At 64.1% G+C, this 112,837-nt stretch carries 109 protein-coding genes (1 of these 109 cut by a window edge); 57 read left to right on the forward strand and 52 right to left on the reverse strand.

The annotated features are described in order from the left end of the window. Positions 1-19 precede the first annotated feature (19 nt). A complete protein-coding gene (locus tag ACP15R_RS13960; RefSeq protein ID WP_424987037.1) occupies positions 20-838 on the reverse strand; it encodes a universal stress protein in 819 nt (272 codons plus the stop codon). Between the two features lie 214 nt (positions 839-1,052). On the opposite strand from ACP15R_RS13960, the gene ACP15R_RS13965 reads away from it, so the two are divergent. Both ACP15R_RS13965 and ACP15R_RS13970 read left to right on the forward strand, forming a co-directional pair. Continuing rightward, positions 1,053-1,691: a glutathione S-transferase family protein gene (locus ACP15R_RS13965; RefSeq protein ID WP_424987038.1), complete on the forward strand. Its 639-nt coding sequence runs from the start codon at positions 1,053-1,055 to the stop codon at positions 1,689-1,691. A gap of 108 nt (positions 1,692-1,799) precedes the next feature. After that, the gene (locus tag ACP15R_RS13970) at positions 1,800-3,755 is read left to right on the forward strand and encodes a bifunctional 2',3'-cyclic-nucleotide 2'-phosphodiesterase/3'-nucleotidase (RefSeq protein WP_424987039.1); all 1,956 of its coding nucleotides are present in this window, start codon (positions 1,800-1,802) and stop codon (positions 3,753-3,755) included. A gap of 15 nt (positions 3,756-3,770) precedes the next feature. Here ACP15R_RS13970 and ACP15R_RS13975 read toward each other — a convergent pair whose 3' ends face one another. Both ACP15R_RS13975 and ACP15R_RS13980 read right to left on the reverse strand, forming a co-directional pair. Continuing rightward, positions 3,771-4,592 carry an amidohydrolase family protein gene (locus tag ACP15R_RS13975; RefSeq protein ID WP_424987040.1) on the reverse strand — a complete coding sequence of 274 codons (822 nt, stop codon included), beginning with the start codon at positions 4,590-4,592 and terminating at the stop codon, positions 3,771-3,773. Between the two features lie 23 nt (positions 4,593-4,615). Continuing rightward, the gene (locus ACP15R_RS13980; protein ID WP_424987041.1) at positions 4,616-5,404 is read right to left on the reverse strand and encodes an IclR family transcriptional regulator; all 789 of its coding nucleotides are present in this window, start codon (positions 5,402-5,404) and stop codon (positions 4,616-4,618) included. 133 nt (positions 5,405-5,537) lie between these two features. Between ACP15R_RS13980 and ACP15R_RS13985 the strand changes: the two genes are divergently transcribed. The 7 genes from ACP15R_RS13985 to ACP15R_RS14015 all read left to right on the forward strand — a co-directional run bounded on the left by ACP15R_RS13985 (position 5,538) and on the right by ACP15R_RS14015 (position 12,318). Then, complete coding sequence (locus ACP15R_RS13985; protein WP_424987042.1) at positions 5,538-6,860, forward strand: ABC transporter substrate-binding protein; 1,323 nt, start codon at positions 5,538-5,540, stop codon at positions 6,858-6,860. A 73-nt stretch (positions 6,861-6,933) separates the two neighbouring features. Beyond that, positions 6,934-7,827: a carbohydrate ABC transporter permease gene (locus ACP15R_RS13990; protein ID WP_424987043.1), complete on the forward strand. Its 894-nt coding sequence runs from the start codon at positions 6,934-6,936 to the stop codon at positions 7,825-7,827. A gap of 5 nt (positions 7,828-7,832) precedes the next feature. Then, positions 7,833-8,696 carry a carbohydrate ABC transporter permease gene (locus tag ACP15R_RS13995; protein WP_424987044.1) on the forward strand — a complete coding sequence of 288 codons (864 nt, stop codon included), beginning with the start codon at positions 7,833-7,835 and terminating at the stop codon, positions 8,694-8,696. A 4-nt stretch (positions 8,697-8,700) separates the two neighbouring features. Further along, positions 8,701-9,795 (forward strand): ABC transporter ATP-binding protein, encoded by a 1,095-nt coding sequence (locus ACP15R_RS14000; protein ID WP_424987045.1) that lies wholly within the window; start codon positions 8,701-8,703, stop codon positions 9,793-9,795. A gap of 3 nt (positions 9,796-9,798) precedes the next feature. Then, positions 9,799-10,911, forward strand: coding sequence for a mandelate racemase/muconate lactonizing enzyme family protein (locus tag ACP15R_RS14005; protein WP_424987046.1), 1,113 nt, complete (start codon positions 9,799-9,801; stop codon positions 10,909-10,911). Next, positions 10,911-11,240, forward strand: a complete 330-nt coding sequence (locus tag ACP15R_RS14010; protein ID WP_424987047.1) for an L-rhamnose mutarotase — start codon at positions 10,911-10,913, stop codon at positions 11,238-11,240. Before ACP15R_RS14005 ends, ACP15R_RS14010 begins: the two co-directional genes overlap by 1 nt. A gap of 100 nt (positions 11,241-11,340) precedes the next feature. Then, positions 11,341-12,318 carry an aldo/keto reductase gene (locus ACP15R_RS14015; protein WP_424987048.1) on the forward strand — a complete coding sequence of 326 codons (978 nt, stop codon included), beginning with the start codon at positions 11,341-11,343 and terminating at the stop codon, positions 12,316-12,318. Here the strand turns inward: ACP15R_RS14015 and ACP15R_RS14020 are convergent. The 8 genes from ACP15R_RS14020 to ACP15R_RS14055 form a co-directional block, all read right to left on the reverse strand. After that, complete coding sequence (locus tag ACP15R_RS14020) at positions 12,315-13,592, reverse strand: amidohydrolase family protein (RefSeq protein ID WP_424987049.1); 1,278 nt, start codon at positions 13,590-13,592, stop codon at positions 12,315-12,317. The two genes, ACP15R_RS14015 and ACP15R_RS14020, sit on opposite strands and share 4 nt — an antisense overlap. Continuing rightward, on the reverse strand, positions 13,592-14,536 hold the full coding sequence (locus ACP15R_RS14025) for an ABC transporter permease (protein WP_424987050.1): 945 nt from the start codon (positions 14,534-14,536) through the stop codon (positions 13,592-13,594). Before ACP15R_RS14025 ends, ACP15R_RS14020 begins: the two co-directional genes overlap by 1 nt. A gap of 2 nt (positions 14,537-14,538) precedes the next feature. Beyond that, a complete protein-coding gene (locus ACP15R_RS14030) occupies positions 14,539-15,588 on the reverse strand; it encodes an ABC transporter permease (RefSeq protein ID WP_424987051.1) in 1,050 nt (349 codons plus the stop codon). Then, entirely contained in the window at positions 15,578-17,119 is a 1,542-nt protein-coding gene (locus ACP15R_RS14035; RefSeq protein ID WP_424987052.1) for an ABC transporter ATP-binding protein, read from the reverse strand. Before ACP15R_RS14035 ends, ACP15R_RS14030 begins: the two co-directional genes overlap by 11 nt. Before the next feature lie 6 nt (positions 17,120-17,125). Beyond that, positions 17,126-18,142, reverse strand: coding sequence for a BMP family protein (locus tag ACP15R_RS14040; protein WP_424987053.1), 1,017 nt, complete (start codon positions 18,140-18,142; stop codon positions 17,126-17,128). Positions 18,143-18,327: 185 nt separating this feature from the next. Beyond that, complete coding sequence (locus ACP15R_RS14045) at positions 18,328-20,637, reverse strand: Tex family protein (RefSeq protein WP_424987054.1); 2,310 nt, start codon at positions 20,635-20,637, stop codon at positions 18,328-18,330. Between the two features lie 105 nt (positions 20,638-20,742). After that, positions 20,743-21,915: an aromatic amino acid transaminase gene (locus ACP15R_RS14050; RefSeq protein ID WP_424987055.1), complete on the reverse strand. Its 1,173-nt coding sequence runs from the start codon at positions 21,913-21,915 to the stop codon at positions 20,743-20,745. A gap of 1 nt (position 21,916) precedes the next feature. Then, a complete protein-coding gene (locus ACP15R_RS14055) occupies positions 21,917-22,840 on the reverse strand; it encodes a DMT family transporter (protein WP_424987056.1) in 924 nt (307 codons plus the stop codon). A 229-nt stretch (positions 22,841-23,069) separates the two neighbouring features. Between ACP15R_RS14055 and ACP15R_RS14060 the strand changes: the two genes are divergently transcribed. After that, complete coding sequence (locus tag ACP15R_RS14060; protein ID WP_424987057.1) at positions 23,070-23,537, forward strand: Lrp/AsnC family transcriptional regulator; 468 nt, start codon at positions 23,070-23,072, stop codon at positions 23,535-23,537. 33 nt (positions 23,538-23,570) lie between these two features. Here ACP15R_RS14060 and ACP15R_RS14065 read toward each other — a convergent pair whose 3' ends face one another. The 5 genes from ACP15R_RS14065 to dctP all read right to left on the reverse strand — a co-directional run bounded on the left by ACP15R_RS14065 (position 23,571) and on the right by dctP (position 27,881). Beyond that, the gene (locus ACP15R_RS14065; protein WP_424987058.1) at positions 23,571-23,753 is read right to left on the reverse strand and encodes a hypothetical protein; all 183 of its coding nucleotides are present in this window, start codon (positions 23,751-23,753) and stop codon (positions 23,571-23,573) included. A 149-nt stretch (positions 23,754-23,902) separates the two neighbouring features. Further along, on the reverse strand, positions 23,903-24,850 hold the full coding sequence (locus ACP15R_RS14070; protein ID WP_424987059.1) for a hydroxymethylglutaryl-CoA lyase: 948 nt from the start codon (positions 24,848-24,850) through the stop codon (positions 23,903-23,905). Positions 24,851-24,869: 19 nt separating this feature from the next. Further along, entirely contained in the window at positions 24,870-26,192 is a 1,323-nt protein-coding gene (locus ACP15R_RS14075; protein ID WP_424987060.1) for a TRAP transporter large permease, read from the reverse strand. 18 nt (positions 26,193-26,210) lie between these two features. Further along, complete coding sequence (locus ACP15R_RS14080) at positions 26,211-26,747, reverse strand: TRAP transporter small permease subunit (protein ID WP_424987061.1); 537 nt, start codon at positions 26,745-26,747, stop codon at positions 26,211-26,213. A gap of 66 nt (positions 26,748-26,813) precedes the next feature. Then, positions 26,814-27,881 (reverse strand): TRAP transporter substrate-binding protein DctP, encoded by a 1,068-nt coding sequence (dctP, locus tag ACP15R_RS14085; RefSeq protein WP_424987062.1) that lies wholly within the window; start codon positions 27,879-27,881, stop codon positions 26,814-26,816. Between the two features lie 261 nt (positions 27,882-28,142). Here dctP and ACP15R_RS14090 point away from each other — a divergent pair, with 261 nt between their 5' ends. After that, positions 28,143-28,994, forward strand: coding sequence for a VOC family protein (locus ACP15R_RS14090; RefSeq protein WP_424987063.1), 852 nt, complete (start codon positions 28,143-28,145; stop codon positions 28,992-28,994). A gap of 28 nt (positions 28,995-29,022) precedes the next feature. Then, positions 29,023-30,309 carry an amidase gene (locus ACP15R_RS14095; protein WP_424987064.1) on the forward strand — a complete coding sequence of 429 codons (1,287 nt, stop codon included), beginning with the start codon at positions 29,023-29,025 and terminating at the stop codon, positions 30,307-30,309. A 21-nt stretch (positions 30,310-30,330) separates the two neighbouring features. On the opposite strand, the gene ACP15R_RS14100 is transcribed toward ACP15R_RS14095, so the two are convergent. The 3 genes from ACP15R_RS14100 to ACP15R_RS14110 are packed head-to-tail and all read right to left on the reverse strand — an operon-like array spanning position 30,331 to position 33,105. Then, positions 30,331-31,695 (reverse strand): MmgE/PrpD family protein, encoded by a 1,365-nt coding sequence (locus ACP15R_RS14100; protein ID WP_424987065.1) that lies wholly within the window; start codon positions 31,693-31,695, stop codon positions 30,331-30,333. A gap of 27 nt (positions 31,696-31,722) precedes the next feature. Beyond that, on the reverse strand, positions 31,723-32,427 hold the full coding sequence (locus ACP15R_RS14105; RefSeq protein ID WP_424987066.1) for a GntR family transcriptional regulator: 705 nt from the start codon (positions 32,425-32,427) through the stop codon (positions 31,723-31,725). Next, positions 32,428-33,105 carry an L-threonylcarbamoyladenylate synthase gene (locus ACP15R_RS14110; protein WP_424987067.1) on the reverse strand — a complete coding sequence of 226 codons (678 nt, stop codon included), beginning with the start codon at positions 33,103-33,105 and terminating at the stop codon, positions 32,428-32,430. Between the two features lie 334 nt (positions 33,106-33,439). On the opposite strand from ACP15R_RS14110, the gene ACP15R_RS14115 reads away from it, so the two are divergent. The 11 genes from ACP15R_RS14115 to ACP15R_RS14165 all read left to right on the forward strand — a co-directional run bounded on the left by ACP15R_RS14115 (position 33,440) and on the right by ACP15R_RS14165 (position 43,909). Next, positions 33,440-34,255 carry an alpha/beta fold hydrolase gene (locus tag ACP15R_RS14115; RefSeq protein ID WP_424987068.1) on the forward strand — a complete coding sequence of 272 codons (816 nt, stop codon included), beginning with the start codon at positions 33,440-33,442 and terminating at the stop codon, positions 34,253-34,255. Further along, on the forward strand, positions 34,248-35,456 hold the full coding sequence (locus ACP15R_RS14120; protein WP_424987069.1) for a CaiB/BaiF CoA transferase family protein: 1,209 nt from the start codon (positions 34,248-34,250) through the stop codon (positions 35,454-35,456). Before ACP15R_RS14115 ends, ACP15R_RS14120 begins: the two co-directional genes overlap by 8 nt. After that, positions 35,428-36,150, forward strand: a complete 723-nt coding sequence (locus tag ACP15R_RS14125; protein ID WP_424987070.1) for a DJ-1/PfpI family protein — start codon at positions 35,428-35,430, stop codon at positions 36,148-36,150. Before ACP15R_RS14120 ends, ACP15R_RS14125 begins: the two co-directional genes overlap by 29 nt. Next, positions 36,147-37,082 carry a polysaccharide deacetylase family protein gene (locus ACP15R_RS14130; RefSeq protein WP_424987071.1) on the forward strand — a complete coding sequence of 312 codons (936 nt, stop codon included), beginning with the start codon at positions 36,147-36,149 and terminating at the stop codon, positions 37,080-37,082. The genes ACP15R_RS14125 and ACP15R_RS14130 overlap by 4 nt, the downstream gene beginning before the upstream one ends. After that, positions 37,079-38,008: a polysaccharide deacetylase family protein gene (locus tag ACP15R_RS14135; RefSeq protein ID WP_424987072.1), complete on the forward strand. Its 930-nt coding sequence runs from the start codon at positions 37,079-37,081 to the stop codon at positions 38,006-38,008. Before ACP15R_RS14130 ends, ACP15R_RS14135 begins: the two co-directional genes overlap by 4 nt. Beyond that, positions 38,005-39,390, forward strand: a complete 1,386-nt coding sequence (locus ACP15R_RS14140) for an MmgE/PrpD family protein (protein ID WP_424987073.1) — start codon at positions 38,005-38,007, stop codon at positions 39,388-39,390. The genes ACP15R_RS14135 and ACP15R_RS14140 overlap by 4 nt, the downstream gene beginning before the upstream one ends. 18 nt (positions 39,391-39,408) lie before the next feature. Then, a complete protein-coding gene (locus ACP15R_RS14145) occupies positions 39,409-40,434 on the forward strand; it encodes a TRAP transporter substrate-binding protein (protein WP_424987074.1) in 1,026 nt (341 codons plus the stop codon). An 8-nt stretch (positions 40,435-40,442) separates the two neighbouring features. After that, positions 40,443-40,946, forward strand: coding sequence for a TRAP transporter small permease (locus ACP15R_RS14150; RefSeq protein WP_424987075.1), 504 nt, complete (start codon positions 40,443-40,445; stop codon positions 40,944-40,946). A gap of 4 nt (positions 40,947-40,950) precedes the next feature. Continuing rightward, entirely contained in the window at positions 40,951-42,249 is a 1,299-nt protein-coding gene (locus tag ACP15R_RS14155) for a TRAP transporter large permease (protein ID WP_424987076.1), read from the forward strand. After that, entirely contained in the window at positions 42,246-43,295 is a 1,050-nt protein-coding gene (locus ACP15R_RS14160; protein ID WP_424987077.1) for an alkene reductase, read from the forward strand. Before ACP15R_RS14155 ends, ACP15R_RS14160 begins: the two co-directional genes overlap by 4 nt. Positions 43,296-43,420: 125 nt before the next feature. After that, positions 43,421-43,909: a hypothetical protein gene (locus ACP15R_RS14165; protein WP_424987078.1), complete on the forward strand. Its 489-nt coding sequence runs from the start codon at positions 43,421-43,423 to the stop codon at positions 43,907-43,909. Between the two features lie 57 nt (positions 43,910-43,966). On the opposite strand, the gene ACP15R_RS14170 is transcribed toward ACP15R_RS14165, so the two are convergent. The 7 genes from ACP15R_RS14170 to ACP15R_RS14200 all read right to left on the reverse strand — a co-directional run bounded on the left by ACP15R_RS14170 (position 43,967) and on the right by ACP15R_RS14200 (position 50,157). Beyond that, positions 43,967-44,488 (reverse strand): 2,4'-dihydroxyacetophenone dioxygenase family protein, encoded by a 522-nt coding sequence (locus tag ACP15R_RS14170; protein ID WP_424987079.1) that lies wholly within the window; start codon positions 44,486-44,488, stop codon positions 43,967-43,969. A 28-nt stretch (positions 44,489-44,516) separates the two neighbouring features. Further along, the gene (locus ACP15R_RS14175; protein ID WP_424987080.1) at positions 44,517-45,212 is read right to left on the reverse strand and encodes an SDR family NAD(P)-dependent oxidoreductase; all 696 of its coding nucleotides are present in this window, start codon (positions 45,210-45,212) and stop codon (positions 44,517-44,519) included. Then, positions 45,209-46,720, reverse strand: coding sequence for a tripartite tricarboxylate transporter permease (locus tag ACP15R_RS14180; protein WP_424987081.1), 1,512 nt, complete (start codon positions 46,718-46,720; stop codon positions 45,209-45,211). The genes ACP15R_RS14175 and ACP15R_RS14180 overlap by 4 nt, the downstream gene beginning before the upstream one ends. Beyond that, positions 46,720-47,187 (reverse strand): tripartite tricarboxylate transporter TctB family protein, encoded by a 468-nt coding sequence (locus tag ACP15R_RS14185; RefSeq protein ID WP_424987082.1) that lies wholly within the window; start codon positions 47,185-47,187, stop codon positions 46,720-46,722. The genes ACP15R_RS14180 and ACP15R_RS14185 overlap by 1 nt, the downstream gene beginning before the upstream one ends. A 19-nt stretch (positions 47,188-47,206) precedes the next feature. Continuing rightward, on the reverse strand, positions 47,207-48,169 hold the full coding sequence (locus ACP15R_RS14190) for a tripartite tricarboxylate transporter substrate binding protein (protein ID WP_424987083.1): 963 nt from the start codon (positions 48,167-48,169) through the stop codon (positions 47,207-47,209). After that, complete coding sequence (locus ACP15R_RS14195) at positions 48,166-48,936, reverse strand: FadR/GntR family transcriptional regulator (protein ID WP_424987084.1); 771 nt, start codon at positions 48,934-48,936, stop codon at positions 48,166-48,168. The genes ACP15R_RS14190 and ACP15R_RS14195 overlap by 4 nt, the downstream gene beginning before the upstream one ends. Positions 48,937-49,260: 324 nt before the next feature. Further along, complete coding sequence (locus tag ACP15R_RS14200; protein WP_424987085.1) at positions 49,261-50,157, reverse strand: LysR family transcriptional regulator; 897 nt, start codon at positions 50,155-50,157, stop codon at positions 49,261-49,263. Between the two features lie 175 nt (positions 50,158-50,332). On the opposite strand from ACP15R_RS14200, the gene ACP15R_RS14205 reads away from it, so the two are divergent. The 4 genes from ACP15R_RS14205 to ACP15R_RS14220 are packed head-to-tail and all read left to right on the forward strand — an operon-like array spanning position 50,333 to position 54,323. Next, the gene (locus ACP15R_RS14205) at positions 50,333-50,959 is read left to right on the forward strand and encodes a glutathione S-transferase family protein (protein WP_424987086.1); all 627 of its coding nucleotides are present in this window, start codon (positions 50,333-50,335) and stop codon (positions 50,957-50,959) included. 55 nt (positions 50,960-51,014) lie between these two features. Next, positions 51,015-52,640, forward strand: coding sequence for a pyridoxamine 5'-phosphate oxidase family protein (locus ACP15R_RS14210; RefSeq protein WP_424987087.1), 1,626 nt, complete (start codon positions 51,015-51,017; stop codon positions 52,638-52,640). Positions 52,641-52,671: 31 nt separating this feature from the next. Continuing rightward, positions 52,672-53,454, forward strand: a complete 783-nt coding sequence (locus ACP15R_RS14215) for an MOSC domain-containing protein (RefSeq protein WP_424987088.1) — start codon at positions 52,672-52,674, stop codon at positions 53,452-53,454. A gap of 20 nt (positions 53,455-53,474) precedes the next feature. After that, positions 53,475-54,323 carry an SDR family oxidoreductase gene (locus ACP15R_RS14220; RefSeq protein WP_424987089.1) on the forward strand — a complete coding sequence of 283 codons (849 nt, stop codon included), beginning with the start codon at positions 53,475-53,477 and terminating at the stop codon, positions 54,321-54,323. A 12-nt stretch (positions 54,324-54,335) separates the two neighbouring features. On the opposite strand, the gene ACP15R_RS14225 is transcribed toward ACP15R_RS14220, so the two are convergent. Continuing rightward, positions 54,336-55,049, reverse strand: coding sequence for a FadR/GntR family transcriptional regulator (locus tag ACP15R_RS14225; protein ID WP_424987090.1), 714 nt, complete (start codon positions 55,047-55,049; stop codon positions 54,336-54,338). Positions 55,050-55,329: 280 nt separating this feature from the next. Here ACP15R_RS14225 and ACP15R_RS14230 point away from each other — a divergent pair, with 280 nt between their 5' ends. The 11 genes from ACP15R_RS14230 (at position 55,330) to ACP15R_RS14280 (ending at position 67,075) form a co-directional block, all read left to right on the forward strand. After that, on the forward strand, positions 55,330-56,292 hold the full coding sequence (locus ACP15R_RS14230) for a TRAP transporter substrate-binding protein (RefSeq protein ID WP_424987091.1): 963 nt from the start codon (positions 55,330-55,332) through the stop codon (positions 56,290-56,292). A gap of 58 nt (positions 56,293-56,350) precedes the next feature. Next, positions 56,351-56,860 (forward strand): TRAP transporter small permease, encoded by a 510-nt coding sequence (locus ACP15R_RS14235; protein ID WP_424987092.1) that lies wholly within the window; start codon positions 56,351-56,353, stop codon positions 56,858-56,860. Position 56,861: 1 nt separating this feature from the next. After that, positions 56,862-58,145: a TRAP transporter large permease gene (locus ACP15R_RS14240; RefSeq protein WP_424987093.1), complete on the forward strand. Its 1,284-nt coding sequence runs from the start codon at positions 56,862-56,864 to the stop codon at positions 58,143-58,145. A gap of 2 nt (positions 58,146-58,147) precedes the next feature. Next, the gene (gene uxaC / locus ACP15R_RS14245; RefSeq protein WP_424987094.1) at positions 58,148-59,482 is read left to right on the forward strand and encodes a glucuronate isomerase; all 1,335 of its coding nucleotides are present in this window, start codon (positions 58,148-58,150) and stop codon (positions 59,480-59,482) included. Further along, the gene (locus ACP15R_RS14250) at positions 59,479-60,693 is read left to right on the forward strand and encodes a hypothetical protein (protein WP_424987095.1); all 1,215 of its coding nucleotides are present in this window, start codon (positions 59,479-59,481) and stop codon (positions 60,691-60,693) included. Before uxaC ends, ACP15R_RS14250 begins: the two co-directional genes overlap by 4 nt. Next, a complete protein-coding gene (uxuA, locus tag ACP15R_RS14255; protein WP_424987096.1) occupies positions 60,690-61,892 on the forward strand; it encodes a mannonate dehydratase in 1,203 nt (400 codons plus the stop codon). The genes ACP15R_RS14250 and uxuA overlap by 4 nt, the downstream gene beginning before the upstream one ends. Next, on the forward strand, positions 61,885-62,916 hold the full coding sequence (locus ACP15R_RS14260) for a Gfo/Idh/MocA family protein (protein WP_424987097.1): 1,032 nt from the start codon (positions 61,885-61,887) through the stop codon (positions 62,914-62,916). The genes uxuA and ACP15R_RS14260 overlap by 8 nt, the downstream gene beginning before the upstream one ends. Then, positions 62,913-63,947, forward strand: coding sequence for a Gfo/Idh/MocA family protein (locus tag ACP15R_RS14265; protein ID WP_424987098.1), 1,035 nt, complete (start codon positions 62,913-62,915; stop codon positions 63,945-63,947). The genes ACP15R_RS14260 and ACP15R_RS14265 overlap by 4 nt, the downstream gene beginning before the upstream one ends. 41 nt (positions 63,948-63,988) lie before the next feature. Continuing rightward, positions 63,989-64,978, forward strand: a complete 990-nt coding sequence (locus ACP15R_RS14270) for a Bug family tripartite tricarboxylate transporter substrate binding protein (RefSeq protein ID WP_424987099.1) — start codon at positions 63,989-63,991, stop codon at positions 64,976-64,978. A gap of 71 nt (positions 64,979-65,049) precedes the next feature. Continuing rightward, entirely contained in the window at positions 65,050-65,559 is a 510-nt protein-coding gene (locus ACP15R_RS14275) for a tripartite tricarboxylate transporter TctB family protein (protein ID WP_424987100.1), read from the forward strand. Between the two features lie 7 nt (positions 65,560-65,566). Continuing rightward, positions 65,567-67,075 (forward strand): tripartite tricarboxylate transporter permease, encoded by a 1,509-nt coding sequence (locus ACP15R_RS14280; RefSeq protein WP_424987101.1) that lies wholly within the window; start codon positions 65,567-65,569, stop codon positions 67,073-67,075. Here ACP15R_RS14280 and ACP15R_RS14285 read toward each other — a convergent pair. From ACP15R_RS14285 to ACP15R_RS14295, 3 genes are all read right to left on the reverse strand, one after another. Continuing rightward, positions 67,072-67,383 (reverse strand): Dabb family protein, encoded by a 312-nt coding sequence (locus tag ACP15R_RS14285; RefSeq protein ID WP_424987102.1) that lies wholly within the window; start codon positions 67,381-67,383, stop codon positions 67,072-67,074. The two genes, ACP15R_RS14280 and ACP15R_RS14285, sit on opposite strands and share 4 nt — an antisense overlap. A gap of 138 nt (positions 67,384-67,521) precedes the next feature. After that, positions 67,522-70,311, reverse strand: coding sequence for a bifunctional aconitate hydratase 2/2-methylisocitrate dehydratase (locus tag ACP15R_RS14290; protein ID WP_424987103.1), 2,790 nt, complete (start codon positions 70,309-70,311; stop codon positions 67,522-67,524). Between the two features lie 201 nt (positions 70,312-70,512). Next, entirely contained in the window at positions 70,513-71,526 is a 1,014-nt protein-coding gene (locus ACP15R_RS14295) for a nucleotidyltransferase family protein (protein ID WP_424987104.1), read from the reverse strand. A gap of 187 nt (positions 71,527-71,713) precedes the next feature. Between ACP15R_RS14295 and ACP15R_RS14300 the strand changes: the two genes are divergently transcribed. The 3 genes from ACP15R_RS14300 (at position 71,714) to ACP15R_RS14310 (ending at position 74,409) form a co-directional block, all read left to right on the forward strand. Beyond that, on the forward strand, positions 71,714-72,601 hold the full coding sequence (locus tag ACP15R_RS14300) for a LysR family transcriptional regulator (protein ID WP_424987105.1): 888 nt from the start codon (positions 71,714-71,716) through the stop codon (positions 72,599-72,601). Between the two features lie 106 nt (positions 72,602-72,707). Next, positions 72,708-73,331, forward strand: a complete 624-nt coding sequence (gene wrbA, locus ACP15R_RS14305; RefSeq protein ID WP_424987106.1) for an NAD(P)H:quinone oxidoreductase — start codon at positions 72,708-72,710, stop codon at positions 73,329-73,331. Between the two features lie 91 nt (positions 73,332-73,422). After that, complete coding sequence (locus ACP15R_RS14310) at positions 73,423-74,409, forward strand: EamA family transporter (protein WP_424987107.1); 987 nt, start codon at positions 73,423-73,425, stop codon at positions 74,407-74,409. On the opposite strand, the gene ACP15R_RS14315 is transcribed toward ACP15R_RS14310, so the two are convergent. Then, entirely contained in the window at positions 74,295-74,624 is a 330-nt protein-coding gene (locus ACP15R_RS14315; RefSeq protein WP_424987108.1) for an ArsR/SmtB family transcription factor, read from the reverse strand. The two genes, ACP15R_RS14310 and ACP15R_RS14315, sit on opposite strands and share 115 nt — an antisense overlap. 143 nt (positions 74,625-74,767) lie before the next feature. Between ACP15R_RS14315 and arsB the strand changes: the two genes are divergently transcribed. Continuing rightward, complete coding sequence (gene arsB / locus ACP15R_RS14320; RefSeq protein ID WP_424987225.1) at positions 74,768-75,802, forward strand: ACR3 family arsenite efflux transporter; 1,035 nt, start codon at positions 74,768-74,770, stop codon at positions 75,800-75,802. 9 nt (positions 75,803-75,811) lie between these two features. Here arsB and ACP15R_RS14325 read toward each other — a convergent pair whose 3' ends face one another. The 8 genes from ACP15R_RS14325 to ACP15R_RS14360 are packed head-to-tail and all read right to left on the reverse strand — an operon-like array spanning position 75,812 to position 84,551. Next, positions 75,812-76,507, reverse strand: coding sequence for a FadR/GntR family transcriptional regulator (locus tag ACP15R_RS14325; protein ID WP_424987109.1), 696 nt, complete (start codon positions 76,505-76,507; stop codon positions 75,812-75,814). Between the two features lie 9 nt (positions 76,508-76,516). After that, positions 76,517-77,263 (reverse strand): DUF1028 domain-containing protein, encoded by a 747-nt coding sequence (locus tag ACP15R_RS14330; protein WP_424987110.1) that lies wholly within the window; start codon positions 77,261-77,263, stop codon positions 76,517-76,519. After that, complete coding sequence (locus ACP15R_RS14335) at positions 77,260-79,050, reverse strand: gamma-glutamyltransferase family protein (protein WP_424987111.1); 1,791 nt, start codon at positions 79,048-79,050, stop codon at positions 77,260-77,262. Before ACP15R_RS14335 ends, ACP15R_RS14330 begins: the two co-directional genes overlap by 4 nt. Before the next feature lie 14 nt (positions 79,051-79,064). After that, entirely contained in the window at positions 79,065-79,931 is an 867-nt protein-coding gene (locus ACP15R_RS14340; protein ID WP_424987112.1) for an ABC transporter permease, read from the reverse strand. Between the two features lies 1 nt (position 79,932). Beyond that, positions 79,933-80,877, reverse strand: a complete 945-nt coding sequence (locus ACP15R_RS14345) for an ABC transporter permease (RefSeq protein WP_424987113.1) — start codon at positions 80,875-80,877, stop codon at positions 79,933-79,935. Positions 80,878-80,932: 55 nt separating this feature from the next. Then, a complete protein-coding gene (locus tag ACP15R_RS14350) occupies positions 80,933-82,456 on the reverse strand; it encodes an ABC transporter substrate-binding protein (protein WP_424987114.1) in 1,524 nt (507 codons plus the stop codon). Continuing rightward, positions 82,453-83,547 (reverse strand): ABC transporter ATP-binding protein, encoded by a 1,095-nt coding sequence (locus ACP15R_RS14355; RefSeq protein ID WP_424987115.1) that lies wholly within the window; start codon positions 83,545-83,547, stop codon positions 82,453-82,455. Before ACP15R_RS14355 ends, ACP15R_RS14350 begins: the two co-directional genes overlap by 4 nt. Further along, positions 83,544-84,551, reverse strand: coding sequence for an ABC transporter ATP-binding protein (locus ACP15R_RS14360; protein ID WP_424987116.1), 1,008 nt, complete (start codon positions 84,549-84,551; stop codon positions 83,544-83,546). The genes ACP15R_RS14355 and ACP15R_RS14360 overlap by 4 nt, the downstream gene beginning before the upstream one ends. Before the next feature lie 84 nt (positions 84,552-84,635). Here ACP15R_RS14360 and ACP15R_RS14365 point away from each other — a divergent pair, with 84 nt between their 5' ends. Together ACP15R_RS14365 and ACP15R_RS14370 are read left to right on the forward strand one after the other, a co-directional pair. Continuing rightward, complete coding sequence (locus tag ACP15R_RS14365) at positions 84,636-85,241, forward strand: RNA polymerase sigma factor (protein ID WP_424987117.1); 606 nt, start codon at positions 84,636-84,638, stop codon at positions 85,239-85,241. Further along, a complete protein-coding gene (locus tag ACP15R_RS14370) occupies positions 85,238-85,969 on the forward strand; it encodes a hypothetical protein (RefSeq protein WP_424987118.1) in 732 nt (243 codons plus the stop codon). The genes ACP15R_RS14365 and ACP15R_RS14370 overlap by 4 nt, the downstream gene beginning before the upstream one ends. Before the next feature lie 137 nt (positions 85,970-86,106). Here ACP15R_RS14370 and ACP15R_RS14375 read toward each other — a convergent pair whose 3' ends face one another. Continuing rightward, on the reverse strand, positions 86,107-86,817 hold the full coding sequence (locus ACP15R_RS14375; protein WP_424987119.1) for a c-type cytochrome: 711 nt from the start codon (positions 86,815-86,817) through the stop codon (positions 86,107-86,109). Positions 86,818-86,876: 59 nt separating this feature from the next. After that, complete coding sequence (locus tag ACP15R_RS14380; protein WP_424987120.1) at positions 86,877-88,172, reverse strand: sulfite oxidase; 1,296 nt, start codon at positions 88,170-88,172, stop codon at positions 86,877-86,879. A gap of 195 nt (positions 88,173-88,367) precedes the next feature. Between ACP15R_RS14380 and ACP15R_RS14385 the strand changes: the two genes are divergently transcribed. From ACP15R_RS14385 to zigA, 4 genes are all read left to right on the forward strand, one after another. After that, positions 88,368-89,171: a UDP-2,3-diacylglucosamine diphosphatase gene (locus ACP15R_RS14385; RefSeq protein WP_424987121.1), complete on the forward strand. Its 804-nt coding sequence runs from the start codon at positions 88,368-88,370 to the stop codon at positions 89,169-89,171. A gap of 12 nt (positions 89,172-89,183) precedes the next feature. Beyond that, positions 89,184-90,401: a DUF3419 family protein gene (locus ACP15R_RS14390; protein ID WP_424987122.1), complete on the forward strand. Its 1,218-nt coding sequence runs from the start codon at positions 89,184-89,186 to the stop codon at positions 90,399-90,401. A 4-nt stretch (positions 90,402-90,405) separates the two neighbouring features. Then, positions 90,406-91,071: a class I SAM-dependent methyltransferase gene (locus tag ACP15R_RS14395; protein WP_424987123.1), complete on the forward strand. Its 666-nt coding sequence runs from the start codon at positions 90,406-90,408 to the stop codon at positions 91,069-91,071. A 237-nt stretch (positions 91,072-91,308) separates the two neighbouring features. Continuing rightward, positions 91,309-92,529: a zinc metallochaperone GTPase ZigA gene (gene zigA, locus ACP15R_RS14400; protein ID WP_424987124.1), complete on the forward strand. Its 1,221-nt coding sequence runs from the start codon at positions 91,309-91,311 to the stop codon at positions 92,527-92,529. A 114-nt stretch (positions 92,530-92,643) separates the two neighbouring features. Here the strand turns inward: zigA and ACP15R_RS14405 are convergent, their stop codons facing one another. The 5 genes from ACP15R_RS14405 to ACP15R_RS14425 are packed head-to-tail and all read right to left on the reverse strand — an operon-like array spanning position 92,644 to position 98,976. Further along, positions 92,644-94,245 (reverse strand): GMC family oxidoreductase, encoded by a 1,602-nt coding sequence (locus ACP15R_RS14405; RefSeq protein ID WP_424987125.1) that lies wholly within the window; start codon positions 94,243-94,245, stop codon positions 92,644-92,646. Continuing rightward, on the reverse strand, positions 94,242-95,261 hold the full coding sequence (locus tag ACP15R_RS14410; protein ID WP_424987126.1) for an enoyl-CoA hydratase/isomerase family protein: 1,020 nt from the start codon (positions 95,259-95,261) through the stop codon (positions 94,242-94,244). The genes ACP15R_RS14405 and ACP15R_RS14410 overlap by 4 nt, the downstream gene beginning before the upstream one ends. 39 nt (positions 95,262-95,300) lie before the next feature. Beyond that, complete coding sequence (locus ACP15R_RS14415; RefSeq protein WP_424987127.1) at positions 95,301-96,149, reverse strand: enoyl-CoA hydratase-related protein; 849 nt, start codon at positions 96,147-96,149, stop codon at positions 95,301-95,303. A gap of 23 nt (positions 96,150-96,172) precedes the next feature. Further along, a complete protein-coding gene (locus ACP15R_RS14420) occupies positions 96,173-97,450 on the reverse strand; it encodes a CaiB/BaiF CoA transferase family protein (RefSeq protein WP_424987128.1) in 1,278 nt (425 codons plus the stop codon). 26 nt (positions 97,451-97,476) lie between these two features. Continuing rightward, positions 97,477-98,976, reverse strand: a complete 1,500-nt coding sequence (locus ACP15R_RS14425) for a CoA-acylating methylmalonate-semialdehyde dehydrogenase (RefSeq protein ID WP_424987129.1) — start codon at positions 98,974-98,976, stop codon at positions 97,477-97,479. A gap of 92 nt (positions 98,977-99,068) precedes the next feature. On the opposite strand from ACP15R_RS14425, the gene ACP15R_RS14430 reads away from it, so the two are divergent. Further along, positions 99,069-100,001, forward strand: a complete 933-nt coding sequence (locus ACP15R_RS14430; protein WP_424987130.1) for a LysR family transcriptional regulator — start codon at positions 99,069-99,071, stop codon at positions 99,999-100,001. Positions 100,002-100,039: 38 nt separating this feature from the next. Here the strand turns inward: ACP15R_RS14430 and ACP15R_RS14435 are convergent, their stop codons facing one another. The 6 genes from ACP15R_RS14435 to ACP15R_RS14460 all read right to left on the reverse strand — a co-directional run bounded on the left by ACP15R_RS14435 (position 100,040) and on the right by ACP15R_RS14460 (position 105,315). Then, entirely contained in the window at positions 100,040-101,308 is a 1,269-nt protein-coding gene (locus ACP15R_RS14435; protein ID WP_424987131.1) for a TRAP transporter large permease, read from the reverse strand. After that, complete coding sequence (locus ACP15R_RS14440) at positions 101,305-101,766, reverse strand: TRAP transporter small permease (protein WP_424987132.1); 462 nt, start codon at positions 101,764-101,766, stop codon at positions 101,305-101,307. The genes ACP15R_RS14435 and ACP15R_RS14440 overlap by 4 nt, the downstream gene beginning before the upstream one ends. Before the next feature lie 63 nt (positions 101,767-101,829). Beyond that, positions 101,830-102,807, reverse strand: a complete 978-nt coding sequence (locus ACP15R_RS14445) for a C4-dicarboxylate TRAP transporter substrate-binding protein (RefSeq protein ID WP_424987133.1) — start codon at positions 102,805-102,807, stop codon at positions 101,830-101,832. Between the two features lie 38 nt (positions 102,808-102,845). Then, positions 102,846-103,517 carry an RraA family protein gene (locus ACP15R_RS14450; protein ID WP_424987134.1) on the reverse strand — a complete coding sequence of 224 codons (672 nt, stop codon included), beginning with the start codon at positions 103,515-103,517 and terminating at the stop codon, positions 102,846-102,848. Positions 103,518-103,528: 11 nt separating this feature from the next. After that, the gene (locus tag ACP15R_RS14455) at positions 103,529-104,308 is read right to left on the reverse strand and encodes an SDR family NAD(P)-dependent oxidoreductase (RefSeq protein WP_424987135.1); all 780 of its coding nucleotides are present in this window, start codon (positions 104,306-104,308) and stop codon (positions 103,529-103,531) included. Next, the gene (locus ACP15R_RS14460) at positions 104,305-105,315 is read right to left on the reverse strand and encodes a zinc-binding alcohol dehydrogenase family protein (protein WP_424987136.1); all 1,011 of its coding nucleotides are present in this window, start codon (positions 105,313-105,315) and stop codon (positions 104,305-104,307) included. The genes ACP15R_RS14455 and ACP15R_RS14460 overlap by 4 nt, the downstream gene beginning before the upstream one ends. A gap of 210 nt (positions 105,316-105,525) precedes the next feature. Here ACP15R_RS14460 and ACP15R_RS14465 point away from each other — a divergent pair, with 210 nt between their 5' ends. From ACP15R_RS14465 to ACP15R_RS14500, 8 genes are all read left to right on the forward strand, one after another. Next, on the forward strand, positions 105,526-106,233 hold the full coding sequence (locus tag ACP15R_RS14465) for a FadR/GntR family transcriptional regulator (RefSeq protein WP_424987137.1): 708 nt from the start codon (positions 105,526-105,528) through the stop codon (positions 106,231-106,233). Beyond that, positions 106,230-106,529: a UxaA family hydrolase gene (locus ACP15R_RS14470; protein ID WP_424987138.1), complete on the forward strand. Its 300-nt coding sequence runs from the start codon at positions 106,230-106,232 to the stop codon at positions 106,527-106,529. The genes ACP15R_RS14465 and ACP15R_RS14470 overlap by 4 nt, the downstream gene beginning before the upstream one ends. Continuing rightward, on the forward strand, positions 106,526-107,728 hold the full coding sequence (locus ACP15R_RS14475; protein ID WP_424987139.1) for a UxaA family hydrolase: 1,203 nt from the start codon (positions 106,526-106,528) through the stop codon (positions 107,726-107,728). The genes ACP15R_RS14470 and ACP15R_RS14475 overlap by 4 nt, the downstream gene beginning before the upstream one ends. A 95-nt stretch (positions 107,729-107,823) precedes the next feature. Next, positions 107,824-108,969: a galactonate dehydratase gene (dgoD, locus tag ACP15R_RS14480; RefSeq protein WP_424987140.1), complete on the forward strand. Its 1,146-nt coding sequence runs from the start codon at positions 107,824-107,826 to the stop codon at positions 108,967-108,969. A 2-nt stretch (positions 108,970-108,971) separates the two neighbouring features. Next, positions 108,972-109,862, forward strand: a complete 891-nt coding sequence (locus ACP15R_RS14485) for a dihydrodipicolinate synthase family protein (protein ID WP_424987141.1) — start codon at positions 108,972-108,974, stop codon at positions 109,860-109,862. 189 nt (positions 109,863-110,051) lie between these two features. Then, positions 110,052-111,068 carry a TRAP transporter substrate-binding protein gene (locus ACP15R_RS14490; protein WP_424987142.1) on the forward strand — a complete coding sequence of 339 codons (1,017 nt, stop codon included), beginning with the start codon at positions 110,052-110,054 and terminating at the stop codon, positions 111,066-111,068. Between the two features lie 67 nt (positions 111,069-111,135). Continuing rightward, a complete protein-coding gene (locus ACP15R_RS14495; RefSeq protein ID WP_424987143.1) occupies positions 111,136-111,690 on the forward strand; it encodes a TRAP transporter small permease subunit in 555 nt (184 codons plus the stop codon). A 1-nt stretch (position 111,691) separates the two neighbouring features. Next, positions 111,692-112,837: the 5' portion of a TRAP transporter large permease gene (locus ACP15R_RS14500; RefSeq protein WP_424987144.1), read on the forward strand. Its footprint extends 159 nt past the window's final position; only the first 1,146 of its 1,305 coding nucleotides appear in the window; the start codon lies at positions 111,692-111,694; its stop codon lies beyond the right edge, outside the window.

A 112,837-nucleotide genomic window follows, 5' to 3' on the forward strand; every position in this document is an offset into this window, starting at 1 on the left:
GCGGACCGGTCCTTGGGTTTCAGTGCGACAGAAACACCGGGACCGTTGCGTGTTCCATGACATCGGTGGTCGGCCCGCCGAACAGGTCATGGGAGAACTTGCTATGCTCATAGGCTCCCATCACGATCAGCTGTGCGCCGATGTCGCGGGTGGTGTCGAGCACCGTCTGGCCAATCGATCCCCGGGCGGGTGTGACCAGCAATTCGGCATTGATGCCATGCCGCCGCAAATTGCGGATCAGCCGCTCCGAGCCGCGCGGGGCCTCTTTGCCGACGCAGAGCACGGTGACCTTGGCCTTGTCCTCGAGCACCGACATGGCATCGCCCAGGGCGCGCGCGGCCGAGCGTTTGCCATCCCAGGCGACAATCGCGTGATCGGCAAGCCCGTCGCGGGCATAGGCATCGGGCACGACCAGTACCGGGCGGCCGCTCTGAAGCGCCACGAGATCAGGGTGCGCGGCCAGGTGGGTATCGGCGATGTCGCGGGAGGGAACACCGGTGACAACCAGGTCATAAAGTCGCGCCACCTCGGCCAGCACCAGTTCCTTGTCATCGGTGATTTCAAGGAATTCGGCGCGTTCCGCGAGGCCGCGCGCCTTGGTTTCGGCGGTGAAATCATCCGAGATCTTGCGGATCTTGGCGGCGTCGCTGTCCTGCAACCGGTCGAGGATTTCCTGGGGCAGTTGGTTTGAAAACCGCGATTCGATCACGGGCCGCCCATGCCGCACGATGCCGGTCAGCCAGCCGTCATAATGGCTGGCGATCCGGATGGCATAGCGCAGGCTGGCCACTGCCCTGTCATTGCCGTTATAGGCGCAGAGGATGTTTTGCATTTTCATCGTCATGTTCTCCGTCGGGTGAATCGCGCGGACGACCTGTGCGCGGGGGTATTGCAAAGGAAGCTTTGCCGATCCCGGTCCTGACCGTTGATACAACGACGCACCCAGCGTGAGTAGGGCGAATGCGCCGCCGGGACGTTCGACGGGCTTGCGGATGCGGGCGCGAGCGGTCACATTCCGGCCGAACCCATCCGCCCCGAGAGAGGACCGGCACATGATCGACCTGTATACCTGGACCACGCCGAACGGGCGCAAGGTGTCCATCCTGCTCGAAGAACTTGGCGTGCCCTATGCGGTGCATCCGGTCGACATCACCAGGGACGAGCAATTCGCCCCGGATTTTCTCAGGATCGCGCCCAACAACCGCATTCCGGCGATCGTCGACCGCGAAACCGGCCAGACGCTGATGGAGACCGGGGCGATCATGCTCTATCTCGCGGACAAGCACGAGCGGTTCCTGTGCCGTGGTGCCGAATATTGGCGGATGATGGAATGGCTGATGTGGCAGATGGGCGGCTTTGGTCCGATGCTTGGGCAGGCGCATCATTTTCTAAAGTATAACAAGGGCATATCCGAATATAGCGAACAGCGTTACCGCACAGAGGCGGCGCGCCTTTACAAGGTGCTGAACACCCGTCTGGCGGGGCGCGACTATATTGCCGGTGACGATACAGGGGCCTATTCGGTCGCCGACATGGCCTGCTGGCCCTGGGCCTCGCGGTTTGAGTATCAAGAGATCGACCTTGGCGATTTTCCGCATGTGCGGGACTGGTATCTGCGGATTGCCGAACGCCCCGCCGTGCAGCGCGGCTATCAGGTGCCGAAATTCGTGACCGAGATCCCCCTGCCCTGACTCCCGCGCGTGACCACGGGGCAAGCGGCACGCGGCTTGCGGCATGTCGTCAAGACGATACAATCGCGTGGCATCCGATGCCGAATTCAAACCCTGGGGTACAAATCAATGTCCATCGTGCTCGATCGTCGCAGCTTTCTTGCCGGCACCGCCGGCCTGATCGCGCTGCATCCTTTCTCGGCCCGCGCCGCCACCAACCAGGCGCATTTGCGCATCATGGAGACCACCGACCTGCATGTGCACGTGTTCCCCTATGATTATTATGCCGACAAGCCGCGCGATACGGTTGGCCTTGCGCGCACCGCGTCGCTGATTCAGGGCATCCGCAACGAGGCGGCCAATTCGCTGTTGATCGACAATGGCGATTTTCTGCAGGGCAACCCGATGGGCGATTACATCGCCTATGAGCGGGGCATGAAAGAGGGTGACACGCATCCGGTGATCCAGGCGATGAACGCGCTTGGCTTTGATGCCTCGACCCTCGGCAATCACGAGTTCAACTATGGGCTGGATTTCCTGATGAAATCGCTGGCGGGGGCGAATTTCCCGGTGGTGAGCGCCAATGTCGCGCTCGAAACGGGTTCGGATCCGACCCGCGACAAGACGCTGATCCCGCCCTATGTGATTCTCGATCACAAGGTCACGGATGGCGACGGGGCCGAACATCCGATCCGTGTCGGGCTGATCGGGTTTGTGCCGCCGCAGATCATGAACTGGGACCGCCGCCACCTTGAAGGCAAGGTGCAGGCGCGCGACATCCTTGAAACCGCCCGCGCCTATATCCCGCAGATGAAGGAACAGGGCGCGGATATCATCGTCGTGTTGTCGCATTCCGGCATCGGGGCCGCCGATGCCACCGATGGCATGGAAAACGCCGCGGTGCCGCTGGCGGGGCTGGACGGGGTTGACGCGATCCTGACCGGGCACAGCCATCTCGTATTCCCCTCGCCGGGCTATGCGGATTTTGCCGGGGCCGATGTGGATGCGGGCACGCTGATGGGAACCCCGGCCACGATGGGCGGGTTCTGGGGCAGCCATATGGGGCTGATCGATCTGTTGCTGGAACGGGACGGTAATGAATGGCGGGTCGTATCCGCCGAAACCGAGGCGCGCCCGATCTCGAAACGCAACGAGGACCGCTCGGTCACGGCGCTGGTCGAGAGCGATCCCGAGGTGCTTGCCTCGGTGCAGGCCGAACATGACGAAACGCTGAGCTATGTACGCCGCCCCGTGGGCAAGACCGATGCGCCGTTGCACAGCTATTTCGCGCTGGTCGCAGATGATCCCTCGGTCCAGATCGTGTCGATCGCCCAGCTCTGGTACATCGAACAGATGATGAAGGGCACGCCGCATGAGGGGCTGCCGATCCTGTCCGCCGCGGCCCCCTTCAAGGCCGGTGGCCGGGGCGGTCCGGAATATTTTACCGACGTGCCCAAGGGTGATGTGGCGATCAAGAACGTCTCTGACCTATATCTCTATCCGAACACTGCCCGCGCGGTGCGGGTGACCGGTCAGCAGGTCAAGGACTGGCTGGAACGCTCGGCGGGGATGTTCAACCAGGTGACGCCCGGCGCGCAGGACGTGGTGCTGCTCAATCCGGATTTCCCGAGTTACAATTTCGACGTGATCGACGGGGTCGAGTATCAGATCGACCTGTCGCAACCTTCGAAATATGACACCAAGGGCGCATTGCTGAACGCGAATGCCAACCGCATCGTCAACTTGACCTTTGATGGAAAACCCATTGATCTGGATGCGGAATTCATTATCGCCACCAACAATTACCGCGCCAGCGGCGGCGGTGCGTTCCCGGGGGCGTCATCGGAAACCACGGTTTTCGAAGGCCCCGACACCAACCGCGATGTCATCGTGCGCTATATCGTCGAAAAGGGCACGATCAGCCCGAAGGCCGATGGCAACTGGTCCTTTGCGCCGCTCGAAGGCACCACGGTGTTGTTTGATACCGGCCCGGCGGCGCGGGCCTATCTCGATCAGGTGGACGCGCCTATCGCAGAGGCCGGCGATGGTCCGGACGGATTTGCACGGTTCCGTATCTCGCTCTGACCTGCAAAGGGGGCGTCAGCCGCGCAGGCGGGGATAGGCGGCGCTGGCATTGTCCGGGATGGCGGCGCGCCCGGCCGTGGCGTGGCCGCGGGCGGCGATGTCGATCCACGCCTGGTAGTCCGAGGCAAGGTTCAGCACCGGCCAGTCGCTGCCAAACAGCAGGCGGCTTTCGGGAAAAACCTCGATGACGTGGCGGATATATGGGGCAAGGTCGGCTTCTGACCACGCGGTTGCCGCTTCGGTCGCAAGGCCCGAAAGCTTGCAGAACACGCGTGTATCCGCCGCGATCTCTTGCAGGGTTTCGGCCCAGCCCGTGAACCCGGCATTGCGGATTTCCGGCTTGGCACAGTGATCGACCACCACCCGCAGCTCGGGATAGGCCGCCAGGAACGCTCGCAGATGCGGCAGGTGGCGCGGCATCACCAGCGCGTCGAATGTCAGGTCATGGCGCTCCATGGCGGCGATGCCCCCGGCCAGTTCGGGGCGCAACATCCATGTGTCATCGGGAATGTCCTGGATCATCGGGCGCAGCCCCACCAGCCGGGGATGCGCGGCGAGCCGGGCAATCGAGGCCGGGGCGGTTGCGGCGGCCAGATCCACCCAGCCGACCACCCCGCGGATCCAGTCATGTGTATCGGCGAGCGACAACAGGAATTCGGTTTCCGCCTCGGTATCGGCGGCCTGCACCGCGATGGTCCCGCTGACCCCCGCCGCGTCGAGCAGCGGTTTCAGATCCTCGGGCATGAAGTCGCGGTAAAGCGGTGCCAGGTCCGGTGTCAGCCACCCGTAATCCCCGCGCTCGAGTTTCCAGAAATGCTGATGTGTATCGATGAGCATCGCGGTTGCCTCCCTGTTGGGCGTCACGGCGCGGTGCCGGTCTCGCCGCCATAGATTTCGGTCATTTCCCGGGCCAGTTCGCCATGCATCGCCACCACCTCGTCCAGCGACGGGACCGTGAGATCATCCACCCGTTCAAGATACGGACAGCTCAGCACCGCCGCCGCCCGCCCGCCGGGGCCGAAAATCGGAAAGGCGATGTTGGTGACGCCGAACGCCGTGGTCGAGGCGATCATTTCATGGCCCAGCTTGCGAATGCGGTGAATATGCCCAAAGAACGCCTCGCGGTCATAGGTGGGTTCCCCGACGGCGGGCCGATGTTGTGTCACGAGTTCCTCGATCTCGTCATCGCTGCGAAATGCCGCCAGCACACAGCCCGACCCGGTATTCCACAGGCCGATCACCGTGCCGGTCTTGAGCGCCAGCCCCCAGTTGCCCGGTGATTCCGCCGAGGCGACGATCACGATGTCGCCATTGCTCTCAACGGCCATGTGGCAGGATTGCCAGCTCTTGCGCGCCAGCGCCCGCATGCGCGGCAGGCTGTTCTCGATCACCCGTCCGATGGGCGGATGGCGCTGCGAGAGGGCGAACATCTTGAGGCTTAGCGAATAGCGATCCCCCGAAGGCGACCGGATGACATAGCCGCGCCGCACCAGCGTCGACAGCATCCGGTAGATTTCGGAGGGCGAGCGGTCGAGCGCCTTGGCCACCTCGCCCTGCGTCAGTCCTTCGCCATGACCGGCCAGAAGCTCGATGATGTCGAGACCCTTCTCAAGCGCCGGGGCGCGGTATTTGTCGGTGCTGTCGTCCATTCCCATCCCTGAACCCAAGCGCAATCCAGTGTCGGGCACAAGGTGATGCAAGTCAAGGTTGATTTATTTATGAATAGATGATTTACATGCAAATGAATAGCCTATGCACCATCGCATGATCTGGGAGGAGAAGATGGGAAAATTCAATGTGGCCAGCGCCTTGCTGGCGGGAACGGCATCGGTCGGGCTGGTTGGACCGGCCCTCGCATCGGACTGGGGCAGCTTTGAGGGCGTCACGGTCGAGGCCAAGCTGATCGGCGGGCAGCAATACGAGGCATTGTACGGGCGCATCGCGGAATGGGAGGCCGCAACCGGTGCCACGGTCGATATCATTTCCAAGAAAAGCCATTTCGAGATCGACAAGGAAATCAAGTCGGACATGGCGGCGGGCACCACCGGATGGTGCGTCGGGTCCAACCATTCGTCGTTCGCGCCGCAATACGAGGGCCTGTATATCGACCTGAACGGGATGGTGCCGCAAGAGACCATCGCCGAATTCGTGCCGGGCAACATCAAGGCCTCGACGGTGGATGGCGCGTTGCTGATGCTGCCCCGCGCGCAATTCGACGTGTCGGTGCTGTATTATCTCAGATCGAATTACGAAGACGCGGACAAGGCTGCCGCCTTCAAGGCCGAATACGGGTATGATCTGGCGGTCCCCGAGACCTGGGAGCAGGTCAAGGACCAGGCGATCTTCTTTGCCGACCCGCCGAATTTCTACGGCACGCAATATGCCGGCAAGGACGAGGCGATTGTCGGACGGTTCTATGAAATGGTGGTCGCCGAGGGTGGCAATTACCTGGATGAGGACAAGAAGCCGATCTTCAACTCCGAGGCTGGCCAGCGGGCCTTGCAATGGTTTGTCGATCTATACGCCGCCAAGGCGGTTCCGGCGGGCACCACGTCTTATGTGTGGGACGATCTGGGTCAGGGGTTTGCCAGCGGCACCGTGGCGCTGAACCTCGATTGGCCGGGCTGGGCCGGGTTCTTCAACGATCCGGAATCGTCCAAGGCGGCGGGCAATGTCGGGGTGGCGATTCAGCCGATGGGGTCGGTCACGCGTACTGGCTGGTCCGGGCATCACGGCTTTTCGGTGACAAGCGATTGCCCGAACAAGGAGGCCGCCGTGTCGCTGGTGAATTTCCTGACCAGCGAGGACAGCCAGCTTGCCGAGAGCTCGGGCGGCTCGCTGCCGACGCGCAGCGCGGTGTGGAACGCCAATGTCGAGGCGGCGCAGAGCGGTGACGACCCCTATCGCGCCGAGGCGCTGGCCGCCTTTGCTGCCGGGGCCGAATATGCGTTCGCGATTCCGCCGATCCCGGAATGGGGCGAGACCACCAATATCGTCTTTCCCGAATTGCAGGCGGCCATCGTTGGCGACAAGACCGTTCAGCAGGCGTTGGACGATGCCGCCGAAGGGGTTGACGAACTGATGCGCGAGTCAGGCTACTACTAGCACCCGAACCGCGCGGGGGGCGGGTTTGTGCCGCCCCCCGGAACGCCGCGACCACCGCATCGATAGGATCGTCATGACCCGCCGCCGCCTGCCCGAGTGGTTTGTCCTTCTGTTGCCCGCAATCATCGTGATCGCCGCAGTTGTGCTCATTCCGCTGATCTTTTCGCTCTATTCGAGCTTTACGCCCTACAAGCTGACGCGCCCGTCGACGCTGTGGCGATGGGTCGGGACGTTCAATTATGAAAAGATCCTGACGGATGCGAAATTCTGGGCCGCTTTTGGCCGCACGGTTCTGTTCCTGACCATCGTTCTGAACCTGGAGTTGCTGCTGGGGCTTGGCATCGCGCTGTTGATGAACCGGGTGACATGGGGCCAGCGGACCCTGCGCACCATCCTGATGTTTCCGATGATGTTCTCGCCGATCCTCGTGGGGTTTCAGTTCAAGTTCATCTTCAACGACAATATCGGCCTGGTGAACAACGTATTGCAATCGCTGGGCTCTGACGCGGCCCTGCCCTGGCTGGTCGATGGCAAGCTGGCGATGTTCTCGATCATGTTCGCCGAGATCTGGATGAGCACCTCGGTCTTTGCCATCCTGATCCTGGCCGGGCTGTTTGCCATGCCGCGCGATCCGCTCGAAGCGGCCAAGGTCGATGGCTGTACCCCCTGGCAGACCTTTCGCCACATCACCCTGCCTTTCCTGATGCCCTTTATCTACATCGCGATGACCATTCGCAGCCTTGACGTGGCCCGCGCCTATGACATCGTTCAGATCATGACCGGCGGCGGCCCGGCCCGGCGTACCGAACTGTTGTGGACGCTGATGAGCCGCACCGGTTACGTGGATGCCCGCATGGGACTGGCCAATGCGATGGGCTATGTCTCGATCATCCTGTCGATCCTCTTCACCATTTATTTCTTTCGCAAACTCAGCGCCGCGCGCGCCGAGCTCGGAATGGCGGGGTAAGGCCGATGGATCGCAACCGCACCCACCGGAACCGCAAGCGCCTGCTGCGGGTGCTGCATTTTCTTGCGCTGTTCCTGACCATGGCGGTGATCTGCATCCCCGGTCTGTGGATCGTTCTGAACTCGTTCCGGCCCACGGTCGAGATCATGGCCAAGCCGCCGGTCTGGACGCCGACCTTTACGCTCGAACATTACCGGGCGATGTTCGGCGGTGCCGGCGAAGGCGGTGTGCCGGTCTTTGCCTACTTCCGAAATTCTCTCATTGTTTCCGTGACTTCCACGGTGATCGCGATCCTGATCGGCATGTCGGGCGGTTATGCCTTTGCGCGTTATCGGTTCAGGGGCAAGTCGGGGTATTTCGTCGGCCTGATGCTGTTTCGCGCGGTGCCGGGTGTGGCGCTGTCATTGCCATTGTTCATCGTCTTTGCCCGTGTGGGGATCATCGACACCCATTTCGGGCTGATCCTCGCCTATGTGGCGATGAACGTGCCCTTTACCATCTGGCTGACCGACGGGTTCTTTCGCCAGATCCCCAGGGAATTGCACGAGGCCGCCGAGATCGACGGATGCACCCGCTGGCAGGCGTTCTGGAAGGTGGAATTCCCGGTCGCCCGCTCGGGCGTCGCCTCGGCCGCGATCTTTGCCTTTCTGACTTCTTGGAACGAATTCGCGCTGGCGTCACAGCTCACCCGGTCGGTCGGCTCAAAGACCATGCCGGTGGGGCTGCTCGATTTCACCGCCGAATTCACCATCAACTGGGGCGGCATGTGCGCGTTGGCGGTGCTGATGATCGTGCCGGCCCTGGTTCTTACATTTATCGTGCAAAAACATCTGATTGCCGGCCTTACTTTCGGCGGTGTCAAAGGATAGTCCCATGACCGAAGTCAAGCTTGCGAATGTCACCAAGGATTACGGCAGGTTCCGCGCCGTGCATGGTATCGACCTGGGGATCCGGGATGGCGAGTTCGTGGTGCTGGTCGGCCCCTCGGGCTGTGGAAAATCCACCACGCTGCGGATGATCGCCGGGCTTGAGAGCATTTCCGGCGGGGAAATCACCATCGGCGGGCGGTTGGTCAACGACCTGCCCCCGCGCGAGCGCAACATCTCGATGGTGTTTCAGAATTATGCGCTCTATCCGCATATGACGGTGCGGGAAAATCTCGGGTTTTCGCTCAAGATCGCCAAGGCCGAGACCGCAGCGATCGAAGCCGCCGTCAGCGAGGCCGCCGAGATCCTCGGGCTGAACGCACTGATGGAGCGCAAGCCCGCCGAACTTTCCGGAGGGCAGCGACAGCGCGTCGCCATGGGCCGCGCCATCGTGCGCCACCCGGATGTGTTCCTGTTTGACGAGCCGCTGTCAAACCTTGACGCCAAGCTGCGCACACAGATGCGGGTTGAGATTAAGAAACTCCACCAACGCGTTGGAAACACGATTGTTTACGTGACACACGATCAGGTCGAGGCGATGACGCTGGCGGATCGGATCGTGTTGATGCGCGACGGGCATATCGTACAAGTCGGCACTCCGCTTGATCTGTTCAACGCGCCGGTCAGCACCTTTGTCGCAACCTTCATCGGGTCGCCCCCGATGAACCTGATCGACGGCACCGTCACCGATGAGGGTATGATCCGCCTGGCTGGCGGGTTGGTCATTCCGGTTCCTGCCAACGCCCGCGGCCTGGTGCGGGCGGGACAAGAGGTACAGTTCGGGTTTCGCGCGGATAACCTGATGCCCGCCGGACATTCGGTGCAGGAAGACGGCGAGATGGCAGAGCTGGAGCTGACCGTCACGTTGACCGAGCCGCTGGGCACGGAAACCTTGTTGTTCACTGATGTCGCGGGCACCGAGGTGCAGGCCAAGATGCTCAATCCGCGGCCCGTGCGCCCGGGCGAGACGTTGAAGTTTCACCTGATGCTGGACAAGTGCCACCTGTTCGATGCCGCCAGTTCACAAGCAATCCGGAGCTAGGCCATGGCCACAATCACCCGCGTAGAGCTGCAAATGGTCGACCTGATCCCCAAGGTCAAACGGGTCGATGCGATCCAGTCCTTTGTCAGCCAGGAAACCCCCTTTGTCACCATTTATGACAGCGATGGCGCGGTGGGTCGCGGCTATAGCTATACCATCGGCACGGGCGGCCCGTCGGTGATGGCGCTGTTGCGACACAGCTTGGCCCCGGCGCTGATCGGGCGGGATCCGGACCGGATCGAAGGCATCTGGCGCGACCTGTTGTTCATGACCCATGCCACCGCGGTTGGCGCGATCACCTCGCTGGCGCTTGCGGCAATCGATACGGCGCTGTGGGACATGCGGTGCCGCAAGGCGGGGCTGCCCCTGTGGAAGGCGGCGGGCGGGTCGCGCGCGCATGTGCCGCTTTACACCACCGAGGGCGGCTGGCTGCATCTCGAGACGGCGGCGCTGGTCGATGACGCGGTCGAGATGCAGGCGCGCGGTTTTCGCGGTTCCAAGATCAAGATCGGCTGCGACCATATCAGCGAGGATGCCGCCCGGCTCGCGGCGGTGCGGGCGGCGGTTGGGGATGGTTATGAAATCATGACCGACGCCAACCAGGGGTTCACCCTGTCCGAGGCCATCCGCCGAGCGCAGCTGTTGCAAGAGCATGGCGTCGGCTGGTTCGAAGAGCCATTGCCCGGCGATGACGTGGGCGCGCATGTGGAGCTGTCGCGCCACTGCACGGTGCCCATCGCCGTTGGCGAGAGCCTCTATTCGGTCAGCCAGTTCAAGGATTATCTGCAATCGGGCGCGGCCTCGATCGTGCAGGTCGATGTGGCGCGGATCGGTGGCATCACGCCCTGGCTCAAGGTGGCGCATATGGCCGAGGCATTCAACGTCATGGTGTGCCCGCATTTCCTGATGGAACTGCACCTGTCGCTGGTCTGCGCGGTGCCGAATGCCAAATGGCTCGAATACATCCCGCAGCTTGAAAGCATCACCACCGAACCGATGCGGATCGAGGATGGCTATGCCGTGCCGTCGAACGCGCCGGGTCTGGGCATCCATTGGGATAGTGCGGGGATTTCGGAAAAATCCTTGTTTTCCGAGATTGTTACGGAGGGAAGTTGATGCAACGTATGGGGATGGTGATCGGGATCAAGCCCGAGATGATCGCGGAGTACAAGCGCCTGCACGCCGCTGTCTGGCCCGATGTTCTGGCGCAGATCGCGCAGAGCAACATTCGCAACTATTCGATTTTCCTGCGCGAACCGGAGAACTTGCTCTTCGGATATTGGGAGTATCATGGGACCGATTTTGCCGCTGACATGGCGCGCATGGCGGCCGATCCAGTAACGCGCGACTGGTGGACACATACGGATCCCTGTCAATCGCCCTTGGTCAGCCGTGCAGAGGGCGAGCAATGGGCGATGATGCAGGAGGTGTTCCATGTTGACTAAAGGCGTAGTTGCAGAATTATGATATAAAATCAACAATATATACCAATTAATTAATTTGACTAATGAAGCAGGGACGCGGCGGGAAACGGAGGGCGACAGGATGCAATTGAACCGGATCGGCGGGACCGATGTACAGGTGAGTGCGCTGTCTTTTGGCTGTGCAAGTATCGGCAATCTCTATCGCGCGGTAAGCGATGACCAAGCGCGTGCGGTGCTGCATCGGGCGTGGGATGCGGGCATCCGGTATTTTGATACGGCGCCACATTACGGACGGGGCCGATCCGAGCAGCGGCTGGGCCGGTTCCTGTCGCAATACCCGCGCGAAGCCTATGTCCTGTCGACCAAGGCGGGCCGGGTCCTGTCGCCCGGCGCGCCCTTGCACGCGGCGGATGGCTTTGTCGATCCGCTGCCCAACGCGGTGCGATACGACTATTCCGGCGATGGTCTTGAGGCGTCGCTGGAGCATAGCCTCGATCTCTTGCAAACCTCCCATATCGACATCCTCTATGTGCATGACATCGGCACCTATACCCACGGGCCGGACAATGCCGCCCATATGGAGGCGTTTCTGGGGTCGGGATACGAACGGCTTGTGCGTCTCAGGGAGCGGGGACGGATCCGGGCCTTTGGGCTGGGTGTGAACGAGAACGGGGTTTGCCTGGACGTGATGCGGCACGGTGCCATCGACGTGATCCTGCTCGCCGGGCGTCTGACGCTTCTGGATCGCAGCGCCGAAGAAGAGCTGACCGCCATGTGCCGTGCGCAGGGCACCAGCCTCGTGCTCGGAGGGGTGTTCAATTCGGGCATCCTCGCCACCGGGCCGGTGGACGGTGCGACCTATGATTATCAGGAGGCCGGTCCGGATATAATGCGGAGGGTCAAGGACTTGCACTCCAAAGCTCAGGCAATGGGTGTGCCGCTCGCCACGGCGGCGCTGCATTTCGCGGTGCGCCACCCTCTGGCCGCGTCGGTCCTGTTGGGCACGGCGCGGGCCGCCTCGCTTGAGCGAAATCTCGCGGCGTTGCAAGCCGAGATGCCCGAGGAGTTTGACCGGATATTTGCCCGCGAACCGCTCTAGCCCACCTTGTGTCGCCTGCGCACCGATGCGGGGCGCGCGGGTATCGCCAGCGCGGCATCGGCGCGCGGCGTCTTGGCGATCACCTTGCCGTTGGCGATCACGAACAGCCGGCTGGCCCGCAGCCTGAGCGCCTCAACCGGATCGCCGGCATCCAGCACGACCAGCGATGCCCTGGCCCCCACATGCAGGCCGTAATCCGCCAGTCCAAGCGTGCGGGCGTTGTTCACTGTAACCATGTCATAACAGGTGCGCATGTCTTGGGGGCTAGTCATCTGCGCGACATGCAGGCCCATGAAGGCCACGTCCAGCATGTCGGCGGTGCCCAGCGAATACCACGGGTCCAGTACGCAATCCTGCCCCCAGCCGACATTGATCCCTATCGCCAGCATTTCCCTGACCCGCGTCAGCCCGCGCCGTTTGGGAAAGCTGTCATGGCGGCCTTGCAGCACGATGTTGATGAGCGGGTTGGGAATGGCGTTGATTTCGGCTTCGGCGATCAGGGGCAACAGCTTGGACACATAGTAATTGTCCATCGAATGCATCGAGGTCAGGTGCGATCCGGCCACCCGCCCCTGAAGGTTCAGCCGCCGGGTTTCATAGGCCAGGGTTTCGATATGGCGCGACAGGGGGTCGTCGGTTTCGTCGCAATGCATATCCACCATCAGCCCGCGCGCGGCCGCGATCTCGCAGAGTTCCGTGACCGAGGCCGCACCATCCGCCATGGTGCGTTCAAAATGCGGAATGCCCCCGACCACATCCACGCCCATGTCCAGCGCGCGGATGGTATTGGCGCGCGCGGTGGGGTCGCGATAAAAGCCGTCCTGCGGGAAGGCGACCAGCTGCAGGTCGATGTAGTCCTTTACCTGCGCGCGCACATGCAGCAGCGCCTCGACCCCCAAGAGCCGGTCGTCGCAGGTGTCCACGTGGCTGCGGATGGCGAGCAGCCCCATGCTCGCCGCCCAGTCGCAATATTGCAGGGCGCGGGCGATCACGTCGTCCTGGCTCATCACCTGTTTGAGCTCGCCCCAGAGTCCGATCCCTTCGAGCAGCGTGCCCGACGCATTGATACGAGGCAGCCCATAGGACAGGGTCGCGTCCATGTGGAAATGCGGGTCGACAAAGGGCGGGCTGACCAGATCGCCGGTGGCGTCGATCTCCTGACCGGCGGTGGCATCGCCAAGGTTCCCGATCGCGGCAATCCGGTCGCCGCGTATGCCAATATCGCAAACCCGCCCATCGGCCAGCGTTCCGCCCCGGACAATCAGATCGAACATCAGCGTTCCCCCTTGTTGAACGGCACCATAAGCGCCGCCGGAACCTCGGCCCGGCGCGACATCGCCACCAGCGCGAGAATGGATAGAAAATAGGGCATCATCAGGAAGATCTGATAGGGAAATGCCGCTCCGAAGCTGGTTTGCTGAACCCGGATTTGCAGGGCGTCAAAGGCGGCAAACAGGATTGCCCCAAGCAGTGCCTTGCCCGGACGCCACGAGCCGAACACGACAAGCGCGATACAGATCCAGCCCCGGCCATTCACCATTTCGAAAAAGAAACTGTCAAAGGCCGACATCGTCAGGAACGCGCCGCCCATCGCCATGAAGCCGCTGCCGACAATCACCGCGCCCATGCGGATCGCGGTGACCGACAGGCCCTGTGCGGCCACGGCGGACGGGTTTTCGCCCACCGCCCGTACCGCCAGCCCGACCGGGGTGCGATAGAGCACCATCGCCACCACCGCCACCAGCGCAAAGGCCAGATAGGTAAAGGGCGTTTGCGCGAACAGCGCCGGGCCAAGCAGTGGTATGTCGGACAGGAGCGGGATTTCATAGGGCTGAAACGCGGCGATCTTGGGCGGGTTGGTCACTTGGGGCAAGGCAAGCCGATAGGCATAGTAGGTCGATGAGGTTGCCAGCAACGTGACACCCAGCCCCACCACGTGCTGCGACAGCCCAAAGGGCACGGTCAGCACCGCGTGGACAAGGCCGAACACCATGCCGACCCCCATCGCCACGCCCACCCCGACCCACAGGCCGGTGCCGGAATAGACCGCCATCCACCCGGCAAAGGCCCCGGCAACCATGATCCCCTCGATCCCGAGGTTCAGAACCCCGGCGCGTTCGCAGATCAATTCGCCCAATGTCGCAAAGATCAGCGGCGTGGCTATGCGGATCGCCGCGGCCCAGAAACTGGCGGTGAACAGGATTTCGATGATGTCCATGGCTAGTCCCTCACCACGCGAAACCGGGTCAGCATGATGGCCAGAACCACCAGCAACAGCGCCGTGGCCAGCATGATATCGGCCAGGTAGGTCGGCACATCGGCGGCGCGGCTCATGCTGTCGGCACCGACAAAGACCCCGGCCACGAACAGCGCGGCAACGATCACACCGAGCGGGTTCAACATTGCCAGCATCGCGACGATGATCCCGGTATAGCCATAGCCCGGCGACAGATCGAGCGTCAGGCTGCCCTTGAGCCCCGCGACCTCGGAAAACCCGCCCAGTGCCGCCAGCCCGCCAGAGAGCAGCGCGGTCTTGACCAGTACCCGGTTGACCGGAATGCCGGCAAAGGCCGCCGCGTCCCTGTTCAGGCCCACCGCCCGCATTTCAAACCCCAGCGTGCTGCGCGTCTGGATGAGCCAGACCGACAGGGCCGCGATGAGGGCCAGGGCAAAGCCCCAATGCACCCGCAGCCCTTCTACGATGCGCGGCAGTCGCGCCTCGGCCAGAACCCGCGCGGATTTCGGCCAGCCCATGCCCATCGGATCCTTGAGCGGACCTTCCAGCAGCATGGATATGAACAGCAGGAAAATGAAGTTGAAGAGCAGCGTGGTCACCACTTCGTCCACCCCAAACCGGGTCTTCAGCACCGCGGGCACCAGCAGCAGCAACGCCCCCGCAAGGATCGCGGCAAGGGCCAGCAGCGGCAGCAACGCAAATGAGGACCAGGCCAGCAGCCCGGTTCCAAGCGCCACCGTCATCAGCGCCCCGGCATAGAGCTGGGCCTCGGCCCCGATATTCCAGAATTTCGCGCGAAACGCGACGGCGGCGGCCAGCCCGGTGAAAATCAGCGGCGTGGCCCGGTTGAAAGTTTCGACAATCGCGAATTTCGACCCGAACGCGCCTTTCAGGATCAGGCCCAGCACCGAGAACGGGTTGGCCCCGGCGATGCTGGCCAGCAGCGAAGCGATGGCGATGGTGGCCGCCAGCGCCAGGGCAATCGGCACCGCCCTGCGTGCGAGGCCGGGGTTCTGGATCGGTTCAAGTCGCATGTTGCCCTCGCGCTGCAAACCCTTCGCCCGCCATCCAGATTCCCAGTTCGGCGGGGGTCATTTCGCCGCGCCCGAATGCCGGGGACAGCCGGCCATCGGCAATCACGTGGATGACGTCGGACAGGGCCATGATCTCGTCGAGATCCTCGGATATCAGCAACACCGCCGCGCCGCGATCCCGCGCGTCGAGCAGCTGGCCATGCACGTAATTCACCGCGCCGATGTCAAGGCCGCGCACCGGCTGGTTGGCAAGGATGATCCGGGGTTGGGCCTCGAGCACGCGCCCCAGGATGAGCTTTTGCATATTGCCCCCCGACAACAGGCGAATGCGGGTTTCGGGCCCCGGGCATCGCACGTCGAACTTGTCGATGATCTCGCCGGCAAAACGGCGCGCGCGGTGCCAGTCGAGCCAGCCCCGGCGGCTGAATGGGGCACCGTCATAGCGTTCCAGTATCGCGTTCTCGGTCAGGTCGAAATCGGCGATCGTTCCGGTTTTGTGGCGGTCTTCCGGGATGCGGGCGATGCCGCGATGCACCGCCTGCCGGGGCGACCAGCCGCGCAGGGGTTCGCCATCCAGAATGACTTCGCCCCGTGCCGCCGCTTGCATGCCCCCGACCAGGTCGGCCAGCGCCGCCTGCCCGTTGCCCGACACGCCGGCAAGGCCACAGATCTGCCCCGCGCGCAGGGTCAGGTCGACGGATTTCAACCCCGGCGCATTGCCGATCCCGGGGGTCGAAACCCCACGCAGTTCAAACCGGGCCGCGCCCGCCCTGCCCGGCGCGATTTCGGGCGGTTCCGTCTGGGTGCCCATCATCATCGCCGCCAGCGCGCGGGTGTCGGTCTCGGCGGTGCGCGCGCCGCCAACCACCTTGCCGTGGCGCAGCACAACCACGCGGTCGGCAATCGCCATGACCTCGTGTAGCTTGTGCGAAATGAAGATCACCGACAGCCCGTTGGCGATGGCCTGTTTCAGCGTCGCAAACAGGTCATCGGTCTCTTGCGGGGTCAGCACGGCGGTGGGTTCATCGAGGATCAGGACGCGCACATCGCGATAGAGCGCCTTGAGGATCTCGACCCGTTGCCGCTCGCCCACGCTCAGGCCACCGACCCGCGCCTCGGGCGATACGGCAAGCTGAAACCGCTCTGACAGGTCCACGATCCGCCTGCGCGCCGCCGCGCGGTCAAGCCCGAGACCCAGCAGCGGACGTACCCCCAACGTGATGTTTTCCTGTACCGTCATGTTGTCGGCCAGGGTGAAATGCTGGTGCACCATGCCGACGCCCGCATCCAGCGCCGCACGGGAATTGCCGGGTGGCAGGGGCTGGCCAAACACCTCGACCGACCCGCTGTCGGGCGTGTATTGCCCGAACAGGATGTTCATCAGCGTGGTCTTGCCCGCCCCGTTTTCCCCGAGCAGGGCGACAACCTCGCCCGCGCCCACCGAGAAACTGACCGCGTCATTCGCGGTCAGTTCGCCAAAGCGCTTGGTAATGTTGCTGAGGCGCAGGGCCTCGGCGGTGCCTTGCGTCATGGCGGATCAGGAGGATTTCGGTTCGTCGTCGTTGATCTCGACCGTAAAGGCCCCCGACTTGATCTCGGCCTCGCGCTTGCCCACGAGATCCAGCGCCGCCTGCGGAACCTTGCCCTCGAACGTACCCAATGGCGCAAGCGACGTTCCGCCCTGGTTCATGAAGGAATAGATGCCATAATCCGCGGCGGCAAAGCTGCCCGCCTGCACCCGGGCGATGGCTGTGTCCAGTGTCGGTTCGAAATGCCAGAGCGCCGAGGCAACCACGGTATCGGGGTAATCCCCCTGGGTGTCGATCACGTTGCCGATGGCCAGAATGCCCTTTTCCTTGGCTGCGTCCGAAACACCGAACCGCTCGGCATAGAGCACATCGGCGCCGTTCTCGATCATGGCAAAAGCGGTTTCCTTGGCCTTGGGCGGGTCGAACCAGCTGCCGATAAAGCTGACCTGGAACTTGATGTCGGGATTGACCTCGGCCGCGCCCGCCATGAACGCATGCATCAGCCGGTTGACCTCGGGGATCGGGAATCCGCCAACCATGCCGATATTGCCCGATTTTGTCATGGAACCCGCAATGATTCCAGATAGATACGAGCCGTCCTGGATGTAGTTGTCAAAGACTGCGAAATTCGGCAATGACGGGTCTTCCTTGAAGCTCGACCCCATCAGGAACGCCACGTCCGGGTAATCGGCGGCGACTTCGCGGGCCTCTTGTTCGGCCCCGAAAACCTCGCCGATGATCAGCGTGTTGCCGGCCTCGGCATATTCCCGCAGCACGCGGGCATAGTCGGTATTGCTGACATTTTCCGAGAATTCATAGGCAATGTCGCCACGTTCCTGCGCGGTCAGCGCCGCCTTGTGGATGCGGCTGACCCATTGCTGTTCGATCGGAACCGTGTAGACGCCCGCCGTCTTGATCGGCTCGGCGGCAAAGCCGCGGGTCGCCCCGACCGTGCCCGCCATCAGCGATGCGACAGCGGTTGTTGCGAGGAAATGTCGCCGCGAAACATGTGTTGATTTTTTCATTACCTGTACCCCCGGTGTTGGATTTGTGCATGAAGCATCAAATTTTGCCAATTGGTCAAGAAATGAATGGCCAGCCGGAACCGCATTTGCCGCCGGGTGAAAAAGACGCCCATGTTTGCGGCAGAGTCCGGAGCGCGGTTGCGGGGTGTGATCGCAAGGGGGCGATTCCCTTGCGATCGGCCGGATCAGCGTTTTTTCATCGCGTCCAGCAAGGCCGATCCAAGCGCGCCGGGGTTGCTGTTGGTTGCGGGTTTGCCCTTTGGCGCGCGCGCGCCGCCCTGGCGCTTTGCCGGCTTGGCATCGCGCGGGGCTTGCGGCTTGCCCGTTCCTCCGCCCTGTTTGCGCATGCTCAGCCCGATACGTTTGCGCGCTACGTCCACCTCGGTCACCCGCACGCGCACCACGTCGCCGGCCTTGACCACCTCATGCGGGTCCTTGACGAACCGGTCGGCCAGCTGGCTCACATGCACCAGCCCGTCCTGATGCACGCCGACATCGACAAACGCGCCAAAGGCGGCGACATTGGTGACCGTCCCCTCCAGCGACATGCCGGGCTTCAGGTCCGAGATCGCCTCGACTCCTTCGGCAAAGCTGGCGGTCTTGAAGGTGGGGCGCGGGTCGCGGCCGGGCTTCTGCAGCTCGGCAATGATATCCTGCACCGTGGGCAGGCCAAAGCTGGCATCGACAAACTCTTCGGGACGCAGCGCGCCAAGGATCTGTTCTTGTCCCATGATCTGCCGGATATCGCGGCCACAGGCTTTGACGATCCGGCGCGCCACGTCATAGGCTTCGGGGTGGACCGACGAGGCATCCAGCGGTTCCTCGCTGTCGCGAATGCGCAGGAACCCGGCGCTCTGCTCAAAGGCTTTCGGCCCGACACCCGGCACTTTCAAAAGCGCCTTGCGCGAGGGAAACGCCCCCAGTTCGTCGCGATATGCGACAATCGCCTGGGCCAGCCGCGGCCCCAACCCGGCCACATGCGCCAGCAGCGGCGCGGAGGCGGTGTTGAGATCAACCCCCACGGCGTTCACCGCATCCTCGACCACCGCTTCGAGCGCGCGACCCAGCTGGCGTTGGTCGACATCATGCTGGTACTGGCCGACGCCGATGCTCTCGGGGGCGATCTTGACCAGTTCGGCCAGCGGATCCTGCAAGCGGCGGGCAATCGACACCGCGCCGCGCAGCGACACGTCAAGCTCGGGAAATTCGCGCGAGGCCAGTTCCGACGCGGAATAGACCGACGCCCCCGCCTCGGACACCACCACGCGCGTGGGCTTTGGCCCCGACGGCAGCATCCTGAGCGTATCGCCGACGAATTTTTCGGTCTCGCGGCTGGCGGTGCCGTTGCCGATGGCGATCAGCTCGACATTATGACTGCGGATCATGTGCAGCAGCTGTTCCTCGGAGCCACGCAGATCGCGTTTCGGCGGAAAGGGATAGAGCGTTGCGGTCTGCAACAGCTTGCCGGTGGCATCGACCACCGCCGCCTTGACCCCGGTGCGAATGCCCGGATCAAGCCCCAGCGTGGTCTTGGCCCCGGCGGGTGCCGCAAGCAGCAAGTCCTTGAGATTGCGCGAAAACACCCGGATCGCCTCGTCATGGGCGCGGCGGCGCAGATCGCCCAGCAGGTCCAGGAACATCGTCAGGCTGAGCTTGACGCGCCATGTCCAGCCCGCCGCCGTCCGCAGCCATTCATCGCCTGCCCCGGTGCCCGGAATGCCAATGGCCCGGGCCACGATGCCCGCCGCGCGCACGGCCCCGGTTTCGGGTTCCGGCTCGATCGTCAGCGTCAGGATGCCCTCTTTGGACGCGCGCAGGATCGCCAGCGCCCGGTGTGCGGGGATGTCCGCCCATTTCTCGCTGTGATCGAAATAGTCCGAGAACTTGGCCCCTTCGGTTTCCTTGCCGGCCTGCACACGGGCGATGACCAGCGCCTCGGCCTGCATGAATTCCCGCAGCCGCCCCAGCAGGTCGGCATTCTCGGCCAGCTCTTCGGCCAGGATATCCCGCGCGCCGTCCAGCGCGGCCTTGACCGTTTCGACCTTGTCGCCCAGATAGCCCTGCGCCAGATCCTCGGGCCTGGCGTTGCGTTGGTCCATGATGGCGCGCAACAGTGGGTACAGCCCGTTTTCGCGGGCGATCATCGCCTTGGTGCGGCGCTTGGGTTTGTACGGCAGGTAAATGTCTTCGAGGGTTGCCTTGCTGTCGGCCTGCGCGATCTTGCGCGCCAGCTCGTCGGTCAGTTTGCCCTGCCCGCGAATGGTATCAAGGATGGTCGCGCGCCGGGCCTCCATCTCGCGCAGGTAATCCAGCCGTTCGTTCAGGCTGCGCAACTGGCTGTCATCCAGCCCGCCAGTCACTTCCTTGCGGTAACGGGCGATGAACGGCACCGTCGCACCTTCATCCAGCAAGGCCGTGGCGGCGGCCACCTGTCGCGGGCTGGCGGCGATTTCGGTTGCGATTGTGCGGGCGATCCGATCGGCGGTCTGGTCCAAGAGAGGCTCCTGTATGGCGGGACCAAAGACATAAACCGCGCCCCCGGATCGCGCCAGCCCCGGCATGCAGTTATCCACAGCTGTAGAGCGCCGCGCGCCCCGGTGTCAGGTCACAACCGCCGCGACCGCCTCGGCAAGATAGGCGACATGGCGATCCTGTAGCCCGGCGATATTGATCCGTCCGTTGTCCAGCCCGTAGACGCCGAATTCGGCGCGCAGCCGCTCCATCTGTGCCGCCGACAGCGGCAACAGCGAGAACATCCCCAACTGGTTGCGCATGTTCTGAAACCCGGGGGGCAAACCCTTGCTGGCAAACCCGTCACATAGCGATTGGCGCAGGTTGCGGACCCGGTCGCGCATCCGGTCGACCTCGGCGATCCACGGTTCCGGCGCGGCCAGCAACCGCGCCGCAATGGCCGCGCCATGTTCCGGCGGCATCGAATAGCTGGCCCGCGCCTTGTGCTCCAGGCAGTTGCGGGCTTTGGCCAGATCCCCGGATGTTTCGGCGAGCACCATGGCGGCCCCCGTGCGTTCACGATAGAGGCTCATGTTCTTGGAACAGCTCGCCGCGACCAGCAGGTCGGGATGCGCCCGGGCCATCATGCGCAGCCCCTCGGCGTCTTGCCCAAGCCCGCGACCAAAGCCCTGATATGCCATGTCGATCAGTGGCACGATCCCCCGCCGCAGGCAGAACTCGGATAGCTCTTGCCACGCCGCCAGCGGCAGGTCGATCCCCGTCGGGTTGTGGCAGCAGCCATGGATGATCACCACGTCACCTTGCTGCGCGGCGGCGAGATCATCAAACACCGCCTGCATGTCCAGCGCGCCCGCCACCATCGTCCAGCGATAGGTGGCGAAATTCAACCCGGCGGCGCGCATCAGGGGTTCGTGGTTCACATAGCCCGGCGTGGTGGACCAGACGGTGGCCGACGGGTTGGCCACGCTGATCAGCTCGGCCAGCAGGCGCAAGGCCCCGGTCCCGCCCACGGTCTGGATGGTCGCCTGACGGTTCAGCTCGGCCCCCTGCCCCAGCAGCAGCTCGGCCATATGCGCGTTGAAGTCATCGTTGCCCCGTGGTGTGCGATAGGTTTTGGTGGTGGCGGCCTGTGCCATTTCCTGCTCGGCCCGCTGGACCGAGGGCAGCACCGGTGTCTGTCCCGTTTCGTCGCGATAGACGCCGATCACCATATCGATCTTGTCGGGGCGCGGATCGGCGTGGAACCGCGAAACGAGGCCAAAAAGCGGATCGGCGGTTGCCGCTGGCAGGTTCGCGAGCATCTCAGCGTCCTTTCGGGGTCATCATGGCGTTCAGCAGAACGCCGCAGGTGATCGCGGATACGCCCAGCCCCAGGGTCGGGGTGATGGTCTCGCCAAAGAGTGGCACCGCCAGGGCCGTGGTCAGCGCCGGTGCCAACGAGCCGAAAATCGCGGTCTGCTGTGCACCGATGCTCTGGATCGCAAAGGCATAGGCCAGGCTGGCGATCACCCCGACGCCCAGCCCCTGGATCACCGCAAAGGGCGCGATTTCCTGCAGGGGTTGCGCCAGCAGCGTGGTCTGCATCAGGCCGGTGGCACAAAGCAGCGCCAGCACCAGGAAGGACGGGATCGACAACAGCAGCGCACAGGCGATCGGGTCCAGCGCGGCGGTACGCAGGCCAAGCGTGTAAACCGCCCAGAGCAGGCTGGCACATAGCAGGAGCAGCACTCCCTGTTGCAGGTTGCCGCGGTCGCCCGCAGGCGCGGCCCATGTCAGCGCCACCACACCCAGCACGATCATCGCCAGCGCCGGGAGGGTGCGCTTTCCGATGCGATGTCCAAGCAGGAGCAGCCCCAGTACCGCCACCGACACCGGCACCGTCCCCGCGATCAGCGCGCCCACATGGGCAGAAGAGCTGCGCAGCCCGCCCAGCGTGGCGAGGAAGAAGAACGGCAGCCCGGCACCGATCAGGATGAAGGCCGCGGCGGTTGAGTTGAGCCGTCTGAGCTGCCCGAGCCGCGACGGCAGGAACGGCAGCAAGAGCAACGCCGGCACGCCGAACCGCAGCAGCGCCACATCCGCCGGCAGCAGCGGCGACTGGCCGATTCCCCGGATCGAAAGCGCAAACCCCGCCCAGATCAGGACAGTGACGGTGGCCGCCAGATAGCCAAGCCGCTGGCGACGGGTGTGCAGCGGCTTGTGCGCCGAGGCATATGCAAGTCCCATTTGATGAGTTCCCCGAGAACGAGTGTCGTTCCTCCCTATGCTGTGCTTATGCCCTATGGATTGGCATTTTGTAGCGAATGCACGACATATTATGGGGAATTCTGGCGAAATATGCCAATGGTATAGGAAAAGTGGGTGATTTATGCCAATGTTGCATGGCGCGGTGGCAGATCCCGAGTCGCCGGGCGCGAATGGCGGGGCGCGCTGCGTCGGGCATGAGGAGCAGGACATGGCAACAGGGCTGGACGCCAAGGACCGGCAGATCATCCGCGCGCTGCAACGGGACGGGCGCGTCACCAACAGCGATCTCGCCGAGGCGGTGAACCTGTCGCCCTCCCCCTGTCTGCGGCGGCTGCGCATTCTTGAGGAGTCGGGGGTCATCCGTGGCTACAGCGCCAATATCGATCAGAAGAAATACGGCCTGTCGCTGCTCGCCTTCATCTCGGTGCGGCTGGACAGCCATACCAGGGAAAACGTCGACCGGTTCGAGCGCCGCGTCAAACGGATAGACGAAATTCTCGGCTGCTACCTGTTGACCGGCGGGCAGGATTACCTGTTGCAGGTCGTGGTCAGGGACCTGGATGGATATGACGATTTCATCCGCAACCAACTGCACGCGATCGGCGGTATCGCGTCGATCGACTCAAGCATCTGCTACAACACCGTCAAGGAAACCGCGGTGTTCCCGGAATTCTGATCCGCGCGCCTGCACGGGTGCCGGGCTGGGTGGTCAGCTCTGGTTGGCGCCCCGCAACTGGCGGATCGAGCGGCGCACGGCGGTCCAGTCCTGCGCCTCGCGCGGTTTGCCGGCGTCATCGCATTCCCGCGCCTTGCGGGCGGCTTCCGCCTCGGCGGCATCACCATGCGCCTGGTACAGCGCGCGGGCATATTCGGCTGTCTTGATCGCTTGCATGTCGGGTTTCCCTTTCTGTCGAAATTGAACATACCGACCCCCCGGACCCGTCCGGGAGATTCTGCGGTGCTCCGACCATACAGCAAACGGCGCGGATATTCACGCTTTGCGGGAAATTTCTGTTTCCAATGCGCATCAAACCGCGCCAGTCACCCCGGCAGGGGTGTTGGTGCAAAGCCCAGTGGCGCGCCCGAGCGGGCAAATCCGCCATAGAGCGGCTCGTCGGGCATTTCCTGTTTCAGGATGTCGCGCACGGCGCAGAGCGCCGCAAGATCGATGCCGGTGGCAAACCCCATCTTCTCGCAGAGAAACACCAGGTCCTCCATCACGATGTTTCCGGTGGCCCTGGGGGCAAAGGGACAACCGCCCAGCCCGCCGAGCGAGGCATCCAGAATGCACACGCCTTGGTCAAGTGCCGCCGCCGCATTGGCAAGGCCCAGCCCGCGCGTGTCGTGCAGATGCACCGCAAGGGGGCGGCCGGCACCCAGATTGCGCACCGCGCGCACCATCCCGGACACCTGCGCGGGGCCGGCATAACCAACCGTGTCCGCAAGGTTCAGAACGTCGATTCCGGCCTCGAACAGCCGTTCGGCAATCGACAGCACCGACGACAGCGGCACCGGGCCGGTCATCGAACACCCAAGGCTCATCCCGATGGTGGCCGAGACCAGCGGCTTGTGGGGCGAGGCATCGCGCAGGGCGCAGGCATGGGCGACCACGGCGATGGAATCGGCCACGGTGCGGCGCACATTGGCCTGGCTGTGGGTCTCGGTGGCCGAGACCACGCAGGCCAGTTCGGCCACGCCGCTGCGAATGCCGGTTTCGGCCCCGCGTTCGTTGAGCACGAGACCGACACCATGCACCCCCGCCCGGTGCGCCGCGTCAACGATCTCTTGGACATCGGCGAATTGCGGGAAACTATGGGCGGGCAGGAAGGAGCCGGTTTCAAAGCACGGCATCCCGGCGGCGGCCTCGCGGGCAAGCCAGTTGATCTTGGCGCGGGTCGAGGGGTGGGTGCGCACCATTTGCAACCCGTCGCGCAGGCCGACCTCGCGCAGCATGACCCGGTCGGCGGGATAGATCTCGGTGACGCTCATCGCATGTTCTCCGGTTTCATCAAAAGCCGACCAGCACCGAGGGCAGATAGGTCGCCGTCGCCGGGAACAGCGCGACGATGGCCAGCACGATGAACTCGATCACCACAAAGGGCGCAACGCCCCAATACATGTCCCGATAGGTGATCTCGGGCGGCGCCACGGTGCGCAGGTAGAACACCGCCGGGGCCATCGGCGGCGTCAGATAGGCGGTCTGGATCACCACGGTCATCATCACCGCGAACCAGATCTGGTCGACACCGGCACTGCGCAGCAGCGGCAGAAAGATCGGCAGGCAGATCAGCACCACGGTGATCCAGTCGAGCACAAAGCCCAGCAGGAACACGATGAACAGGAACAGCAGGATCATGCCGCCAGTGCCAAGATCGAGCGCCGCCACCGTATCGGAGATCAGCGTGCCGCCGCCGATCACCAGAAACACGCTCGAAAACATCGTGCCCCCGACGACGATCATCATCACCATGGCGGTGACGGTCAGGGTCTTGGCCAAGCTTTCGCGCAGCACCCTGAGATTGAATTCGCGGTAAAAGATCGTCAGCAGGATCGCCCCCACCGCACCGACCGAGGCGGATTCCGTTGGCGAGGCGATGCCGCCAAGGATCGCGCCAAGCACCGCCAGCACCAGCAGCAGCGCGGGCAACAGGCCCTGTGCCGTCAGCTTCAGCTTTTCGGCCAGCGGGATGTTATAGACCTCGGGCGGTGCCGGCGGCCCGTCGCCGGGCCGCAGCCAGGCGCGGCCGGCGATATAGAGGATGAACAGCGCCACCATCAGCCCGCCGGGGATCATGATTCCAGCAAACAGCTTGCCGATCGAAAGCTCGGCCAGCGAGGCATAGATGATCACCACGATCGAGGGCGGAATGATCGTTCCCAGCGAGCCGCCGGCACAGATTGTCCCGGCGATCAGCCCCTTGTCATAGTTCAGCTTCATCATCGCGGGTATCGCCATCATGCCGATGACCGCTTCGACCGCGCCGATGATGCCGGTGGCGGCGGCAAAGACCGCGCTCATGGTGATCGCCGCCACGCCAAGCCCGCCGGGCAGGAAGCCGAACCACAGCTGCATCACCCGGAACAGCCGTTCGGCGATGGCCGACCGTTCCAGCACCGAACCCATCAGGATGAACAGCGGCACCGCCGCCATCGTCGAAGAGGTGGATACCCCGAGGATGCGATCATAGAAGACCGGCCCGATCACGTCGCCGAACACGCTCAGCCCAAAAACAAAGGCCACACCTGCCAGGCTGAAGGAAACCGGGATTCCCAGGAAGATCAGCGCAAACAGCGCCGGAAACATCAGGGCCGCGAGAATGCCACCGCTCATTGCATTTGTCCTTTGGTTTCAGTGTTCTTCGGTTTCATCCGGCCCGCGCACCGCGGTCGGATCGGCAATGCCGACCCCGTGGCGCAGCGTTTCGGCGAATAATTGCAGCAACAGGCAGCACAGCCCGAGCGCGATCCCGAGATAGAAGGGCCAGATCACCGGTGCCCAGGGGCTGACCGGGTCAAGCTCGCCGGTGAGAAGGGCCTTGTATGTATTGCGCACCGATTGCCGGGACAGGATGATCAGCAAGGGCAGCAGCAACAGCAGGTTGAAGGCCAGGTTCACCCCGTGCTGCACCCGCCGGGGCATCCGCGCCGACAGGAAGTCGATGCGCACATGCAGGTTCTTGGACAGGGCCAGCCCCGCCCCCAGCAGGTAGATGGTGCCGTTGGTCATGTAGGTCAGGTCATAGGCCCATTCGGTCGGCGCACCCAGGACGTAGCGGGCGAGCACCTCGTAGAACACCACAAAGACCAGCACCAGGATCAAAGCCATGCCGATCCGGCCGACCCAGAGCGACAGGGTATCGGCCAATGCGGCCGCCTTGTTCAGCATCACGTCATTCCTTTGCGGTCGCGCGGCGGTTGGTCGCGCCCCGGTTCCGGGGCGCGCGGGTCTGCGTCATTCCATGTCCCAGGTGCGGGTGAACGCGTTCCTGGCCCAATTGTCCTGGTAGGCCCGGTAGGATTCCCAGATATCGCTCATCCGGGCATCGCCCCCGGCGGCGCGGGTCTCGGCATTTGCCGCGATCCAGCCGCGACCGGCGGACTTGATCTGATCGACCAGCGCGGGTTCCATCATCACGATCTCGTTCTTGCCGCCGCGATAGACCTCCATCGCCTCCTGGTCCTGGTTGCCAAGCGCCAGGTAGGTGTTCATCACGGTCATCTTGGCCGCTTCCTTCATGATGTGCTGCAAATCCTGCGGCAGCGCGTCGAACGTGTCGGCGTCCATGAAGATCTCGGTCATCGTGCCGGGCTGGTGCACGCCGGGCAGGATGATGTACTTGGCCACCTCGTGATAGCCCAGGGCAAGGTTGCCGCCCGGACCGGCATATTCCACGCCGTCGATCGCCTTGCGCTGCAACATGCCATAGATCTCGCCGAACTCGGTCACGGTGGGCGCGCCGCCGAAGCTGTCCTTGAGAATGGCGGCCCATGCGCCCGAGGTGCGGTGCTTGTAACCCTTCAAATCCTCGGCGGTGCGGACGGGTTTGTGGGAATGGGCAAAGATCTCGGTTGTGCCCTGCCCCGAGTAGAACCCCTGCAGTCCCATGTCGTCGCGGCGGAGCTGTTCATACATCTGCTGGCCGCCGCCATTATAGTACCAATGCATGAACGGCTCGGGCCCCATGCCGCCGGGAAAGCCGGAAAACATCGCGTTGGTGGGATCCGCGTTCACCAGGAAACCGGCGCTGCTCCAGCCGATATCGACGGTGCCTTCCTGCACCGCGTCATACACCTTGAACGGATGCGCGAGAATTCCCGCGCCATAGGGCGTGATCTCGATCCGGCCACCGGAATAGTCGCGCACCCGGTCGGTAAAGCCCTTGACGAAGATGTCGAAGACAAAGCTGTTCTCTGGCGCGATGGTCGCCATTTTCCATTCATATTCGGCGGCCTGTGCCGATCCGAACAACAGGGCCGCAGCGCTGCAGGCGGCCAGTATCCTTTCCCCAATACGTGTCATGATCGCTCCCTATGCAATGTTGTTTTCCGGCTGCTTTGCGCTGTTGTCATTCGGGCGGATGGTGCCCGAAGCCGGATTTCCACCTTCAACATCACAGTATACAATTTATCCGTCAAGACAAACTCACCGAAAAGACGGGTTTCCGCGCAAAAGTGAACAAATTTATTGCAAACATTGGGTGTCACGGGCAGGATTGGCAGAAGTGGCAGGCATTTTCTGTCTCAATATCGTATACAACCAGTCGCAAAACGGAGTGTTGTCGTGAGCTTATCCCTGGATCATATCGGACTCGTCGGGCCGCATCTGGCCGCGCTTGAGGCGACCTATGCGCGGCTTGGCTTTCGCGTGGCGCCGCGCTGTGAACTGCTGTCGGTGGATGCCCAGGGCGGGACGACCCCGATGGGCCAGTCCAACAGTCACCTGATATTCGGGGATACCTATGTCGAACTCACCGCGGTCGAGGGCGAAATCGCGGGCCATCACCTTGAGCGGGCGGTCTCGCGCTATTGGGGGCTGCATATCATCGTGATGCGCAGCGCCGATGCCGAGGCCGACCAACAGGCGCTGGCCCGTGCCGGAAGCCTTGCCCCCGATGTCGCCCGCGCCGCGCGGCACGTGGCCTATCCCGACGCCAGCGGAACCGCCCGGTTCAAGTGGTTCCGGATTCCCGAGGCCGAGTTTCCCGACGCGTTCCTGTGCATGGTTCAGCATCTGGATGCCGGGCTCGTGTTCAATGCGGCGCTGAACACCCATCCCAATGGCGCGCGCGATCTCAGGGCGATAACCTTGCTGTCGGACGATCCGGCGCGGACGGCGGGGCGGTTTGCCGGGGTTTCCCGCGCGCGCGCCGCCGAGATGCCCGGAGGATGGGCCGGCAGCTTTGCCAATGCCCGGTTGCTGGCGCTTGGACCCGAAGAGATGGCCGCGCGCTATCCCGGCGTTGCCCTGCCCGGGTCGCCGTGGTTTGCCGGGTTCACGGTTGCCAGCGACGATTTGGAGGCAACCGCCGCCTATTTTGCCGCTTCCGGCATCCCGGCACGGAGAGAGGCCGGGCGCCTGTGGCTCGACCCTGCCGAAACCGGCGGAGCCATCATCGAATTCGTCCGGGCATGATGCCCGCACCCAGCCAAGGAGCAACAGGATGAGCGACCCATTCGAACTCACCGCCGCCGAGGCGGCCCGGCAGATCGCCGACGGCACCCTGAGCAGCGAGCGCCTTGTGCGATCCTGTCTCGACCATATCGCGGCGCGCGAACCGGCGGTGCGGGCCTGGGCGTTCCTCGATCCGGCGCTGGCCATTGCCCAGGCGCGTGCCTGCGATGCCCGCCCGGCCAGCGGGCCGCTGCATGGCGTGCCGGTGGCGATCAAGGACATGATCGATACCGGCGACATGCCGACGCAATACAACTCGCCGCTTTATGCCGGGTTTCGTCCGGCGCGGGATGCGGCCTGTGTTTCGGTGCTGCGCAGTTCCGGGGCGGTCATCATGGGCAAGGTGGATACGGTCGAGTTTGCTTCGCTGGGCCGCACCGCCGCCACTGGCAACCCCCATGACACCCGGCGCACGCCGGGCGGTTCGTCGAGCGGATCGGGCGCGGCGGTGGGGGATCGCCATGTGCCCCTTGCCCTTGGCACCCAGACCGGCGGGTCGGTGATCCGGCCCGCGTCCTTTTGCGGGGCCTATGCGATCAAGCCCAGCTATGGGCTGATCTCGACCGAGGGCATCAAGGTCTATGCGCAATCGCTCGACACCATCGGGATCTTTGGCCGTTCGGCCCAGGACCTGTCGCTGGCGGCCGGCGCGATGGGGGTGGTGGATGCGCGCGTGGCACCACCCGCGCCGGGGGCATTGAAGATCGGGTTGTTTCGCGGGCCGCATTGGGACCGGGCCGGTGCGGAAACCCTTGCGGCGCTCGAGGAAGCGGCGCGGCACCTGACCCGGGCGGGGGCGCAGGTGGCCGATGTCGACAGCCCCGAGGTGTTCGCCAACCTCACCGATGCGCAGGATGTCATCATGCATTGGGAGGGGCGCGGAGCCTACCGGGCCGAATATCTGGGCCGGTATGACGATCTGAACCCGAAATTCCGTGACGAGGTGGAGAATGCCAAGGGCCGCAGCCGCGCCGATGTGCGCGAGGCCGAGAACCTGATCGCGCGGGCCACCCTGGCGTTTGACGCGGCGTTTGCCGGTTTTGACGCCTGGCTGACCCCGTCGGTGATCGGCGAGGCACCCGAGGGGTTGCTGTCAACCGGAGAGGCGATTTTCAACCGGATGTGGACCGCCATGCATGGCCCCTGCATCACCATCCCGAGCGCGCGGGGTGACAATGACATGCCCGTCGGCGTGCAGATCGTCGCGCCCCGCCTGCATGATGCCGAGCTGCTGGCGGTGGCCGAGGCGATATCGCCGGTGATCGTTCAGGGCTGAGCCGCGCGCCCCGCCTGAATGTCAGGCCGGGGCAATCACCGGCAGGTCCGCGACCGTGCGCAGGCCGCGGATATTTTGCAGCCTGTCGAACAGGGCGCTGGCCTCGGTTTCGCCGATGCGCCGGGCGCTGCAATCCATGAACTTGGCCTTCAGCTCGCCGGTTGTCATGGGGTTGCGCGCATGGCCGCGCCAGCGCGTAACCTCGGGGCTTGAGAGGACCGAACCGTCGCGCATGTGCAGGTGGATGATGTCGGCGCGCGCGCCCGCCAAGAATTCCGGGTCATCGTCGGGTCCGACCACCGGCTCGACCCTGGCGATCAGGCGCTGCACATCGGGGCGCTGTACATAGGCGTCGGTCAGCTGGTCAAAGCCGACCTCGCCCGAAATCAGCCCGGCGGCGACCACGAATTCAAGGCTGAACTTGGCCTCGAGCGCGGTGCGCGGAGCATGGATCGGCATCACGCGGATATGTTTCTCGCTGATATGCGCGCAGACCCGTTCGATGGCGTCGATATCGGGCGCGTGGTCATGATGCAGCCGCGTGGCGCAATCGGCGCTGCGTTGCGACGATCCGACCGTGGGATAGCGTTTGATATTCAGGCGCTCGTCAATGATGCCCCAGTCGTGCCCCAGCATATCGGCGGGGGTGGCGGTGTCGATGCGCTGATGCGGCGACAGGGCCCGCAGGAACCCGTTGGCCCCGTCCAGCGCGTCCGGCCCCGCATCCATCCCCGCCAGCGCAAGCCGCACCGACGACATGCCGCCCTGCGCCGCATGGCCGCCCTGGAACGGCTTGGCCATCGAGCCGAAATTGCCCATGACCCCGCCGCCATGCGCCACGGCCAGCCCGAGCGCATTGACGATCTGGTCGCGGGTCAGCCGGTGCAGCACCGACATCGCGGCCACCACGCCAAAGCCGCCAAGCACCGCCGTGGGGTGCCAGCCGCGTTCATAGAAATCATCGGGTTCACGCTTCATCAGGGTGCGCCAGACCTCGTAACCCGCAACATAGGCGCGCAGCATCGCGTCGCCATCCGCGCCCAGATGCTCGGCCTCGGCCAGGATCGCCGGCACGAGGATCGCGCTTACGTGGTTGGAATAGGCATAGTCATCATAATCCAGCGCATGGGCCGCCACCGCCCCGACCATCGCCGCATCCGGCGCGATGCAGCGCTCCGGGCCAAGGGCGATGCGGGACTCGGGACGGCTCTGGCGGGCGCGCATGGCGGTCAGGGCGGCGATATGCACCGGCTCTCCGCAGCCCGCGATCATCACGCCGATGGCGTCGCAGAACCCGATGCCCACCACCTCGGCAGCCCCGTCGGGCAGCGGCCGGTCGGGCATCGAGCACAGGAAATCGGCAATACTCCGGGTCAGCTCTCCCATCGGTGTCCTCCTGTCAGGAATGTGCAATCAGCTTTCGCCGGTCTCTTGGGTGCCCATCACCGCCAGCTGGTGATCAAAGGACTGGGCCGAGTGGATATGCGCGCGCATGATGGCGCTGGCCCAGTCGGGATCGCGCGCCGCGAGGGCGGCGATGATTTCGCGGTGATGGCGCACGCTCAGCTCAAGTCGCTCGGGCTTGAACAGGGCGAATTTGCGGAACACCAGCGGAAAATGCCACAGCGGCTTGATGGCGGCGGTCAGGTGCGTGTTGTTCGCGGCCTCGGCGATCAGGCTGTGAAACCGCAGGTTGGCCTCGCTGATCGCGGCAAGATCCGGGGTTTGGGGGTGCTGGGCCGCGGTCTCCATCTCGACCGTGGCCTGCTCCAGCCGGGCAAGCTGTTCGTCGTTGATCTTTGTGGCGGCCAGCGTGGCGGCATAGCCTTCGAGCAGGCTGCGCATCTGTGCCATCTCGGACAGTTCGGACATGCCCCAGGACGCAACCCGCGCGCCGGTATTGGGGGCGAAATCGACCAGCCCCTCGGATTCCAGCCGCCGCAGCGCATCGCGCACCGGGGTGCGCGAGACCCCGAGTTCGGATGCGATCAACTCTTCGGGGAGTCGGCTTCCGGGCTGGTATTCAAGCGACAGGATGGCGCTTTTGGCAAATTGATAGGCCCGCTCCGAGGCGGTCTTGCGCACCGTTGTCTTGCCGCCTGCCTTCTTGCCGCTCATCTATGCAATCACCTCGTCCGGGATCTCGATTCCACAGGTATCCGCAGCGATCTGTCGAATGTGATCAAAAGCAATACCAATCCGAAACGGGCGCATGGTGTCAAGGTCGATGATCGTCGAGCCAAGCCCACCGGGATGGGAATAGCGCGTCGCCCCGCAATCCAGCGCCAGGTCCGCGCCGGTGCGCAGCTCTGCCTCGACCGCGTCGAACGCGTATTTGCTGCCGCCCAGCGACATGTTGGCGGATGAGCCGAACACCCCCCTGCCCGCCGCGAGCGCGAGATCGGCCAGCGCGTCATGGCGCGGCCCGGCATTCATCAGCAGATCCATCGTGTCGCCCTTGGTCGCGTGTTTGCGGGTGAATGCCGGCGCGTTGGCCAGGATCGGGTGCTCGGGCCGGTACCGCCCGACAATCGACAGCGGCAGGTCGTTGTCATGAATGACTGCCGACACGAACCTGCGCGCGCTCTCATCGGCGTCGATGATCTGTTCGAACATCTCCCAATTGCCAAAGCAGCCGCAGGGTTTGCCAAAGCTGCGCCGCTTGATCGAGAAAATGCGCCCGATGGCATCTTCGGAATGCCCGACAATGGCATAGCCCACATCGACCCCGAATACCGCGACCCCGCCGTCGGATACGGTCTGGAACACGGCTTGTGCATCTTGCTGCGTGGTCATCTGGGCCCCTTTCATGCGTGGATTTTCTGATTCGAAGAAAGCCTAACCGCTTTCATGGTTGTATACAATCTTTTGGTGTCGGTTGTGCTCTGGCATGGCGGGTGAACAGGTGTCTGATACGCCGAATTGGTGGAAATAGCTATAAATATCAGGTGATAATCGAAGTTTTTGGAGAGCGTATGCCCTTATTCCGTGTTTCAGACATGACCTGAAAATTCGAAACCCAAGCTTGACTTTGAACAAATTGTATTCGATCCTTCTGGTCAAACGGACAGTTCAGACCTTGGCGCGGCGGCCGGTTTCCGCCCGCAAGGCCCATGCGGCGGAGAGCCAGATGCCCAGCGTCAACATCAACGGTCACACCATGTATTACGAGGTTCACGGGGCCGGTCCGCCGGTGCTGTGCATGGGGGGCTGGGGCACCTATTGCCACGGTGGCCAGCATCACCTGGCGCGGGGCATGACCGGGCGATATTCGGCGATCATTTTCGATCATCGCGGGTTGGGCGACTCGGATGACGACCTGTCGGTGACACCTTCGATGCGGCTCTATGCCGAGGACGCGGCGGGGCTTCTGGATCATTTGGGGTTCGACCGGGTGCATGTGGTGGGGCTGGTCGGGATGGGCGCCTGCATCGCGCAGGAGATGGCGATCAACCGGCCGGATCTCGTACGTTCGATGGTCAACATGAACACCTGGGCCAAGCCGGATGCGCTGTTGCGGCACCAGCTGGAGATGTTCCGCGATTGCCACAGGGTCATGGGCTGGGAAGCGTTTCAGAAGCTGGTCTGCCTGTGGTCCTTTGAAGAGAATTTCTATTTGCAGAACCACGCGCGCCTGCTGGGACCCGAGGGCCCGTGGCGCGAGTTGAACGGCCGTTACGAGGCCCATGCCCGGCTGATCGAGGCCTGTTTGGGCCATGACACGACCGACCGGCTCGCCCGGATCACGGCGCCATCGCTGATCATCCACTGCCCTCTGGACACGGTGAACGGTCCGCGCCTGACGGTGCCCATCGAGCGGGCGATCCCCGGCGCGCGCGGCCATGTGATGGAGGGGGCGGCGCATGTGGTCGCGGGCAAGGAGATGCGCGGCAAGTTCTCGGAGGCGGTCATGTCCTTTCTGAAAGAGGTGGAAGACAATGAGTAAGCACACCGGCCCCCTTGCGGGGTTGCGCGTCGTCGAAATGGGCCAGCTTCTGGCGGGGCCCTTTGTCGGAACCCGTTGCGCCGATTTCGGGGCCGAGGTCATCAAGGTCGAAACGCCGGGCAGCGGCGACCCGATGCGCAACTGGGGGCACAACCGTCATAACGGGCACGGGCTGTGGTGGCCGATTCTGGCGCGGAACAAGAAATCGATCACCGTCAACCTGCGCGAGGCGCGGGGTCAGGAGCTGGTGCGCAAGCTGCTTGCCGAGGCGGATGCGCTGATCGAGAATTTCAAGCCCGGAACTCTGGAGAAATGGGGCCTGAGCCCCGAAGAACTGCATCGGATCAACCCGCGGCTGGTCATCGTGCGGGTGTCGGGGTTCGGCCAGACCGGCCCCTATTCCAGCCGTCCGGGCTTTGCATCGGTTGGCGAGGCGATGGGCGGAATCCGCTATGTCAACGGCTTCCCGGATCAGCCCTCGCCCCGGTTCGGCCTGTCGCTTGGCGATACACTGACGGCATTGTTTGCCTTTGAGGGGCTGATGATGGCGTTGTATTGGCGCGACGCGCAGGGCGGTGGCAAGGGCCAGGTGGTGGATGCCTCGATCGTCGACAGCTGTTTCTCGATGCTGGAAAGCGCGGTTGCCGAATATGACAAATGCGGTGTCGTGCGCGAGCCGTCGGGGACCGGGCTCAAGAATGTCTCGCCGTCAAACAGCTTTCCCACCGCTGATGGTGGCTGGACCGTGATTGCCGCCAATCTCGACCCGATGTTCCGCCGCCTCTGCGCGGCGATGGAGCGCCCCGAGCTTGCGGATGACCCGCGCTATGTCACCCATCTGAAGCGCGGCGAACACGCGGAAGAGCTTGACGGGCTGATCGCCGACTGGACCCGCACCCTGTCCTCGGAAGAGCTCGCGGCGCGGCTGGACCGGCACGGGGTGGTTTACGGGCCAATCTATTCCATCGCCGACATCGTGAAAGACCCGCATTTTCAGGCGCGCGAGATGATCCGGCGCATCGACGATCCCCGGTTTGGCGACCTGGCGGTGCCGGGAATCGCGCCCAAGCTGACGGAAACACCCGGAGATATCGAATGGCTGGGGGCCGAGCATCCCGGCCAGCACAATGCCGAGGTTTACGCCAGTATCGGCCTGACGCAGGAGGATCTCGATGGATTGGAAAAGGACGGAATCCTGTGAGGTCGCGGCCATGAATATCGGCATTCTCACCTTTCCCGGCGTCACGCAGCTTGACCTGACCGGGCCGTATGAAGTGTTCAGCCGGATGCCCGACACGCGGGTCGATCTTGTCTGGAAGACCACCGAACCCGTTGCCTCGGATACCGGCTTTGCCCTCCAGCCAACCCTCGCCCTGGCCACGGCCCCGGCCTTCGACGTGATCGTGGTGCCCGGCGGGCCGGGGCAGAATGACCTGATGGATGATGCGGTTGTGCTGGATTTCCTGCGCCGGCAGGCGCGCTCGGCGCAATGGGTCATGTCGGTCTGCACCGGGTCGCTGGTGCTGGCGGCGGCGGGGCTGCTGCATGGGCGCCGGGCGGCCTGTCACTGGCTGTCCCTGCCGCTGCTCGAGATTTTCGGAACCGTGCCAGTGGCCGGGCGCGTGGTGCGTGACGGGCAGGTGCTGACCACGGCGGGGGTCTCTGCCGGGATCGACGGGGCGCTGGCGCTGGTTGCCGAATTGCAGGGCCGCGAACAGGCCGAACTGATCCAGCTGATGATCGAATATGACCCGCAGCCGTTGTTTGACGCGGGTTCGCCCGCGACGGCGGCCCCCGAACTGGTCGAGCGTGTCCGCACATTTGCCGCCGGGTTCCTTGATGCCCGCCGACAGGCCGCCGAACAGGCCGCAGAGCTTTTGGAGACATCCCGATGACATGGCCCATTCCTGACAAGGACAAGGTGGAAACGCCCGGATTGTACCATTTCAACCCCTGGCGTGACCGGCCCAGGATCGAATGGCCGGATGGCAAGCGGCTGGCGTTCTGGGTCGCCCCGAATGTCGAGTTCTACGAGATCGACCCGCCGCGCAATCCGGCGAGGCACAGCTGGTTTCGCCCCAACCCGGACGTGTTGCATTACGGCATTCGCGACTATGGCAACCGCGTTGGCTTCTGGCGCATGGCCGAGATGTTCGACCGGCTCGGGGTGACGGCGTCGATTTCGCTGAACGTGGCGGTGCTCGACCATTTCCCGGAAATCGGCAAGGCGATGGCGGACCGGGGGTGGGAGCTGTTTTCCCATGGCGTCTACAACACCCGCTACATGTACGGCATGGATCCGGAGCAAGAAACCGAACTGGTGCGCGATGTGCGCGATTCCATCCGCAAACACGCCGGCCAGGAGCTGTCGGGCTGGCTGTCTCCGGCATTGTCGAACTCGCCGGAAACGATGAACGTGCTGGCGCGCGAGGGCGTGCAATATACGCTGGACCTGTTTCATGACGACCAGCCCCAGCCCGTCCTCACCGATGCCGGCAAGCTGATCAGCCTGCCCTATTCCCTGCAGGTCAACGACTGGACGGCGCTGCATACCGGGGCGGGATCGCCGCGCGATTATGCCCGGATGATCAAGGCCCAGTTCGACCGGCTGTACCAGGAGGGGGCCGAGTCGGGCACCGTGATGTGCCTGCCCCTGCATCCGTGGATGATCGGCTATCCGCATCGCTATGGGCCGCTGGCCGACGCGATCGAATACGTGCTGGGGCACGAGGGGGTCTGGCACGCCACGGCGCGGGAAATCGCGGCGCATTACATCGATCACTATTATGACCGCGATCTGGCCCGCCTGCAGGAGATCAACGCATGACGCTTGACCGCTCATACATGCAATACCCGAACCGCAAGCGCGGACAGGATCACGATCTTTACGCTCCTTCCTATCTGCCCGACCGCCCGCCGGTGACATGGCCGAACGGGGCGCGGGTGGCGATCTGGCTGGTGCCGATCCTCGAGTTCTTTCCCTTCAATATGGACCCAAAGCCCGAACCGCTGATGCCGCCGGGCGGTCTGGCGCGGCTGTATCCCGACTATTGGAACTATACGCTGGCGGATTACGGCATCCGGGTTGGCATGTACCGCCTGATACGCGCGATCCGTGAACGGGGCATGACGGCAACAACGGCGGTCTCGGCGCGGCTGGCCGAGCTTTGCCCGACCGTGATCAGGGATTGTCAGGCGGCGGGGTTCGAGATCGCGGCACATGGGCGCGACATGGGCCACCTGCATGGGGATCACCTGTCAGAAACCGAAGAGCGCGCGCTGATCACCGGGGCGCGCGATGCGCTGGCGACGGTGCTGGGGGCCGCACCGGGGGGCTGGTATGCGCCTGCCGGGGCGCTGTCGCGGAACACCTCGCGCCTGGTGGCCGAGGCCGGGTTTGCCTATACCTGCGACTGGGTCAGCGACGAACTGCCGGTGCCGATGACCGGCGACGCCCAGGGGATGCATGCCATGCCCCTGGGGTTTGAACTCTCGGACCAGCGGCTGATCGAAGAATACAAGCGCCCCGCCTGGGACTATGCCGAACAGGTAATCGACGCGTTTGAATACCTGCATGACGAGGCGGGTCGCGCGGGCGGGCGGTTGCTGGCGCTGCCGCTGCATCCGCGCCTGATCGGGGCACCGCATCGCATTTCCTCGCTGGAACAGGTGCTTGATCATATCCAGTCCAGGGGCGACACATGGTGCGCGACGGGGCAGCAGATTCTCGATCACTGGAAGGGCCAGCAATGACTGCGCCGCTGACCCGGTCGGCGGGCCAGTTTGCCGCCCAAGCCACGATCCGCGACATGCCCGCGGCGGCGCTGCAAACCGCACGCACCGGGTTCACCGACACGGTGGCCTGCCTGCTGGCCGGGATCAACGAGCCGGTGACCGGGATCATTCGCGGGCATGTCGAGACTTTGGCCGGCGGCTCCGGGGCCTCGCGCTTCCTGATGGGGGCCGGGCGTGCGCCGGCGGAATTGGCGGCGCTGATCGATGCCACCTCGGCACATGCGCTGGATTACGATGACTACATGTTCTCGAACCATCCGAGCGCGGTTCTTGTTCCGGTGATCATGGCCTGTGCCCCGCTGGCCGATTGCGACGGGGCGCGGATGACCAGCGCCTATGTGGTGGGCTATGAAATCTGGGGCGACCTGATGTTGCGGGAACAAGACCACCTGCACAGCAAGGGCTGGCATCCGACCGCCGTTCTGGGCCCGGTCGGCGCGGCGGCGGCAGCGGCGCATGTGCTTGGCCTGACCGCGGATCAGGCCAGCAGCGCGCTGGCGCTTGCGGCCTCGCATGCGGGCGGGCTGATGGGCAATTTCGGCTCGATGGCCAAACCCTATCACGCTGGTCGCGCCGCGGAATCCGGTGTGCGTGCCGCCCTGCTGGCCCGCGCGGGGTTCACCGGCAAGGACGACGTGCTGGAACATCCCTGCGGGTTGATGGCGGCGCTCAGCCCCGCCGGCAACCTGGACCTGGAGACGCCGGCGGCCTTTGGAACGCGCTGGCGCGCGGCCGAGGCCGGGCTGAACATCAAGAAATACCCCACGGTCGGCGCCTCGCAACGGGTGATCGACGCCACCCTGGCGATGGTGGCCCAGGCCCCGGTCGAGCTTGCCGAGGTCGAGACGATCGACGTGCGGATCAGCCGCAAATTCGCGGCGGTGATGCCCTTTTCCACCCCCCGGATCCCTGCCGAGGCCAAGTTCAGCGCCCAGTTCGCCTGCGCTGCCGCACTGCGGTTTAGCCGGGTGGGTCTGGCCGAGGTCAGCCAGCCGGCGCTCGACGATCCCGAACTGCGCCGGCTGATGGGGCTGGTCCGGATCGATGCGGTGGACGCCTATGACCCGGGCTATCCCAACGCCGCGCCCGAAGACTGGATCACCGTGGGATTTCGCGACGGCAGCCAGCGGACAAGCCCCCGGATCCACCGTGCCACCGGTCATGCGGACGCGCCGCTGCCCGCGCACCAGCTGTGGCAGAAATTCGCGGGCTGCGCCGAGTGGGGCGGGCTGGGTCAGGCCCCGGCGCGGCGGCTGTTTGACGCGTTGCAATCGATTGACACCCAGCCCGGCATCGAGGCGCTGCGGCTGGAGACGCATTACGCACCAAATCCGACATGACAACAGGGAGCAAGGACCATGACCAGACTTATGAAACCGTCCCGCAGAACGTTTCTGGCCGGTGCAACGGCGCTTGGCACGGCCGCTTTGGCCAGCCCGTCGATCCTGCGCGCACAGGGTCGGCGCGGCTGGGACCGGCCGATCATCGCCGGGTTGAACGGGCGCGAGGGTGATCCCACCGACATTTCGATCCGGCGCATCCCCGAGATCCTCGCCGAGCAGTTCGACATCGATATTGTCATCGAGATCTACCCCTCGTCGCAGCTGGCCAGCGATATCGGCCAGCTTGAGGGCGTGCAGAACGGGCTGTTCGATATCGCGTCGAACTCGACCGCGTCATTCGCCGGGTTCACCGATGCGTTTCATTACATGGACCTGCCGTTCCTTTACCCGACCTGGGACGAGGCGCTGAGATCCGTCACCTCGGACCTGATGATGGAGCGCTATGCCAAGGCCGAGGCGGACATGCCGCTCAAGATGCTGCCCATCGTTGGCGGCGGCGGCTATCGCCTGCTCAGCAACCGCCTGCACCAGGCCAAGACCCCTGCCGACATGCAAAATGTCAAGATGCGCTCGTCCTTTGGCGGGGCGGTGATCGACATGAACACGCTGTCGTCCTGGGGGGCGGTGCCCACGCCCCTGCCCTGGGGCGAGAGTTATTCGGGGATCCAGCAGGGGGTCATCGACGGCATGTTCGTTCAGCCGATCTGGACCTCGATTGCCGGTTTTGCCGAGATCCTGCCCCATGGCACGCGGGTGCCGTCCAACTGGGTCGGGCAATTGCAGGTGATGAATGCCGCGACCTGGGCCGAGATGCCCCATGACATCAAGGACCCGTTCATGCAGGCCGCGCAGATTGCCGCCGACGAGGGCAGCGCGCTGGATCGCAAGGTCGAGCAGCAATTCATCGACAAGCTCGGGCAGGACGGGATGGCGATCTATGAGCCCACAGCGGACGAAATCGCGGAGTGGCGCGCACCCGCCCTGGCCACATGGGCCGAATCCGGGATCGATCCCGATCTGATCGCCCGGATCAACGGCTAGCCCGGCCCATGGCCGTCCTCGCCCGATTGATGCGATTCGCCGAAAGGGCCGTTCTGGCCCTTTCGATCCTCGCGCTGCTTGTCATCATCTGCGCGATGTCCGCTCAGGTGATCTGGCGCTACCTGCTGAACGCGCCGCTGCGCTGGTCCGAGACGCTGGCGGTCTTCGGGCTGGTCTGGCTGGTTTTCCTGGGGGCGGCCGAGCTGATGGCGCGGGATCAACAGGTTTCGATCAGCACCGTGGTCGATCTGCTGCCGCCGCGGTTGCGTGCGGTCCTGGCGATCGGGACGCGGCTGGCGACGCTGATCTTTGTCGGCGTGTTTCTCTATATCGGGCTGGGATGGCTGAACCGCTCGACGCACCAGTTCAACCACGTGCTGGGCCTGTCGACGATCTGGGCCAAGATGGCCCTGCCCCTTGGCGGCGGCTTCATGGTCCTGTTCACGCTGCGCCACCTCGTTGCCGATATCCGGCGGCTGCGGGATCACCCGGCCACACGCGGCGGGGAATAGGCCATTGGATACCGTCAGCCTCTACCTGTTCCTGCCGTTCCTGCTGCTGTTGCTGATGAACGCGTCGGTTGCCATTGCCCTTGGCCTGTCTTCGGCGATCTTCCTGCTGTTCTCGGGCACCCGCCTGCCGCCACTGCTCATCGTGTCGGAAATGTATGACTCGGTGGCGAAATTCGCGCTGCTGGCGCTGCCGATGTTCGTCTTGACCGGCGAACTGCTGAACCGGTTCGAACTGACCGGGCGGCTGATCGCGATGGCGCGGATCATAGTGGGCTGGATGCGTGGCGGGCTGGCCCATGTCAATGTCACCGCCAGCATGTTGTTCGCCGGAATTTCCGGGTCGATCTTTGGCGATCTTGCCTCGGTTGGCTCGATCATGATCCCGTCGATGATCCGCGAACGCTATCCCCCCGGATTCGCGGCGGCGATTACCGCCGCAAGCGCCCTGATCGGCGCGATCATCCCTCCCTCGACCGTGATGATCATCATCGGGGCACATCTGGGCATCTCGATCGGCGGCCTGTTTGCGGCGGGTATCGTGCCGGGGCTGCTGATCGGGGCGGCGCTGATGGCGGTGGCCTATGTCGCCAGCCTGCGCCACGGCTATGGCGAAATCTATCACCCTTCCGGCGCGGGCGAGATCGGCAAGGCGCTGCTGAGCGCGCTGCCGGTGCTGTCGATCCCGGTGTTCCTGATCTGTGGTATCGTGATGGGCGCGTTCACCCCGACCGAGGCCGGTGCGGCGGTGGCGGTCTATGCCATGCTGCTGGGTCTGGTCTATCGCAAGCTGACCATCCGGGTGCTTGGCGCGGCGCTGGCGGAAACGGTGCGGATCTCGGCCTCGGCGCTGTTCATCGTGGCGACGGCGTTCATCTTTTCGCGCATCCTCACCTTTCAGCGGGTGCCGCAGGAATTGCTGTCTTTCCTGCTCACGATCTCGGAAAACCCGGTGATCCTTATCCTGATAATGACCGCGCTGCTGTTGCTGGTGGGGGCGTTCATGGATGCGCTGGCCAACATGATCATACTTGGCCCGCTGCTGATGCCGGTGATGGTGGACGGGCTGGGCATGCATCCGTTCCAGTTCGGCATCTGGCTGATGATCGGGCTGTTGCTGGGCCTGTTGACGCCGCCCCTGGGCCTCTGCCTGTTCATGGTGGCGCCTATCGCCAATACCCGGCTGATGACGGTGGCGCGCGCGGTGGTGCCGTTTCTTGCGGCCGAGATCGTGGTGCTGCTGTGCATCGCCTATGTTCCAGCGCTGACGCTGTTTCTGCCCCGATTGACCGGATTGATCCAATGACGCTTGACCCCCTGTTCCAACCCTATGCGCTGACCTCGCGCCTGACACTTGCCAACCGGATCGTGCTCGCCCCCTGCACGCGCAACCGGGCCACCCGCGACCTGTCGCCGACTCCGGGCGCGGTGGCTCACTACGCGGATCGCGCACAGGCGGGGTTGCTGATCACCGAAGCGGTGCTGATCCTGCCGGGGATACAGGGGTATCTCGATACGCCGGGCCTCTTCCTCGATAGCCACGAGCGCGCATGGGCGCGGGTTGCGGATGGGGTGCATGCCCGGGGCGGGCGGATTTTCCTGCAACTCTGGCACCCCGGGCGCATGACGCATTCCCATTTCGCCAAGGCGACCCCCCGGTCGGCCTCTGATGTTCTGGACCCGGCCCGGCGGCGGCAGGCGGGCGGGGTCGAGCTCTATAACGAGAAGCCCGAACCGCTGAGCGCGGATGAAATCGCCGGGGTGATCGCGGCCTATGCGGATTGTGCCCGCCGCGCCCTGCGTGCGGGGTTTGACGGGGTCGAGATCCACGGCGCCAATGGATACCTGCCGGAACAGTTCTGGCGGGCCCACACCAACCGGCGCAACGACGCATGGGGCGGAACCCCGGCCAAGCGGGCGCGCTTTGCCATCGAGGTCGTCGCAGCCTGTGCCGATGCGGTCGGGGCCGAGCGGGTTGGCCTGCGCCTGTCGCCGGCGGCTTATTTCTCCGAGATGCGCCACAGCGATACCGACAACGAGGCGCTGGTGGATATCCTGACGGCCCTTCGCGGCCAGGGGCTTGCCTATGTACATACCGGTGTCGTCGAGGATGGCCACATCGGCTATCTCTCGGGCACGTCGACCGAGTTCCTGCGCCGCCATTGGGCTGGCACGCTGATTGGCAACGGTGGCTATTCGCCTGAATTCGCCGCCTCGGGCGTGGCGTCCGGGGCGTTCGAGCTCGCCGCATTCGGCAAGGCGTTTCTGGCAAATGCCGACCTGGTCGAGCGCCTGCAAACGGGAACCGCCCTGCGCCCCTATTCCCGCGCGGTTCTGGACGGATTCGCCTGAGACCGGGCAGATTGTTACAGAAATGCGCGTCACGTCACCATGCCGCGAGAAGTCTGACATCTTGTGTTGTTGCCGGGGCCAAGCCCCTATCTGGCGGGCATCACGCAATGCAAAGGGCGCATCCCATGTCAGACACCCGCAGTTTTCCCACGCTCAGCGTCCAGACGCTTGGCCTCATGTTCATATCCGGTGCGCTGGCCACCATGGCCTTCGATCTCTGGGGTCAGCTGATCAGCCCCGCGCTCGGCTTTGCGACCCTGTCGCCACATGGGCTGGCGCGCAGCCTGCTGGGTACGTTCGGCCTCCCCAACGGGGATTTCGCCGGGTATTTCGTGCATTTCTACCTGGTGGGGCTGATCGGGTATCCGGTTGGCTGGCTGTTCATCTTCGCGCCACTCTGGCGGCGCGTGTTTGGCCGGGGGCGCTGGTTGCTGTCCGCGGCGGCCTATGGGTTCGGGCTCTGGGTCTTTGCCATCGGCGGGATCACCGCAATTGCCGGCCTGCCGTTTTTCCTGAACTTTTCCGGGATCACCTGGGTCGCGCTGGCGGGGCATGTTGTCTATGGCATCGTCATGGTCGCGGCAATGCGGATGATCTCGGGGAACCGGCGCTGACGGCACCGGAGGAGAACCGGGCGAGAGACGCGGTAACGCGCGCGTCTCTCGCGGTCATCAGCGAATGAACTGATCCACGTAATCCGCGCCAAGGCCCACGGCCTCGTAATGGGCGCGGCACATGTCGATCTTGGTGAACACGTCCTCATAGCCGGTCTGTTTGCCCCAGGGATCGACATAACACATCACGCCATTGACCTGGAACATGGTCATCATTTCCGCGACATCGTCGGGCACCACCAGCGTATGGGTCTCGCCCGGCGGCTCGTAGACATAGCCGCCCTCTTCGGCGACCCAGTCATGCTCAAGATACCGCCAGCGCCCCTTGAGCACATAGCCATGCACCGGTTGCGGATGCCGGTGCCGGCTCAGCACGCCGCCCTTGGTCACCTTGAGCACGTTCACCCAATAACCCTGCGACGCGTTCAGGCAGAGTGGGCGAAAGAACACGTTATCCGCCTGCGGCACCCAGACCCGCTCATCCCGCGGGATTGCGTCGGGCACCACGATATCGACGCCCGCCTCGTTGGGCATGTCCAGCTGATAGGGCATGCGCTGTTCATCATCATTCTGTGACATGTGGCCTCCTTGCTTCATATCTTGTGTTTCACGCGGCGGAATAGCCGCCATCCACCGGCAGGATCGCGCCGGTCACGAACCCCGCGGCGGCCGAGGCGAGAAACAGCGCCGGTCCCACCAGGTCCTCGGGCTGGCCCCACCGCTTCATCGGCGTGCGCCCCAGGATCACGCCCGAGCGTTCCGGATCGTCGCCCAGGGCCTGTGTCAGCGGCGTGGCGATCCATCCCGGCGCCAGAGCATTGACGCGGATGCCATCGCCAGCCCATGCCATCGCCAGCGACCGGGTCAGTTGACCGATGCCCCCCTTGGAGGCGGCATAGCCCGGTGACACTGCGGACCCGAACCAGGTCAGCATCGAGGCGGTGTTGATCACGCATCCGGATGCGGATTTCAGCGCCGGATGCGCCGCCGCGCAACAGCGTTGCGAGCCGTTGAGGTTGATGTCGATCACATCGGCGAACCCCTCGGCGGTGAACTCGGCCCCGCCCCGCCGGATCACCCCGGCACAATTGACCAGCACATCCAGCCGCGAAACCGGCGCAAGGAAATCGCGCACCGCATCGGTGTCGCGCACGTCCAGAACCGCCTGTGTCATGGCGCCCGGCAGGTCATCGGCCAAGGCATGGCCAGTCACGGTTACCGCGTCGCCCGCGTCAAGAAACCCTTGCGCGATAGCGCGGCCAATGCCGCTGGTGCCGCCGATGACGATCACATTGCGTGTCATGTTGCTGTGGTTCCTTGTCTGGTTGTCTTGAAATGGCGGCGAATGGCAAAGATCAGCATCAGCCCCCAGATCGCGAATGTGATGAGCCCCAGCGTTCCGGCAATCGGACGGGTGAAGAATTCCAGCAGGTCGCCCTCGGCCTTGATCACCGATTTCATGAAATTCTCTTCGATCAGCGGCCCCAGGATCAGCGCGAGGATCATCGGCGCAAGCGGAAATTCGTTTTCCTCGAGCACAAAGGCCACAAGCCCCAGGACCAGCAGGACCCAGACATCAAACAGCGTGTTGTTCGCCGCAAAGGCCCCGATCACGCAGAACAGCAGGATGATCGGAAACAGGATCTTCTGACGCACCGACAGCAGGTATCGCGACACGGTGATCGCCCCGAGCCCCAGCGGCAGCATCAGCAGGTTGACCATGATGAACACCGCGAAAATCGCGTTCACGAGTCCGGTATCCATGACAAAGACCATCGGCCCCGGCGTGATCCCCTTCATCAGCAGGACGCCGATCAGGATGGCGGTGATGGTGTCGCCGGGGATGCCGAACACCAGGCTGGGCACATAGGCTCCGGACAGGGCGGCGTTGTTGGCGCTGGAGGCGCTGACAATGCCTTCGGGATGGCCGGTGCCGAATTTTTCGGGCTCGCGCGAGAATTTCTTGGCCAGCGCAAAGGCGATCCACGAGGCGATGTCGGCCCCGGCTCCGGGCAGGGCGCCGATGGCGCTGCCCATCAGGGATGACCGCGCCGCGCCGCCCTTGTATTTCCACACCGTCCCCACCACCCCGGAAACGGCGGCCCGCAACCGCAGGGGCGGTGTCGGGGGCAGATCGGCGGGGGCCGCCGCCTTGCGCAGGATCTCGGTGATGGCGAACATGCCGATCAGCACGGGGATGATCGACACGCCGCCGATCAGCTCGGTATCGCCAAAGGTAAAGCGGCGCACCCCCATCACCACGTCGATGCCGATGGTCGACAGCATCAGCCCGGCACAGAGCGACAGAACCCCCTTGATGCGCGGCCCGTTGCTGACCAGAATCGCGCAGGACAGGCCCAGAAGTGCGAGAAAGAAATACTCGTAGCTGGAAAATCCCAGCGAAAACCGCGCAATCTGCGGCGCGGCGATGATCAGGATGGCAACACCGACCAGCCCGCCGATGGTCGAACATAACAGGTTGACGCCCAGGGCCAGCTCGACCTGGCCATTCTGGCGCATCCGGTATGCCTCGTCCGTATAGGCGGCAGAGGCCGGGGTGCCGGGAATGCGCAACAGCGCGCCGGGGATGTCACCGGCAAAGATCGCCGTGGTGGTGGCCGCCACGATCGCGCCAATCGCCGGGATCGGATCGAGAAAAAAGGTCAGCGGCACCAGCAGCGCGGTGCCCATTGTCGCGGTCAGGCCGGGGATCGAGCCGATCAGCAGCCCATAGGTCGCCGCCCCCAGGATGATCAGGAAAACACCGGGTTGCAGCGCCTGGGCAAATCCGGCCAGCAGGGAAGCGTCCATCAGTAGATCACCTCGGTCAACAGGCCGAGCGGCAGCGGCACCAGCAGCGCCTTGGCAAACAGCAGCCAGATCGCGCCCGTGCTCAGCAGCGCAATCGGCACCGCGTGGAACACCCGCACCTGCATGACGCAGAGCAGCCCGGTCAGCAGCACCGGCACCAGCAACGGAAAGCCCACCGGCTTGCTGAGAAAGATGTAGAGCAAGACAAATCCGATCATCGCCGCCATGCGCCCCATCGCGCCCGGCGTGCGGATCCAGCCGGCCAGCACGAGCACCGGAGCCCGGGTCATGATCCCGTTCACGATCAGGCCGCCACCCCCAAGCAGCATGACGATGGCGATAATGCCCGGGAATGTGCCGGGCCCATAGGGTTGGTTGGGAAGGGTCGGAAAGGTCCGCACCTGGTACAGCACCAGCAGAGCGATCAGAACAAACACCGTTCCAAGGATGGCATCATTCAGCTTCAACTGCGGACCTCCCCCGGGGTTACTGGTTCAGGCCAAGTTTGCCGATGACGTCGGCATTGCTGGCGGTGGCGTCGGCCATGAAAGCTTCGAACTCGGCGGCGGGCAGCCAGCTCACGCCAAAGCCGCGATTGGCCATGAAATCCTGGAAGGCGTCGCTTTCATAGACCTTGGCGAGCGCCGTCCCCAATGTCGCGGTCAGATCGTCCGGCAGGCCCGCCGGTCCGACCACGCCGCGCCAGGTGCCGCCCACCGACGCGGTGCCGACGGCCTCCTGGGCGGTGGGCACGTCCGGATAGGCGTCAAGGCGGTCGGCCGAGAGCACCGCCAGCGTCTTGACCAGCCCCGCATCCCGCATCGATGACGCCTCGGGCAGCGAGGACGGCACGATTGCCACGCCATCCGCAACCAGTTCCTGGAACCCGGGCGCGGCCCCCTGGCTGGGCACGACGGTAACGGCGGTCGGGTCGATGCCGTTCTGGTTCAGGAAACCGGCAAAGGCCAGGTGATAGGCCGCACCGACCGGAAAGCCCGACGCCTTGAACTTGCCCGGATTGGCCGCGATGTCCGCCAGCGCCGCCTTGGCGTCGGTCCAGGCGCTGTCGGCGCGCACGTTGAAGGCCGAGGCGTCGAAATTCACCAGCCCGATCGCCGTCATGTCGGTGGCGGAAATATCCGAGGTGCCAATGGCGGCATAGGTGGTGATCTCGGCGGTGGCCAGACCCAGCGTATAGCCATCGGGGTCGGCCTCGATCATCGCGGTATGGCCGACGATTCCGCCGGCACCGGTGCGGTTCACCACGTTGACCGGGGTGCCCAGTTCGTCGCTCAGACCTTCGGCGATCATCCGGCCCACGGCATCGGTGCCACCCCCCGCCGACCACGGCACGATCAGCGTGATCGGGCGCTCGGGGAACTCTGCCAGAGCGGGGCCGGCAAGCGCCGCAAGCGCGGCGATGACAGGAAGCAATGCGGTCTTTTTCATGGTTGGGTCTCCTCGTTATTCATATCGCTGGGTGTGTGCGTGTCCGGTTCCAATGGCGCGTCAAACAGCCGCCGGGTGTCGTCGTGGCTGCGTTCGAGCAACCGCAGGCTCGCGGCATAGGCGTCCTGCGGGTTGCGCGCGGCGATGGCCTCCATCACCAGCCGGTGGTTTTCCAGGTTGCCGGCATAGTTGTTGGGCACTTCAAAGAGCCGCTGGAAATTCAGCCGCATCGCGTGGATGATCGAATGGGCCACGGATCTGAGAAACCGGTTATGGGTCGCATCCGCCACGGCGACGTGAAACGCCAGGTCGGCCTCAAGGCTGCCGGGATGATCGACCAGGGCGGCCATGGTTTCATAGCTGGCCCGGATCGCCGCGATTTCGTCGTCGCTGGCCAGCCGCGCCGCTTCGCGGGCGGCGGCGGGTTCAATGGCCAATCGCATCCGCACCAGTTCTTCCATGAAATTCGGGTCTTCGCGAAACTGCGATGCCGACCAGGCAAGCACGTCGCGATCCAGGATGTTCCAGACCTCGCGGGGCCGCACGACCGTGCCGCGCCGGGGGGCGATCTCGATCAGGTTCTTGGCCGCCAGCAGGCGCATCGCTTCGCGTACCGTGTTGCGCGAAGCCCCGTGCTGCTGGGCCAGTTCGGCTTCGAGCGGCAGCTTTGCGCCCTCGGAATAGGCGCCGTTGACGATGGCGCTGCCGATGCGTTCGGCTACCTGTTCAGAGCCGGATTTCCAACGGGTGTCATCTGGAATTGCCACAGCCCCTCCTCCAAAGCCTGCGTTTCAACCATATTGGTAGGATGAATATGACGCAATTTGCCCACGCGTCAACATGGCGCAGTGAGGGCTGGGGAGATTGACGCGCAGAACCGGCGCATCCGTGCCGTTGCGGCGGAGGAATATTAAGGATAATCAGATTGATAAATGGTTAACATGACCTAAAGATTTAACAGCATGTCCCGTGCGCCAGGTCAATTTCATGCTGCCTCATGCGGGATTCTCATGGCACGTATTCGCTCAATACACGCAAGGAGTCACCGCTTGTCACCGGTATATCTGGCGAATCGTGCCCGCCGCGCGCGCTCAGTTCAGGACCGGGATCGCGCGTAACCTATCCTTGGCGAAATCGATGAAGCTGCGCACTTTTTCCGGCGCGCGACGGGCTTCGGCATGCACCAGATGGATGGGCAGCGGCTCGGGTTCGAATGGCTCCAGCACCGTCTGCAAGCTGCCGTCCAGCAAGTCGGGGCCGACCTGATAGGACAGCACCCGCGTCAGCCCCCAGCCCTGTCGCGCCACGGCAATCGACGCGGCCACGCTGCTTAGCCGCAGGCGGGGTTTCAGCCGGATCACCGTTGCGAGATCCGCACCAAACCGCCACTCGGTTGCCGGGCTGACCGGGGCGGCGGCAACCACCTGATGATGGGCCAGATCCGCCGGTGTCCGGGGCGTGCCATGCCGCGCGAAATAGTCCGGCGCGCCACAGATGATGCGGCGCACGCTGCCCACCCGCACCGCGATCAGCCCCGAAGACGGCAACGGACCGATGCGCACGGCCACATCGAACCCCTCTTCGACCATGTTCACCACCCGATCCACCATCACCACATCCGCCGAGACATCCGGATATGTGTTCAGGAACTCGGTCAGGATCGGGGTCACGTAGATGCGCCCAAACTCGTTTGAACAGGTCAGGCGCAATTCGCCAACCGGGTTGGTCGCCGCCCCGGCGGCTGTGTCATCCGCCGCCTGAAGCTGGGCCAGGACGTGACGCGCATCTTCGAGATAGGCCCGCCCCACATCGGTCAGACGCACCCGCCTTGTGGTGCGGGTGAACAGCCGCGCGCCCAGCCGTTCCTCGAGCGCGTTGACCCCGCGTGTCACCGATGGCGCGCTCAGCCCGATACGCCGCGCGCCGCCGACAAAGCTCTCGGCCTCGGCCACGGCGATAAAGACTTCAAGGCTCTGCAAACGGTCCATTGGGCGGCTCATTACCATCATTAGGTGAAATAGTATCCTTTGCATTAGCTATATTAATATAATCAACGAGGCAAATTATGTTCCGGGTCATGGCCAATACAAGGATTGGCACGGCACGATTTCGGGTCATCTCACCGGCCCCAACCCCGATCAGCAACGCAGAAGGACCTGCCCCATGACCACCCCGATCAAGCTCTACCGCAATCCCAAATCCGGCCATTGTCATCGGGTTGAATTGATGCTGGCCCTGCTGCGGCTGCCCTATGAAACCATCGATCTCGACATGGCCAATGGCGCGCACAAGGCCCCGGACTTCCTGGCGATCAGCCCGTTCGGCCTGGTGCCTGCGATCGACGATGGCGGCTATACGCTGGCTGACAGCAATGCGATCCTGGTCTACCTGGTCCAGACCTATGCAGCGGGATCGCATTGGTTGCCCGCCGCCCCGAGGGATGCCGCCGAGGTTCAGCGCTGGCTGACCGTGGCCGCCGACAATATCTATTCCGGCCCCTGTGCCGCGCGTCTGGTCAAGGTGTTTGGCGTTCCGCTGGATCATCCGGCGTCGGTGCAAAAGGCGCATGACCTGTTCAAGGTGATGGATGCCCATCTTCAGGGTCGCGACTGGCTGGCGACCGAGGCCATGACCATCGCGGATGTGGCCGGGTACAGCTATATCGCCCATGCCCCCGAGGGCGGTGTCGATCTTGGGCCATATCCGGGCATCCGCGCCTGGCTGTCGCGGATCGAGGCGCAGCCGGGTTTTGTCGGCATGGCGACCTCTCCGATTCCCGAACTGGCCTGACCACATCGCGCCGGGGCCTGACCCCGGCCGTATCCTGACACAAGAGGAGACCGGCATGACCTCCGCAAATCCATTCCATTCCGGCGAGCGCGCGGCACAGAGGCGTGCGGGCGTGGGCGATGTCTCGCAATGGGCGGGCGGATTCGTGCGCGATTACCTGCCCGAACAGCACCGCGCCTTTCACACCTCCCTGCCCTTTCTGGTGGTGGCCGGGGGGGATGAGGCGGGGCAAACCTGGGTCACGCTGGTACAGGGAGAAGACGGCTTTATCCGGTCCCCGGACCCGCGCCGCCTGACGATGCAGACCGCGCTGCCCGCCAGCGATCCGATGGCCGGGCGGTTTGCCAGCGGCGGCGATATCGGCGTGGTGGGGATCGAGCTGGCCACCCGCCGCCGCAACCGGTTCAGCGGGCATATCACGCCAACGGAAGATGGCTATGCCATCGACATGCACCAGACCTTTGGCAATTGCCCGCAATATATCCACGAACGTGCCCTGCGCCGTGTGGCCCATCCGGGCGGTGGGCGTGCGATCCGGTCCGACCGGCTGAGCGAGGGCCAGTCCGCCCGCATCCGTGCCGCCGATACGTTGTTCATCGGGTCCGGCCAATATGCCGATGGTGCCGGCCCCGCCAATGGCTATGACGCCTCGCATCGCGGTGGCGCGCCGGGTTTTGTTCACGTGGTGGGCGACCGGCATCTGCGGATACCGGATTACGCCGGGAACAACTTCTTCAACACCATCGGCAATATCATGTCCGATCCGCGCGTGGGGCTGTTGTTTGTCGACTTCGAGACTGGCGGCCTGCTGCATATCAGCGGGCGGGCGACGGTCGAATGGTCGCCGCGTGACTCGCATGATCCCGACGCCTGGCGCATGATCGACGTTCAGATCGAGCGCGTCATCGAGCGCCCCGGTGCAACCGCGCTGCGCTGGTCGCGGCAGGATCAGGGCCTGCGCAAGCTGCGGCTGGCCCGGCGCGTCGCAGAGACCGAAGGCGTCACGTCGTTCTACCTGTCGCCAGCCGACGGGCGGCCGCTCGATCCCTTCCACGCCGGCCAGCACCTGCCAGTCACGGTGCAGATTCCCGGTCAGGCCGGGCAATCCACGCGCAGCTACTCCCTGTCCGGCGCGCCCGATCAGGCAGGGCAGTACCGGCTTAGCGTCAAACGCGAGGAACATGGGCTGGTGTCGCGCTACCTGCATGACAACCTGCGCGTCGGACAGATGATCGAGGCACGGGACCCGTCCGGCGAATTCGTGATCCCCGAGGGGGGCGGCCCGGTGGTGCTGGCAAGCGCCGGTGTCGGGCTGACCCCGATGGTGGCAATGCTGCATGAATTGGCCAGGGGGCAGCGGCCCGCATGGTTTGTACATGGCGCCCGCAACGGGCGGGGCCATGCCCTGCGCGACGAGGTGAGCGAACTGGTCGGACACCATGCCCATCTGCGCCAGCGGCTGTTCTATAGCCGCCCCGAGGCGGGCGATCTGACAGGGCGGGGGGATGTCGTATCCGGGCGCATGACGGCGCGCGACCTCGTGCGATTGCAGCCCGAGGCGGAAACGCGCTACATGCTGTGTGGACCCGGTCGCTTTCTGGCAGAGTTGCGCGACGGGTTGGAGACGCTCGGGGTACAGCCCGATCATATCCATTTTGAAACCTTTGGTCCGGCCGGTTGACCGGTCGTGCCCCCAGAACAGGACTGTCACGATGGCAGATAGGCAACTGACCCTGACCCGGCTCAACCGGTTCCCGATCAAGGGGCTGAGCGCCGAACCGCTTGCGTCGGTCACGCTTGGTACGGGCCAGGGCATCCCCGGCGACCGGCTCTTTGGCTTTGCCCGGTACAATTCCGGTTTCGATCCGCAAAACCCGCAACCCTTGCCCAAGGATCGCTTTGTGGTGCTGTTGAACCAGGCGGCGCTGGCCGGGTTGAAGACCCGGTTCGACCCGCAGGGCGGGGTTCTGGAAATCGGTACTGGCCAGGCACGGCAATTTGACATGGGCACCGCCGACGGGCGCGTCGCCGCCGCGCGGTATCTGCATGACACGCTCGCGCTGAGCGACCCCGAACCGCCGGTATTCGTGTCATCGGCCCCGCATCGCTTTACCGATGTATCGGTGGTCTCGCCACAGATGATGAACGCGATTTCGGTGCTGAACCTCGCCTCGGTGCGCGCCCTGGGTGAGCGGTTGGAGGCCGAGATCGATCCCGCCCGGTTCCGCGCCAACCTGGAAATAGACGGATTGCCGCCCTTTGCAGAGCTGGACGCGGTCGGAGCAACGCTGCATCTGGGCGATGTGAGCCTGCGCATCCTGTCGCGCACCAAGCGCTGTGCCGCAACCGAGGTGAACCCCAAAACGGCGGAGCGTGACCTGAAACTGCCCTACCTGCTGCGCAAGGAGCTGGGGCATATGGATATGGGCATCTATGCCGAGGTGGTCGCCGGTGGCACGCTTGCGCCGGGCCAGGCCGGCCACCTCTCGGTGTGAAACACAACGGGGGGCAGGCCATGAAAACCGTCTTGGTCGCGGGTGCGACCGGCTATCTGGGCCGGTATCTCTGTGCGGAATATCAGGCGCGAGGCTGGACAGTTGTGGCGTTGGTCCGCGATGCGGGGCGCGCCGGGGAACTGGCCGCGGACAGGATGGTCGAGGCACAGGCGACCCGGCCCGAAACCCTAGCCGGGGCCATGTCGGGGGCCGATCTCGTTGTCTCGGCCCTTGGCATCACCCGCCAGCGGGACGGGCTCAGCTATCGGGATGTGGATTACCAGGCCAATCTGAACCTCTTGACCCGGGCGATACAGGACCGCGTGCCGCAATTTGCCTATATTCACGTGCTGAACGCCGACCGTATGGCCGGGGTGCCGCTGGTTGCCGCCAAATCCGCATTTGTGCGCGCCTTGCAGGAAGCGCCGATCCGATCCACGGTCATTGCGCCATCGGGATATTTCTCGGACATGACTGACTTCCTGTCGATGGCGCGCGGTGGCCGGGTCTGGCTGTTTGGGCGGGGCGAGGCGCGGTTGAACCCGATCCACGGGGCCGATCTTGCCAAGGCGACGGCCGATGCGGTTGATGGCGGCGTGGCATGGCTGGATGCCGGGGGGCCGGACGTGTTCACCCAGAACGAACTTGCGCGGCTGTGTTTTGACACCGTGGGCAAGCCCGCGCGCATCACCCGCCTGCCTGACATGCTGCGCCGCGCGGCCATTCGCATCCTGCCCCGCGTCGCGCCCGCCCGAATTGCCGGACCCGCGCAGTTCTTTCTGACGGCGATGGGGCTGGAGATGGTGGGCCAGCGGTTTGGCACGCATCATCTGGCCGATCACTTCCGGCGGCTGCACGCCGATGGCTGAGCCAGCCCGCGATCATGGCCCCGGCGGCGTGTCGGCCGAAAACAGGCTGGCGCGCAGCAGGACCCGGCGCACATCGATCAGATGCGCCTGCATCCGTGCCCGGCAGAGTTCGGCATCGCGCGCGGCGAGCGCGTCCAGGATCATCTTGTGATGGTTGAGTGCGGTGTCATCCGGATCGCCGAACAGCCCGGTCAACGCGCCCATACGCTCGAATATCGGCGAGAACATCTGTGACCAGAGGTTGTCGACGATACTGACCAGAGGATTGATCCGGGTCGCCTCGGCCAGCCCGATGTGAAACGCCCGGTCCGCCTCGCGATGGGTCTCGCGTCCATGGGCCTTGGCCATCGCCTCGATGCTGGCCTCGAGCGCCATCAGGCGGTTGGCATCGATCGATACGGCGGCCCGCGCGGCGATTTCGCTCTCGATCAGCTCGCGCGCATCCAGCAGTTCCAACGGGCTTGGCCCCAGGTCGCCCTCGGCCCGGGTATCGGCCTGGGTCACATAGATGCCCGACCCGGTGCGGATCGTCACCTGGCCGGCGATTTCCAGCGCGATCATCGCCTCGCGCAGGGTCGAACGCGCCACGTTCAGGCGCGCGGCCAATTCCCGTTCCGGCGGCAGGCGGGTTCCGGGTGCCAGGGATTCCTCGACGATCATCCGCGCCACCCGGTCCGCCACCTGGCGGTACAGGCGCATGCCCGGCCCGGTTTCCTCTCGTCCCATTGCCGCCCTCCTGTCGCGGGTGTTCTGCCTTGCTAACAGAACGCGCGGCAGGGGAAAAGCCGGTCCGGACAAATTGGTCTTGCCAAATGGAATTGGATGGACCATCAATCGTAATCGGACGGACCAAATTGGCGAAGTTTCGATGTCATGTAAAGAATCGGCATGGCAAATATACGAAAACCCGCCCTTGGCCCCCCGTAACTGGTCGGACCTATTTGTCGGGTCGAGGAGGATGGGCAAACCGGCGTGACCGGCATGACCGCCCAAGGGAGGACGAAGAATGAACAGAAAGATCCAACTGGGTCTCGCGGCGATCGTGCTGGCGGGAACGGCCCATGCGCAAGAGCTGCGCGGCTGGAACACCCATGTGCCGGATTACCCGGTGTCGATCGCGCTCGACCGGTTTGTCGAGCTGGTGGAAGAGCGCACCGAGGGCCGGGTGCAGATGCAGAACTATCACGGCGCGACCCTTGGCGAGGGCGAGTTCGCCACAGAGCAGCTGCAATTCGGGGCGCTGGATTACGGCGTCTTTTCCACGGCGCCCATGGTCAATACCGTCAAGGAGCTGGGCGTGACGTCCCTGCCCTATGTGTTCAAGGATCCCGAGCATCAGTACCGCGTGATGGAAGGCCCGATCGGTGCCGATATCGCCGCCGCCATGGCCGAGGCCAACATGGTGCCGCTGTCGTGGTTCGCCTCGGGATCGCGCAGCTTCTACGCCAACGCGCCGCTCAATTCGGTCGAGGACATTGCCGGCAAGAAATTCCGCGTGCAGAACAGCGACATCAACGTCGCCATGGTCGAGGCGCTCGGGGCCAATGCAACACCGCTGCCATTTGGAGAGGTCTATACCTCGATCCAGTCCGGCGTGGTGGACGGGGCCGAGAACAACTGGCCCAGCTATGAATCGACCGGCCATTTCGAGGTCGCGCCCTACTACATCATCGACAATCACACCATCGTTCCCGAGGGCATCATCTTTGCCAAATCCACGTGGGACAGGATTTCCGAAGGCGATCAGGCGATCATCCGCGAGGCCGCGCAGGAAGCCGCGCTGTATCAACGCGAGCTCTGGGCCGAGCGGGAAGCCAAGTCGCGCGAAATCGTCGAGGCCGGCGGTTCAACCATTGTCGAAGGCATCGACACCACCACCTTTGCCGACAAGATGGGGCCGGTCTACGAGCAATTCGCCAGCGATCCGGTTGTCGCGGACCTGTTGAAGCGGATTCAGGAAACCGACTGATCCGATCCCGGAGGGCCGCGAAACCGGCCCTCTCCTGTTCACATCCGGAAAGCCCCTCATGCGCTGGAAAGCACTCGATCATCTGGCACGGTTCGTCATCGCCTTCAGCTCGGTGGCGTTGGTCCTGCTGGTTGCCCTGACCGGGTGGCAGGTCTGGGGGCGTTACGTGTTGAACGACACGCCCACATGGACGGAAAAGGCGGCGCTGCTGTTGATCCTGATCGTTGCCCTGCCGATGGCGGCGATTGGCCTGCGCGAGAATTTCCACCTGGGGATCGGCTATGTGTCCGACCTGTTGTCGCACCGATCACGCCGCGCTCTGGGTATCGCCAATGCGCTGGTGCTGGGCGGGTTTGGTGTCGCCATGATGGTCGGTTCCTGGCCGCTTGTGGTGGGCACCTGGGGGCGCGACATCCCGCTCCTGGGCCTGCCGCAGGGGCTGCAATACGCGCCGCTGATCCTGACCGGGGCGTTGATCACCCTGTTCATGGCCGAACGGATCTGGTTCCTGGCCAGGGGCATCGACCCTGACGCGTCGCCGGGCGGCACCGGGGCGGGAGGACTCTGACATGGGGCTGACCTTGCTGCTCTTGGTGTTTGCCGTCTGCGTCGTCGCGGGCATTCCGATTGCCTTTGCCCTTGGCATCTCCGCACTGGCCGCCGCGATCTACCAGGGTATTCCCGAGCTGATCGTGTTTCAGCGCATGGTCGCGGGGATCAACGTGTTTTCGCTGCTGGCCATCCCGTTTTTCATTTTCGCGGGCGAAATCATGATGCGCGGGGGCATTGCCATCCGGCTGGTGCGCGCCGCCGAGTCGCTTGTCGGGCAGGTCAAGGGCGGGCTGGGCGTTGTCAACGTGCTGACCTCCATGCTGTTTGGCGGCATCTCGGGATCCGCCGTGGCCGATACCTCGGCGCTTGGGTCGGTGATGATCCCGATGATGCGCGAGCGTGGCTATGACGACGATTACACCGTCAATGTCACGGTGACGTCGTCCATCGCGGGAGTGCTGATCCCGCCCAGCCACAACATGATCCTCTATGCGCTGGCCGCGGGCGGCGGTATCTCGATCACGTCGCTGTTCATCGCCGGCGTGGTGCCCGGCATCCTGCTGTGCCTGTGCCTGTCGGTGGCCGCCTATGTCATCGCCGCGCGGCGCGGATACCCCACCGGGCGCTTTCCCGGCTGGCGGGCGGTGGTGTTTGCGATGGGGGCCGCCCTGCCCGGTTTCCTGACGGCGGTGATCATCATCGGCGGCGTGGTGTCGGGGGTGTTCACCGTGACCGAAAGCGCCGCCATCGGGGTGATCTATGCGCTGATGGTGACGGCGGTGTTCTATCGTTCGCTGACCTGGGAGAGCTTTCGCGACAGCGTGACCCAGGCCATCCGCACCACGGCCATGGTGATGATTCTTGTCGGCACCGCACAGGCGTTCAGCTATTTCATCACCCTGTACCAGGTGCCATCGGCGATCCTGGCCGGGATGCAGGCGCTGTCGGAAAACCGGATCGTCCTGTTGCTGCTCATCAACCTGTCCTTGCTGGTGCTGGGCATGTTCATGGATATGGGGGCGCTGATCCTGATCTGTACCCCGATCTTTCTGCCCGTGGCCAAGGCGCTCGGGGTCGATGCGACACAGTTCGGGATGATCCTGATGATGAATCTCGGCCTGGGGCTGACGACGCCGCCGGTCGGGCCGTGCCTGTTTGTCGGCTGCTCGATTGCCAAGGTGCGCATCGAGAGCGTTATCGGCACCATCTGGCCGTTCTACCTGGCGATATTCGTCGCCCTGATGCTGACCACCTTTGTACCGGCGATCAGTCTCGGACTGCCGCGCCTGTTGGGATACTGACCATGCTCTACGAGAAAATCCGAACCCTGCCCATCGTGTCGCCGCACGGCCATACGGTGCCCGAATGGTTCTCAGAAAATCGCCGCTTCGAAGACCCGGCCGAGCTGTTGATCGTGCCGGATCATTACGTGTTCCGGATGTTGTATTCCCAGGGCGTGCCGCTCGAAGACCTTGGCATCGGTGTCGATCCGGCGCATCGCGATCCGCGCGCGATCTTTCGGCATCTGGCCGCGCGCTGGCACCTGTTCCTGGGCACCCCGTCACGCGGCTGGCTTGAACATACGTTGCGCGAGGTGTTCGGGATTGACGACCCGCTGGGGCTGGACACGGCGGATGCGATCTATGACCGGATCGACGCGGCGCTGGCACGGCCCGAATTCCGGCCGGTGGCGTTGCTCGAACGGTTCGGGATTGAGGTCCTGGCCACCACGGACGCCGCGCTGGATGACCTTGTGCCTCATGCCGCATTTGCCGCTGGTGGGCATGGCACGCGGCTTGTGCCCACCTTCCGCCCCGACGCGGTGCTTGATCCGCGTGCCGCCGGTTGGGGGACGTCGATGGCACGGCTGGGCGAGATCACCGGCGAGGATTGCACCACATTGTCCGGCTGGCGCGCGGCGCTGGCGGCACGCCGGGCGCATTTCATCGCGCATGGCGCCACCGCGACCGACCATGCCATCGAGCGGCTCGAGACCGAATGGCTTGGCGACACCACTGCGCAGGGTCTGTTGGATGCCTGCCTGTCCGGGCGCGCGGACGAGGCCGAAAAACGACGCCTTTACAATCATATGCTGATCGAAATGGCGCAGATGTCGGTCGAAGACGGGCTGGTCATGCAGCTTCACGCGGGATCGATGCGGGGCACCAATCGCCCGCTGACCGAACGGTTCGGCCCCGACAAGGGCGCGGATATTCCGCTGGCGCAGGATTGGGTGCGCGGGGCGGATGCCTTGCTCAACCGGGTGGGCAACAACCCTGCCGCCGCGATCATCGCCTTCACGCTGGATGAGAGTGTTTATAGCCGCGAACTGGCCCCGATGGCCGGGCACTGGCCCGCTCTGCGCATCGGCCCGCCCTGGTGGTTTCACGACAGCCCGAACGGCATCAGGCGGTATCTGGATGCGGTGGTCGAAACGGCGGGATACTGGAACCTCGCGGGCTTTAATGACGATACCCGTGCGCTGATGTCGATCCCGGCGCGGCACGACATGTGGCGGCGCGCGGTGGCGGCACATCTTGAAGATCAGGTCGCCGCCGGGGCATTCGGGATGCAGGACGCCGAACAGGTCGCCGAATGGCTGGCCGTCGGTGCGGCACGCGCGGGGTATCGCCTATGAACCGGATCGTCCATATCGGCACCGGCGCGTTCCACCGCGCGCATCAGGCCTGGTACGTGGCCCGGGCGGGCGGATGGCGTATTGACGGGGTGTCGCTGCGCTCGGCCGGGGTGCGCGATGCGATGGCGGCGGATGACTATGTCTATGCGCTTGAAATCGCGGATGCCTCGGGACGGCGGATCGAAACCCTCGACGTGATTGATGGCATCACCGTCGCCACCGAAGCACCTGCCACCGTCGCCGCCCTGATCGCGCGCCCTGAAACCGCGCTGGTCACGCTTACGGTGACCGAAAAGGGTTATCATCTGCGCCCTGACGGAACGTTGGATTTGGCCGCGATGGCGGATGATGTGGCCGCGCTGCGGGCCGGAACCGCGCCGGCGACAATGCCCGGCCATCTGCTGGCGGGATTGGCGAAACGCGAAGCGCCCCTGACGGTCATGAGCTGTGACAACCTGCCGGCCAATGGCCGGAAACTGCGCGCCGCCCTGCTCGCGCTGGCCGGTGAGGCCGGGATCGATCCGGACCGGGTGACGCGGCATCGTTTCCCATCGACCATGGTTGACCGGATCACGCCGGCGGTTGACGACGACCTGCGCAAACGTGTTACCGCCGCCGGCGCCCCGGCCCATGCCCCGGTTGCCACCGAAGCCTTTACCGAATGGGTCATCGAGGATGATTTCGCCGGGCCGATGCCCGACCTGGCCGCGGCCTCGGCGCAGATCGTGCAGGACGTGGCCCCGTTCGAACTGCGCAAGCTGCGGATGCTGAACGGCGCGCATTCAACGCTGGCCTATGCCGGGCTGAACAAGGGGCTGACCTATGTACACGAGGCGGTGGCGGATTCCGATCTGCGCGGCCTGGCGCGGGCGGTGATGGACGAGGCTGCCGAAACCCTGCCCGACGCGGTGCGCGGCGATGCACCGGCCTATGCGGATGCGTTGCTGCGCCGGTTCGAAAATCCGCATCTGGCGCATTCGCTGGCACAGATCGCGATGGATGGATCGCTCAAGCTGCCGATCCGTATCCTGGGTACGATGGATGAGCGGGCCGACAGCCCGGCCTGCGCCCGTGCGCTGCGCGAATGGGAAAGCTGGCTGGATCAGGAATTTGCCGCAGGGCGGGTTCCGGACGATCCCGCCGCAAAATCCCTGCGGGCCGGTCGGGCCAGCGGGCTGGCGGCGCGGGCATTGCTGGAGGGCAGAACATGAGGGCGACATGGCGTTGGTTCGGGCCGGTCGACGTGGTTTCCATCGACTGGATGATTCAGGCGGGCGCGCGGGGGGTTGTCACCGCCCTGCACCACATCCCGCCGGGCACCGTGTGGAGCGCGGCGGAGATCGCCAGACGCCAGCACGACGTAGCCCACAAGAGCGATGGCAGCCCGTCCGGGCTGAAATGGGAGGTGGTCGAGAGCCTGCCCGTCTCCGAGGATATCAAGACCGCAACCGGCGATTGGCGGGCGCATATCGAGGCGTGGAAAGCCAGCCTCGTGGCGCTGGCCGATGCGGGGCTGCGGGTGGTTTGCTATAATTTCATGCCGGTGCTGGACTGGACGCGCACCGACCTGGGATACCGCCTGTCGCATGGCGGCACGGCGATGCGGTTTGACGCCGCCGATTTCGCCGCCTTTGACATGTACGTGCTGAACCGGCCGGCGGCGAAAGAGGACACGCCCGAACCGTTGCAAGAGGCGGCAACCCGGCGGTTTGCGGACATGACCCAAGCGGATCGCGATCGCCTGGCGCGCAATCTGGTCAAGGGACTTCCCGGTGGTCAGCCGGGGATGACGCTGGAGGAAATGCGCGGGCACCTGTCGCGCTATGATGCGGTGCCGGATGCGCAATTGCGCCGGAACCTCGCAAACTTCCTCGCCGAAGTCGTGCCCACCGCCGAACGGCTGGGAATGCGGCTGTGCTGTCATCCCGATGATCCGCCATGGCCGCTTCTGGGCTTGCCGCGCGTGGTGTCGACCCTCGCGGATTACACACAGCTGACCGACGCGGTCGACAGCCCGGCGAATGGCGTGACCCTGTGTTCCGGCTCATTGGGCGCACGGGGCGACAATGATCTTGTGCAGATGATGCGGGAACTGGGGCCAAAGGTGCATTTCCTGCATCTGCGCAACGTCACGCGCGAAGACAAACTGGGCAGTTTCCACGAAGCAGAGCATCTGGGCGGTGACACCGACATGCCAGCACTTGTGGCGGCGGTTCTGGCCGAAGAGGCCCGCCGCCGGGCAGAGGGGCGCGAGGATGCCGCGATCCCGTTCCGCCCGGATCACGGGCAGGACATTCTCGATGATCTCGGGCGCGGCACCCAACCGGGTTATCCGGCCATTGGCCGGCTCAAGGGGCTGGCGGAACTCAATGGCGTGATCGCCGGACTGGAGGCGTCGAACCATGTCTGACCCTGTTGTTTCACTGGCTGTCATCGGCCTTGGCATGGCCTCCAAGCCCCACCTTGCGGCCTTGCGGCAACTGCAGGGCGGGGTGCGTATCGCCGGCCTGTTCACGCGCAATCCCGAACGATTGGCCGACCATGCCGCCGCGACCGGATGGCCGACCTATGACAGCGTGCAGGAGATTTGTGACGACGATACCGTGGACGGGGTGATCATCATCACACCGCCCAATGCGCGCAAGGCGTTGGTCGAACCGCTGGCGCGGGCGGGCAAGCATATCCTGATGGAAAAGCCGGTTGAGCGCGACCTTGCCCGCGCGCAAGAGCTGGTCACGATCTGCGATGCGGCGGGCGTGTCGCTGGGCATGGTGCTGCAACACCGGTTCCGGGCGGGCAGCCAGGCGCTGAGCGATCTGGTTCGCTCGGGCCGTCTGGGTCCGATCCGGGCGGTGCGGATGGCGTTGCCATGGTGGCGCGATCAATCCTATTACGACGCGCCGGGCCGGGGCAGCTATGAACAGGATGGCGGCGGCGTGCTGCTGACGCAGGCCATTCACGTGCTCGACCTGATGCTGAGCCTGACCGGTCCGGTGCGCGAGGTTCAGGCGCTGTGCGGGACCACTGCGTTTCACGAGATGGAGGCCGAGGATTTCGCCACGGCCGGGCTGGTGTTTGACACCGGCGCGCTTGGGTCCGTCGTCGCCACCACCGCCGCCTATCCGGGCAGCCGGGAATCGCTGGCGCTGGATGCGGCGAACGGATCCGCCGTGCTGACCGCCGGAGAACTGGTGGTGCATTGGCGCGATGGCACGCGGGAAACCGTTGGCGAACTGTCCTCGACCGGCGGCGGCAGCGATCCGATGGATTTCCCCTGTGACTGGCACCGCGACCTGATCGCCGATTTCGCGGACAGCATTCGCCAGAACCGGCCGCCCCGCATCACCGGTCACGAGGCGCTGGCGGTGCACAAGCTGATCGCGGCGATTGAAACCTCGGCCCGCCAGGGTCGCAAGATCGAGGTGCGGTCATGAACAGGCCGCCGATCAGGTTCGCGGCCCTCGGGCTCGATCACCGTCACATCTTTGGCATGGCGGCGGGGATGATCGAGGCCGGTGGCGAATTTGCCCGTTTCTGGACCGAGGGCGCGCCACAGCCCATGGCGGGGTTCAAAAAACGCTTTCCCGATGTGCCGCGCGCGGATGCGCTTGCAGAGGTGCTGGAAGACCAGAGCATCGATCTGGTCCTGATCGCCGCCCCGCCCGCCGATCGCGCCCGGCTGGCGATATCGGCAATGCAGCATGGCAAGGACGTGATGCTGGACAAGCCCGGATGCCTGACCCATGCGGAACTGACCGAGATCGAAACAACCATTGCGCTGACTGGCCGGATCTGGAGCGTCAATTTCTCTGAACGCTTCGAAGTGCCCGCCGTGACCGTCGCCGACCGGCTGCTTGCCGAGGGGCGCATCGGCAAGGTTGTACAAACCCTGAGCATGGCCCCCCATCGGCTGAACGCGCATATGCGGCCCGGCTGGTTCTGGACGCCCGAGACCTATGGTGGGATCATCGGCGACATTGGCACCCACCAGATCGACCAGTTCCTGCATTTCAGCGGGGCCAGGGATGCGCGTATCGCCCATGCGGCAGTGGGCAATTTCAACACGCCCGACCATCCGGGCTTTGAGGATTTCGGCGAAATCAACCTGGTGGCGGGCGAGGTGCAGGGCTATGCCCGGCTGGATTGGTACACGCCGGACGCCGCGCCGAACTGGGGCGATGGGCGGCTGACCATATTGGGCACCGAGGGCTATATCGAGCTGCGCAAGTATTTCGATGTCTGCGGCCAGCCGGGCACCGATCACGTGTTCCTGGTGAATGGCTCGGATTACCAGCGTTTTGACGCGGCGGATGCGGGGACACCCTATTTTCACCGGCTTGCCGACGACATTTGCAACCGGACCGAAACGGCCTGTTCCCAGGCCCATACAATCATGGTGATGCGCCTTGCGATGGATGCACAGGCCATGGCCGAACGCCGGGGGCGGCTGGCCCGTGGCGGGTGACGACAACTGCATTTTTACGACTTCATAAAGGGGAGGACATCATGAAAATTTCCAATGTACTGACCGGAGCGGCGGCGGCCCTTGTGCTGGCCACACCGGCCTTGGCTGAATGGCCCGAGAAACCCATCCAGCTGATCGTGCCCTGGGGGGCTGGCGGGGCAACCGACCAGGTGACACGGGTCGTCGCCGAAGAGCTCAAGGGGCCGCTGGGGCAGAATGTCGTCGTGGTCAACCAGCCCGGCGCATCCGGTTCCATCGGGTCGCAGGCGGCGTGGGACGCGCCCCATGACGGCTATACCTGGACCGCCGGGGCGGCCAAGGATCTGGGCACATATGCGGTGACCGGCAAGATGGATACCGCCATCGAAAACTGGGATCTCTACCTCAACTCGGCGCTGGCCAGCGTCATCAGCGTGCCGGCGAATTCCGAGGTCGATGACATCGACGGATTTGTCGCGGCGCTCAAGGCGGGCGGGATGCGGGTTGGCACATCGGGCGTGAACTCGGCAGGCCACTCGACCATCGAGAGCCTCGCGGGTGCGGTTGGCGGCTCGTATGTTCATGCGTCTTATGACGGGGGCGCGGCGGCGGTGCTGTCGACGGTGTCGGGTGAAACCGACGCCACGACCCAGCTGATCTCGGAGCAGATCGACATGCTGCGCGCGGGTCAGCTCAAACCCATCGCGATCATCGCCGAGGCGGATGTCGAGGTGCCCGGCGTCGGCACCATCCCGAGTATCTCGGGCGCGCTGCCCGACCTGCCCGTCGCACCGATCTATTTCGGGATCTTCATGCCCGCCGACGTGCCGCAAGAGGTCAAGGACAAGATGCAGGCGGCCTGGAGCGATGCAATCGCCGGTTCGGCCGCGCTCGCGGAATATACCGAGGGGCGCGGGTCGTTGATGACGGTTCATTCCGGGGCCGATGCGCAGGACCGGGTGCGCCCGTCGATCCAGGCAAATGCCTGGCTGTTGCATGACAGCGGTCAATCGGCGGTCAGCCCCGAAACCCTTGGCATCGCGCGTCCCTGACGCATGTCAGCCGGGTGGCCATGGCGATGCCGTGGCCACCCCTTGCAACGCAGGGGATGGAGTAACGTGGCGTGAGCGATCGCAAACTTGACCGGATCAGCGGCTGGGTCTTCGTCGTGCTTGGCCTGCTGGTAAGCTGGGGCGCATGGCGGATGCCCCGTTTTCACGATCGGGGCGCGTCGATTTTCGAGGCTCCGGGGCTGACGCCCGGCGTGCTGGGCCTGTTTCTTGCCCTGTGCGGGCTGGTTCTGGCGTTGCGCCGGGGGGCCGAGGCTCAGGCGCGGAGCGGCTATTGGGATGCAATTGCCGGCAATCCGGCAAACCGCCGCCGCTGCCTCGCCGCGCTTGGCCTGACGCTGGGCTATGGGGCGGGCCTGTTCGGGCGGGTGCCGTTTGCTGTGGCGACCACGATCTTCCTGTTCCTGTTCATCCTGACCTTCGAACGCCTTCTGCCGCCAACGGATATCGACGACCGGCAACCCACCTGGCGCGTGCTGGCCATTGCCGCCTTGATCGCGGTGGGGTTCAGCCTTGCGATCCATTGGGTCTTTGTCAGGATTTTCCTGGTTCAACTACCGTGAGGGCCCCGTGACCAACCTGCCCGTACTGCTTGACGCGTTCCAATCCGCGCTGTCGCCGCAATACCTGTTCATCACCCTCTGGGCGACGCTTCTGGGGGTGGTGATCGGCATGATGCCGGGCCTGACCGCGACCATGGGGCTGGCGCTGTTGACCACCCTGACCTTTCAGATGGAGAGCGGCCCGGCGATCACCGCGCTGTTGGGCATGTATGTCGGATCGATCTATGGCGGCAGCCGCACGGCGATCATTCTCAACATGCCGGGCACACCCGCCAGCGCGGCAACCACGCTGGACGGTCATCCGCTGGCCCGGCAATCGCGCGCCAGCGAGGCTTTGGGGCTGGCAACCGTGGGCTCGATGGTGGGCACGCTGCTGGGGGTGCTGCTGCTGGCGCTGACGGCACCGGTTCTGGCCAGCTATGCGCTGAAATTCGGGTCTTACGAATATTTCTGGCTCGCGCTGTTCGGGGTGGTCATTTCCGGGCGGCTGACGGCGGCAGCGGATCCGCTCAAGGGGTGGATCGCCGGGTGCCTCGGCCTGATCATCGCCATGATCGGGCAGGAACAGGTTTTTGCCTATGCCCGCTATTCCTTTGGCATCCAGGATCTCACCGGCGGCATCAGCCTGATCCCCGCCATGGTCGGTGCCTTTGGGCTGGTCGAGATATTGTCGAATATCTCCAGCCGGGCGACGCCAAAGCTCTCGGAAACCAGCGGCCGGGTGCTGCCCGGTCTGGCCGACATGAAACGCTATTCGCCCACCATGGCGCGCTCGGGCATTGCCGGAACGCTGATGGGCCTGATCCCCGGTGTCGGAGAAGATATCGGCGCCTGGGTGTCCTATGCCATCGCCAAGCGGTTCAGCCGCGAGAAACACCTGTTCGGCAAGGGCTCCAAGGATGGTCTGCTCGCCGCCGAAACCGGCAATTCGGCCGCCGTGCCGGGGGCGATCATCCCGGTTCTGACCCTCGGCATTCCCGGTTCGGCCCCGTCGGCGGTTCTGTTGGCGGCGATCATCATTCACGGGGTCAGACCCGGCCCGCTGATCATGATCCAGAGTGCGGATATCGTGTATGGCGTGGTCGCCGCGATTGTGTTTTCCGCGCTTGCCATCACCGCCTATGGCGTGTTGCTGACCAAGCCCCTGCTGCTGGTGCTGCGCATCCCGCGCGAACGGCTGCTGCCGGCGATCTTCGTGCTCTGCGTCGTCGGTGCCTTTGCCATCGCGGCGCGGCCCTTTGACGTGCTGGTGATGCTGCTGTTTGGGGTTGTCGGGCTGGTGCTCAGGCAGATGGACTATCCCATGGCCCCGCTGGTGCTCGGTCTCGTGCTCGGGGATATTCTCGACAAGAGCCTGCGGCGCGGGCTGATCCTGTCGGAAGGCTCGCTTGAACCGTTCTTCCTGCGCCCGGTCAGTGGCGCGCTGGCGCTGGCGACGCTGGTTGTGATCCTCGCCATGCTGGCCCCGACCATCGCACGCGCCCTGCGCCGGGGCCGATCTTCGCCCGTGGACTAGTCACGCGCCCCGCACAGGGCCGACGCGGCGTCGAAATCGGCGGCCAGCCTGATCTCGCGCAGCGGTTTTACCCGGCGGATCGATTCGGCATACAGGTCATGCGCCTTGTAAGCCGCCAGCGCCGCGTCGTCGGCGAATTCGCCATAGACCACCACATCCACCTCCTTGCTGCTCGGGTCGGACTTGCGATTGACCCCGATTTCAAGCCGGTCTGAATGGGGAATCCCGGTCAGAATGCCCAGGCCCTCGCGGACGGTTTCAAGGTCGCCGTCATGGCGCAGGGTGAAGAACACGATATGGCGGATCATGGCAGGGGTCCGGTCAGACAGGGAAAGCCCGCGCACAGTACATGGCTGGCGCGGGGCTTCAACCGCATCCGCGGCTTGTGCGACACTTGCGACATGCGGGGCCGGCATCATCCGGGCGGTGGATGATGCCGAGCCGCCTTAGAAATGCACCGACAGGGTGTCGAACGGCTTTTGCACCGGGGGGGCAAACTTGGTCAGGTCGATGCCCTGCACGGCGGTCTTGTACTCATCCAGCGTGGGCGTGCGGCCCAGGATCGCGGACAGAACAACCACCGGCGTCGAAGCCAGCAGGGATTCCCCTGCCTTGTCGGCGGCATCCTCGACAACCCGGCCCTTGAACAGGCGAGTGGACGTGGCGAGCACCGTATCGCCCTTGGCCGCCTTTTCCTGGTTGCCCATGCAGAGGTTGCAGCCGGGACGTTCGAGATAGAGGATGTTCTCGTACTCGGTACGCGCGGTGACCTTGGGGGCGCTGTCGTCGAACTCAAAGCCCGAGTATTTCTGCAGCACCTCCCAGTCGCCCTCTTCCTTGAGCTCGTCGATGATGTTGTAGGTCGGGGCCGCAACCACCAGCGGGGCCTTGAACTCAATCTTTTCGCCGGCCGCTTCCAGGTTGCGCAGCATCTGCGCGACGATCTTCACGTCGCCCTTGTGCACCATGCACGAGCCGACAAAGCCCAGGTCCACTTTCTTTTCCGCGTTATAGTACGAAATCGGCCGGATGGTGTCGTGGGTATAACGCTTGGACACATCGGCGTTCTTGACGTCCGGGTCGGCGATCATCGGCTCGACGATGGCATCCAGGTCGACCACCACCTCGGCGAAATACCTGGCGTTGTCATCCGGTGTCAGCGCCGGTTTCTCGCCCGATTTGATCTCGGAAATGCGCGCATCCGCGATGCCGATCAGCTTGGCGAGCATGCCGTTTTCATGCTCCATGCCCTTGTCGATCATGATCTGGATCCGGTGCTTGGCCAGCTCCAGAGACTTGACCAGCGTTTCGTCGTTCGAGATGCAGATCGAGGCCTTGGCCTTCATCTCGGCCGTCCAGTCGGTAAAGGTGAACGCCTGGTCCGCCAGCAACGTACCGATATGCACTTCGATGATCCGGCCCTGGAACACGTTGTCGCCATGCTGCTGCAACATCTGTTGTTGTGTTGCATGAACAACGTCCCGGAAGTCCATGTGATCGGCCATTTTTCCCTTGAACGTCACCTTGACGGATTCGGGGATCGGCATCGACGCTTCGCCGGTGGCCAGCGCCAGCGCAACGGTGCCCGAGTCGGCGCCAAAGGCCACGCCCTTGGACATCCGCGTATGGCTGTCGCCGCCGATGATGATGGCGCGGTCGTCCACGGTGATGTCGTTCAGCACCTTGTGGATCACGTCGGTCATCGCGTGGTACTGGCCCTTTGGGTCGCGCCCGGTGACAAGGCCGAACTTGTTCATGAACGCCATCAGCTTGGGCGTGTTGGCCTGTGCCTTGGCGTCCCAGACCGAAGCGGTGTGACAGCCCGACTGATACGCGCCGTCAACCACGGGCGACAGGATGGTGGCGGCCATGGCCTCGAGTTCCTGCGCGGTCATCGGACCGGTGGTGTCCTGCGAACCGACGATGTTGACCTTGACCCGCACGTCCGATCCGGCGTGCAACACCTTGCCCGGTGTCGCACCCAGGGCATTGGCGTTAAAGATCTTTTCAACCGCGGTCAGGCCCTGATCGTCATGCGATACTTCCTTGGAGGGTGCAAAGACCGGCGTGGGTTCGACCCCGAGGATCCCGGCGGCAACGGTTTGCAGCTTTTTGCCAAAGACAATGGCATAAGAGCCACCGGCCTTCATGAACTCCATCTTTTGCGGTGTGAAGGACGCCGACATGTCAACCAGCTCTTCGCCGGTCTCGCTGTAGAGTTTCTTTTGCTTGGTGTTGATCTTGAGAACCGTGCCGGTTTCGACCGAGTATCTCTGTTCCAGGATCGGGTTGCCATCATTGTTCAGGATCGGCTTGCCGTCTTCGTCAAGCTTCTTGACCCAGTTCCTGAGATCGACACCGATCCCGCCGGTGACGCCCACGGTGGTCAGGAAGATCGGGGAAATCCCGTTGGTGCCCGCGACAACCGGCGCGATGTTGACAAAGGGCACATAGGGCGATGCCTGTTTGCCGGTCCACAGCGCCACGTTGTTCACGCCCGACATGCGGCTAGACCCCACGCCCATCGTGCCTTTTTCGGCGATCAGCATCACCCGCTTGCCGGGATGTTGCAGCTTGAGCTCTTCGATATGTTTCTGCGCCGCCTCGTCGATCATGCATTTGCCATGCAGTTCGCGGTCGGATCGCGAATGCGCCTGGTTGCCGGGCGACAGCAGGTCGGTCGAAATGTCGCCTTCAGCGGCGATAAAGGTCACGACCTCGATCTCTTCGTCCACTTCGGGCAGCGTGGTAAAGAACTCGGCCTTGGCATAGCTTTGCAGGATGTCGCGGGCGATGACGCTGCCACCTTCATATGCGGCCTTCAGGCGGTCGGTGTCGGCCTCGTAGAGGAACACCTGTGTCTTCAGGACCTCGGCGGCCTGCCCGGCAATCGCGGCATCGTCACCCAGGGCAAGGTCCAGCAGAACCTCGACCGACGGCCCGCCCTTCATATGCGACAGCAGTTCCAGCGCAAAGCCGGGCGTGATCTCGTCAACCTGCGCCTCGCCCAGAACGATTTCCTTGAGGAACGCCGCCTTGACGCCCGCGGCACTGGTGGTGCCCGGCAGCGTGTTGTAGATGAAGAAATTCAGCGCCTCGTCGCGATGCGGGTGATCGGCGGTCCGGATGATCGAGATGATATCGGCGGTCAGCGCCGCGTCGTCGATGGGCTTGGGGCTCAGGCCCTGCGCCTTGCGTGTTTCGATCTCGGTGCGGTATTCGGTATAGAGGTCCATGGGGTTTCTCCTAGGCGCAGATGAATACTGAAATGCGAATACCGATCTTGCCCGATGAATCGGGGACTCGGTTCGCCTCGTTTGTATACCGCAGTATACAAACCGGCCGCGCGCTACAAGCCCATTCAGAGCGACCAGATGTCTCAGGCGCGGGTTTTCCGCCCCGGCCGTGGCGAGGGGCGCGCTCGGTTCGGCGGCGATTCAAAGTGTGTCGAGCGTCGCGCGGGCCCCTGGCATCCGGGCAAGGCTGGCCGCGATGCGCTTGCGCCAGGCGGGGCCCTTTTCGCGCGCTTCGTCATAGGCATCGGCCAGCTCGACCGGTCGCTCCCGCGCCAGCGCATCGATCAGAAAGGCAGCCTGTGCCCGGTCCTTGCCCGATTTCGCCGAATCCGGCCCGTCGCGCCGGCGATCCGCCACGATCAGCTTGTGAATCGCGAACCGCTCCGGGCGCGGCACCTGTACGAGCGCGCCGTAGCGATAGAGAAACGGAACCTGCAACGGCTCGGCGATCAGGTAGTTCAGGTGATGCAGGCTCTGCGCACTGACACCCAGGGCGGGCAATTCGCGCAGCCCTTCCTGATCGTCGAACGAGGGCGTCAGGAATTCGACCATCGTTTGCCGGTCGGTCTGCCGCCACCGCCAGACATGCCGCCGGTCGAGCGCCGGAACGGGTTCGAATTTGAGATCGCCGAACACCTCGCCCAGCGGTGTCTCGACGCGGTCATCAATCACGAGCGACAGGCGTTCGAAGCTCGCGATGTCGATGTCGTCGGTCTGGGCCGCCGCATCGAAACCGATCCTGACCCCCAATTCGCCCTCGTAGCACAGAAAGGCATTTGTCCCCACCAGCGTACCGCCCAGCCGGAACACCCCGGTGCGGGCCATGGCCGAGACGATCTGACCGGTATTGATATCCGCCGTGCGCACCCCTTCGGCGCGCAGGATCCGCATCAGCCGGGCGCGTTCCTTTTCGCGCGCGCGGTCCTGCCCGGCAAGGTCCCTGTGGCGTTGCAGGCGGTGGCGCAACTCGGGGCTGTCCTCGCCGATATAGCGGTCGATGGTCTGGCTCCCAAGGCGGTAGTGATCGTACCAATATGTTCTGGCACCAACCTGTTTGCGTTTGGGCGTGCCGATCAAGCCCGAGACCGCGCCGTCCTTGAGGTTGCGCAACAGGTCGATCCAGGCGCTGCGGGCCACCGCGCTGAGGTTTTGCATGAGACCTACCCCACAATAATTTTCCTGTGGGGTAACATAGCAGGGGCGAACCTACCCCACAACAAAATTACCGTGGTGCATGCTGACGGGGCCGCCAAGCGTTCCCGTGGGGGGCAATTTGATGTTATGCGGTCAGGGGCGCGGTGTGGCCGCGCCGAGAACCACGGCTTGAACGGGATCCGGGCGCATGGACAAGCTATCCGTCATGCAGGCGTTTCGTCGCATCGTAGACCGCGGCAGCTTTACCCGCGCCGCCGAAGACCTGGGGGTGTCACCGGCGCTGCTCAGCCGCGAGATCAAGCTGCTGGAAGAGAGCCTCGGCAGCACCCTGCTGATCCGGACCACGCGCGCCATGTCGCTGACCGATGCCGGGCGGGTCTATTACGACGAGGCCGCCGGTATCCTGGACGCGGTAAACGGCGTCGAGACCCGGATTCGCGCCGGCGCGGGCGCGGTGCGCGGGCATCTCAAGGTCAACGCATCCAGCTCTTTCGGCCAAACGGTCATTGCCCCGATGCTGCCGGCGTTTCTTGAAACCCATCCGGATATCCGGCTCAGCCTGTCGCTGGATGACCGGGTGGTCGATATGGTCGAGGGCGGGTTCGATGTGTCGATCCGCATTCGGGCGGCGATGCCGGATTCGGCGTTGCTGGCGCGCAAGCTGGGCACGATGCGGCAACGTATCTATGCCGCGCCCGCCTATCTGGACCGCGCCGGCACGCCCGAGACCCCGGCCGATATCGCACCGCACCGGGTGATCGGTTTCCTGCTTGCCGATCACCTCGCCACCTGGTCGCTGCGCAATGGTACCGACAGCGTGTCCCTCGATCTCGACCCGCCGATCCGTGTCGGCAACAGCCTCGTGCTGCGCGATCTGCTGATCTCGGGAATGGGCATCGGCACCTTGCCCGGATTCGTTTCGGACTCCCCGGTGGCGCGCGGCGATCTGGTCCGGGTGCTGCCCGACTGGGAATTGCCCGCCCCCGAGATTTTCGCCCTGACGGCCTCGCGGCTGGGTATGGATGCCAAGGTCACGGCCTTTCTGACCGCGCTGCGCCGGGCGCTCGCGGCCTGACATTCTTCAACCGGCGTAAAGAGTGAAGTGACACCCCGGCGGTTATTCCGCCGCGCGGTCCGCGCCATGTTCCCGGGCAATGAAACCCATAGCCCGAGAGGTTGCCATGACCCGAATTCTTGTTCTCTACTATTCCAGCTATGGCCACGTGCGCGCCCTGGCGCAGGCCGAGGCCGAAGGCGCGCGCAGCGTTGCCGGAACCCAGGTCGATCTGCGGCGTGTTCCCGAAACCGTGCCCGACGACATCCGGGCCAGGGCCGGGTTCCTTGCCGATGACACGCCGGTGGCAACACCGGCCGATCTCGAACGGTACGACGCGATCATCCTTGGCACCCCGACCCTGTTCGGCATGATGGCGGGCCAGATGAAATCGTTCCTGGACCAGGCGGGCGGGCTCTGGGCGCGCAACGCGCTGGTTGGCAAGGTGGCGGCGGTCTTTGCCTCGACCGGGTCGCAACACGGGGGCCATGAGGCGACGCTGCTGACCACGCAGGTCCCGTTGCAGCATTTCGGAATGCTGATCGTGGGCATGCCCTATACCTTTGCCGGCCAGAAAACCGCCGGTGAAATCGTTGGCGGCGCGCCCTATGGGGCCGGGACCATCGCCGGGGCCGACGGATCGCGCCTGCCCAATGCCACCGAACTGTCGGGCGCGCGTTTCCAGGGCGCGCATGTGGCCGGGATTGCCGCACGTCTTGCCGCCGCCCCGGTGCAAGAGCGTGCCGCCTGATGCCCCGGCTGACAGGTCGTCACCCCGTCGCGGCCGGCCGTGCCGCGCCGCCAGACCCCGCCCGGATCGCCATGCCCACAAGGAGAGGCCCATGCCACGCTCTGCCGATATTCTGCTGACCGCCCTGGCCCCGGCCGTGTGGGGCAGCACCTATCTCGTCACCACCGAGGCCCTGCCCGACGGCTATCCCGTGACGCTCGCGGCGCTGCGGGCGCTGCCTGCGGGGCTGCTGTTGCTGGCGATCACGCGATGCTGGCCACCACGTGCCTGGCTGGGCCGGGTGGTCCTGCTCGGGAGCTTCAACTTTGCGCTGTTCTGGGTGCTGTTGTTCGTGGCCGCCTATCGATTGCCCGGGGGGGTTGCCGCCACGCTTGGCTCGATACAGGCGATGATCGTGATCGTCATGGCGCGCGGCTGGCTGGGCACGCCGATCCGGGCCGGGGCGGTGATTGCCGCGGCCACCGGCATTCTTGGCGTGGCCCTGCTGCTGATTGGCCCCGACGCCCGGCTTGACCCGATCGGCATTCTGGCGGGGCTTGGCGGTGCCGCGTCGATGGCGGCGGGCACCGTGCTGAGCCGCAAATGGCAGCCGCCGGTCTCGGCGCTGAGCTTTACCGCGTGGCAGCTTACCGCCGGGGGTGTGATCCTGTTGCCCCTCGCGCTGATCCTCGAACCGCGCCTGCCGCCGCTCTCGCCGGGCAATCTCGCCGGGTTGCTGTGGCTTGGCCTGATCGGGGCGGCGGCGACCTATGCGATCTGGTTTCGCGGCGTTGCGCGGCTGGAGCCGGGCGCGGTGTCGATGCTCGGCATGATGAGCCCGGTGACGGCGGTGACGCTGGGCTGGCTATGGCTGGACCAGTCGCTGACCCTGCTCCAGATAATCGGCGCGGTGATCGTGCTGGCCTCGGTCTGGGCCGGGCAACGTGCCAGCCGGCCCCGGCACCCGGACCCATCCGGGCAAGGTCACGGCACACAGTCCGGCAGCGACACCCCCGCGCAGGCCGCATCGTCCCCGCCACAGCAATCGCGCAGTAGAAACCGCACCAACCCGTTCACCGCTTCGAGGTTCGGCGCATAGAGTATCTCGCGGTGGTTGCGTTCACCGGTCACCAGCCCGGCCCGTTTGAGGCTGGCCAGGTGGCCGGACAGGGTCGAAGGCTTGAGCCCCAGCAACCGGCCCACCTCCATTGCCGGTGTGCCGTCGGGGCCGCGCTGGACCAACAGGCGAAAAATCGCGAGCCGGGTGTCATGCGCAAGCGCGGCAAAGGCATCGATGGCGTCGGGTTGGTCCATAATTCGGAATTACGCGAAATGACGGATATTGACAAGCATGGACTTCTCCGCCAAACACCAGTCAATTCGTGAATGCGCGAAATGACGAATTCATAACGCAAACCCGCCCGGAGACCCCGATGTCCGAAACGACCGCCGCCCCGATGGGCATATTCGAACGTTTGCTGACCCTTTGGGTCGCGCTTGCCATGATCGCCGGGCTGGCCATCGGCGCGTTTGCACCCGGCCTGATCACCGCTATCGCAGCTGCGGAAATCGCGTCGATCAACCTGGTGGTGGCGGTGCTGATCTGGGCGATGGTCTACCCGATGATGGTCAATGTCGATCTGGCGGCGGTTGCCGGTGTCGCCCGGCAACCTCGCGGCCTGCTGCTGACGCTGGTGGTGAACTGGCTGATCAAGCCCTTTACCATGGCGCTGCTGGCGGTGCTGTTCTTTGACCACGTGTTTGCATCGTGGATTTCCCCGGATGACGCGGCCCAGTACATTGCCGGGCTGATCCTGCTGGGCGCTGCTCCCTGTACCGCGATGGTCTTTGTCTGGAGCCAGCTGACCCGTGGGGATGCGACCTATACGCTGGTGCAGGTTTCGGTGAATGACCTGATCATGGTCGTGGCCTTTGCGCCCATCGTCGCCGTGCTTCTCGGGGTGACCGAAATCGTCGTGCCCTGGCAGACCTTGGTGCTGGCCACCCTGCTCTACGTGCTGCTGCCGTTGCTCGCAGGGCTGTTCACCCGCCGGCTGTTGGGATCGGCGGCGGCCATCGAGGGGTTCACCGCGCGGATCAAGCCGGTGTCGATGCTGGGCCTGATCGTGACCGTGGCGATCCTGTTCGGCCTCCAGGGGCAGACGATCCTCGGACAACCGGGCATTATCCTGCTGATCGCGGTGCCGATCCTGATCCAGAGCTATGGCATCTTTGCGCTGGCCTATGGCGCGGCCTACCTGATGCGGGTTCCGCATAATATCGCGGCCCCCTGCGCGATGATCGGCACCTCGAACTTCTTCGAACTCGCGGTCGCCGTTGCAATCAGCCTGTTCGGCCTGCATTCGGGGGCGGCACTCGCCACCGTGGTGGGCGTGCTGGTCGAGGTGCCCGTGATGCTGTCGCTGGTGGCATTCGCCAATCGCACACGGGCGCGGTTCCCGGCGGCGGGCGGCGTGCCGCGCGTGACCTGACCGGCCGGCTCAGAGGTCGGTGACCTCGGCGCGCAGGGCGGTAAAGCGTTCATCCAGATGCGCATGCATGGCGGCGCGCGCGGCCTGGGCATCACCGGCGGCGATGGCGTCGATGATGCGGTCGTGCTGGCGCAGCGTCCGCTCAAAGGAACCGGGCGGGCGGGCCCGGGCGCGAAAGGCCAGCCAATCGGCGCTGATCCGGATTTCATCCAGCATGGCGAAACAGGTCAAGAGCGGCTTGTTGCGGGCTTCTTCGGCGATCATCCGGTGCAGCGCGCCATCCCAGATTTCGTTCTCGCTGTTGGGCAGCGAAGGCACCATCCGCGCCGCGAGGGCACGCAATTGCGCGACCGCCTCTGGGGCGATCCGCCGGGCGCACAGCGCGGCAAGCTCCGGCTCGATGCACAGGCGGGCTTCCATGACCTGGATCGCATTGGTTTCCCCGGCGATACGCGCGGCGAGTTCGCCGGTCGGGTCGGCGGGTTTTCCCGCATAGGTGCCCGAGCCCTGCTTGCGCCAGATCAGCCCCTCGGCCTCAAGCTGCGCCAGCGCCTCGCGCACCCGCCGCCGCCCGATGCGGAACCGCTCTGACAGCGCCCGCTCGCTGGGCAGGCGGCCGCTGTCCCCCAGCTTGCCAGAAGATAACAGCGACAGGATCTGCGATTTTGCATGCTGGTCGGGGTCGGTTTGCCGGGGCGTGTTCATCTGTGTAAATCAGGGGTCGGTTGCCAGGGAGCGGCTGACTTGGCCAGCACGTAGCCGCCGATCGTACTCGGCCTCGATACGCGCGTCCAGCGCCGCGCGCGTCGGCAAACCCGAGAACCGCCGCGCGCCGGGCATTTCATCAGCGACAAAAAGATAGCGTTCGCCCGCAACATCCAGAAGCCGCTCCAGCTCGGTCAGCGGGTCGCCATGGTCATCGACGCGCAAATCCAGCCACGGATGCGCCTCGCCATGATGAACAACCAGCCCGGCCGCCTGTTTGCCGCGCTTGTCGCCGCCCGCTTCTTCGCCCGCCCGCATCGCCGCCAGAAGCCGTTGCGGCAGAGGTCGGTCCGCGTGTCGGCGCATCGCCTGGGCGGTGGCTTTGATCACCTGCGGTCCGGCCAGCATGTTGCCCGCCACCGAAAACCCGTCACCGATCAGGTGCCCGGCCCAGCCGGTGCAATCATCGCCGGTATGGGCGACGAAATGGCCCTCTGCATCCATCATGTGGCATTGGCGGATCGCCTGCCCGGCGTCGCGTTTGACGAAATCGGCCAGCACCGCGCCGGCGCATTCCCCGGCCTGCAACCGGTCGCGCCCCTCGGTGCCCCAGACCGGGTTGCAGAACGCCTGGCTCGCCACTGCCGATCTGCTGCCCACATAGGGCACCATCGCCCCGCAGGCAAAGAACCGGCTGGCCACGGCGATGCCGATGGCCCCGTCCGCCGGATCACGGGCGATGATCGACCAGGTCATCGGCCCACCGCATAGGCCTGCATCAGGCGCGGGGTGGCGGCGGCGCGCAGCATCCCGTCCGCCTCGCGCAACGCAGCGGTCATGCGCCCCACCGCCCAGGGTTCGGACACGGTGACGACATGGCCGCGGGCGCGCAGGGCGTCGATGACATCATCGCCAAAGGCCGGTTCCATCATCATCTCGCCCGGTTTTACCTCGCGCGGGAAGAACGACCCTTGGAAATGCATGGTATGAAACAGCGGCGCATCCATCCCCTGTTGCAGGCCCAGCCCGTGATGCACGAACCGCAGGAACCAGATCAGGTTCCACTGATCCTGCTGGTCGCCGCCGGGGGTGCCAAAAGCCAGCCTTGCGCCGTCCTTTTCGGCAAAGGATGGGGTCAGCGTGGTGCGCGGGCGGCGTTTGGGGGCCAGTGAACTGGGCAAACCGTCGATCAGCCAGAACATCTGGGCCCGCGAATTCAGCGGAAAGCCAAGGCCGGGAATGACCGGGTTGCTTTGCAGCCAGCCCCCCGAAGGGGTGGCGGCCACCATGTTGCCCCAGCGGTCGATCACGTCCAGATGCACGGTATCGCCGCGCTTCTCGGTCAGATGCGCCATGGTGGGTTCCTGCGCCGCAACACCCGAGACGCCGAAATCCTGTTTCGAGCGTGCGACATAGGCATCCGCCAGATGTTCAAACCCTGGAACGCGCCCCGGGCGCTGCTCTGTCGATGCGGAGTCGCCAATCATCCTGGCCCGTTCGGCCCCATAGGCATCGGACAGCAGGTGATCCATCGGGATCTCGCTGAAATCCGGATCGCCGTAATAGGCCTCGCGGTCGGCATAGGCCAGCTTCATCGCCTCGATCACCGTATGCACGAAATCCGCACCGTTCGGATCCATCGCACCCAGGTCGATATTCTTGAGGATCGACAGCGCCTGCAACATCACCGGCCCCTGGCTCCAGGCGTGGGTCTTGTGAACGGTCCATCCGTGATAGTTAAGCGTCAGGGTTTCTTCATAGGTCGCGCGCCAGGCGGCCATGTCTGACGGGGCCAGAATGGCGCTGTGTTTTTCCTCTGACACATCCATCACGTTTGCGTCTTTCAGATAGTCAAAGATCGCCTCTGCCACGAACCCCTCACGCCATTCGGCACGCGCCGCATCGATCTGTGCGATGCGGTCACCCTCGGCCGTCTCTGCAACACTCGCCAGCTTGTCGTAGGTGCGGGCAAGATCAGGGTTCTTGAACAACGCGTTGGGTTCAGGCGCCTCTCCGCCCGGTGCCCAGACGGCGGCGGATGTGGGCCATTCGGCTTCAAAGAACTCGCGCAGATCCGCAATCGTGGCGGCAACCCGCGGCAGGACCGGATGACCATCGCGGGCATAATCGATGGCCGGTTGCAGCACCTCGCGCAGGCTCATCGTGCCATGGTCGCGCAGCATCATCAGCCAGCCGTCAAATGCGCCGGGCACCACCGTCGCCAACAGGCCCGATCCGGGAACCAGCGTCAGCCCCTGCTCGATATATGCCGCGATGGTTGCCGCCGCCGGGCTGACGCCTTGCGCGCACAGCACAGTGGTTTCGCCGGTTTCGGCCGAATGCAGGATCGCCGGCATGTCGCCCGCCGGCCCGTTCAGGTGCGGCTCGACGATTTGCAGCACAAAGGCGGTGGCCACGGCGGCATCAAAGGCGTTGCCGCCCTTTTCCAGGATGCCGAACCCGACAGAAGAGGCCAGCCAATGGGTCGAGGTGACAACCCCGAAGGTGCCGCGAATTTCCGGGCGGGTGGTAAAGTCAGACATGAATTCTCCGATAGTCAGTGTTCGCGCGGGTCCAGCGCATCGCGCAGCCCGTCGCCCAAAAGGTTGAAACCCAGCACCACAAGAAAAATGGCGATCCCCGGCCACATGGCCATCCACGGGGCCTGATTGAGGAAGTTCTTGGCGGTGTTCAGCATCGAGCCCCAGCTGGGTGCGGGGGGTTGCTGGCCAAGGCCCAGAAACGACAGCGACGCCTCGGCGATGATGGCGGTGGCGATGGTGAGCGTGGCCTGTACGAGGATCGGCGGCAGCACGTTGGGAAAGATATAGCGCGACAGGATGCGGTAGCTGGGCAGGCCGATGGCATGGGCGGATTCCACGTAATCCGCCGTCTTGATGTTCAGAACCTGCCCGCGCGTCAGACGCACGAAAATCGGCATGGCGGAAATGCCGATGGCGATCATCGCATTGGTCAGCGACGGCCCCAGAAACGCCGCCAGCGCAATCGCAAGGATCAGGAAGGGGGCCGCCAGCAGCGCCTCGGTACAGCGCGAAATGATCGCATCCGTCCAACCGCCGAAATACCCCGCCAATATCCCCAGCGGCACGCCCAGCATCAGTGCAATGCCCACCGACACCACCCCCGCCAGCAATGACGCCTGCGCACCCCAGACCATGCGGGCCAGCACGTCGCGGCCAATCTCGTCAGTGCCCAGCCAATGCGCGGCACTTGGCGCCTTGCGCACCGCGCCCCAGTCGGTCGCCGCCGGATCGGGGAGCGGCAGGATCGGGGCCGCCAGTGCGATCAGAATGAAAAACGTAACCAATATGCCGCCCAACATCGCGCTGCGGTGGCTGCGGAATTTCTTCCACACGCGGTTTTGCGGTTTGGCGGCCAGTACCGGATCGGCTTGCGCGGTCATGTCATTGCCCCCTCAGGCGCGGGTTCAGCAGGACGTAAAGAACATCCGCCAGCAGGTTCATCACGATAAAACCGATCGCCGTGACCAGCACGATGCCCTGCACCACGGCGTAATCCCGGTTGAACACCGCATCGACCACCATCTTGCCAAATCCGGGAATGGTGAAAATCTGTTCGGTCAGCACCGCCCCCGCGATCAATTCGCCAAACAGCAAGGCCGTCAGGGTCACAATCGGGGTCAGCGCGTTGCGGAAGGCGTGTTTCAGGACCACGCGCTTTTCCAGAACCCCCTTGGCCCGCGCGGTGCGGATATAATCGGCGGTCAACACCTCGAGCATTGCCGAGCGCGTGTGGCGCATCAGCGTCGCGGCCAGTGCCGTGCCCAGAACAAAGGCGGGCATGATCATCGTGGTGATGGATTTCAGCGGGTCTTCGGACAGGGGGACATAGCCCGAAGCCGGCAGCAACTGCCATTTGACCGAAACCAGCAAAATCAGCATGATCCCCAGCCAGAAATTCGGGATCGACAGCCCCGACAGGGCCACCACATTGGCGATGTAATCGGTAAGCGTGCCCTTTTTCACCGCCGACAGGATGCCCGCCGGAATGCCGATCAGCAGGGCAAAGGCAATCGCCATCACCGCCAGCTGGATCGTGACCGGCAGTTTTTGCGCGATCAATTCGGTCACCGGCTGGTTGGTGCGCAACGAAATACCCAGATCGCCCGACAACGCATTCCCGACCCAGGTCAGGTATTGCACGGGAATGGGATCATTCAGGCGGTATTTCTCGCGCAGGAATTCCAGCACTTCGGGATCGCGTTCCTCACCGGCCATGGCCAGCACCGGATCGCCGGGCAGCAGCTTTTGCAGGGCAAAAACGAAAATCGAGATCAATATGATCGTCGGAATCGCAATGACGATGCGGCGCAGGATAAAGGACAACATGAAGGGCAACTTTCAGAGCGATGGCCCGCGCACAGGGCGCGCGGGCCAAGAGAGATTATTCGGCCTTGGACATGCCTTCGAGACGGATCATCCCGTCCGGATAGGGCGTAAAGCCCGAGATCGAGTCATCCAGCGCCCAGATCCAGGTCTGGTGGTACATCACCATCCGCGGCAGATCCTCGTTCAGGATGTCACGCGCGGCATCATAGCTGGCCTTGCGTTCGGCGGGGTCGTTGCTGGTGCGGGCAGCGTTCATCAGGCGGTCGACCTCTGCGTTGGAATACTTGCTGTCATTGATGCCGCCGCCCGTGGTCACGAACTGGTGGTTGTTGCCATCGGGATCGACACGGCCCGACCATCCGATCTGGCTGGCCTGATAGTCACCGGCCGATTGATCCGACAACAGGGTGGCAAATTCCTTGGACGTGATCGTGATGTTGATCCCGGCCTCGGATGCCATCGCCTGTACCACCTGCATCAGCTGAAGCGGCACAGTGGTGTTGGGCACCTGTACTTCAAGGTCGATCCCGTCGGCATATCCCGCCTCGGCCAGCAAGGCCTTGGCTTTCTCAAGATCACGCGCAGGCACCGGATGGTTGCTGTTATACCAGGGCGAATTCGGCGGCACCGGCTGGTTGCCGGCGGCAAAGGCCCCTTCGAACACCACCTGGTTGATCGCCTCGCGGTCAATCGCATAGCTCAGCGCCTGGCGCAAACGTTTGTCATTGCCCCACGGGTTGTCGCCCTTGTCGCCATTGTTGATGTTGAACGTGATACCCTGATAGCCAAGCGACACTGCGCTTTCGACCTGGATCTCGGCGTTCGATTGCGCCTGTGCCAGATCGGTCGCCGCCAGACGTTCCAGCATGTCGATATCGCCCGATTGCAGGTTGGCCAGACGCACGGTGGTATCGGGGATCGGCAGATAGGTCACGCTGTCGAAACTGATCTCGTCCGCGTTCCAGTAATCGGCGAATTTGTTCAGCACGATCCGGTCCTGTGCCACACGTTCACCAAATGCAAACGGGCCCGAGCAAACCGGGTTCAGGCCGAAATCGGCACCGGCCTCGGCCGCGGCGGTGGGCGAAACCATCATGCCTGCGCGGTCAGCAAATTGCGCCAGCAGGGTCGCATCGGGACCGGCCAGATTGAACTTGATCTCGTGGCTGCCCAGAACTTCGGTGCTGGTGATGGATTTCAGCTCGGATTTGCGGCGGCTTTCTTCCATTGTCTGGCTGCGGGTGATGTTGTCGGCCACGGCCTGCGCATCAAAGGCTGTGCCGTCGTGAAATGTCACGCCCTCGCGCAGCTTCATGGTCAGGGCGGTGCCATCGTCAGACCATGACCATTCGGTGGCCAGTTGCGGCACAAATTCCAGATCGGGCGTGATATCGACCAGCTTGTCACACAGCGCGGTATAAACGATCCGCCCGACAAAGGTGCGCGACTGGTCCGGGTCGAGCACGTCGGCATCCGATTGCAGCGCGATGCGCAGATCGGCCGCCATCGCCGGAGCCGCCAGCCCAAGGGCCGTCGCGCCCAGCAGGCTGGCAAGTAGGGTGGTTTTCAGATGTGTCATTCGGAGCTTCCCTGTTGGTTTCTTGTGATGATCGTTTCGCCTTCAGTGGCGGCGCGGTAGAGATCGAACCGCGTTTGCGCCCCGCTGCTGCGGGGTTTGGGGACGGCGCGGGGCGAGGTTTCGGCAATCTCGCGCCAGAAATGGCAGGCCACGCCGTGCGCGCCATCGTTCAGAACCGGCGCTTCGCTCTTGCAACGATCCTGCGCATGGAGGCAGCGGGGGTGGAACCGGCATCCCGAAGGCGGGTTCAGCGGACTGGGCGTTTCACCCGTTACCGGTTTCGCCCTGCGGGTCGCCCCATGTTCGGCCACCGGGATCGATTCAAGCAACAGCCGGGTATAGGGGTGGCGCGCGGTGTCATAGACCGCATCGGTCGGGCCGGTCTCGACCACCTGGCCCAGATACATCACCGCGACCCGGTCGCTCATGTGGCGGATCACGGCAAGGTCATGGGCGATAATGACCAGCGTCAGGTCCAGATCGCGGCCCAGATCCCCCAACAGGTTGATCACCTGCGCCTGAACCGACACGTCCAGCGCCGAAACCGGTTCATCTCCGATGATCAGCCGTGGCCCCGAAGCCAGCGCACGGGCGATGCCGATACGCTGCCGCTGGCCACCGGAAAACTCGTGCGGATAGCGGTCGGCATGGTCCGGCATCAGCCCGACCTTGGCCAGCAGATCGGCCACGCGGCCACGCCGCTGCGCCGCCGACAACTCGGGCGCGTGCAGCTCCAGCGGTTCCGCGATCAGCTTGCCCACGGTCAGGCGCGGGTTCAACGATGAGAACGGGTCCTGAAAGATGAATTGCAGATCGCGCCGCAACTGGCGCAGGTCGCTGCCGCGAATGCCGCTGATCGGGGTGCCGTCAAAGCGTACCTCGCCCGATGTGGGGGTCAAAAGCCGCATCAGCAGCCGCGCCAGCGTGGACTTGCCGCAACCGGATTCGCCCACGATGGCAAAGGTCTCGCCCCGACGAATCTCAAGCGAAACGCCATCTACAGCATGGACCGTGCCGCCCGGCCGCAGGACCCCCGCGTTGACCAGGAAATGTTTGACCAGGTTGCGGGCCTCAAGGATCGTGTCGCTCATGCGCTTACCGCCAGATGTTGATCGAGCGGCACGAAATGGCAGGCCGCGCCATGCCCCGCGCCCAGATCATGCATCGCGGGAGTCTCTGCGCAGCTGCCGGCGGCAAAGGGGCAGCGCGTGCGAAAACGGCACCCCGAGGGCATGGCATTGATACCCGGCACCGTTCCGGGCACCGTCGCCAGGCGCCCCCGCGCGCCGGTCAGCGCAGGCATCGAAGCCATCAGCCCGATGGTATAGGGATGCTGTGGATCATCGAAAATTCGCGCCACGGGGCCGCGTTCGACGATCTGGCCACCATACATCACCGCGACCGACGTGGCGATTTCGGCGACCACCCCCAGATCATGGGTGATCATGATGGTGCCCATCTGCGACTGATCCTGAAGATCGCGGATCAGGTCGAGAATCTGCGCCTGGATGGTCACGTCCAGCGCGGTGGTCGGCTCGTCCGCGATCAGCAGGGCGGGGTTGTTGACCAGCGCCATCGCGATCATCACCCGCTGGCGCATCCCGCCGGACAATTGGTGCGGATAATCCCGCAGCCGGGCGCGCGGTGACGGGATGCCGACCCGTGCCAGCATCTCGGCGGCACGGTCCAACGCCCTGGCCCGGCTCACGTCATCGTGGCACAGCACCGCCTCGGCGATCTGGTCTCCGATGCGGAAGGCCGGGTTCAGCGAGGTCATCGGTTCCTGAAAGATCATCGCCATGCGATTGCCCCGCGCCGAGGGCGGCAGGATGTCGCGGCGCAGGTCATAGCCCTGCCCGTCAAATCGCATCTGTCCGCTTTCGATCCGCGCCGCGCCCCGGGGCAGCAACCCCATGATCGCCATCGAGGTCACGCTCTTGCCGCAACCGGATTCGCCGACGATGCACAGGGTTTCACCGGCGCTGACGCTCAGGTTCACGCCGGAAACCACCGGCGCGCCATGGCCGCGAAAACGCAGCCTGAAATCCCGTATCTGCAACAATGGTTCATCGTCCTGCAATCGGGTCTGCCGCATCCGATTCGAGCCTCCTGAAGCGTGAACCAATTAGGAAATGGTTCACGCGCCCTGTCAAGAATTTTCAGAAGCCTGCATAAGCCGATGAATACACGTGCCGAATTCCTGGCCTTTCCGCCATGCCCGCGCCGCGCGCCGGTCTTTACACGGTTTGACTTGCGCCCGGCCCGGCGTCAGTGTCGGGTCATGGCGACGCGCTCAGACATTGAAATTCTGCTCCCCGAATTCCGGGCCTACGCGACCGCCATCTGCGCGTCGGCGAGCGATGCCGAAGACCTGATACAGGATGCCATCGAACGGGCGCTGCGCTCTGACAACCGGCCAACCCGGATCGATGAGCTGCGCCCCTGGATGTTCCGGGTCATTCGCAACCTGCACTATGATGAACTGCGCAAAAGGCGGGTGCGCCGGGAATATTTGGCCGCCGAGAGACGTCTATCCGATGAAGCAGGGTCAAGCGACGCGGCGCGGGACATCCTGGTACGGCTTGCCTTTGACAAGCTGTCGCCGGATATGCGCGAAGTCCTCTGCCTTGTGGACATTATGGGTCTGAAATATGCGGAAGCGGCGGTTGTGATGAATGTCGCCAATGGAACAGTGATGAGCCGGGTCAGCCGGGCGCGCAAGGCGCTGCTCGGACTGGTGAACGGTGCGGACACGCGCGGTGTTGCAGAGAAACGTGGGAAATGAGCGAGCTGAACGACAAGGACTGGGAACTGCTCAATGCCTATCACGACGATGAGCTGAGCGAGACCGACCGGCGCAGGGTCGACCTGCGACTGGTTTCGGAACCCGCGCTGGCCAGCGCGCTGCGCGATGTGGCGGGTGTCTCTGCCAGCCTTGCCGCGCTGCGCCCCGACATCGCCCGCACGCCCGGAGGGGCACCGCCAGCAGCTGCGAACAGCAACCGGACACCGCGCCGGTGGCTGGCGGGCGGCGCGGTTGCGGTGGCGATTGCACTGGCGGTTGTGATCGGCATCGGCAAGAGCGGCGCGCCCACGGCCCGGGACATCCACGCGGCATTTGGCGAACAATCGTTTTCGGCCCAGGGCGACGCAATCCGGCTGGCCGGTTCGGATATGCCCGCGCGGGCGCCGGACCTGTCCATGGCCAACCTGACGCCGGTATCCCAGCGGACGCTGGATGCCGGGCAGGTCACGCATTACACCGGCCGGAACGGTTGCCGCCTGTCCTATTTCAGGGGAAGCTTTGCCCTGGACAACGCGGACCGGCCCGCCACCTATCAGGTCGAGGAATGGACCGGCGATGACAATCTGCGGCACCTGATTGTTGCCAGCGGAATGGATCAGGCGCGGTTCGAAGCGATTGCGCTCTATCTCAGACATGTGACCGGCCCGCAAGGCAGCAACCAAGTGATGGCCGACGCGCAATTGCATCGCCGCCCCTGCCTCGGCTGACCATCAACCCGCTGTCGGAACGCAAAAACCGGCGACAGACCGCTGGCCCTGCCAGATGGTCCGCGCCGGTTTCGGGGCATGGTGACCCTGCCCTGTCGTCAGTAACCGGTCAAACTCTTTAACGCACGCGAAACACCCTAGTTCAGCGTACCGGGAAAGTTCGGGCGATCGGTGTTGTAATGCGCCGCCAGGTAATCGAGGATCTCGCCGCGGTCGGGCTCTTCGAGCTCGTCCATGCCCTGTTCGTCGACCATCCATTCGAACATCTCGTCCCACTCATCACGGGTCAGCCCCTGTTGCGCCACGATCATCTCGGAATGGCAGGCGGTGCAGGCATAATAGGTCGTCTCGACCCCCGGCGCATCGAACAGCACGCCGAAGTCATACTCTTCCGCAGCCTCTTCTGCCGGGGCCGCGGCCTCGGTGGCGCCGAACGTCAGCGGCGCGTCGGAAAAGCCGTTGAGATAGGCGATCAGGTTCGCCCGATCCTGTTCCTTCCTGAGACCGGCAAAGGTCATCTTGGTGCCTTTGACCGCGTCGCGCGGCTTGGCCAGAAAGGCGTCCAGCCGCTCGACGCTCCAGTCGCCGCCATGGTCGGTCAGGGCCGATGAGAACGAAAATCCGTCAACGGCGGCAACCGGTCCGCCAACGACACCATAGAGGTTGGGGCCGACCTTGGACTTGCCGCCCTGCTCGACCGTGTGGCAGGCGGCGCATTTCTTGAACACACGCTCGCCCTTTGCGGGGTCGGCGGCGGCCAGCGCGGCGTCAATATCGGCAAGTGCGGGCGGGGCGGCGGCCAGGGTGATGGCCGCAACGGTCAGGGTTCGCAGGTTTGCGAATGCCATGGGGGTCTCCATTTCTAGCAGGGCTTGGATGGGGTGACGTCCCGCGCCACCCCGAACACTCAGCTGGCGCGCACGCCAACCCGGTGCATCGTATTGTTCAGATAGCCTTTGGGGTTCCAGTCGATGGCAAAGGGCTGCATCACACCCTCGCTATCCGTGGCGCGGGCCCAGATCTCGTAATACCCCGCCTTGGGAAAGGTCACTTCGGCGCGCCAGTTTTGCCAGGCACCGTCATTCACCGCGTCGTCAAGCTCGGCGGTGATCCAGGTCGCGCCGAAGTCGGACGAGATTTCCACCATCGTGATCGACCGGTCGCCGGACCAGGCATGGCCGCGCACCTCTGTGCTCATGCCGGTATCCGCCCCATTGGCCGGGAAGGTCACCAGCGATTTCACCGGCATGCGTTCGATGATGACAAAATCCTCTTTCGGCACGTCCTGGCCCGGGGCCACCGGATAGCCGGGCACGCGATACGAAGTGCCGGTCATCTTGGGGCCGTCATGCACCTGGTCGCGCAGCTCGATCCGGGTCAGCCATTTCTGCGCCGTCGAGGCCGGCCAGCCCGGCACCACCAGACGCAGCGGCGCACCATTCATCGGGTGCAGCGCAGCGCCGTTCATTTCAAAGGCAATCAGGATATTGTCGGTCAGCGCCTTGCCGATCGGCATCCCGCGCGAGATCGGCAGCTTGTCTGCCTTGCCCGACAGGTGCAGGTCGGCGCCGTAATGCGCGGTATAAACCACGTTGGACTGAACCCCGGCCTTCTCTAGTACGTCCTTGAGCCGCACCCCGGTCCATTCGGAACAGCCGATTGCGCCATAGGTCCACTGGTTGCCCTTGGCCGGCGGGTTAAAGAAGCCGCGCCCGTTGCCGCCGCATTCCAGCGTCAGCGCCATGGTCACCACTTCGAACTGTTCGCGCAGATCGGCAATGCTCAGGGTCAGCGGCGTATCGACAAAGCCGTCGATGGTCAGGGTCCAGGTGGCCGGGTCCATGTCCTCGGGCGGAATGCCGTTATTGCGGACAAAATGCCGGTTGGTCGGCGTGATCGCATCATCCAGCAACTCCGGCGGGGTTTCGGCGTTGACCGGGCGGTCGTTCAACAGCGTCAGCCCGTCCTTGCCCACCAGCACGTCCTCTTGCGCCATCGCCGCGGGGACAAAGCCGATCGGCATGTTGCGGTGAAAGGGGATCGACGTACCAACCATCGCGGCCATCGTCGCAAGCCCGGTCCGCTTCAGGAAACCGCGCCGGTCCGGGTTGGCCACCCGTCCGAAAAACGCCTTGTCCGCGGTTTCCGGGTCTTTTGCGAAAAACTCCTGAACCGAGCGTTTCTTGTCATCATCAAGCGCCATCTTGTCCTCCCTTGGGTGCCGGCGTGGGTGTCTTTGATCCAGATCAATTGCAGGAGAAACGTACGGCGCGCGGATTTTATTCCACGCGGATGCAAGAAAATCGCGACGGGCCCAAATCCGCCCGAATGCACGGTGTCACGGATCTGTCAAACCGCCGCGCTACATCTGCGGCGACTCGAGCGACCCCGGATTGGCATGTTGAAATACCGCACGATCTTTCTTTCCGACATCCATCTTGGCACCCCCGGATGCCAGGCCGAGCTGTTGCTGGATTTTCTCAACAGCCACGAAGCCGACAGCTATTACCTTGTGGGTGACATCATCGACGCCTGGCGCATCCGCCGCAAAGGGTTCCTGTGGCCGCAGGCCCATAACGACGTGGTGCAGGCGATCCTTGCCAAGGCCCATGACGGCGCGCGGATATTCCTGATCCCCGGCAACCACGACGAATTCCTGCGTTCTTACCTGGGCACGCATTTCGGCGGCATCGAGGTTCTGCGCACCGCCGATTTCACCGGTCGTGACGGCCGGCGGTATCTCGTCACCCACGGCGATCAGTTCGACGCGGTCGTGACCAACGCCAGATGGCTCGCCCATCTCGGGGACCGGGCCTATGAATTCACGCTCTGGCTGAACACCTGGGCCAACCGGCTGCGGCATCTCTGGGGCGGCCAATACTGGTCCTTGTCCAAATGGGCCAAGCACCAGGTGAAACAGGCGGTCAATTTCATCAGCGAATACGAGAATGTGCTCTCCGCCGAGGCAAGGCGCGGTGGCTATGACGGGGTGATCTGTGGCCATATCCACAGTGCCGCGATCCGCGACATCGACGGCATCACCTATGTCAATACCGGCGACTGGGTCGAGAGCTGTACCGCGGTTGTCGAACGCGAGGATGGCCGCCTGATCCTGCTCGACTGGGAACGCTCGGCCCGCGAAAGACGCCACCGCGCTCGGCGGACCCGGCGCAGCAAAACCAAGAAACTTGAAAACGCATAAGAGGCCCACCCCATGAGTCAGTCCGCCCAGATCCAATTGGACGCCGCCGTGTTGCAGGATGGCGACGCCGCGACAGGTTGGCTGGAACGCCTGTTTTCCCGGCTGTTCCTCGGGCTGGTCTATCCGCAGATCTGGGAGGATCCGGTGGTCGACATGCAGGCGCTGAAGATCGCGCCGGGCGACAATCTCGTCTGCATCGCCTCCGGGAGCTGCAACCTCATGTCCTATCTGACCGCCGGCCCCGCATCGGTCACGGCGGTGGACCTGTCGCCGGCACATGTGGCGCTTGGCCGCCTCAAGCTCGCCGCGGCCCGCAGCCTGCCCGACCATGCGGCATTCTACCAATTCTTCGGACGCGCCGACATGGCCAGCAACATGGCGCTGTATGACAACTATATCCGCCCGGCCCTTGATCCGAAAACGCGCGCGTTCTGGGAGGGGCGGCATCTGTTCAGCCGTCGGATCTCGGTGTTTCGCTCCGGGGTCTACCGGCATGGCGCGCTCGGGCGTTTCCTTGGTGCGGTGCATCTTCTCGCGCGGCTGGGCCGGGTCGAGTTCTCGCCGCTGCTGACCGCGCGGTCCCTGGCCGAGCAACAGGCGTTTTTCGACAGCCGGGTCGCGCCGCTCTTTGACATGTGGCTGGTGCGCAAACTCTCGGGCTTTCGTGCCGCCCTGTTCGGTCTGGGCATTCCCCCGGCGCAGTATGACAAGCTCGCCGCCGATGGCGATGGCGATGTCCTGCCGGTGCTGCGCGACCGGGTGCGCAAGCTGATGTGCGATTTCCCGATCCGCGACAATTACTTTGCGTGGCAGGCTTTCGGGCGCGGCTATGACCCCGCGCCCGACGCGGCATTGCCCCCCTACCTGCAAGAGCGCAACTATCAGGCGCTGCGCGATCATGCGGGGCGGGGAGGCATCGTGAACCGGTCCCTGACCGACCTGCTGGCGCAAGAACCGGACGGCTCGAAACAGGGCTATGTGCTGCTTGATGCGCAGGACTGGATGAATGACGCACAACTGAATGCGCTCTGGCGCGAGATCACCCGAACCGCCAGCCCCGGCGCGCGGGTGATCTTTCGCACCGGCGGCCGCGCCGACATCCTGCCGGGACGGGTTGCGCCCGAACTGCTTGGGCGCTGGCAGTATGACGCAGAGGCTTCGGCACAGGGAACCGCGCGCGACCGCTCGGCGATCTACGGGGCGTTTCATCTCTATCGGTTCGCGGGGTAACGCCATGCTCGACTTTGGCACAACCACCCATGCGGAGCTGATGGACCGCACCTATCGTCACCAGCGGCTGTTCTACGACCTGACCCGAAAATATTACCTTCTGGGGCGCGACAGGCTGATTGCCGAACTCGATGCGAAACCCGGCGCGCATGTGCTGGAAATCGCCTGCGGCACCGGGCGCAACCTGCAACTGGCGATCCGCCGCTATCCGGACACCGCGTTTTATGGCCTGGATATCTCTGCCGAAATGCTGACCACCGCGCGGGATACGCTCGGGCAGAGCGCCAATCTTGCCCAGGCAGATGCCTGTACCTTTGACGGGATGCATTTGTTCCGGCGGGCAAAGTTCGATCGCATCTTCATTTCATACGGTATCTCGATGATCCCCGACTGGCACGGCGCGCTGGAAACCGCAGCGGCGCATCTGGCCCCCGGAGGCGAGCTGCACGTGGTGGATTTCCACGACCAGAACGGCTTGCCCGGCTGGTTCAAGACCGCGCTCTATCGCTGGCTCGACAGGTTCCACGTGACCCCCAGAACCGGATTGCAGACCGCGCTCGGGCAGATCGCGGCCGGGACCGGCGCCACAACCCGGTTCCGTCCGCTCTATCGGGGCTATGCACAGCACGCGGTATTGCGGGCGGCGGGCGGCCACGCCAACCCTTCCTAGGGACGGCAGCAACCTCCATTCGCAAGTGGATGGGGAGCCCAAAGCGCGGGCGCACGCCATCGGTCACGCCCGGCAACGGGTTCAGCGTCTCCATCGCGCGCGCGACCCGGCCTGGTTCATGGCTTACAACAGCTGATCCGCCGCCCTGTCACTTCGGGCCTGTCATTTCGCGATTGCCGCCGGCGCGGCATTGGGTTACAGATATCGTAATATTATTACATAACGTGAAAGACGCCGATGCCCATGCCAGCCGACCGCCTGCCCGTCACCGTCCTCTCCGGCTTTCTCGGAGCCGGCAAGACTACGCTGTTGAACGATGTTCTGAACAACCGTGACGGCCGCCGTGTTGCGGTGATCGTCAACGACATGTCCGAAGTGAATATCGACGCCGACCTGGTGCGCGACGGGGGGGCCGATCTGAGCCATACCGAGGAAAAGCTGGTCGAGATGTCAAATGGCTGTATCTGCTGCACCCTGCGCGACGATCTGCTGGACGAGGTGCGCCGCCTCGCTGCCGAGGGGCGGTTCGATTATCTGCTGATCGAGTCGACGGGCATTTCCGAACCCCTGCCCGTTGCCGCCACCTTTGACTTCCGCGACGAAGACGGCAACAGCCTGTCCGACGTGGCGCGGCTGGATACCATGGTGACCGTCGTCGACACGGTGAACCTGCTCAAGGATTACTCCAGCCATGATTTCATCCGCGACCGCGGCGAGAGCCTTGGCGACGAGGACGAGCGCACGCTGGTTGACCTGCTGGTCGATCAGATCGAGTTCGCGGATATCGTGGTGCTGAACAAGGTCACGGATGCCGGTCCGCAACGGCTTGACGCGGCGCGCAAGATCATCGCCTCGCTGAACCCCGACGCGCAGATCGTCGAAACCGATTACGGCCAGGTGCCGCAAGAGCGCATTTTCGATACCGGTCTCTTTGACTTTGACAAGGCGCATCTGCATCCGATGTGGGCCAAGGAGCTATACGGTTTTGCCGATCACGTGCCCGAAACCGAGGAATACGGCGTGTCGTCTTTCGTCTACCGGGCGCGGCGGCCCTTTAATCCGCAAAAAATCCATGACGTGCTGAACAGCGACCTGCCCGGCGTCATCCGCGCCAAGGGGCATTTCTGGATCGCCACCCGCCCCGACTGGCTCGCCGAATTTTCGCTTGCCGGGGCGCTGAGCAGTGTCAAGCCGATGGGAATGTGGTGGGCAACCGTGCCGCGCGATCGCTGGCCCGATCACCCGCAGGCGGTGGCCTATCTCGAACAGCATTGGCAGGAACCGTTCGGCGACCGGCGACAGGAGCTGGTATTCATCGGGGCCGGGATGGACAAGGCGGCGATCACCGCCGCGCTGGATGCGGCGCTGGTGGGCGAAACTCCGGGCTTTGCCCCGCAAGACTGGGCCGGGTTGCCCGATCCCTTCCCGGTCTGGCGCCGCGCCGCGCAGGCGGCCTGAGCCGGGGGCCGCGCGGCCCTCGCACCATGACACGGGTGGTGACGCGAAACGGCCCGCAGGCGATTGCCATACGGGCCGTTCTGCCATGTCCTGCGGAGCACCAACCGCTTTGGCTCAGTGGTTCAGAATGAAATCCGCCGCCTTCTCCGCGATCATGATGGTCGGAGAATTGGTGTTGCCCGAGGTGATCGTCGGCATGATCGACGCGTCCACCACACGCAGACCATCCACGCCCCGGACCTTGAGCTGCGAATCCACGACAGCCGTGTCATCATTGCCCATGCGGCAGGTGCCCACCGGGTGGAAGATCGTCGTCGCGATATCGCCCGCCACCTTGGCCAGATCCGCATCCGATTGATAGGCGTTGCCGGGCTTGATCTCGGACGGGTTGTACTTGGTCATCACATCCTGTCCGGCAATCTCGCGGGCCAGCCGGATGGCGCGCACGGCAACATGCTTGTCCATCTCGGTGCTCAGATAGTTCGGATCGATCGACGGGTGCGCCTTGGGATCGTTCGAATTGATGTGGATCGACCCCCGGCTGCTCGGACGCAGCGGCACGACGCTGGCGGTAAAGGCCGGGAACGGGTGCAACGGATCACCGAATTTCTCCAGCGACAGCGGCTGGACGTGGAATTCCAGGTCAGCGGTCTCGACCTCGGGACCGGACTTGGCAAAGATCCCCAGCTGGCTGGGCGCCATCGACATCGGCCCCGAGCGTTTCAGCATGTATTCAAGGCCGATCCCCATGCGACCCAGCAAGGAGCCCGCGCGCTGGTTCAGGGTCTTGACCCCCTGCACCCGGAAGGCGACGCGCAGTTGCAGGTGGTCTTGCAGGTTCTCGCCCACCGACGGGTTGTCATGCAGCACGTCGATCCCGTGGTCGCGCAGGTGCTCGGGGTTGCCGATCCCCGAGAGTTCCAGCAGCTGTGGCGAGCCGACCGCGCCGGAAGACAGGATCACTTCGCCCTTGGTGCGGTACTGGACACGGCCGCCCTTTTGATCGACCTCGACACCGACCGCCCGTTTGCCTTCGAACAGCACGCGGCGCGCCTGGGCATTGGTCACGACCTTGAGGTTGGGCCGGTTGAGCGCCGGACGCAGGAAACCCTTGGAGGTGTTCCAGCGCCACCCTTTGCATTGGTTAACCTGGAAATAGGCCGAACCTTCGTTGTCGCCCCGGTTGAAATCGTCCACCTTGGCGATGCCCGCCTGCTCGGCGGCGTCGCGATAGGCGTCCAGGATCTCCCAGGACAGGCGCTGTTCTTCGACCCGCCATTCGCCGCCCGAACTGTGAAGCTCGTCATCACCGGCATAGAAATCCTCGGATTTCTTGAAATAAGGCAGCACGTCATCCCAGCCCCAGCCGGGATTGTTCATCTGACGCCAGGTGTCGTAATCCTGTGCCTGGCCGCGCATATAGATCATGCCATTGATCGAGGAACAGCCCCCGAGAACACGACCGCGCGGATAGTTGAGCGCCCGCCCGTTCAAGCCGCGTTGCTCGTCCGTCTGAAAACCCCAATCGGTCCTGGGATTGCCCATGCAATACAGGTAGCCAACCGGAATATGGATCCAGATATAGTTGTCCTTGCCCCCCGCCTCGAGCAGCAGCACGCGGTTCCTGGGGTTCTCGGACAAGCGATTGGCCAGAACGCAACCGGCCGATCCGCCACCGACGACGATGTAATCGAAGTTTTCAGCGCTTTGGGTCATTTTTTCACCTTTTCTTTCTTATAATTCGGGGTCAGCCCTGTTTCCGCACGGCAATTGCGCGATTGCCACGTCGGGGCGTGGTCCTTGTCGACCAGCACGGCACGGACACCTTCCGCAAAATCGGGATGGCGAATGGCACGTTGCATGGCTTCGAATTCCTGCGCGAGACAGGCCGAAAGCGAACGATCCTTGCCCTCGCGCAAGAGCGACAGCGTCTCTTGCAGGCTGCGCGGCGATCCTTTTGCAAGGTCGCTGAGGGCCCGCTGGGTCGGTTTGGTTTGCTGGCGCTTCAGGCAATCCGCGATGCTGCACAGGGTCGGCTGATCAAAACACAGCGTCGTCCCCGCCAGCATCAGCACGCTGGGCTGATATCCCAGCGACGCACACCAGCTGCGCAGGATATCGTCAATCGCCTGATCGGAATGACACAGATCATTCACCAGTTTCGGCAGGGATTCCGCCACCGTCATATGGGTGGAAATTCCCAGGCCATGGGCATCGAACCCGCGCACCGTGGCACCGGTCAGCCCCATCCACATGCCGGATTGATGCGGCATCCGGGGCAGGAAATGGCTCGCCCCCACATCCGGGAAAAAGCCGATGGCGGCCTCGGGCATGGCAAAGACCGCGCGCTCGGTGGCGATCCGGTAGCGGCCATGCACCGACAGCCCCATGCCGCCGCCCATGCATATGCCGTCGATCAGGGCGATATAGGGCTTGGCCAGGCCGGCGATGCGTTCGATCAGGGCATATTCTTCACGAAAGAACTGTTCCGCCTCGTCGAACTGGCCCGCGAGGGCCAGTTCCCGGATGCGCCGCATGTCGCCGCCGGCGCTGAAGGCGCGCTCGTGGTTCGAGCGCAGAATGACACATTGCACCGACGGGTCCGACTCGAACCGGTCCAGGGCCGCGTCGATATCGCGGATCATGTCCAGGGTCAGGGCGTTCATCGCGGCCGGGCGATCAAGCCCGATAATACCCGCCTTGCCCTGGATTTCAGATACAACAAAAGACATGCGCCACTCCTCCCCTGCGCGCGATGGCGAGACCGGTGATTACCGGTTGCGGAACACCGGTGCCCGTTTGGCGATGAAGGCGGCCATGCCTTCCTTTTGTCCCTCGGTGGCAAAGGCGGCCTGGAACAGGCGGCGCTCGTGCAGCACACCTTCGGACAGCGGCGTTTCAAGCGCGCGGTTGACGGATTCCTTGGCCATGGCCACCGCCGGCGCATTCAGCCCGGCGATCTGGTGCGCCGCTTCGAGCGCGGTTTGCAGCAGGTCCCCGGTGGGCACGATCCGCGCCACGATCCCGGCGGCCTTGGCTTCGTGCACGTCGATGGTGCGGCCGGTCAGGATCATGTCCATCGCCAGCGCCTTGCCGATCGATTTGGTCAGACGCTGCGAACCGCCGATCCCCGGCAGGATGCCCAGCTTGATTTCGGGCAGGCCGAACTGCGCATCCTCGCTCGCGATGATGAAATCGCACAGCATCGCCAGCTCGAATCCGCCGCCCAGGGCAAAGCCGCTGACCGCCGCGATGACCGGTTTCTTGATGAACCGCATCTGGTCCCAATCGGCGAAAATATCGTTGCCCAGCAGCTCGACCAGGGTCTTTTCCGCCATTTCCTCGATATCGGCCCCGGCGGCAAAGGCGCGCGGGCTTCCGGTGATCACCACCGCACCGATCCGGTCATCCTCGTCGAACTGCTTCAGCGTCTGCATGACCTCACGGGCCAGTTGCAGGTTCAGCGCGTTCAGGCTCTTGGGGCGGTTCAGGGTGATCAGGCCGACGCTTTCGCGGCGTTCAACGATGATTTCCTCGAGCGCGGTGCGCACCGGCTTGGGGGCTTCTGCCTTGGCTTCGGCTTCGGGTGCTTGTTTCGGTTTGGCTTTGTTGGTCGTCATAATGATTCTCCTGGAATACGCTGTCAGTTCTTGAGACCGAGTTCGGTCCAGTAGGTTCCCGCTGCCGGGGGTTCATTGTCCTGGGCGGCGCGGGCCGTGGAATTCTGAAGATAGGATTCCGACCCCGCCATGACCTCGGCAAGGATCGCCTCGCGGTGCTGGTTCAGCGCCGGGGAGACCAGTGGCCGTTGTGGATCCATGTCCTTGTAAGCGCTCAGCTTGACCGGATTGCCGGCGGTGCGGAACGGCTTGGTACTGCGCCCTTCGGTCTGCACGATCATGTTGCGCGACACCAGTTGCGGATGATCCAGCAGGCGGTCGATCGTATTGATCGGCGCACAGGGCACGCCGGCCTCGTTCAGCGCGTCCAGCCAGTGCTGCACCGGCCGGGTCGTGGTCACGGCTTCGATGGCCTCGACCATCTTGGGCCGGTTGCGGCAGCGCAGGTCATTGGTTGCAAAGGCCGGGTCAAGCGCCAGTTCCGGTGCCTTGAGCGCATCGGCCATCAGCAGGAACAGCTGATCGTTGCCCGCCGCGATGACAAAACGCTCGTCCTGCGCCTGGAAGGTTTCGAACGGCGCCAGCGAGGGGTGGCAATCGCCGGTGCGGGTGGGCACCACACCTTCGACGTCATAGCGCGCAAGGGCGGTTTCCATCAACGCCGCCTGGCAATCCAGCATGCCGATATCGACCCGCTCGCCCTGGGCGTTCTTGGTGCGTTTGTAAAGTGCCGCCAGGATGCCGATGACGCCGAACAGCGCCGCGCCCAGGTCGCCAAAGCTGGTGCCCACGCGCGCCGGACGCTCGCCCGGCCAACCGGTCAGGCTCATCACCCCGCCCATGGCCTGAACCACCATGTCATAGCCGGGCAGATCGGTCATCGGACCGGAATGCCCAAAGCCCGAGATCGAGGCATAGATCAGGTGCGGATGGGTCTTGGCGAGCCGTTCGGCCCCGTATCCCAGCCGGTCCATGACGCCGGGCCGGAAATTCTCGACCAGCACATCGGACGTATCCAGCAACCGTTCCAGAAGCTCGCGATCGCGTGGCGACTTGATATCCAGAACGATGCTTTCCTTGCCGCGGTTGAAGCACATGAAATATGCGCTCTCGGCGTCGACAAAGGGGGGAAAGGCGCGCGTGTCGTCACCTGTCCCGAATTTTTCCACCTTGATGACCCGCGCGCCCAGGTCGGCCAGCACCATGGTGCAATACGGCCCGGCCAGCACGCGCGAGAAATCAAGCACGGTGATCCCGGAAAGAGGACCGCCCTCCAGTTTTTCGTCTTCAGGTTTCTGCATAGCGATCCCTCCTCCCTGTCTCAGGCTTACTTCGCCACCGGCATGGCGAATTCGGCACCCTTGGAGATGCTCTCGGGCCAGCGCTGCATGATGGACTTCTGCTTGGTGTAAAAACGGACGCCCTCTTCGCCATAGGCATGCATGTCGCCGAACAGGCTCTTCTTCCAGCCGCCGAAACCATGCCACGCCATCGGCACCGGCAACGGAACGTTGATGCCGACCATGCCAACCTGGATCTTGCGGCCGAATTCACGTGCGGCGTTGCCGTCGCGGGTGAACAGACTGACGCCGTTTCCGAACTCGTGATCGTTGATCAGCTGCACGCCCTCGGCAAAGTCCTTGACGCGGACACAGGCCAGCACGGGGCCAAAGATCTCTTCGCGATAGATGGTCATGTCCGGGGTGACGTTGTCAAAAAGCGAACCGCCCATCCAGAAGCCGCCCTCGTGGCCTTCGACCGTATGACCACGACCATCGACAACCAGGTCCGCGCCTTCTTCGACGCCCTTGGCAATGTAACCGGTGATGCGCTCATGTGCGGCACGGGTCACGATCGGCCCCATCTCGGCATCCAGCTCGGCACCGTTCTTGACCTTGAGCTCGGCCAGGCGGTCTTTCAGCATCGGGATGATCTTGTCCGCGACATCGCCCACCAGCGTGGCCACGGAAATCGCCATGCAACGCTCGCCGGCGGAACCGTAGGCCGCACCCATCAGCGCATCGACGGCCTTTTCCAGGTCGGCGTCCGGCATGACCAGCATGTGGTTCTTGGCACCGCCAAGCGCCTGAACCCGCTTGCCGTGCCGCGCGCCGGTTTCATAGATGTAGTTGGCGATCGGGGTCGAACCGACAAAGGACACGGCCTGAACATCGGGGTGCTCCAAAATCGCGTCGACGGCCACCTTGTCGCCCTGAACGACGTTGAACACGCCATCGGGGAAGCCGGCTTCTTTCATAAGCTTGGCATATAGCAGCGACGGGGTCGGATCGGTCGGCGACGGCTTGAGCACAAAGGTGTTGCCCGCGGCGATCGCGACCGGGAACATCCACATCGGAACCATCGCCGGGAAGTTGAACGGCGTCACGCCGGCAACCACGCCCAGGGGCTGGCGCAGGGTCCAGTTATCGATCCCGGTGGACACCTGGTCGGTGAAATCGCCCTTGAGCAGCTGCGGCATGCCGCAGGCAAATTCTACAATATCAATGCCGCGCTCGACTTCGCCACGCGCGTCGGTAAAGACCTTGCCGTGTTCCGCGGTGATCGCGCGGGCCAGATTGTCCTTGTTTTCGTTTAACAAATTAAGAAATTTGTTCATCAGGCGGGCGCGGCGGATCGGCGGCATGTTCGACCAGGCCGGGAACGCTGCCTTGGCTGCCGCCACCGCCTTGTCCACGTCGCTTGCGGATGCCAGGTCGACCTTGCCGGTCACTTCCCCGGTTGCCGGGTTGAACACGTCCTGCGTGTTGGTGCGCGCTCCGGCGTACACTTCTCCATTAATATAGTGGCCGATTTCGGTCGTTGTCATGGATGCCTCCTTTTTGGGTTCGCGTTGTTTTCGGTTAACGCCACGTAAAAATCCAATGACTAATGAAGAGACATGATATAAGCGTCGTTAATATGAGACCCATCAACGATATCCGCATACTGAACGCCTTTGTCGCCGTCGCCCAGGAAGGCAACGTGTCGCGCGCGGCAAAGAAGCTGAACCTGACGCAACCCGCCGTGAGCCTGCAATTGAAACGCCTGTCCGAGGATACCGGGCTGACCCTGTTCAATCGTGGCCCCAAGGGGCTTGAACTGACCCGCGATGGCGAAGCCCTTGTTTCAAAAGCGGAAAAGGTGCAGTCCGCCCTTGCCGAGTTTGGCCAGACCGCGCGGCGCATCAACGGCAACGTGCGCGGCACGCTGCGGCTGGGGACGATAGTCGACCCCGAGTTCATCCGCCTCGGCACGTTTCTGGCGGCACTTGTAGAGGGGTTTCCCGACCTGCGAACCAAGCTCGTGCATGGCATCAGCGGCGATGTCATCACCTGGCTGCGCGACCGGACGGTGGATGTCGGCTTTTTCCTCGGCGGGCTTGAAGAGTTCGAAACCCCGGCCTCGGTCGACCCGGATGGGCATGGTTCGCTCTTTTACCAGCGGGAACTGACCCGGTTCAAATATCGAATCATTGCCCCCGCCGGGTGGGAAAGACGGATCACCGGCAAGGACTGGAGCCAGCTTGCGGCGCTGCCATGGATCGGAACGCCGCGGAATTCGGTGCATTCACGTCTGCTCACCAAGATCTATTCCGGCCTCGGATGCGAACCCACCCAGGTCTGCCTCGTCGATCAGGAACCATCGATGCTCGCCATGGTACGATCCGGTGTCGGCCTCAGCCTGTGCCGGGAATCGATCGCGCTGGATGAACGGCAGACGCGCGGCATCGCCATCGCCGACCAGGTGGAAATCCTGACCTCGCTGCGCTTTGTGGCGCTTGCCGCGCGCAAGAACGATCCCAACGTGGTCGCCGCCTTTGACGCACTGCGTACGGTCTGGAGCGAGGATTAAGGCCGCGCGCCCCCGGCGAACGGCGTTTTTTGCCGCCACTACAATCCGATCGCGAGCACCGGAAACAGCACCACCAGCGCCAGCACCAGCAACAGCACGCCAAAGAACGGCAGGGCCTCGCGGCTGAATTCGGCGATCCCGGTTTTCGACAGGTTGGTCACCAGCAACATCACCGTCCCCACCGGCGGCGTCAGCGTCCCGATCGACAGGTTGAGGATCATCACGATGCCGAAATGCACCGGGTCGATGCCAAGCGTCGCCAGGGTCGGCTTGAGCAAGGGCACCAGGATGATCAGCAGCGCCGTGCCTTCGATCAACATGCCCAGCAACAGCAGGATGACATTGACCATCAGGAAGAACATATAGGGGTTCGAGGTCTGCGCGGTGATGAAATCGGCCAGCGCCACCCCGGCCTTTTCGACCGAGAACACCCAGCCGAGCGCCCCGCTGGCCATGATTATCAGCATCACCGAGGCGGTGGATTTGCTGGCTTCGAACACCGCTTCGAGGATGTCGCGCGCGCCCATCTGCCGATAGATCAGCACGCCCGCCACGATCACCAGCAGCACCGCGATGGCACCGGCTTCGGTGGCGGTAAAGACGCCAAATCGAATGCCGCCGATGATGATCGCGATCAGCAGCAGCGCCGGCCAGGCCCCGACCACGGTGCCGATGGTTTCACGTCCGCTCGCCGCCTGACTGCGCGCCGGGCGATAGCCGCGCTTGACCGAGATGAGATAGCTCACCCCCATCAGGAACAGGGCGCATAGCAGGCCGGGCACGATCCCCGCCATGAACATCGCCGCCACCGAAACATCGGCAATCAGCGCATAGATGATCAACGCAATGCCCGGCGGAATGATCGGCGTGACCAGCGCCCCGGTCGCGGTGACAGCGGCCGAAAAGGCCCGGCCATAGCCGCGCTTTTCCATTTCGGGCACCATCATCCGCGTCAGCATCGCGCTGTCCGCGAGGTTCGACGCGCTCAGCCCGCCCAACAGGGTGCTGACCAGGATATTGCCCACGGCGAGGCCGCCGCGCATCCGTCCGACCAGGATCAGTGCCAGATCGACCACCCGTTCCGCGATGCCCGAGCGCGACAACAGCGTGCCCAGCAGCACGAAGAACGGTATCGCCAGCAGCGACGCATTCTGGGACGGGGCGATAAAGCGCTGGACCGCGATTTCCAGCGGCATGGTGGCAAAGAACAGAAAATACAGCACCACCGCCGCCAGGATGCCCAGATACAGCCGCATGTTCAGCGCGAACAGCGCCAGCATGATCGGCAGGATGATCGCCCAGCTCATTCTCGGGTCTCCTTGGCGGAACGCGCCACCCGCCAGGCAGCCGCGATATAACACAATATTATGCCGACGAACCCGACCGGCACGGCAATGTCGATCCAGTACCAAGAGATCTTGAGAACGCCGGTCAGCTTGAAGGCGACCTTTTCCGCCAGGGTCACGCCGTAATAGGCCAACAGCGCCAACAGCCCCACCGACAGCGCGCCAACCAAGACTTTCACGATGAGCTGGCCACGGCCCGAGAGCTTGTCGACAAAGATCGGGATGCTGAGCTGTTCGTTATCGCGTTCGGCGGCGATGGCGCCAACCATCACGATCCAGATCAGCGCGATGCCCGAGGCCTCTTCCATCCAATGCAGCGGTGCGCCCGCCCAATAGCGCAGCACGACCGCATATCCGGTCGCAAGCACCAGAAACGCCACCGGCACAAACAGCGCGATGCGCAGCAACCATCCGATCATCCGGGTGTCCTCCTACCTGGCATGCAAGCGGCGAGGAGGCCGCATGGCCCCCTCGCCCGGTATTCAGTTGCTGAGTTGCGACTGGATCTCTTCGTAGAGACCGTCGCTCCACTCGGGAAACTCGCCATAGACGGCCATCGCGGCATCGCGGAAGGGGCCGACCTCGGGATAGATCACTTCGACCCCGGCCTCTTCCATCCTGGCGATCACCTCGGCGTCGTTCTGCTCGGCCAGCTGCTGGCTGTAGAGACCGGCCTCATGTGCGGTTTCATGGATCAGCGCGCGCTCTTCCTCGCTCAGGCTGGCGAAAAACGCCTCGCCGCCGATAAAGACCGACGTGTTCAGCAAATAGCCGATCATGTTGAGATACTTGGCCTCTTCATGGAACCGGCCGCCATAGATCACCGCCAGCGGGTTCTCGACCCCGTCGATGATGCCCTGCGACAGCGCGGTATAGGCTTCGCCCAATGGCATCGGCGTGGCGGTGCCGCCCATCGCCTCGATCGCCTTGATCTGCATCACGTTGTTGGGGGTGCGGATCTTGAGGCCCTGAAGATCCTCGGGCGTGCGCACCGGCTTGGTCGCGATCAGGTGCCGCGTGCCGTAGAGATAGTTGGTCATCACCACATGCACGCCCTTGTCGGCCAGTTCCTGCTCTTTCGCCTTGAACCAGTCGCTCTCGTAGATTGCGAACAACGCCTCGGGGCTCTCGCTCAGATAGGGACCAAAGAGAATGCCCAGATCCGGCACGAAATCGGCCAGAAAGCCCACATCGGTGATGGTGACAACGTTCGACCCCAGGAGCGCCTGCTCGGTCACGTCCTGCTTGGAGCCAAGCTGCGAGCTGGGATACAGTTCCAGCGTGATCTCGCCATTGCTGCGCTCGGCCAGGGTTTCGGCCCATTTGTTGACCACCAGGTCCACCGGCTCGCCGGGGTTGTTTTCATAGGCGACCTTGATCGTCACCTCGGCCAGCGCGGTGCCCGCAAGACCCGCGGCCAGTGTCAGGCCCAGGGCTGCTGTCTTGATTGAACGGCGCATGATGTGTCTCCTCCTGTGGATGCGCGGGGATTGCGGCGTCACATGACACCGAATGTTTCAAAGGCTTCGACGGTGCTCATGCCGTTGCGGATTGCCTCGGCCACCTGGTTCTCGGTCGCGACCTTTTGCAGGGCCCGCTCGATCGCCTCGGCCTCGGCGGCGCGCGGGATCACCAGCACACCTTCTTCGTCGGCAAAGATCAGGTCGCCCGGCAGGATCCGCACATTGCCCACCGTCAGGGGCACCCGGTAATCCAGCACCTTGCCGCGCACGCCCTGATCCTGGGCATAGCTGCCTTGCGAGAAAACCGGGAAGCCCAGCTTGCGGATCTCGGCGGTGTCCCGGACATAGCCGTTCAGGATCGCGCCCGCCGCCCCGAGATGTTGCGCCCGGGTCGACATCAGCCCACCCCACAGCGCGTAGGACAGCGACGAGCCGCTGGCGATATAGATTTCGCCGTCCTGCAGGCTGTCGAGCGCCTCGAACATCACGCCGAACGGCTTGTCCGACAGCGGACCCGGCCCACTGGCACCTTCGTAATCGGATTCCAGAACCGTCATGGCGCGGCCGACGATGCGGCTTTGCGGATCCAGCGGCTTGATCGCCTGCGGCAGGAATTGCTGCCGAAAGCCCATCTCGTCGAGGATGTCCCCGACAACGGCGGTAAACAGGTCGGCCTTGATCCGCCGGAACAATTCAGCGTCTTGCATTTTCTCCTCCTTCAGAAACCGGTTGCGCCGCCGCCATCCACCAGGATGGTCTGGCCGGTCACATAGCGCGCCGCCCTGGACGCCAGGAATGCACAGGCCCAGCCGATATCCTCGGGCTGGCCAAGGGTATTCATCGGGATGCGCGACATGATCTTTTGCTGGCGCGGCAGGTCGCCATCGGTTGCCTTGCGATAGAGATCGGTGTCGATCCATCCCGGCGCGACACCGTTGACCCGCACGCCCTGCGCCGAAAGCTCGGCGGCAAGCCCCCGGATCACCCCGGAAATCGCCGTCTTGGACACCGTATAGCCCAGCACGTTGGGCTGCCCGATATAGGCGGTCATCGACGAGGTGAAGATCACCGATCCACCCCGCCCCCCTTCGGCCGTCTGCTGGCGCACCACCGCACGGGTCAGTTCGAGCGCCCCGCGCACATGCACGTCAAACACCCCGTCAAAATCATCCATGTCGCTGTCAAGAAACGGTTTCTTGAGCGTGTTCCCCGCGTTGTTGACCAGGATGTCAATCGCACCATGAGCTGCCAGAAGTTCTTGCGCGGCGGCAGGCATCGCGTCGACATCCGCGAGGTCGAGCACATGGGAACCGGTCTCCGCGCCGATCTGATCCGCCGCGGCGTCGAGCACTTCGCGCCGCCGGCCCGCGATGATCACCCGCGCCCCGGACGCGGCGAGACATTTGGCAATCGCCAGCCCGATGCCGCTGCCGCCGCCGGTCACAAGCGCGGTCTGGCCCTCGAGCGAATGGGCCTGTTGCATGGTCATGAAGGTCATAGTGCCACCACCAGTTTCAGGACATCCTGCGGGTTCGCATCCCAATAGGGCAGCGCGGTTGCCGCGTCTGACAGCGGGATTTGCCGCGTCACCAGCCGATCCGCCACCGCGCCTCGGGTTTCAAGCGCGGAGATCACCGCGTCGAAATCCTGCCGGGTGGCATTGCGCGAGCCGAAAATATCCAGTTCCTTGAGATTGAAGAGCTTGGTTTCATAGGTCACAGGGGCCTTGGAATAGCCGACATAGACCACCCGCCCGCAGAACGCCGCGAGGTCGATGGCGGCGGTAAAGGTCTGGGGCAGCCCGACCGCCTCGATCACCAGGTCGGCACCCTCGCCATCGGTCAGCGCGCGCACGGCCGCGAGCAGGTCGTCACCGGTATCCGACAGGAACATGTCGGCGCCGCAATCGCGCGCGACCTGTTCCTTTTCCGCGATCGGGTCGACCGCGATCACCCTGGCCCCCGCCTGCGCCGCGGCCATCACCGCGCCCAGCCCGATCATGCCACAGCCCAGAACCACAACCCGGTCGCCCGCCGCCACCGAACCGCGCCCGGCGGCGTGGAACCCCACCGACAGCGGCTCGACCAGCACCATGCGATGCGGCGGCAGGCTGTGATTGGCGATCACCGCGCTGGCGGGCAGCACGATATCCTCGCGCAGGGCACCATCGCGCTGCACACCCAGTGTCTGGTTGTTGCGACAGGCATAGCCACGCCCCTTGCGGCAAGAGCTGCATTGCCCGCAGGCGGAATAGGGCCACAAAACCACCGGCGTGCCCAGCTGCATCGCCACATCCGCGCCGGTCTCGACAATCGTGCCGACCGCCTCGTGGCCGGGAATGCGTGGAAACTCGACCAGCGGGTTGCGCCCCCGGAACGTGTTCAGATCGCTGCCGCACAGGCCCACATGGCTCAGGCGCACCCGCACCTCGCCCGCGCCCAGCGGCTGGGCGGCGACGTCGCACAGGCTGGTCTTGCCGATTTCATCTATTCTGAGCGCCTTCATGGCGTGAACCCCCTCCTGCATCGCGCCCGACCCGGAAAACCTCCTATGAATAAGGCCGAGGCTGTGCCTCAATCCGCGTCACTTTGGCGATATGCGTCATATCATCCCATGTCTGATGCCTGATTCATCCCACCTTTGTCAACAGGAGACTTGAAATTCGCCCCGCATCCGCGTTATGCATGATGAAACATCCAATCTCTGCGGGGTCCGATGAGCAGTCAGAAAGTCGACCAGGCGATTAGCCTCGTGAAAGACCTGATCCTCGCGGGCGAGTTTCGCCCCGGCGACAAGCTGCCGAACGAGGCAGGGCTGGCGGCGCGGCTCGATTTGTCGCGCAACTCCCTGCGCGAGGCGGTGCGCGCGATGCAGACCATGCGCATCCTCGAAGCGCGGCAGGGCGATGGCACCTATGTCTCCGACCTCGACCCCGCCGCCATGCTGGAGGTGCTGAGCTTTGCGGTCGATGTGTCGGACGCGAAATCGGTGCTGTGGTATCTTGAATTGCGACAGGTTCTCGAACTCGCCGCCGTTCAGGAAGCCGCCGCGCGGCGCAGCGATGCCGACCTCGCCGACCTTCGCAACATTCATCAGCAAACCCTGACCGAAGAAGATCCCGAGCGGCTGATGCAGCTGGACGCGGCGTTTCATGACCGGATTGCCGCCATCGGGGCCAACCCTGTGCATGCGGCGCTGCTGCGTATCGTGTCGGCCCCGACCGTGCGCGCGCGGATCTGGCGGCAGCGCATGGAAGACCAGGACTACCAGGGATTACGCAGCGAACATGGCGCGATTCTCGCCGCCATCGAACAGCGCGCGGTGCAGGCCGCGCAGAGTGAAATGTGGCGTCATCTGAATGGCGTCATCAGCTGGGTCCGCGACAATGCCGAGGCCCTTGCCAATCCGGAGGACCCGAAATGAGCGGTGATGACCCGCGCCTTATCCGCCTGACCGCCAGGGACAATATCGTTGTTCTGGGCGCCCCCATCCACGCCGGCGAAACCGTGCTGCTCGGTGGCACCCAGGTCGAAATCGCCCAGACCCTTGGCATGGGCCACAAGATCGCCAGCCGCGCCATCGGTGCCCACGAGGATATCCTGAAATACGGCATGCCCATCGGGTTCGCTGCCTGCGACATCGCGCCGGGCGATCACGTGCACCTGCACAACCTCACCAGCCGATACACCCCCATCGAGATCATGGAGCCCCAGCAATGACCGCACCAATGCAAGGCTGGCTGCGCAAGGATGGCCGCAAGGGGCTGCGCAATGTCGTTGTCGTGGCCTATCTGGTGGAATGCGCCCATCATGTCTGCACCCGCATCGCCCGGCCCTTTGACGAGTCCGAGGTGCAGGTGATCGGGTTTTCCGGCTGTTTCCCGTCGGATTACGGCCAGCAGATGATGGAGGCCCTGTGCACCCACCCGAACGTGGGCGCGGTGCAGCTGGTGTCGCTGGGCTGCGAGAACTTCAAGAAACGGCGGCTGGCCGAGGTGATCGAAGCCTCGGGGCGGCCCGTCAACCTGGTGACGATCCAGTCCGAGGGCGGCTCGCAGCCTTCGATCGCGGCGGGGCAGGATTGGGTGCGCGCCCAGCTGGCCGGGCTGGCGGCGCAGCCCCGAGTACCGATGGACGTGTCCGAACTGGTGATCGGCACGATCTGTGGCGGTTCGGACGCCACGTCGGGCATTACCGGCAACCCGGCTGCGGGTGCCGCATTTGACCGGCTGGTGGCCGAGGGCGCGGCCTGTATCTTTGAAGAGACCGGCGAACTGATCGGTTGCGAACACATCATGGCCGAGCGCGTGGCGCATCCCGAGCTGCGCCCGCAGATCATCGCCACGGTGGAAAAGGCGGCGCATTACTATGCCGCCATGGGCTATGGGTCGTTCTCGAATGGCAATGCCGAGGGCGGTCTCTCGAGCATCGAGGAAAAATCGCTGGGGGCCTATGCCAAATCCGGGTCCAGCGCCATCCAGGGCATCGTGCGCCCGGCGGAACGCCCCTCCGGTGGCGGGTTGTGGCTGCTTGACGTGGTACCGGACGGCGCGCCCAAGTTCGGCTTTCCCAACATCAATGACAGCGCCGAGATCATCGAACTGATCGCCTGCGGGGCCCATGCGGTGATCTTTGTCACCGGGCGCGGCTCGGTGGTCGGGTCGGCGATTTCGCCGGTGCTCAAGGTCTGTGCCAACCCGGATACCTATGAACGCATGCGCGCCGATATGGATGTCAATGCCGGGCGCATCCTGCGCGGCCAGGCCAGCGTCGCCGAGGTTGGCCAAGAGATACGCGACCGGGTCGTGGCGCTCGGACAAGGCGCGCGCAGCTGCTCGGAACAATTGGGGCACACGGAATTCGTGCTGACCTACAAGACGCCGGCCCCGCATCAGCCGGGCTGCCATCCGGGACAATGACACCGTGCTTGAAATCCGGCCGCCGCCGCTCCTAGGGTGGCGTGCGGCCAACCGGGCCAACCGCGGGCCAGACAGACCATGAACCGGGACACGTCATGAAGATTACCAAGATCGAAACCTTTACCGTGCCGCCCCGGTGGCTGTTCCTGAAGATCGAGACCGACGCGGGGATTTCCGGTTGGGGCGAGCCGGTTCTCGAGGGGCACGCCGACAGCTGCGCCGCCGGGGTCAGGCAGCTCGAGGATTTCCTGCTGGGCCGCAACCCGCTGCATATCGAGGATACCTGGCAGGCGATCTATCGCACCGGTTGCTACCGTGGCGGCCCGGTCATGATGAGCGTGCTGTCGGGCATCGACATGGCGCTCTGGGACATCAAGGGCAAACATCACGGCGCACCGGTTCACGCCCTGCTGGGCGGGCCGGTGCGGGACAAGGTGCGCAGCTATTGCTGGATCGGGGGCGACCGTCCCGACGACCTGATCGCCGGGGCGCAGAGCCTGCAGGCCCGTGGCTTTGATGCCTGCAAGATGAACATGTGCAGCGAGCTGCAAATCGTCGACTCGATGAAAAAGGTCGACGCCATCCTGCGGCAGCTGGGCGATCTGCGCGACGCGATGGGCTGGGATTTCGATCTTGCCTTCGATTTCCACGGGCGGGTTCACTATCCGATGGCCAAGATCCTGCTGCGCGAGCTTGAACCCCTGCGCCCGCTCTTTGTCGAGGATGCGGTGACGTCGGACCATATCGACGCGATGGCCGATCTTGCCGCCGGCACGACGATCCCGCTGGCCATCGGCGAGCGGCTGCATTCGCGTTACGATTTCAAGCGCGTGTTCGAAACCCGCGCGGCGCGGGTGATCAACCCGGACACCGCCCATGTCGGCGGCATTTCCGAGATGGTGCGTATCGGAGCGATGGCCGAGGCCTATGACGTCGCCCTCGCCCCGCATTGCCCGCTGGGCCCGATCGCTCTGGCGGCCTGTCTGCAGGTCGATGCGACCTGCTGGAACGCCTTTATCCAGGAACAGAGCCTTGGCATCCACTACAATCAGGGCGGCGATCTGCTGGACTATGTGACCGAGGGTGCATTTGTGATCGAGAACGGGTTCCTGCGCATTCCCCAGGGGCCGGGGCTGGGCATCGAGATCAAGGAAGAGGTGGTGCGCGAACGCGCCAAGACCGGACATGCCTGGCAACCGCCGCTCTGGCGGCACGCGGATGGCTCGGTCGCGGAGTGGTAGCCATGTATCACGGTATCCACGCGGTTCTCTATGCGTTGTTCCAACAGGACGAGCGCATCGACCCCGAGGCCATCCGGGCACAGGTGACCCATTGCGTCGCGCATGGCTGTGACGGCATCACCGTGCTGGGTCTGGCGACCGAAGTGCTCAAGCTGAGTTTTGCCGAGCGCCGCCAGATGATCGAAATCGTCGGCGCGGCACTTGGCGGTGCGCGGCCGTACTCGGTCACGATCGCGGGCAACTCGGTGGCCGAACAATCCGAGATGGCCCGGATCGCCGCGGCGAACGGAGCCGACTGGCTGATCCTGCAACCGCCGCTTGCCGGCAACTATGATGCCGAGGTCTATCTGGATTTCCTGGCCCGCGTCGCCCAGAGCACCGACCTGCCCGTGGCGCTCCAGAACGCGCCGCAATACCTGGGCCGTGGCCTGTCGGCGCAGGACATCGCCAGCCTGCGAAGCCGCTGTCCCAACCTCGCGGCGATCAAGGCCGAAGACGGGGCCGAGACGCTGGCACCGCTGGTCGCCGCCGGTGACGGTCTCGCGGTGCTTGGCGGGCGCGGCGGACAGGAGCTGATTGCCTGTTTGCAGGCGGGTGCCACCGGTTTCGTGCTGGCCCCCGACATCGCACCGGTCGCGGGGCGCATCCTCGCCCATTGGCAGGCCGGGCGCATCGATGACGCGCAACGGCTCTATGCCGCCGCCACCCCGGCCATCGATTTTGCCATGCAATCGCTGGAGCATCTGATCGCATATGGCAAACGCATTTTCGCCGAACAGGCCGGTTTGCCGGTGCATGACCGCGCCCCCGCCCTGGTCCCGACCCCCGCGGATCTGGAACGGGCGCGGCACTGGGCGGCAACACTTGCCGATCTTGAACAACCCGAAATGTGACAGACACCAGTGGAGGACAGCAGCAAACAGCCGATATTGATTTGTTCACGTGAACATGTCAGGTATCACCCGATGCCCGATTCCGCCGCCATCCCCGCTCTTTCGGACGGGTCAGGGCGCAAGGCGGTCACTTGACGGCACGACCATCGCGGCCGACCATGTCGGTCTGTACTATCCAGGGAGGAATTCATGAAACACCTACGCACCACCATCGTCGCGGCCACAATCGCCAGCACCGCCGCGCTTTCGGCCATGGCGGCCGATTTCGATCTCAAGATGCAGTCGAGCGACCCGGCGGGCAATCCGACCTTCATCATCGAACAGGAATGGGCGGAAAAAGTCAGCGCCGCCTCTGGTGGACGGCTGAATATCGAGATGCTGCCGGTCGATTCGGTGGTCAAGTACAACGAAACCCATGACGCGGTCGGCGCGGGCATTCTTGGCGGACACATCACCGCAACCGGCTATGTGTCGGGCAAGGATCCGGCCTTTGCGCTGATCGGCAATACCGTGGGTGCCTGGGGGTCGCCCTACGAGATGCTGCGGTATATCAACTATGGCGGCGGCAAGGAATTGATGAACGAATTGCTGAATCCCTATGGATTGCATTTCGTCGGCGCGACCTCGGGCGGGCTTGAGGCCTTTGTGTCCAAGGTTCCGCTGAATGGCGTGGACGATCTCAAGGGGCTCAAGATGCGCGCGCCCGAGGGGCTGGTGCAAAAGGTCTTTGCCGCCGCCGGCGCGACGCCGGTGAACCTGCCCGGATCCGAGGTCTTTACCTCGCTCGACAAAAAGGTGATCGACGCCGCCGACTATACGGTGTTCTCGGCCAACCATGCGGCGGGGATGCATGACGTGGCCCCCCATCCGGTCTATCCCGGTTTTCATTCGATGCCGCTGATCGAGGTGTCGATCAACAAGACCATGTGGGATTCGATGCCCGCCGACCTGCAAAACCTGCTGGAGCTCTCGGTCAATCACCTGGCGCTAGACATGACTTCTCAGCTCTTCATGAAAGACCTCGAAGCGGTGGCCGAGGCGCGGGCCAACGGTATTGAGATCCATGACTGGAGCCAGGAAGAACGCGCCCGCTTCCGCGCCATCGCGCAGGAACAGTGGAAGGACATCGCCGGCCAGAGCGCCAATGCGCAAAAGGTCTTTGACAGCCTGACCGCCTACATGACCTCTCAGGGTCTGCTGAAGTAAGCCGGGAAGACCGCATCGCCACGCGGTGCGGTCGCCCGTCACGCAACTTGATCGACAGGGCAACATCATGACCGAACAGCAGGACCAGATCGTTCACGACGCGCTCGCGGAGGACCAGGACGACAAGCCCGGCGATTTCCTTGCCGCGATTGTTCTCAGGCTGGGGCATTTCTTTGCCCTGCTTTTCCTCGTGTCCATGTGCATCCTGATCTTCGAGGTCGTGATGCGCTATGTCTTTGACCGCCCGACCATCTGGGTTCACGAGACCACGATTTTCATCTGTGCGGTCTGTTTCGTCTTTGGCGGCCTGCATTCCGTGTCGCGCGACGGGCATATCCGCATCGTGCTGCTGTATGACCATTTCGGCCCCGCCATGCGCCGCTGGGTCGACGCGGCGATCTATGCGGTGTGCGGGCTGGCCACCGCGATGTTCAGCTATGCGCTGTGGCCGACCGTTGTGAAATCCTTTTACGATCCGACCGGCGCCTTTCGCATGATCACCAGCGGCAGCGCGTGGAATCCGCCATTCCCGACGCTGCTGCGCGCCTTTCTGTTCATCACGCTGGTCGCCATGACGCTGCAATTCGCGCTGCTCGTGATCAACCGCATTCGGGGGAAGTAACGTGTTCGATCTTTCTGCGCTTGGCGTCGAATATGGCACGCTGGCGATGTTCGTCATGCTGCTGGCGCTACTTATCACCGGCATGCCGCTGGCCTTTGTGACCCTGCTGGTTGCGCTTGTCTTTACGCTTGGATGGTTCGGGCCGATGGCGGTGCCGCTGGTGACCAGCCGCATCTTCAGCTTTGTGTCGTCCTTTGTCTTTGTCTCGGTGCCGATGTTCGTGCTGATGGCGGCGATCCTGGACCGTTCCGGCATCGCGCGCGACCTGTTTGACGCGATGAAGCTGGTCGGTGGTCGCATCCGGGGCGGCGTGGCGGTGCAAACCATCTTTGTCGCGGTGATCCTCGCGGCGATGTCGGGGATCATCGGCGGTGAAATCGTGCTGCTCGGCCTGCTGGCCCTGCCCCAGATGCTGCGGCTTGGCTATGACCGCAGCCTTGCAATCGGCGTGGTCTGCGCCGGCGGATCGCTGGGCACCATGGTGCCGCCGTCAATCGTGCTGATCATCTACGGGCTGACCGCCAATGTGTCGGTTGGCGACCTGTTCACCGCCGCGGTGATCCCGGGGCTGATGCTGGCATCGTTCTACGTGATCTACGTGCTGATCCGCGCCTATACCGGCAATGTCGCGCCGCCGGTCGAACCCGACGACACGCCGCTGGGCGAAAAGCTGGCCAAGCTCAAGGGGCTTATCCTGCCGATCATCGTGGTGATCTGTGTGCTTGGCTCGATCTATGGCGGCATCGCCTCGGTCACCGAAGCCTCGGCGGTGGGGGCCTTTGGCGTGATGCTGTCGACCATCGTGCGCGGCGAATTCTCGTGGGGGATGATGCGCGGCGCGGCGATGCAGACGCTGCGTACCACCGGCATGATCGTCTGGATCGGCATCGGTGCCAGCGCGCTGGTCGGGGTCTTTAACCTGATGGGCGGCATCGCCTTTGTGTCGGGCCTGATCACCGGCATCTCGGACACCCCGCTGGTGGTGATCCTGTTCATGATGCTGATCCTGTTCGTGCTGGGGATGTTCCTGGACTGGGTCGGCATCGCCTTGCTGACCATGCCGATCTTTGTGCCAATCGTGGTCGAACTGGGCTATAGCCCGGTCTGGTTCGGGGTGGTGTTTGCGATGAACATGCAGGTCAGCTTT

It is taken from the genome of Microbulbifer sp. S227A, from assembly GCF_049800935.1.

Coding starts and splice junctions, on each gene's coding strand:
- ACP15R_RS13960 (WP_424987037.1), bottom strand. CDS start 838: ATGAAAATGCAAAACATCCTCTGCGCCTATAACGGCAATGACAGGGCA.
- ACP15R_RS13965 (WP_424987038.1), top strand. CDS start 1,053: ATGATCGACCTGTATACCTGGACCACGCCGAACGGGCGCAAGGTGTCC.
- ACP15R_RS13970 (WP_424987039.1), top strand. CDS start 1,800: ATGTCCATCGTGCTCGATCGTCGCAGCTTTCTTGCCGGCACCGCCGGC.
- ACP15R_RS13975 (WP_424987040.1), bottom strand. CDS start 4,592: ATGCTCATCGATACACATCAGCATTTCTGGAAACTCGAGCGCGGGGAT.
- ACP15R_RS13980 (WP_424987041.1), bottom strand. CDS start 5,404: ATGGACGACAGCACCGACAAATACCGCGCCCCGGCGCTTGAGAAGGGT.
- ACP15R_RS13985 (WP_424987042.1), top strand. CDS start 5,538: ATGGGAAAATTCAATGTGGCCAGCGCCTTGCTGGCGGGAACGGCATCG.
- ACP15R_RS13990 (WP_424987043.1), top strand. CDS start 6,934: ATGACCCGCCGCCGCCTGCCCGAGTGGTTTGTCCTTCTGTTGCCCGCA.
- ACP15R_RS13995 (WP_424987044.1), top strand. CDS start 7,833: ATGGATCGCAACCGCACCCACCGGAACCGCAAGCGCCTGCTGCGGGTG.
- ACP15R_RS14000 (WP_424987045.1), top strand. CDS start 8,701: ATGACCGAAGTCAAGCTTGCGAATGTCACCAAGGATTACGGCAGGTTC.
- ACP15R_RS14005 (WP_424987046.1), top strand. CDS start 9,799: ATGGCCACAATCACCCGCGTAGAGCTGCAAATGGTCGACCTGATCCCC.
- ACP15R_RS14010 (WP_424987047.1), top strand. CDS start 10,911: ATGCAACGTATGGGGATGGTGATCGGGATCAAGCCCGAGATGATCGCG.
- ACP15R_RS14015 (WP_424987048.1), top strand. CDS start 11,341: ATGCAATTGAACCGGATCGGCGGGACCGATGTACAGGTGAGTGCGCTG.
- ACP15R_RS14020 (WP_424987049.1), bottom strand. CDS start 13,592: ATGTTCGATCTGATTGTCCGGGGCGGAACGCTGGCCGATGGGCGGGTT.
- ACP15R_RS14025 (WP_424987050.1), bottom strand. CDS start 14,536: ATGGACATCATCGAAATCCTGTTCACCGCCAGTTTCTGGGCCGCGGCG.
- ACP15R_RS14030 (WP_424987051.1), bottom strand. CDS start 15,588: ATGCGACTTGAACCGATCCAGAACCCCGGCCTCGCACGCAGGGCGGTG.
- ACP15R_RS14035 (WP_424987052.1), bottom strand. CDS start 17,119: ATGACGCAAGGCACCGCCGAGGCCCTGCGCCTCAGCAACATTACCAAG.
- ACP15R_RS14040 (WP_424987053.1), bottom strand. CDS start 18,142: ATGAAAAAATCAACACATGTTTCGCGGCGACATTTCCTCGCAACAACC.
- ACP15R_RS14050 (WP_424987055.1), bottom strand. CDS start 21,915: ATGCTCGCGAACCTGCCAGCGGCAACCGCCGATCCGCTTTTTGGCCTC.
- ACP15R_RS14055 (WP_424987056.1), bottom strand. CDS start 22,840: ATGGGACTTGCATATGCCTCGGCGCACAAGCCGCTGCACACCCGTCGC.
- ACP15R_RS14060 (WP_424987057.1), top strand. CDS start 23,070: ATGGCAACAGGGCTGGACGCCAAGGACCGGCAGATCATCCGCGCGCTG.
- ACP15R_RS14065 (WP_424987058.1), bottom strand. CDS start 23,753: ATGCAAGCGATCAAGACAGCCGAATATGCCCGCGCGCTGTACCAGGCG.
- ACP15R_RS14070 (WP_424987059.1), bottom strand. CDS start 24,850: ATGAGCGTCACCGAGATCTATCCCGCCGACCGGGTCATGCTGCGCGAG.
- ACP15R_RS14075 (WP_424987060.1), bottom strand. CDS start 26,192: ATGAGCGGTGGCATTCTCGCGGCCCTGATGTTTCCGGCGCTGTTTGCG.
- ACP15R_RS14080 (WP_424987061.1), bottom strand. CDS start 26,747: ATGCTGAACAAGGCGGCCGCATTGGCCGATACCCTGTCGCTCTGGGTC.
- dctP (WP_424987062.1), bottom strand. CDS start 27,881: ATGACACGTATTGGGGAAAGGATACTGGCCGCCTGCAGCGCTGCGGCC.
- ACP15R_RS14095 (WP_424987064.1), top strand. CDS start 29,023: ATGAGCGACCCATTCGAACTCACCGCCGCCGAGGCGGCCCGGCAGATC.
- ACP15R_RS14100 (WP_424987065.1), bottom strand. CDS start 31,695: ATGGGAGAGCTGACCCGGAGTATTGCCGATTTCCTGTGCTCGATGCCC.
- ACP15R_RS14105 (WP_424987066.1), bottom strand. CDS start 32,427: ATGAGCGGCAAGAAGGCAGGCGGCAAGACAACGGTGCGCAAGACCGCC.
- ACP15R_RS14110 (WP_424987067.1), bottom strand. CDS start 33,105: ATGACCACGCAGCAAGATGCACAAGCCGTGTTCCAGACCGTATCCGAC.
- ACP15R_RS14115 (WP_424987068.1), top strand. CDS start 33,440: ATGCCCAGCGTCAACATCAACGGTCACACCATGTATTACGAGGTTCAC.
- ACP15R_RS14120 (WP_424987069.1), top strand. CDS start 34,248: ATGAGTAAGCACACCGGCCCCCTTGCGGGGTTGCGCGTCGTCGAAATG.
- ACP15R_RS14125 (WP_424987070.1), top strand. CDS start 35,428: ATGGATTGGAAAAGGACGGAATCCTGTGAGGTCGCGGCCATGAATATC.
- ACP15R_RS14130 (WP_424987071.1), top strand. CDS start 36,147: ATGACATGGCCCATTCCTGACAAGGACAAGGTGGAAACGCCCGGATTG.
- ACP15R_RS14135 (WP_424987072.1), top strand. CDS start 37,079: ATGACGCTTGACCGCTCATACATGCAATACCCGAACCGCAAGCGCGGA.
- ACP15R_RS14140 (WP_424987073.1), top strand. CDS start 38,005: ATGACTGCGCCGCTGACCCGGTCGGCGGGCCAGTTTGCCGCCCAAGCC.
- ACP15R_RS14145 (WP_424987074.1), top strand. CDS start 39,409: ATGACCAGACTTATGAAACCGTCCCGCAGAACGTTTCTGGCCGGTGCA.
- ACP15R_RS14150 (WP_424987075.1), top strand. CDS start 40,443: ATGGCCGTCCTCGCCCGATTGATGCGATTCGCCGAAAGGGCCGTTCTG.
- ACP15R_RS14160 (WP_424987077.1), top strand. CDS start 42,246: ATGACGCTTGACCCCCTGTTCCAACCCTATGCGCTGACCTCGCGCCTG.
- ACP15R_RS14165 (WP_424987078.1), top strand. CDS start 43,421: ATGTCAGACACCCGCAGTTTTCCCACGCTCAGCGTCCAGACGCTTGGC.
- ACP15R_RS14170 (WP_424987079.1), bottom strand. CDS start 44,488: ATGTCACAGAATGATGATGAACAGCGCATGCCCTATCAGCTGGACATG.
- ACP15R_RS14175 (WP_424987080.1), bottom strand. CDS start 45,212: ATGACACGCAATGTGATCGTCATCGGCGGCACCAGCGGCATTGGCCGC.
- ACP15R_RS14180 (WP_424987081.1), bottom strand. CDS start 46,720: ATGGACGCTTCCCTGCTGGCCGGATTTGCCCAGGCGCTGCAACCCGGT.
- ACP15R_RS14190 (WP_424987083.1), bottom strand. CDS start 48,169: ATGAAAAAGACCGCATTGCTTCCTGTCATCGCCGCGCTTGCGGCGCTT.
- ACP15R_RS14200 (WP_424987085.1), bottom strand. CDS start 50,157: ATGGACCGTTTGCAGAGCCTTGAAGTCTTTATCGCCGTGGCCGAGGCC.
- ACP15R_RS14205 (WP_424987086.1), top strand. CDS start 50,333: ATGACCACCCCGATCAAGCTCTACCGCAATCCCAAATCCGGCCATTGT.
- ACP15R_RS14210 (WP_424987087.1), top strand. CDS start 51,015: ATGACCTCCGCAAATCCATTCCATTCCGGCGAGCGCGCGGCACAGAGG.
- ACP15R_RS14215 (WP_424987088.1), top strand. CDS start 52,672: ATGGCAGATAGGCAACTGACCCTGACCCGGCTCAACCGGTTCCCGATC.
- ACP15R_RS14220 (WP_424987089.1), top strand. CDS start 53,475: ATGAAAACCGTCTTGGTCGCGGGTGCGACCGGCTATCTGGGCCGGTAT.
- ACP15R_RS14225 (WP_424987090.1), bottom strand. CDS start 55,049: ATGGGACGAGAGGAAACCGGGCCGGGCATGCGCCTGTACCGCCAGGTG.
- ACP15R_RS14230 (WP_424987091.1), top strand. CDS start 55,330: ATGAACAGAAAGATCCAACTGGGTCTCGCGGCGATCGTGCTGGCGGGA.
- ACP15R_RS14235 (WP_424987092.1), top strand. CDS start 56,351: ATGCGCTGGAAAGCACTCGATCATCTGGCACGGTTCGTCATCGCCTTC.
- ACP15R_RS14240 (WP_424987093.1), top strand. CDS start 56,862: ATGGGGCTGACCTTGCTGCTCTTGGTGTTTGCCGTCTGCGTCGTCGCG.
- uxaC (WP_424987094.1), top strand. CDS start 58,148: ATGCTCTACGAGAAAATCCGAACCCTGCCCATCGTGTCGCCGCACGGC.
- ACP15R_RS14250 (WP_424987095.1), top strand. CDS start 59,479: ATGAACCGGATCGTCCATATCGGCACCGGCGCGTTCCACCGCGCGCAT.
- uxuA (WP_424987096.1), top strand. CDS start 60,690: ATGAGGGCGACATGGCGTTGGTTCGGGCCGGTCGACGTGGTTTCCATC.
- ACP15R_RS14260 (WP_424987097.1), top strand. CDS start 61,885: ATGTCTGACCCTGTTGTTTCACTGGCTGTCATCGGCCTTGGCATGGCC.
- ACP15R_RS14265 (WP_424987098.1), top strand. CDS start 62,913: ATGAACAGGCCGCCGATCAGGTTCGCGGCCCTCGGGCTCGATCACCGT.
- ACP15R_RS14270 (WP_424987099.1), top strand. CDS start 63,989: ATGAAAATTTCCAATGTACTGACCGGAGCGGCGGCGGCCCTTGTGCTG.
- ACP15R_RS14285 (WP_424987102.1), bottom strand. CDS start 67,383: ATGATCCGCCATATCGTGTTCTTCACCCTGCGCCATGACGGCGACCTT.
- ACP15R_RS14290 (WP_424987103.1), bottom strand. CDS start 70,311: ATGGACCTCTATACCGAATACCGCACCGAGATCGAAACACGCAAGGCG.
- ACP15R_RS14295 (WP_424987104.1), bottom strand. CDS start 71,526: ATGCAAAACCTCAGCGCGGTGGCCCGCAGCGCCTGGATCGACCTGTTG.
- ACP15R_RS14300 (WP_424987105.1), top strand. CDS start 71,714: ATGGACAAGCTATCCGTCATGCAGGCGTTTCGTCGCATCGTAGACCGC.
- wrbA (WP_424987106.1), top strand. CDS start 72,708: ATGACCCGAATTCTTGTTCTCTACTATTCCAGCTATGGCCACGTGCGC.
- ACP15R_RS14310 (WP_424987107.1), top strand. CDS start 73,423: ATGCCACGCTCTGCCGATATTCTGCTGACCGCCCTGGCCCCGGCCGTG.
- ACP15R_RS14315 (WP_424987108.1), bottom strand. CDS start 74,624: ATGGACCAACCCGACGCCATCGATGCCTTTGCCGCGCTTGCGCATGAC.
- arsB (WP_424987225.1), top strand. CDS start 74,768: ATGGGCATATTCGAACGTTTGCTGACCCTTTGGGTCGCGCTTGCCATG.
- ACP15R_RS14325 (WP_424987109.1), bottom strand. CDS start 76,507: ATGAACACGCCCCGGCAAACCGACCCCGACCAGCATGCAAAATCGCAG.
- ACP15R_RS14330 (WP_424987110.1), bottom strand. CDS start 77,263: ATGACCTGGTCGATCATCGCCCGTGATCCGGCGGACGGGGCCATCGGC.
- ACP15R_RS14335 (WP_424987111.1), bottom strand. CDS start 79,050: ATGTCTGACTTTACCACCCGCCCGGAAATTCGCGGCACCTTCGGGGTT.
- ACP15R_RS14340 (WP_424987112.1), bottom strand. CDS start 79,931: ATGACCGCGCAAGCCGATCCGGTACTGGCCGCCAAACCGCAAAACCGC.
- ACP15R_RS14345 (WP_424987113.1), bottom strand. CDS start 80,877: ATGTTGTCCTTTATCCTGCGCCGCATCGTCATTGCGATTCCGACGATC.
- ACP15R_RS14350 (WP_424987114.1), bottom strand. CDS start 82,456: ATGACACATCTGAAAACCACCCTACTTGCCAGCCTGCTGGGCGCGACG.
- ACP15R_RS14355 (WP_424987115.1), bottom strand. CDS start 83,547: ATGAGCGACACGATCCTTGAGGCCCGCAACCTGGTCAAACATTTCCTG.
- ACP15R_RS14360 (WP_424987116.1), bottom strand. CDS start 84,551: ATGCGGCAGACCCGATTGCAGGACGATGAACCATTGTTGCAGATACGG.
- ACP15R_RS14365 (WP_424987117.1), top strand. CDS start 84,636: ATGAATACACGTGCCGAATTCCTGGCCTTTCCGCCATGCCCGCGCCGC.
- ACP15R_RS14370 (WP_424987118.1), top strand. CDS start 85,238: ATGAGCGAGCTGAACGACAAGGACTGGGAACTGCTCAATGCCTATCAC.
- ACP15R_RS14375 (WP_424987119.1), bottom strand. CDS start 86,817: ATGGCATTCGCAAACCTGCGAACCCTGACCGTTGCGGCCATCACCCTG.
- ACP15R_RS14380 (WP_424987120.1), bottom strand. CDS start 88,172: ATGGCGCTTGATGATGACAAGAAACGCTCGGTTCAGGAGTTTTTCGCA.
- ACP15R_RS14385 (WP_424987121.1), top strand. CDS start 88,368: ATGTTGAAATACCGCACGATCTTTCTTTCCGACATCCATCTTGGCACC.
- ACP15R_RS14390 (WP_424987122.1), top strand. CDS start 89,184: ATGAGTCAGTCCGCCCAGATCCAATTGGACGCCGCCGTGTTGCAGGAT.
- ACP15R_RS14395 (WP_424987123.1), top strand. CDS start 90,406: ATGCTCGACTTTGGCACAACCACCCATGCGGAGCTGATGGACCGCACC.
- zigA (WP_424987124.1), top strand. CDS start 91,309: ATGCCCATGCCAGCCGACCGCCTGCCCGTCACCGTCCTCTCCGGCTTT.
- ACP15R_RS14405 (WP_424987125.1), bottom strand. CDS start 94,245: ATGACCCAAAGCGCTGAAAACTTCGATTACATCGTCGTCGGTGGCGGA.
- ACP15R_RS14410 (WP_424987126.1), bottom strand. CDS start 95,261: ATGTCTTTTGTTGTATCTGAAATCCAGGGCAAGGCGGGTATTATCGGG.
- ACP15R_RS14415 (WP_424987127.1), bottom strand. CDS start 96,149: ATGACGACCAACAAAGCCAAACCGAAACAAGCACCCGAAGCCGAAGCC.
- ACP15R_RS14420 (WP_424987128.1), bottom strand. CDS start 97,450: ATGCAGAAACCTGAAGACGAAAAACTGGAGGGCGGTCCTCTTTCCGGG.
- ACP15R_RS14425 (WP_424987129.1), bottom strand. CDS start 98,976: ATGACAACGACCGAAATCGGCCACTATATTAATGGAGAAGTGTACGCC.
- ACP15R_RS14430 (WP_424987130.1), top strand. CDS start 99,069: ATGAGACCCATCAACGATATCCGCATACTGAACGCCTTTGTCGCCGTC.
- ACP15R_RS14435 (WP_424987131.1), bottom strand. CDS start 101,308: ATGAGCTGGGCGATCATCCTGCCGATCATGCTGGCGCTGTTCGCGCTG.
- ACP15R_RS14440 (WP_424987132.1), bottom strand. CDS start 101,766: ATGATCGGATGGTTGCTGCGCATCGCGCTGTTTGTGCCGGTGGCGTTT.
- ACP15R_RS14445 (WP_424987133.1), bottom strand. CDS start 102,807: ATGCGCCGTTCAATCAAGACAGCAGCCCTGGGCCTGACACTGGCCGCG.
- ACP15R_RS14450 (WP_424987134.1), bottom strand. CDS start 103,517: ATGCAAGACGCTGAATTGTTCCGGCGGATCAAGGCCGACCTGTTTACC.
- ACP15R_RS14455 (WP_424987135.1), bottom strand. CDS start 104,308: ATGACCTTCATGACCATGCAACAGGCCCATTCGCTCGAGGGCCAGACC.
- ACP15R_RS14460 (WP_424987136.1), bottom strand. CDS start 105,315: ATGAAGGCGCTCAGAATAGATGAAATCGGCAAGACCAGCCTGTGCGAC.
- ACP15R_RS14465 (WP_424987137.1), top strand. CDS start 105,526: ATGAGCAGTCAGAAAGTCGACCAGGCGATTAGCCTCGTGAAAGACCTG.
- ACP15R_RS14470 (WP_424987138.1), top strand. CDS start 106,230: ATGAGCGGTGATGACCCGCGCCTTATCCGCCTGACCGCCAGGGACAAT.
- ACP15R_RS14475 (WP_424987139.1), top strand. CDS start 106,526: ATGACCGCACCAATGCAAGGCTGGCTGCGCAAGGATGGCCGCAAGGGG.
- dgoD (WP_424987140.1), top strand. CDS start 107,824: ATGAAGATTACCAAGATCGAAACCTTTACCGTGCCGCCCCGGTGGCTG.
- ACP15R_RS14485 (WP_424987141.1), top strand. CDS start 108,972: ATGTATCACGGTATCCACGCGGTTCTCTATGCGTTGTTCCAACAGGAC.
- ACP15R_RS14490 (WP_424987142.1), top strand. CDS start 110,052: ATGAAACACCTACGCACCACCATCGTCGCGGCCACAATCGCCAGCACC.
- ACP15R_RS14495 (WP_424987143.1), top strand. CDS start 111,136: ATGACCGAACAGCAGGACCAGATCGTTCACGACGCGCTCGCGGAGGAC.